This is a genomic window from Cupriavidus nantongensis (genome assembly GCF_041726985.1).
GTDB lineage: Bacteria > Pseudomonadota > Gammaproteobacteria > Burkholderiales > Burkholderiaceae > Cupriavidus > Cupriavidus nantongensis_A.
The window spans coordinates 2,143,554-2,256,096 of sequence record NZ_CP168303.1 but is presented as its reverse complement, the minus strand read 5'-3'; the positions used below and the strand labels follow the sequence as shown (position 1 = coordinate 2,256,096).

General features: G+C 66.9%; 109 protein-coding genes and 5 tRNA genes (2 of these 114 only partly in view). 83 read left to right on the top strand and 31 right to left on the bottom strand.

The genetic code is table 11. The features are described from left to right. Positions 1-478: the 5' portion of an SAM-dependent methyltransferase gene (locus ACEI37_RS21655; protein WP_373378096.1), read on the bottom strand. It extends 254 nt beyond the left edge of the window; 478 of the gene's 732 nt are visible here — the first part of the coding sequence; it begins with the start codon at positions 476-478; the stop codon falls past the left edge of the window. Positions 479-503: 25 nt separating this feature from the next. Next, positions 504-1,103, bottom strand: coding sequence for a Maf-like protein (locus ACEI37_RS21650; protein WP_373378095.1), 600 nt, complete (start codon positions 1,101-1,103; stop codon positions 504-506). 193 nt (positions 1,104-1,296) lie between these two features. Here ACEI37_RS21650 and ACEI37_RS21645 point away from each other — a divergent pair, with 193 nt between their 5' ends. The 23 genes from ACEI37_RS21645 to nagZ all read left to right on the top strand — a co-directional run bounded on the left by ACEI37_RS21645 (position 1,297) and on the right by nagZ (position 21,462). Then, positions 1,297-1,887, top strand: coding sequence for a DUF177 domain-containing protein (locus ACEI37_RS21645; protein ID WP_373378094.1), 591 nt, complete (start codon positions 1,297-1,299; stop codon positions 1,885-1,887). A 118-nt stretch (positions 1,888-2,005) separates the two neighbouring features. After that, positions 2,006-2,185 (top strand): 50S ribosomal protein L32, encoded by a 180-nt coding sequence (rpmF, locus tag ACEI37_RS21640; protein ID WP_010814675.1) that lies wholly within the window; start codon positions 2,006-2,008, stop codon positions 2,183-2,185. Between the two features lie 165 nt (positions 2,186-2,350). Further along, entirely contained in the window at positions 2,351-3,430 is a 1,080-nt protein-coding gene (gene plsX, locus ACEI37_RS21635) for a phosphate acyltransferase PlsX (RefSeq protein WP_373378093.1), read from the top strand. Between the two features lie 52 nt (positions 3,431-3,482). Continuing rightward, positions 3,483-4,463 carry a beta-ketoacyl-ACP synthase III gene (locus tag ACEI37_RS21630; protein ID WP_373378092.1) on the top strand — a complete coding sequence of 327 codons (981 nt, stop codon included), beginning with the start codon at positions 3,483-3,485 and terminating at the stop codon, positions 4,461-4,463. Positions 4,464-4,545: 82 nt separating this feature from the next. Continuing rightward, on the top strand, positions 4,546-5,475 hold the full coding sequence (fabD, locus tag ACEI37_RS21625; RefSeq protein ID WP_373378091.1) for an ACP S-malonyltransferase: 930 nt from the start codon (positions 4,546-4,548) through the stop codon (positions 5,473-5,475). 16 nt (positions 5,476-5,491) lie between these two features. Continuing rightward, positions 5,492-6,241 (top strand): 3-oxoacyl-ACP reductase FabG, encoded by a 750-nt coding sequence (gene fabG / locus ACEI37_RS21620; RefSeq protein WP_373378090.1) that lies wholly within the window; start codon positions 5,492-5,494, stop codon positions 6,239-6,241. Between the two features lie 169 nt (positions 6,242-6,410). Continuing rightward, complete coding sequence (acpP, locus tag ACEI37_RS21615; protein ID WP_008644813.1) at positions 6,411-6,650, top strand: acyl carrier protein; 240 nt, start codon at positions 6,411-6,413, stop codon at positions 6,648-6,650. 190 nt (positions 6,651-6,840) lie between these two features. Further along, on the top strand, positions 6,841-8,073 hold the full coding sequence (fabF, locus tag ACEI37_RS21610; RefSeq protein ID WP_373378089.1) for a beta-ketoacyl-ACP synthase II: 1,233 nt from the start codon (positions 6,841-6,843) through the stop codon (positions 8,071-8,073). After that, positions 8,054-8,662, top strand: a complete 609-nt coding sequence (locus ACEI37_RS21605) for a hypothetical protein (protein ID WP_373378088.1) — start codon at positions 8,054-8,056, stop codon at positions 8,660-8,662. Before fabF ends, ACEI37_RS21605 begins: the two co-directional genes overlap by 20 nt. 56 nt (positions 8,663-8,718) lie before the next feature. Continuing rightward, positions 8,719-9,318 (top strand): RNA polymerase sigma factor RpoE, encoded by a 600-nt coding sequence (gene rpoE, locus ACEI37_RS21600; RefSeq protein WP_012353313.1) that lies wholly within the window; start codon positions 8,719-8,721, stop codon positions 9,316-9,318. Positions 9,319-9,438: 120 nt separating this feature from the next. After that, on the top strand, positions 9,439-10,068 hold the full coding sequence (locus ACEI37_RS21595; RefSeq protein WP_373380296.1) for a sigma-E factor negative regulatory protein: 630 nt from the start codon (positions 9,439-9,441) through the stop codon (positions 10,066-10,068). Positions 10,069-10,076: 8 nt separating this feature from the next. Beyond that, positions 10,077-11,156, top strand: coding sequence for a MucB/RseB C-terminal domain-containing protein (locus ACEI37_RS21590; RefSeq protein WP_373378087.1), 1,080 nt, complete (start codon positions 10,077-10,079; stop codon positions 11,154-11,156). Between the two features lie 130 nt (positions 11,157-11,286). Further along, the gene (locus tag ACEI37_RS21585; protein WP_373378086.1) at positions 11,287-12,774 is read left to right on the top strand and encodes a DegQ family serine endoprotease; all 1,488 of its coding nucleotides are present in this window, start codon (positions 11,287-11,289) and stop codon (positions 12,772-12,774) included. A 6-nt stretch (positions 12,775-12,780) separates the two neighbouring features. After that, positions 12,781-13,086 carry a glutaredoxin family protein gene (locus ACEI37_RS21580; RefSeq protein ID WP_373378085.1) on the top strand — a complete coding sequence of 102 codons (306 nt, stop codon included), beginning with the start codon at positions 12,781-12,783 and terminating at the stop codon, positions 13,084-13,086. Positions 13,087-13,279: 193 nt separating this feature from the next. Continuing rightward, positions 13,280-15,073, top strand: coding sequence for a translation elongation factor 4 (lepA, locus tag ACEI37_RS21575; protein ID WP_373378084.1), 1,794 nt, complete (start codon positions 13,280-13,282; stop codon positions 15,071-15,073). Between the two features lie 98 nt (positions 15,074-15,171). Then, positions 15,172-16,071 (top strand): signal peptidase I, encoded by a 900-nt coding sequence (lepB, locus tag ACEI37_RS21570; RefSeq protein ID WP_373378083.1) that lies wholly within the window; start codon positions 15,172-15,174, stop codon positions 16,069-16,071. Positions 16,072-16,117: 46 nt separating this feature from the next. Beyond that, positions 16,118-16,513, top strand: coding sequence for a DUF4845 domain-containing protein (locus ACEI37_RS21565; protein ID WP_373378082.1), 396 nt, complete (start codon positions 16,118-16,120; stop codon positions 16,511-16,513). Position 16,514: 1 nt separating this feature from the next. Beyond that, positions 16,515-17,285, top strand: coding sequence for a ribonuclease III (gene rnc / locus ACEI37_RS21560; protein WP_012353305.1), 771 nt, complete (start codon positions 16,515-16,517; stop codon positions 17,283-17,285). Continuing rightward, entirely contained in the window at positions 17,282-18,217 is a 936-nt protein-coding gene (gene era / locus ACEI37_RS21555; protein ID WP_174077865.1) for a GTPase Era, read from the top strand. Before rnc ends, era begins: the two co-directional genes overlap by 4 nt. A 53-nt stretch (positions 18,218-18,270) precedes the next feature. After that, complete coding sequence (recO, locus tag ACEI37_RS21550; protein ID WP_373378081.1) at positions 18,271-19,158, top strand: DNA repair protein RecO; 888 nt, start codon at positions 18,271-18,273, stop codon at positions 19,156-19,158. 38 nt (positions 19,159-19,196) lie between these two features. Beyond that, a complete protein-coding gene (gene pdxJ, locus ACEI37_RS21545; protein WP_373378080.1) occupies positions 19,197-19,979 on the top strand; it encodes a pyridoxine 5'-phosphate synthase in 783 nt (260 codons plus the stop codon). Next, complete coding sequence (acpS, locus tag ACEI37_RS21540) at positions 19,976-20,398, top strand: holo-ACP synthase (RefSeq protein ID WP_018005144.1); 423 nt, start codon at positions 19,976-19,978, stop codon at positions 20,396-20,398. Before pdxJ ends, acpS begins: the two co-directional genes overlap by 4 nt. 14 nt (positions 20,399-20,412) lie before the next feature. Next, complete coding sequence (gene nagZ / locus ACEI37_RS21535) at positions 20,413-21,462, top strand: beta-N-acetylhexosaminidase (RefSeq protein ID WP_116378922.1); 1,050 nt, start codon at positions 20,413-20,415, stop codon at positions 21,460-21,462. A 96-nt stretch (positions 21,463-21,558) separates the two neighbouring features. Here the strand turns inward: nagZ and efp are convergent, their stop codons facing one another. Continuing rightward, on the bottom strand, positions 21,559-22,119 hold the full coding sequence (efp, locus tag ACEI37_RS21530) for an elongation factor P (protein WP_010814696.1): 561 nt from the start codon (positions 22,117-22,119) through the stop codon (positions 21,559-21,561). 204 nt (positions 22,120-22,323) lie between these two features. After that, on the bottom strand, positions 22,324-23,487 hold the full coding sequence (gene earP / locus ACEI37_RS21525; RefSeq protein ID WP_373378079.1) for an elongation factor P maturation arginine rhamnosyltransferase EarP: 1,164 nt from the start codon (positions 23,485-23,487) through the stop codon (positions 22,324-22,326). A gap of 172 nt (positions 23,488-23,659) precedes the next feature. Between earP and uvrC the strand changes: the two genes are divergently transcribed. The 6 genes from uvrC to ACEI37_RS21495 all read left to right on the top strand — a co-directional run bounded on the left by uvrC (position 23,660) and on the right by ACEI37_RS21495 (position 28,541). After that, positions 23,660-25,675 carry an excinuclease ABC subunit UvrC gene (uvrC, locus tag ACEI37_RS21520; protein WP_373380295.1) on the top strand — a complete coding sequence of 672 codons (2,016 nt, stop codon included), beginning with the start codon at positions 23,660-23,662 and terminating at the stop codon, positions 25,673-25,675. Positions 25,676-25,790: 115 nt separating this feature from the next. Further along, entirely contained in the window at positions 25,791-26,390 is a 600-nt protein-coding gene (gene pgsA, locus ACEI37_RS21515; protein WP_062800835.1) for a CDP-diacylglycerol--glycerol-3-phosphate 3-phosphatidyltransferase, read from the top strand. A 171-nt stretch (positions 26,391-26,561) separates the two neighbouring features. Further along, positions 26,562-26,637 (top strand) — tRNA-Gly (locus tag ACEI37_RS21510). Between the two features lie 61 nt (positions 26,638-26,698). Beyond that, positions 26,699-26,774, top strand: a tRNA-Gly gene (locus ACEI37_RS21505). 100 nt (positions 26,775-26,874) lie between these two features. Beyond that, positions 26,875-26,948 (top strand) — tRNA-Cys (locus ACEI37_RS21500). Between the two features lie 360 nt (positions 26,949-27,308). Next, the gene (locus ACEI37_RS21495) at positions 27,309-28,541 is read left to right on the top strand and encodes a cation:proton antiporter (RefSeq protein ID WP_373378078.1); all 1,233 of its coding nucleotides are present in this window, start codon (positions 27,309-27,311) and stop codon (positions 28,539-28,541) included. Between the two features lie 46 nt (positions 28,542-28,587). Here ACEI37_RS21495 and ACEI37_RS21490 read toward each other — a convergent pair whose 3' ends face one another. Next, positions 28,588-29,529 (bottom strand): LysR family transcriptional regulator, encoded by a 942-nt coding sequence (locus ACEI37_RS21490; RefSeq protein WP_373378077.1) that lies wholly within the window; start codon positions 29,527-29,529, stop codon positions 28,588-28,590. A gap of 99 nt (positions 29,530-29,628) precedes the next feature. Between ACEI37_RS21490 and ACEI37_RS21485 the strand changes: the two genes are divergently transcribed. The 4 genes from ACEI37_RS21485 (at position 29,629) to ACEI37_RS21470 (ending at position 32,898) form a co-directional block, all read left to right on the top strand. After that, positions 29,629-30,735: a YeiH family protein gene (locus ACEI37_RS21485; RefSeq protein WP_373378076.1), complete on the top strand. Its 1,107-nt coding sequence runs from the start codon at positions 29,629-29,631 to the stop codon at positions 30,733-30,735. Between the two features lie 714 nt (positions 30,736-31,449). Further along, positions 31,450-31,806 (top strand): hypothetical protein, encoded by a 357-nt coding sequence (locus tag ACEI37_RS21480; RefSeq protein ID WP_373378075.1) that lies wholly within the window; start codon positions 31,450-31,452, stop codon positions 31,804-31,806. 266 nt (positions 31,807-32,072) lie between these two features. Further along, complete coding sequence (locus ACEI37_RS21475; RefSeq protein WP_373378074.1) at positions 32,073-32,330, top strand: hypothetical protein; 258 nt, start codon at positions 32,073-32,075, stop codon at positions 32,328-32,330. Between the two features lie 160 nt (positions 32,331-32,490). Next, on the top strand, positions 32,491-32,898 hold the full coding sequence (locus ACEI37_RS21470; protein ID WP_062800826.1) for a heme-binding protein: 408 nt from the start codon (positions 32,491-32,493) through the stop codon (positions 32,896-32,898). Positions 32,899-33,169: 271 nt separating this feature from the next. Here ACEI37_RS21470 and ACEI37_RS21465 read toward each other — a convergent pair whose 3' ends face one another. The 4 genes from ACEI37_RS21465 to ACEI37_RS21450 form a co-directional block, all read right to left on the bottom strand. Continuing rightward, entirely contained in the window at positions 33,170-33,499 is a 330-nt protein-coding gene (locus tag ACEI37_RS21465; protein ID WP_373378073.1) for a hemin uptake protein HemP, read from the bottom strand. A 273-nt stretch (positions 33,500-33,772) separates the two neighbouring features. Continuing rightward, a complete protein-coding gene (locus ACEI37_RS21460) occupies positions 33,773-34,186 on the bottom strand; it encodes a biopolymer transporter ExbD (protein ID WP_012353289.1) in 414 nt (137 codons plus the stop codon). A 21-nt stretch (positions 34,187-34,207) separates the two neighbouring features. After that, on the bottom strand, positions 34,208-34,936 hold the full coding sequence (locus ACEI37_RS21455) for a MotA/TolQ/ExbB proton channel family protein (protein WP_373378072.1): 729 nt from the start codon (positions 34,934-34,936) through the stop codon (positions 34,208-34,210). Between the two features lie 63 nt (positions 34,937-34,999). Further along, positions 35,000-35,656, bottom strand: coding sequence for an energy transducer TonB (locus ACEI37_RS21450; RefSeq protein WP_115703866.1), 657 nt, complete (start codon positions 35,654-35,656; stop codon positions 35,000-35,002). A 487-nt stretch (positions 35,657-36,143) separates the two neighbouring features. On the opposite strand from ACEI37_RS21450, the gene ACEI37_RS21445 reads away from it, so the two are divergent. Beyond that, on the top strand, positions 36,144-38,456 hold the full coding sequence (locus tag ACEI37_RS21445) for an AAA family ATPase (RefSeq protein ID WP_373378071.1): 2,313 nt from the start codon (positions 36,144-36,146) through the stop codon (positions 38,454-38,456). Between the two features lie 37 nt (positions 38,457-38,493). Here the strand turns inward: ACEI37_RS21445 and murI are convergent, their stop codons facing one another. The 4 genes from murI to ACEI37_RS21425 all read right to left on the bottom strand — a co-directional run bounded on the left by murI (position 38,494) and on the right by ACEI37_RS21425 (position 42,749). Continuing rightward, on the bottom strand, positions 38,494-39,303 hold the full coding sequence (gene murI / locus ACEI37_RS21440; protein WP_373378070.1) for a glutamate racemase: 810 nt from the start codon (positions 39,301-39,303) through the stop codon (positions 38,494-38,496). Between the two features lie 100 nt (positions 39,304-39,403). Then, positions 39,404-40,927, bottom strand: coding sequence for a fumarate hydratase (locus ACEI37_RS21435; RefSeq protein ID WP_373378069.1), 1,524 nt, complete (start codon positions 40,925-40,927; stop codon positions 39,404-39,406). Positions 40,928-41,126: 199 nt separating this feature from the next. Beyond that, positions 41,127-41,675, bottom strand: coding sequence for a TIGR00645 family protein (locus tag ACEI37_RS21430; protein ID WP_373378068.1), 549 nt, complete (start codon positions 41,673-41,675; stop codon positions 41,127-41,129). Positions 41,676-41,789: 114 nt separating this feature from the next. After that, entirely contained in the window at positions 41,790-42,749 is a 960-nt protein-coding gene (locus ACEI37_RS21425; protein WP_373378067.1) for a DMT family transporter, read from the bottom strand. Positions 42,750-43,059: 310 nt separating this feature from the next. Here ACEI37_RS21425 and acs point away from each other — a divergent pair, with 310 nt between their 5' ends. The 6 genes from acs to ACEI37_RS21395 all read left to right on the top strand — a co-directional run bounded on the left by acs (position 43,060) and on the right by ACEI37_RS21395 (position 49,266). Then, positions 43,060-45,042, top strand: a complete 1,983-nt coding sequence (gene acs, locus ACEI37_RS21420) for an acetate--CoA ligase (RefSeq protein ID WP_373378066.1) — start codon at positions 43,060-43,062, stop codon at positions 45,040-45,042. 108 nt (positions 45,043-45,150) lie between these two features. Continuing rightward, positions 45,151-47,202: a VC_2705 family sodium/solute symporter gene (locus ACEI37_RS21415; protein WP_373378065.1), complete on the top strand. Its 2,052-nt coding sequence runs from the start codon at positions 45,151-45,153 to the stop codon at positions 47,200-47,202. 61 nt (positions 47,203-47,263) lie between these two features. Continuing rightward, positions 47,264-47,354, top strand: a tRNA-Ser gene (locus tag ACEI37_RS21410). A gap of 132 nt (positions 47,355-47,486) precedes the next feature. Further along, positions 47,487-47,978, top strand: a complete 492-nt coding sequence (locus ACEI37_RS21405) for an N-acetyltransferase family protein (RefSeq protein WP_373378064.1) — start codon at positions 47,487-47,489, stop codon at positions 47,976-47,978. Positions 47,979-48,083: 105 nt separating this feature from the next. Continuing rightward, complete coding sequence (locus ACEI37_RS21400) at positions 48,084-48,932, top strand: D-amino acid aminotransferase (protein WP_373378063.1); 849 nt, start codon at positions 48,084-48,086, stop codon at positions 48,930-48,932. A gap of 61 nt (positions 48,933-48,993) precedes the next feature. After that, positions 48,994-49,266, top strand: coding sequence for a hypothetical protein (locus tag ACEI37_RS21395; protein ID WP_373378062.1), 273 nt, complete (start codon positions 48,994-48,996; stop codon positions 49,264-49,266). Between the two features lie 21 nt (positions 49,267-49,287). On the opposite strand, the gene ACEI37_RS21390 is transcribed toward ACEI37_RS21395, so the two are convergent. From ACEI37_RS21390 to ACEI37_RS21380, 3 genes are read right to left on the bottom strand one after another with little or no spacing between them, the layout of a single operon-like run. Next, positions 49,288-49,809 (bottom strand): OmpA family protein, encoded by a 522-nt coding sequence (locus ACEI37_RS21390; RefSeq protein ID WP_373378061.1) that lies wholly within the window; start codon positions 49,807-49,809, stop codon positions 49,288-49,290. A gap of 8 nt (positions 49,810-49,817) precedes the next feature. After that, positions 49,818-51,119, bottom strand: a complete 1,302-nt coding sequence (locus ACEI37_RS21385) for a diguanylate cyclase domain-containing protein (RefSeq protein WP_373378060.1) — start codon at positions 51,117-51,119, stop codon at positions 49,818-49,820. Next, entirely contained in the window at positions 51,116-51,718 is a 603-nt protein-coding gene (locus tag ACEI37_RS21380) for a YfiR family protein (RefSeq protein ID WP_111517583.1), read from the bottom strand. The genes ACEI37_RS21385 and ACEI37_RS21380 overlap by 4 nt, the downstream gene beginning before the upstream one ends. A gap of 325 nt (positions 51,719-52,043) precedes the next feature. Here ACEI37_RS21380 and ACEI37_RS21375 point away from each other — a divergent pair, with 325 nt between their 5' ends. The 6 genes from ACEI37_RS21375 (at position 52,044) to ACEI37_RS21350 (ending at position 54,516) form a co-directional block, all read left to right on the top strand. Beyond that, complete coding sequence (locus ACEI37_RS21375) at positions 52,044-52,505, top strand: CopD family protein (RefSeq protein WP_373378059.1); 462 nt, start codon at positions 52,044-52,046, stop codon at positions 52,503-52,505. A 51-nt stretch (positions 52,506-52,556) separates the two neighbouring features. Further along, complete coding sequence (locus tag ACEI37_RS21370) at positions 52,557-52,973, top strand: lysozyme inhibitor LprI family protein (RefSeq protein WP_373378058.1); 417 nt, start codon at positions 52,557-52,559, stop codon at positions 52,971-52,973. Between the two features lie 67 nt (positions 52,974-53,040). Beyond that, positions 53,041-53,244, top strand: coding sequence for a hypothetical protein (locus ACEI37_RS21365; protein ID WP_373378057.1), 204 nt, complete (start codon positions 53,041-53,043; stop codon positions 53,242-53,244). Positions 53,245-53,382: 138 nt separating this feature from the next. Next, positions 53,383-53,829, top strand: coding sequence for a hypothetical protein (locus ACEI37_RS21360; protein ID WP_373378056.1), 447 nt, complete (start codon positions 53,383-53,385; stop codon positions 53,827-53,829). A gap of 113 nt (positions 53,830-53,942) precedes the next feature. Then, entirely contained in the window at positions 53,943-54,167 is a 225-nt protein-coding gene (locus ACEI37_RS21355; RefSeq protein ID WP_062800783.1) for a hypothetical protein, read from the top strand. A gap of 64 nt (positions 54,168-54,231) precedes the next feature. Next, positions 54,232-54,516 carry a hypothetical protein gene (locus ACEI37_RS21350; protein ID WP_111517587.1) on the top strand — a complete coding sequence of 95 codons (285 nt, stop codon included), beginning with the start codon at positions 54,232-54,234 and terminating at the stop codon, positions 54,514-54,516. A 39-nt stretch (positions 54,517-54,555) separates the two neighbouring features. Here ACEI37_RS21350 and ACEI37_RS21345 read toward each other — a convergent pair whose 3' ends face one another. From ACEI37_RS21345 to glpK, 4 genes are all read right to left on the bottom strand, one after another. Next, positions 54,556-54,936, bottom strand: a complete 381-nt coding sequence (locus tag ACEI37_RS21345) for a hypothetical protein (protein WP_012353264.1) — start codon at positions 54,934-54,936, stop codon at positions 54,556-54,558. 81 nt (positions 54,937-55,017) lie between these two features. Then, positions 55,018-55,395: an MliC family protein gene (locus tag ACEI37_RS21340; protein ID WP_373378055.1), complete on the bottom strand. Its 378-nt coding sequence runs from the start codon at positions 55,393-55,395 to the stop codon at positions 55,018-55,020. A gap of 73 nt (positions 55,396-55,468) precedes the next feature. Next, positions 55,469-57,073: a glycerol-3-phosphate dehydrogenase/oxidase gene (locus ACEI37_RS21335; RefSeq protein WP_373378054.1), complete on the bottom strand. Its 1,605-nt coding sequence runs from the start codon at positions 57,071-57,073 to the stop codon at positions 55,469-55,471. 76 nt (positions 57,074-57,149) lie between these two features. Next, a complete protein-coding gene (glpK, locus tag ACEI37_RS21330; RefSeq protein WP_373378053.1) occupies positions 57,150-58,721 on the bottom strand; it encodes a glycerol kinase GlpK in 1,572 nt (523 codons plus the stop codon). A 56-nt stretch (positions 58,722-58,777) separates the two neighbouring features. On the opposite strand from glpK, the gene ACEI37_RS21325 reads away from it, so the two are divergent. After that, complete coding sequence (locus ACEI37_RS21325; protein WP_373378052.1) at positions 58,778-59,653, top strand: DUF4743 domain-containing protein; 876 nt, start codon at positions 58,778-58,780, stop codon at positions 59,651-59,653. A 120-nt stretch (positions 59,654-59,773) separates the two neighbouring features. Further along, positions 59,774-60,640: a formyltetrahydrofolate deformylase gene (gene purU / locus ACEI37_RS21320; protein ID WP_373378051.1), complete on the top strand. Its 867-nt coding sequence runs from the start codon at positions 59,774-59,776 to the stop codon at positions 60,638-60,640. A gap of 151 nt (positions 60,641-60,791) precedes the next feature. Here purU and ACEI37_RS21315 read toward each other — a convergent pair whose 3' ends face one another. Further along, a complete protein-coding gene (locus ACEI37_RS21315; protein WP_111517593.1) occupies positions 60,792-61,562 on the bottom strand; it encodes a DeoR/GlpR family DNA-binding transcription regulator in 771 nt (256 codons plus the stop codon). A gap of 157 nt (positions 61,563-61,719) precedes the next feature. Here ACEI37_RS21315 and ACEI37_RS21310 point away from each other — a divergent pair, with 157 nt between their 5' ends. From ACEI37_RS21310 to ACEI37_RS21285, 6 genes are all read left to right on the top strand, one after another. Then, on the top strand, positions 61,720-62,847 hold the full coding sequence (locus ACEI37_RS21310) for an ABC transporter ATP-binding protein (RefSeq protein ID WP_373378050.1): 1,128 nt from the start codon (positions 61,720-61,722) through the stop codon (positions 62,845-62,847). A 1-nt stretch (position 62,848) separates the two neighbouring features. Then, positions 62,849-63,955 carry an ABC transporter ATP-binding protein gene (locus ACEI37_RS21305; RefSeq protein WP_373378049.1) on the top strand — a complete coding sequence of 369 codons (1,107 nt, stop codon included), beginning with the start codon at positions 62,849-62,851 and terminating at the stop codon, positions 63,953-63,955. After that, complete coding sequence (locus tag ACEI37_RS21300; RefSeq protein ID WP_227314143.1) at positions 63,952-64,836, top strand: carbohydrate ABC transporter permease; 885 nt, start codon at positions 63,952-63,954, stop codon at positions 64,834-64,836. The genes ACEI37_RS21305 and ACEI37_RS21300 overlap by 4 nt, the downstream gene beginning before the upstream one ends. Beyond that, the gene (locus ACEI37_RS21295) at positions 64,829-65,695 is read left to right on the top strand and encodes a carbohydrate ABC transporter permease (RefSeq protein ID WP_373378048.1); all 867 of its coding nucleotides are present in this window, start codon (positions 64,829-64,831) and stop codon (positions 65,693-65,695) included. Before ACEI37_RS21300 ends, ACEI37_RS21295 begins: the two co-directional genes overlap by 8 nt. Before the next feature lie 28 nt (positions 65,696-65,723). Next, the gene (locus ACEI37_RS21290) at positions 65,724-66,032 is read left to right on the top strand and encodes a DUF2160 domain-containing protein (protein WP_373378047.1); all 309 of its coding nucleotides are present in this window, start codon (positions 65,724-65,726) and stop codon (positions 66,030-66,032) included. A 120-nt stretch (positions 66,033-66,152) separates the two neighbouring features. After that, positions 66,153-67,892 carry an ABC transporter substrate-binding protein gene (locus ACEI37_RS21285; RefSeq protein WP_373378046.1) on the top strand — a complete coding sequence of 580 codons (1,740 nt, stop codon included), beginning with the start codon at positions 66,153-66,155 and terminating at the stop codon, positions 67,890-67,892. Between the two features lie 106 nt (positions 67,893-67,998). Here ACEI37_RS21285 and ACEI37_RS21280 read toward each other — a convergent pair whose 3' ends face one another. From ACEI37_RS21280 to ACEI37_RS21260, 5 genes are all read right to left on the bottom strand, one after another. Further along, on the bottom strand, positions 67,999-69,894 hold the full coding sequence (locus ACEI37_RS21280; protein ID WP_373380294.1) for a diguanylate cyclase domain-containing protein: 1,896 nt from the start codon (positions 69,892-69,894) through the stop codon (positions 67,999-68,001). A gap of 338 nt (positions 69,895-70,232) precedes the next feature. Further along, a tRNA-Val gene (locus tag ACEI37_RS21275) sits at positions 70,233-70,307 on the bottom strand. An 88-nt stretch (positions 70,308-70,395) separates the two neighbouring features. Continuing rightward, positions 70,396-71,136, bottom strand: coding sequence for a DNA polymerase III subunit epsilon (gene dnaQ / locus ACEI37_RS21270; RefSeq protein ID WP_373378045.1), 741 nt, complete (start codon positions 71,134-71,136; stop codon positions 70,396-70,398). Positions 71,137-71,194: 58 nt separating this feature from the next. Next, a complete protein-coding gene (gene rnhA / locus ACEI37_RS21265) occupies positions 71,195-71,632 on the bottom strand; it encodes a ribonuclease HI (protein WP_018007845.1) in 438 nt (145 codons plus the stop codon). Between the two features lie 75 nt (positions 71,633-71,707). Further along, positions 71,708-72,508, bottom strand: a complete 801-nt coding sequence (locus ACEI37_RS21260) for a class I SAM-dependent methyltransferase (RefSeq protein ID WP_373378044.1) — start codon at positions 72,506-72,508, stop codon at positions 71,708-71,710. 12 nt (positions 72,509-72,520) lie between these two features. Here ACEI37_RS21260 and gloB point away from each other — a divergent pair, with 12 nt between their 5' ends. The 15 genes from gloB to ACEI37_RS21185 all read left to right on the top strand — a co-directional run bounded on the left by gloB (position 72,521) and on the right by ACEI37_RS21185 (position 92,102). Next, positions 72,521-73,321 carry a hydroxyacylglutathione hydrolase gene (gene gloB / locus ACEI37_RS21255; RefSeq protein ID WP_373378043.1) on the top strand — a complete coding sequence of 267 codons (801 nt, stop codon included), beginning with the start codon at positions 72,521-72,523 and terminating at the stop codon, positions 73,319-73,321. A gap of 141 nt (positions 73,322-73,462) precedes the next feature. Beyond that, positions 73,463-75,139 carry a transglycosylase SLT domain-containing protein gene (locus ACEI37_RS21250; protein ID WP_373378042.1) on the top strand — a complete coding sequence of 559 codons (1,677 nt, stop codon included), beginning with the start codon at positions 73,463-73,465 and terminating at the stop codon, positions 75,137-75,139. 144 nt (positions 75,140-75,283) lie between these two features. After that, the gene (locus ACEI37_RS21245; RefSeq protein WP_373380293.1) at positions 75,284-77,209 is read left to right on the top strand and encodes a propionate--CoA ligase; all 1,926 of its coding nucleotides are present in this window, start codon (positions 75,284-75,286) and stop codon (positions 77,207-77,209) included. A 175-nt stretch (positions 77,210-77,384) separates the two neighbouring features. Further along, complete coding sequence (locus ACEI37_RS21240; RefSeq protein ID WP_373378041.1) at positions 77,385-79,739, top strand: bifunctional salicylyl-CoA 5-hydroxylase/oxidoreductase; 2,355 nt, start codon at positions 77,385-77,387, stop codon at positions 79,737-79,739. Continuing rightward, a complete protein-coding gene (locus ACEI37_RS21235; protein ID WP_373378040.1) occupies positions 79,736-80,539 on the top strand; it encodes an SDR family NAD(P)-dependent oxidoreductase in 804 nt (267 codons plus the stop codon). The genes ACEI37_RS21240 and ACEI37_RS21235 overlap by 4 nt, the downstream gene beginning before the upstream one ends. Positions 80,540-80,573: 34 nt before the next feature. Continuing rightward, positions 80,574-81,425: an enoyl-CoA hydratase family protein gene (locus ACEI37_RS21230; RefSeq protein ID WP_373378039.1), complete on the top strand. Its 852-nt coding sequence runs from the start codon at positions 80,574-80,576 to the stop codon at positions 81,423-81,425. A 6-nt stretch (positions 81,426-81,431) separates the two neighbouring features. Continuing rightward, positions 81,432-82,601, top strand: coding sequence for an acyl-CoA dehydrogenase family protein (locus tag ACEI37_RS21225; RefSeq protein ID WP_373378038.1), 1,170 nt, complete (start codon positions 81,432-81,434; stop codon positions 82,599-82,601). 70 nt (positions 82,602-82,671) lie between these two features. Further along, the gene (locus tag ACEI37_RS21220; RefSeq protein WP_373378037.1) at positions 82,672-84,369 is read left to right on the top strand and encodes an AMP-binding protein; all 1,698 of its coding nucleotides are present in this window, start codon (positions 82,672-82,674) and stop codon (positions 84,367-84,369) included. After that, positions 84,366-84,791 (top strand): acyl-CoA thioesterase, encoded by a 426-nt coding sequence (locus ACEI37_RS21215; RefSeq protein WP_373378036.1) that lies wholly within the window; start codon positions 84,366-84,368, stop codon positions 84,789-84,791. Before ACEI37_RS21220 ends, ACEI37_RS21215 begins: the two co-directional genes overlap by 4 nt. 61 nt (positions 84,792-84,852) lie before the next feature. Next, a complete protein-coding gene (locus tag ACEI37_RS21210) occupies positions 84,853-85,263 on the top strand; it encodes a RidA family protein (protein WP_373378035.1) in 411 nt (136 codons plus the stop codon). 357 nt (positions 85,264-85,620) lie between these two features. Continuing rightward, positions 85,621-86,757: a glutamine-hydrolyzing carbamoyl-phosphate synthase small subunit gene (gene carA / locus ACEI37_RS21205; protein WP_062800720.1), complete on the top strand. Its 1,137-nt coding sequence runs from the start codon at positions 85,621-85,623 to the stop codon at positions 86,755-86,757. Positions 86,758-86,806: 49 nt separating this feature from the next. Further along, a complete protein-coding gene (gene leuE, locus ACEI37_RS21200; protein ID WP_373378034.1) occupies positions 86,807-87,481 on the top strand; it encodes a leucine efflux protein LeuE in 675 nt (224 codons plus the stop codon). Between the two features lie 89 nt (positions 87,482-87,570). After that, positions 87,571-90,819 (top strand): carbamoyl-phosphate synthase large subunit, encoded by a 3,249-nt coding sequence (carB, locus tag ACEI37_RS21195; RefSeq protein ID WP_373378033.1) that lies wholly within the window; start codon positions 87,571-87,573, stop codon positions 90,817-90,819. Between the two features lie 248 nt (positions 90,820-91,067). Next, positions 91,068-91,544 carry a transcription elongation factor GreA gene (gene greA / locus ACEI37_RS21190; protein WP_018007830.1) on the top strand — a complete coding sequence of 159 codons (477 nt, stop codon included), beginning with the start codon at positions 91,068-91,070 and terminating at the stop codon, positions 91,542-91,544. Positions 91,545-91,598: 54 nt separating this feature from the next. Continuing rightward, positions 91,599-92,102 (top strand): DUF4149 domain-containing protein, encoded by a 504-nt coding sequence (locus ACEI37_RS21185; protein ID WP_373378032.1) that lies wholly within the window; start codon positions 91,599-91,601, stop codon positions 92,100-92,102. A gap of 48 nt (positions 92,103-92,150) precedes the next feature. Here the strand turns inward: ACEI37_RS21185 and ACEI37_RS21180 are convergent, their stop codons facing one another. After that, the gene (locus ACEI37_RS21180) at positions 92,151-92,654 is read right to left on the bottom strand and encodes a YhbY family RNA-binding protein (protein ID WP_111517611.1); all 504 of its coding nucleotides are present in this window, start codon (positions 92,652-92,654) and stop codon (positions 92,151-92,153) included. 262 nt (positions 92,655-92,916) lie between these two features. On the opposite strand from ACEI37_RS21180, the gene ACEI37_RS21175 reads away from it, so the two are divergent. The 11 genes from ACEI37_RS21175 (at position 92,917) to phoR (ending at position 105,111) form a co-directional block, all read left to right on the top strand. Next, positions 92,917-93,582 carry an RlmE family RNA methyltransferase gene (locus ACEI37_RS21175; protein ID WP_373378031.1) on the top strand — a complete coding sequence of 222 codons (666 nt, stop codon included), beginning with the start codon at positions 92,917-92,919 and terminating at the stop codon, positions 93,580-93,582. A gap of 157 nt (positions 93,583-93,739) precedes the next feature. Continuing rightward, positions 93,740-95,623 carry an ATP-dependent zinc metalloprotease FtsH gene (gene ftsH / locus ACEI37_RS21170; protein ID WP_012353229.1) on the top strand — a complete coding sequence of 628 codons (1,884 nt, stop codon included), beginning with the start codon at positions 93,740-93,742 and terminating at the stop codon, positions 95,621-95,623. Between the two features lie 209 nt (positions 95,624-95,832). Then, a complete protein-coding gene (gene folP / locus ACEI37_RS21165; RefSeq protein ID WP_373380292.1) occupies positions 95,833-96,624 on the top strand; it encodes a dihydropteroate synthase in 792 nt (263 codons plus the stop codon). A 63-nt stretch (positions 96,625-96,687) separates the two neighbouring features. Next, the gene (gene glmM, locus ACEI37_RS21160) at positions 96,688-98,031 is read left to right on the top strand and encodes a phosphoglucosamine mutase (protein ID WP_373378030.1); all 1,344 of its coding nucleotides are present in this window, start codon (positions 96,688-96,690) and stop codon (positions 98,029-98,031) included. Positions 98,032-98,261: 230 nt separating this feature from the next. Next, complete coding sequence (gene pstS, locus ACEI37_RS21155; protein WP_373378029.1) at positions 98,262-99,293, top strand: phosphate ABC transporter substrate-binding protein PstS; 1,032 nt, start codon at positions 98,262-98,264, stop codon at positions 99,291-99,293. A gap of 117 nt (positions 99,294-99,410) precedes the next feature. Next, positions 99,411-100,379, top strand: coding sequence for a phosphate ABC transporter permease PstC (gene pstC, locus ACEI37_RS21150; RefSeq protein WP_373378028.1), 969 nt, complete (start codon positions 99,411-99,413; stop codon positions 100,377-100,379). Between the two features lie 5 nt (positions 100,380-100,384). Then, a complete protein-coding gene (gene pstA, locus ACEI37_RS21145) occupies positions 100,385-101,287 on the top strand; it encodes a phosphate ABC transporter permease PstA (protein ID WP_373378027.1) in 903 nt (300 codons plus the stop codon). Positions 101,288-101,339: 52 nt separating this feature from the next. Further along, positions 101,340-102,128 carry a phosphate ABC transporter ATP-binding protein PstB gene (gene pstB / locus ACEI37_RS21140; protein WP_018007822.1) on the top strand — a complete coding sequence of 263 codons (789 nt, stop codon included), beginning with the start codon at positions 101,340-101,342 and terminating at the stop codon, positions 102,126-102,128. 47 nt (positions 102,129-102,175) lie between these two features. Next, positions 102,176-102,880 (top strand): phosphate signaling complex protein PhoU, encoded by a 705-nt coding sequence (gene phoU / locus ACEI37_RS21135; RefSeq protein WP_062800696.1) that lies wholly within the window; start codon positions 102,176-102,178, stop codon positions 102,878-102,880. A gap of 28 nt (positions 102,881-102,908) precedes the next feature. Further along, positions 102,909-103,616, top strand: coding sequence for a phosphate regulon transcriptional regulator PhoB (phoB, locus tag ACEI37_RS21130; RefSeq protein WP_012353221.1), 708 nt, complete (start codon positions 102,909-102,911; stop codon positions 103,614-103,616). Positions 103,617-103,728: 112 nt separating this feature from the next. After that, positions 103,729-105,111, top strand: a complete 1,383-nt coding sequence (gene phoR / locus ACEI37_RS21125; protein ID WP_373378026.1) for a phosphate regulon sensor histidine kinase PhoR — start codon at positions 103,729-103,731, stop codon at positions 105,109-105,111. 53 nt (positions 105,112-105,164) lie between these two features. Here the strand turns inward: phoR and ppk1 are convergent, their stop codons facing one another. Next, on the bottom strand, positions 105,165-107,291 hold the full coding sequence (ppk1, locus tag ACEI37_RS21120) for a polyphosphate kinase 1 (protein ID WP_373378025.1): 2,127 nt from the start codon (positions 107,289-107,291) through the stop codon (positions 105,165-105,167). 154 nt (positions 107,292-107,445) lie between these two features. On the opposite strand from ppk1, the gene ppx reads away from it, so the two are divergent. Continuing rightward, positions 107,446-108,978: an exopolyphosphatase gene (gene ppx, locus ACEI37_RS21115; RefSeq protein WP_373378024.1), complete on the top strand. Its 1,533-nt coding sequence runs from the start codon at positions 107,446-107,448 to the stop codon at positions 108,976-108,978. 69 nt (positions 108,979-109,047) lie between these two features. Here ppx and ACEI37_RS21110 read toward each other — a convergent pair whose 3' ends face one another. From ACEI37_RS21110 to infA, 3 genes are all read right to left on the bottom strand, one after another. Continuing rightward, positions 109,048-109,890: a GNAT family N-acetyltransferase gene (locus tag ACEI37_RS21110; RefSeq protein ID WP_373378023.1), complete on the bottom strand. Its 843-nt coding sequence runs from the start codon at positions 109,888-109,890 to the stop codon at positions 109,048-109,050. A gap of 158 nt (positions 109,891-110,048) precedes the next feature. Continuing rightward, a complete protein-coding gene (locus tag ACEI37_RS21105; RefSeq protein WP_240074652.1) occupies positions 110,049-110,525 on the bottom strand; it encodes a histidine phosphatase family protein in 477 nt (158 codons plus the stop codon). Between the two features lie 198 nt (positions 110,526-110,723). After that, entirely contained in the window at positions 110,724-110,945 is a 222-nt protein-coding gene (infA, locus tag ACEI37_RS21100) for a translation initiation factor IF-1 (RefSeq protein ID WP_008641674.1), read from the bottom strand. Positions 110,946-111,552: 607 nt separating this feature from the next. Here infA and ACEI37_RS21095 point away from each other — a divergent pair. Together ACEI37_RS21095 and ACEI37_RS21090 are read left to right on the top strand one after the other, a co-directional pair. Further along, positions 111,553-112,074, top strand: a complete 522-nt coding sequence (locus ACEI37_RS21095) for a hypothetical protein (RefSeq protein ID WP_373378022.1) — start codon at positions 111,553-111,555, stop codon at positions 112,072-112,074. A gap of 114 nt (positions 112,075-112,188) precedes the next feature. After that, positions 112,189-112,543: the start of a DNA polymerase III subunit epsilon gene (locus ACEI37_RS21090; RefSeq protein ID WP_373378021.1), read on the top strand. Its footprint extends 383 nt past the window's final position; 355 of the gene's 738 nt are visible here — the first part of the coding sequence; the start codon lies at positions 112,189-112,191; its stop codon lies beyond the right edge, outside the window.

Here is a 112,543-nt window from a genome sequence, read left to right as displayed (position 1 = left end):
CGCGCTCGTTGGCATCGACTGGCAGGTAGCCGTTGAAGGCAAAGCTCTGGCCGTTCAGGCCCGAGCCCATCACCGCCAGCAGGATCGAACTGGGCCCCACCATCGGCCGCACGCGGATGCCGCGCGCATGCGCCAGCCGCACCAGGTCGGCGCCCGGGTCGGCCACCGCCGGCACGCCCGCTTCCGACAGCAGGCCGCCGTCGCGGCCGGCCTGCAGCGGTGCCAGCAGTGCCGCGAGGGCGTCGGCGCGCGTATTGACATTCAGTTCCTGGATGTCGATTTGCTGGATCGGGCGCGCCAGCGGCGTGGTTTCGCCCAGCTTTTTCAGGAAGGCGCGCGCGGTCTTGGCGTTCTCGGCGACGAGGTAGTCCAGCCCGGCCGCGACCTGCTGCACGCCCGCCGGGATCACGTCGGCCAGCGGGTCGGCTTCGTCGCGCTTGCCGAGGGTATTGGGGATCAGGTAGAGGGTGCCGCTCATCGTGGGTAGGTGCGGTGGATGCGGATCATGCGGAAAGGAGAGGGTAGCCGGCCTGGCGCAGCATGCCGGTCAGCGCGATCAGTGGCAGGCCGACCAGCGCGGTGGGATCGTCGGACTCGACCCGTGCCAGCAGCGCGATGCCGAGTCCCTCGGACTTGGCGCTGCCGGCCACGTCGTAGGGGCGCTCCAGCTGCAGGTAGGTCTCGATTTCGGCGTCGCTGAGGTCACGCATCGTCACGCGGGTTTGCACGTCGGCCAGCTGCGCGGCCCCCGTACGGGAATCCAGCAGGCACAGTGCCGAGTGAAAGGTCGCGGTGCGCCCGCGCATGCGGCGCAGCTGCGCCACGGCGTTGTCGTGCGTTCCCGGCTTGCCCATTTGGGCGCCGTCCAGCGTCAGCACCTGGTCGGAGCCGATCACCAGCGCGCCGGGGTGGCGCGCCGCGATGGCCTCGGCCTTGCGTTGCGACAGCCGCAGCGCCGTGGCCTCGGGGGCTTCGCCGGCCAGCGGGGTTTCGTCGATGTCCGGCACGGCGACTTCAAACGGAATGCGCAGCCGCTCCAGCAGTTCGCGGCGGTAGGGCGAGCCGGAGCCGAGGATCAGCCGCGGGCGTGGGTCTGGAAACATAAGTAATAGAATCGGAGCAGAAGCCGTGTGGCTTCGTAAGCAAGGCCTTTGACCTCGGAAAGGTTTACACCGTATAATCGCGCGTTTTGCCGCATCCGCACCCGGGCGCTGTGCCGCCAATGTGCGCGGCCCGCAGTCCGTCAGGCGAGGAATGTGGCGAACCCGTCATTGTATTGCGACAGGAGCCACGCACATGACCCAGCCGATCGACCTGCGCGCGCTTGACCTCTTCGCCATGTGCCGAAAGGGTGAAAGCCTGGCCGGCGACGTGGCGGTGCGGGATTTGCCGCGCATCTTAGCCGAGACCGCCGCGCAAGCGCCAGCCTCGGCACCCGATGAGACCTTCGCCTATACGGCCACCGGCTTCGTGCGCGAAGAGGCGGCCGAGCCCGGCGCCCCGGTGGCGCAGCGGCTGTTCCTCGACGTGACGGTGCAGGGCAGGATGTGGCTGGATTGCCAGCGCTGCCTGGCGCCCTATGCCCAGCCGATCGATACGGCGACACGTTTCGAGGTGGTGGCAAGCGAAGAGGCGGCCGACGCCGCGCCGATGGACGACGACGAAGTCGACGTGATCGCCGGCTCGAAGCGGTTCTCGCTGCTGGAACTGATAGAAGATGAAGTGCTGCTGGCGTTGCCGGTGGCACCCAAGCATGACGTCTGCCCGACGGTGCACGAAAGCCTCGTGACCGGATCGGACGGCGAGGCCCAGCCTGAAGCTGAGCCTGAGGAAGAAAAGCGGCCTTCGCCCTTCGCGGCGCTGGCCGGCCTGAAGACCCGGCACTGAAGCCGCAGCGCGCGGCCTGCTGGGTCTTGCAGGTGAATCTGAAGCATCCGGCCGGGCCCCGGCTACGCCTTGGGCGGGATGCGTGTGTTAATATTGAAAAATTCTCGAAGGAGTCATCATGGCTGTTCAACAGAACAAGAAGTCGCCGTCCAAGCGCGGCATGCACCGTTCGCACGACCACCTGTCGGCCGCGCCGCTGGCCGTCGAGCCGACCACCGGCGAAACCCACCTGCGCCACCACGTGAGCCCGAACGGCTACTACCGTGGTCGCAAGGTCATCAAGACCAAGAACGACTGATAGCTTCGCTAGGCGTGACGTTGCGTCTCGCTCGCGCATGCCTGTGGGTCGGACAATAATCGGTCAGACACAAAAAAGCGGCAAGATCGTTGCCGCTTTTTTGTTGGGCGCTCGGGATTCCCGCCGGGCGTGGCGTGCGCCGCCGCGCTATCCGTACCAGGAACAATGACGATCAAAATCGCTATCGACTGCATGGGCGGCGATCACGGAGTCTCCGTGACGGTGCCCGCGGCGATCAGTTTTCTTTCCCGCCACGACGATGCCGAGATGGTGCTGGTCGGCTTGCCCGACGCCATCCGGGCGCAGCTGAAGAAGCTGCACGCGCTGGACCATCCGCGCGTCAGCATCGTCGAGGCCACCGAGGTCATCACCATGGATGACCCGGTCGAGGTGGCACTGCGCAAGAAGCGCGACTCCTCGATGCGCGTTGCCGTCACCCAGGTCAAGGAAGGCCTGGCCGGCGCCTGCATCTCCGCCGGCAACACCGGCGCGCTGATGGCGGTATCGCGCTACGTGCTGAAGACGCTCGAAGGCATCGAGCGGCCGGCCATCGCCACCACCATTCCCAACGAGCAGGGCTGGGGCACCACGGTGCTGGACCTCGGCGCCAACGCCGACTGCGAGCCCGAGCACCTGCTGCAGTTCGCGCGCATGGCCGAGGCCATGGTGGCCGTCGTCGACCACAAGGAACACCCCACGGTGGGCCTGCTGAACATCGGCGAGGAGGTCATCAAGGGCAATGAGGTGGTCAAGCGCGCCGGCGAACTGCTGCGTGCCTCGGAGCTGAATTTCTACGGCAACGTGGAAGGCAACGACATCTTCAAGGGCACCACCGACATCGTGGTCTGCGACGGCTTCGTCGGGAATGTGGCGCTCAAGAGCACCGAGGGCCTGGCCAAGATGATCGGCAGCATGATCAAGGAAGAATTCACCCGCTCGTGGTTCACCAAGCTGCTGGCCGCGGTCGCCATGCCGGTGCTGTCGCGCCTGGCCAAGCGGCTCGACCCGGCGCGCTACAACGGCGCGTCGCTGCTGGGCCTGCGCGGGCTGGTGATCAAGAGCCACGGCTCGGCCGATGCCCATTCTTTTGAGTGGGCCATCAAACGCGGGTATGATGCCGCCAAGAATGGCGTGATCGCCCGCATCACCCGGGCCTTTGCCGATAAATCCAGCGCCGCAGGCGGTGCCCAGCCCGCCCCGGAGACAGAGGCGCCTGGCGCGCATCCCAGCACCCACGTCGCCTGAACGCCACGCGCGCCGGTCGAGCGTGCCGGCGGGCCATACGATCCGACAATACATGACCAAGTACGCAAAAATCATCGGTACCGGGAGCTACCTGCCTCCGCGGCGCGTGACCAACCATGAGCTGGCCACGCAGCTTGCCGAGAAAGGTATCGAGACCAGCGACGAGTGGATCGTCTCGCGCAGCGGCATCTCGGCGCGCCACTGGGCCGAGCCCGATGTGACCAGCAGCACGCTGGCGGTCAAGGCCGCCGAGCAGGCCATCGAGGCCGCCGGCATCGACCGCCAGGACATCGACCTGATCATCGTCGCCACCTCGACGCCGGACTTCGTATTCCCCAGCACGGCCTGCATCGTGCAGGAAAAGCTGGGCATCACCAACCACTGCCCGGCTTTCGACCTGCAGGCGGTGTGTTCCGGCTTTGTGTACGCGCTGGCCACCGCCGACAAGTTCATCCGCAGCGGCTCGCACCGCAATGTGCTGGTGATCGGCACCGAAGTGTTCTCGCGCATCCTCGACTTCAACGACCGCACTACCTGCGTGCTGTTCGGCGACGGTGCCGGCGCGGTGGTGCTGTCGGCGTCCGACGAGCCGGGCATCCTGTCCAGCGCCATGCATTCGGACGGCAGCCATGTCGACATCCTGTGCGTGCCGGGCAACGTCGCCGGCGGCAACATCACCGGCAACCCGTTCCTGCACATGGACGGCCAGGCGGTGTTCAAGCTCGCCGTCAACGTGCTCGACAAGGTGGCGCGCGAAGCCATGGAGGCCGCAAGCGTGGCGCCCGACCAGGTCGACTGGCTGATTCCGCACCAGGCCAATATCCGCATCATGCAGGGCACGGCGAAGAAGCTCGGCCTGCCGGCCGAGCGCATGGTCGCGACCGTGCACGAGCACGGCAACACCTCGGCCGCCTCGATCCCGCTGGCGCTGGACGTCGCCGTGCGCGACGGCCGCATCCGCCCGGGCCACACCGTGCTGATGGAAGGCGTGGGCGGCGGCTTCACCTGGGGCGCGGTGCTGCTGCGCATGTAATACGCGGCCGGTGCCCGGGCGTGCCACGCAGGCACGCCTGCCGCGGCGCCGGCTCCCGATTTCTTGTTAGGGTTTCCATCCGATGAAATTCGCTTTCGTATTTCCCGGCCAGGGGTCGCAGTCGGTCGGCATGCTCAATGCCTTCGCCGACAACGCCGTGGTGCGCGCCACCGTGGCAGAAGCCTCGGCCGCGCTCGGCCAGGATCTCGGCCGCCTGATCGCCGAAGGCCCTGCCGAAGAACTGAACCTGACCACCAATACGCAGCCGGTGATGCTGACCGCCGCCGTGGCTGTCTACCGGGCCTGGCTCGATGCCGGCGGCCCGGCGCCCGCACTGGTGGCTGGCCACAGCCTGGGCGAATACTCCGCGCTGGTCGCCGCGGGCGTGATTCCGTTTGCCGAGGCGGTGCCGCTGGTGCGTTTCCGCGCGCAAGCCATGCAGGAAGCCGTGCCGGTGGGCGAGGGCGGCATGGCCGCGATCCTCGGCCTGTCCGATGACGACGTGCGCGCTGCGTGCGCCGAAGCATCGGCCGCCGGCGTGGTCGAAGCCGTCAACTTCAACGCGCCGTCGCAGGTGGTGATCGCCGGCCACAAGGGCGCGGTCGAGAAGGCCTGCGAAATCGCCAAGGCCAAGGGCGCCAAGCGCGCGCTGCCGCTGCCGGTGTCGGCGCCGTTCCACTCGTCGCTGCTCAAGCCGGCCTCCGACCGCCTGCGCGAGCGCATGGCCGGCCTGGCTTTTTCGACTCCGTCGATTCCGCTGGTGAACAACGTCGACGTCGCCATCGCCAACGATCCGGAGGCGATCAAGGATGCGCTGGTGCGCCAGGCCGCCGCGCCGGTGCGCTGGGTCGAGTGCGTGCAGAAGATGGCCGCCGAAGGCATCACCCACGTGATCGAATGCGGTCCGGGCAAGGTGCTGGCCGGCATGACCAAGCGCATCGACGGCAACCTGAGCGGTGGCGCGATCTTCGATCCGGCCTCGCTGCAGGACACACTGGCACTGCTGAAGTAAGCAACAGGACATCCGCATGACCAAACTACTCGACAACCAGGTTGCGCTGGTCACCGGCGCCTCGCGCGGCATCGGCCGCGCCATCGCGCTGGAACTGGCCCGGCAGGGCGCCACCGTGATCGGCACCGCCACCAGCGAAGCCGGCGCGGCCGGCATCACCGACTACCTCGGCGCCGAAGGCCTGAAGGGCAAGGGCGCCGTGCTCAACGTCAACGACGCCGCTGCCTGCGACGCGCTCATCGACGACATCGTCAAGAGCCACGGCAGCATCGGCGTGCTGGTCAACAACGCCGGCATCACGCAGGACCAGCTGGCGATGCGGATGAAGGACGAGGACTGGCTGGCCGTGATCCAGACCAACCTGACCTCGGTGTTCCGCCTGTCGCGCGCGGTGCTGCGCCCGATGATGAAGGCGCGCCAGGGCCGCATCATCAACATCACCTCGGTGGTGGGCTCGGTCGGCAATCCCGGCCAGATGAACTACTCCGCGGCCAAGGCCGGCGTGGCCGGCATGACCCGCTCGCTGGCCGCCGAGATCGGCAGCCGCAACGTGACCGTCAACTGCGTCGCGCCGGGCTTTATCGATACCGACATGACCAAGGCGCTGTCCGAAGAGCAGCATGCTTCGCTCAAGACGCAGATCCCGCTGGGCCGCCTCGGGCAGCCCGAGGATATCGCCAATGCGGTCGCCTTCCTGGCCGGTCCGCAAGCCGCCTACATCACCGGCACCACCCTGCATGTGAACGGCGGGATGTACATGAATTAATGGTTTTCCGGCGTGGTTTTTCGGCCAAGAAGGCCGAAGAAGCTGCCGGAAGTCGTAGTTTTCCGAACCAATCGGGCGCGATTCTTGCAAAGCTTGGCAGGCAGCATTTCTGTTGTCCCAAACCTGCTAAAATGCGCCCACTTTTTGTCGAACTTCCCTGGAGGGTTACATGGACAATATCGAACAACGCGTCAAGAAAATCGTGGCAGAGCAGCTTGGCGTGGCCGAGGCAGACATCAAGAACGAATCCTCGTTCGTGAACGATCTCGGTGCGGACTCGCTGGACACGGTTGAACTCGTGATGGCGTTGGAAGATGAATTCGGCATGGAAATTCCTGATGAGGAAGCCGAAAAGATCACGACCGTGCAACAGGCTATCGACTACGCCACCGCGCACGTCAAGGCCTAAGCCCGTCGTCTCTGCATTCCGAGCCACAGAAGGCAGGTGGGCGGGCCGTCGCGGCCGCGCCTTGCTGTTTTCTGTGGCTTTCGTCTGTTCGAAGAAGCAGAATGGAATGAGCTTCGCCGCGCGGCCAGCTGGGCCGGCGGCGGGCAACTCCGCGTTCCGTTCCCGTTTCACGCACCCGTAGGAAAACATAGTGAGCCGTCGTCGCGTCGTCGTCACTGGGCTTGGCCTTGTGTCTCCGGTCGGAAACACGGTTGCCGAAGGCTGGGCCAACCTGGTAGCCGGCAAGTCCGGCATCGCCACCATCACCAAATTCGATCACTCCGCGCTGTCCGTGCACTTCGCCGGCGAGGTGAAGGGTTTCAATGCCGAGGACTACATCCCGGCCAAGGAAGCCCGCAACATGGATACGTTTATCCATTTCGGCATCGCGGCCGGGACGCAGGCGCTGAAGGACAGCGGCCTGGAAGTGACCGAAGCCAATGCCGAGCGCATCGGCGTGCTGGTCGGCTCGGGCATCGGCGGCCTGCCGATGATCGAGGATACCCATGCCGTGCTGAGCGAGCGCGGTCCGCGCCGGATTTCGCCGTTCTTCGTGCCCGGCTCGATCATCAACATGATCGCCGGCCACCTGTCGATCATCCACGGCATCAAGGGCCCGAACCTGGCCGCCGTGACGGCATGCACGACCGGCCTGCACAGCATCGGCCTGGCCGCCCGCCTGATCCAGGCCGGCGATGCCGACGCCATGCTGGCGGGCGGCGCCGAATCGACCGTGTCGCCGCTGGGCATCGGTGGCTTCGCTGCCGCGCGCGCGCTGTCGACGCGCAACGACGATCCGGCAGCGGCCTCGCGTCCGTGGGACAAGGACCGCGACGGCTTCGTGCTGGGCGAGGGCGCCGGCGTGATGATGCTGGAAGAGTACGAATCGGCCAAGGCGCGCGGCGCCCGCATCTATGCCGAGCTGATCGGCTTCGGCATGAGCGGCGACGCCTACCACATGACCGCACCGAACATGGACGGCCCGCGCCGCTGCATGGTCAATGCGCTCAAGGATGCCGGCATCAACACCGACCAGGTGCACTACCTGAACGCACACGGCACCTCCACGCCGCTGGGCGACAAGAACGAGTCCGATGCGATCAAGGCGGCGTTCGGCGAGCAGGCCTACAAGATGGTGGTGAACTCTACCAAGTCGATGACCGGCCACCTGCTGGGCGGCGCCGGTGGTCTGGAATCGGTCTTCACCGTGCTGGCGCTGCACCACCAGGTCTCGCCGCCGACGATCAACATCGACAACCAGGATCCCGAGTGCGACCTGGACTACGTGGCCAACACGGCGCGTGAGATGAAGATCGACGTGGCGGTGAAGAACAACTTCGGTTTCGGCGGCACCAACGGCACGCTTGTTTTCCGCCGCGCCTGATCCGTGGTTGAGGCGGGCCCTTAAGGGGTTCCATAAGGGGCTGCGCCATGGCAGGGTCCACCCGCTTGGGTGGGCCCTGTTCGTGTTTTGTGCCGGCGAATTGCTGGCGCTCGCGCTGCTGGCGCGGACGCTGGCCGACGCCATCGCCGGCAGCCAGGCCGGATTCCTGTGGTGGCACCTCGCCGCGGGCATGGGCCTCGCGCTGGCCGCCGTGGCGACACTGCGCGGGTGGCCGGAATGGTGGCGCGGCCTGCGCTGGACCTGTACTGCCGTGCAGGACGCCGACGCCGAAGGACCCCTGCGACTCTGGCTGGAAGCACCGGGGGGTGCGCGGCGCGAAGCCGTCGTGCAGCAGTGCTGGCAAGTCGGAGGCGCCACGGTGGTGTGCCTTGCTCCCGGCGGCCCGGCCATGCCCGGCGTCATTCTTCTCCCCTGGCAGGCAGCCGGCCCCGAGCTGGCGCGCTGGCTGCGACGGTCCGCGCGAGTTGCACTGCGGGTGCAACCTGATGCCCGGACAGGGAACGATTTTGTTAGCTTGCGGTCACAGGATGCGCGTTGCTTCACCGGGCGGGCTGAGAATCGTAGGTAAAATACAACGTTTGTCGTGACGACCAAACCAAGAGATACACTGCAGGTGAGCCATACGTGAGCGAACGCGAAGCCGATCAGCTCCTAGTTGAACGCGTCCAGCAGGGCGACAAGCGGGCCTTTGAACTTCTGGTGACCAAATACCATCGGAAGATCATTCGCCTGATTTCGCGCCTGGTCAGGGATCCCGCTGAAGTCGAGGATGTGGCGCAGGATGCCTTCATCAAGGCATACCGCGCCTTGCCCCAGTTCCGCGGGGAATCGGCCTTCTACACGTGGTTGTACCGGATCGCCGTCAACACCGCCAAGAACTACCTGGCCACCCAGGGCCGCCGCCCGGAAGCGTCCAGCGATATCGATGCGGAAGAGGCTGAAACTTTTGCGGACGGTGAACAACTAAGGGATATCAATACGCCGGAGTCGATGCTCCACACGCGGCAGGTCGCCGAGACGGTGAACCGCGCAATGGAAGCACTTCCGGAAGAATTGCGGACCGCCATCACGCTGCGCGAGATCGAGGGCCTCAGCTACGAGGAAATCGCCGAAGCGATGGGATGCCCGATCGGCACGGTGCGCTCCCGTATCTTCCGCGCGCGCGAGGCGATTGCCGAGCGCTTGCGCCCGCTGCTGGGAACGGCAGAGGGCAAGCGGTGGTAAGTGGCGGTCCAGGTGGTAGAGAAGAATGTCGTGCGGCCAGCGTTGCAGCCTATTCCTGCATCGATAAGCGACAGCAGTAACGGGATTATCGGTGTTCAATGGAATGTCTTGGGGTGGGAAATGGGTCAGGCTCATAAGCAGTCGGTTCATGTAGTGGAAGCAGCGGAGCAGATCTCCGTATTGATGGATGGCGAACTGGCGCCGCACGAAGTCGATGCCGTGCTGGATCTCGCGAAGAGCGAGGCCGGCCTTTCCGACTGGAGCACATACCAGTTGATCGGCGACGCGCTCCGGTCCGAAGACCTGACGCAGGCTGGCCCCACCGCCGATTTCCTCTCGCGTTTCTCCGCGCGCCTGGAAGCCGAGCCGCACGTGCTGGTGCCGGCGGTGGCGCAGGCCAGCGCCCGCCATCGTCTGCTGGTCAGGCCGTCGTGGGTGCGCCGCGTGATGCCGGGCACCGCGATCGCCGCCGCCGTGGCCGCGGTCAGCTGGGTAGTGGTGCCGCAGATGCGCGGCCCGGCGACGGTCGGAACGCCTGACGCCGTGGTAGCCCGTGTCGAGCAGCCGGCCACCGGCCAGGCCGCCGGCATCGTGACGGTCGCCGGCGACGCGCCGCAAATGATCCGCGACCCGCGCCTGGACGAATACCTGCGTGCGCATCGCACTTCAGTGGCAACGGATGCTTTCGTGCCGACCATGCGCACGGTTGCCAACGGTGCAAACTTCACTCAGGAAAATACGCAGGAATAATGCCGGACATGCACAAAGGAGGTTCGTCCGCCCATGTAGCGGGCGCGCAGAGAATTAGGGCCCTGCGTAGGTCCTTTTTTCTGGCCTTGTGTCTGAGCGCTGCCGCGGCCACCGCGCAGCCCGCGGACAGTACGCTGAACCGACGCGACGCCACTGCCTGGCTCAACAAGATCCATAAAGCCGCACAGCGCGAGAACTATGTCGGCACGCTGATCTATCAGCGCGGCAGCGTCATGCACGCCTCGCGCATCCAGCATTACAGCGATCTCGTCCACAACGAATACGAGCGGCTGGAAACCCTCGACGGCAAGCCGCGCGAAGTGCTGCGGCAGAACGACGTGGTCCATAGCCTGATCCCCGAAGCCAAGCTGGTGGTGGTGGAAAAGCAGGAAGCCAAGGACCGCTTCCCGGCGCTGCTCGCCACCAACAAGAACGATGTGCTGGACCTGTACGACATGCGCAAGATGCCCGCCGAGCGCGTGGCCGGCATGGAGTGCGAGGTCTTTGCGCTGGAACCGCACGATGCCGCGCGCTATGCGGTGCGCCTGTGGGCGGAGAAGAACTCCGGCCTGCTGATGCGCGCGCAGACCATCGGCGACGGCGGCAAGGTGCTCGAGCAGGTGGCGTTCTCGCAGGTGCAGATCGGCGTCCCGTCAGAGAAGCAGCGCATCCTTGGCGCGATCAAGAATTCCAGCAACTGGAATCACTATGAGGTGACCTACCAGCCGACCAGCATCGCCGACGAGGGTTGGACGATCGCGGTGCCGCTCAAGGGGTTCCACAAGATCCGCGAGGTTCGCCGCCCGCTGGGCGAACTGCGCGCGCCGACCCCGGGCAATGCCCGCGGGCAGGTGTTCGAAGTGCTGCAGGTGGTCTACAGCGACGGGCTGACCGGCCTGTCGGTCTTCATTGAGCCGGTTTCCGAGCAACGCGCGCGCCGCGAAGGCGTGGCCGCGCTCGGCGCAACCCAGGTCGTGGTGCGCCGGGTTGCCGATTTCTGGATCACCGTGGTGGGCGAGGTGCCGGCGAGCACCGTGCGCCAGTTTGCGACGGCCGTAGAGTACCGTCCGCCCAAGACGGTACACTGAGCGTGAGCCGGTGCAGCCGGCGCCCGGATTCCGTCCGGGGCCGGCTCTATGAAACCAGCGCAGGGGTCCCCCGCCACGGGATCACATCCAGTCGGTTTTTCTTCTTTTCGCTGAATCCCGGGAGTTGTCGATGATGTTCAGATCTCCAGCCCTGGCGCGGGCCGTGGTCATGGCTGCCATGATGCTGCTCGGCCCGACCGTTGCCGAAGTCAGCCACGCCCAGGCCGCTGCTTCCAATTACAACCTGCCCGACTTCACCGACCTGGTGGAGAAGGCCAGCCCGGCCGTGGTCAATATCCGCACCACCGAACTGGTGCGCCAGCGCGGCGTGCCGGGTGGCGACGACGAGATGGCCGAGTTCTTCCGCCGCTTCTTCGGCGTGCCGATGCCCGGCGCCCCGGCACCCGGCACCCCGCCGCGCCGCGGCCAGCCGCCGCAGCAGGAAGAGCAGAGCCGCGGCGTGGGCTCGGGCTTCATCATCAGCCAGGATGGCTATGTGATGACCAACGCGCACGTGGTCGCCGACGCCGAAACCATCTACGTGACGCTGCCGGACAAGCGCGAATTCAAGGCCAAGCTGATCGGCTCCGACAAGCGCACCGACGTGGCGCTGCTCAAGGTCGAGGCCAGCGGGCTGCCGCGCCTGCCGCTGGGCGATTCCAACAAGGTCCGCGCCGGCGAGTGGGTGCTGGCGATCGGCTCGCCGTTCGGGCTGGACAACAGCGTGACCGCCGGCATCGTCTCGGCCAAGGGCCGTGACACCGGCGACTACCTGCCGTTCATCCAGACCGACGTGGCGGTCAATCCCGGCAATTCCGGCGGTCCGCTGATCAACCTGCGCGGCGAAGTGATCGGCATCAACTCGCAGATCTACAGCCGCAGCGGCGGCTACATGGGGATCTCGTTCGCGATCCCGATCGACGAGGCCATGCGGGTGTCGGAGCAGCTCAAGTCCTCCGGGCGCGTGACGCGCGGCCGCATTGCCGTGGCGATCGGCGATGTCACCAAGGAAGTCGCCGATTCGCTGGGGCTGGGCCGTGCGCGCGGCGCGCTGGTCGGCAGCGTCGAGCCGGGCGGTCCTGCCGAAAAGGCCGGCATCGAGGCGGGCGACATCATCCTGAAGTTCAACGGCCGCGATATCGAGCGCGCCTCGGACCTGCCGCGCATGGTCGGCGAGACCAAGCCTGGCACGCGCGTGCCGCTGCAGCTGTGGCGCAAAGGCGCGACCCGCGAGGTCAGCATCACCGTGACCGAGCTGGAGCCGGATGGCAAGGCCCGAGCCCGCAGCGGGGCGACGCCGAAGGACGACAGCGCGCCGCAGGCCGGCAAGCCCAACGCGCTGGGCCTGGTGGTCAGCGACCTGTCCGAGACGCGCCTGAAAGAGCTCAAGCTCAAGTCCGGCGTCGAAGTCGAAGTGGCCGACGGCCCGGCGTTGCGTGCCGGCATCCGTCCGGGCGACATCATCCTGCGCCTGGGCGACACCGATGTGACCAACGCGCGCCAGTTCAACGAACTGGTGCGTGGCCTGGACAAGAGCCGGATCGCCGCGGTGTTCGTGCGGCGCGGCGACGCCACCCAGGTGCTGACGCTGCGACCGGGCGCCGCCTCGGCGCGTTGATCCGCGATGGCTGCCACGCCCGCGCTGACGCTGTACGGCCGGGCGTACTGCCATCTTTGCGAAGACATGAAAGTCGCGCTGGAGCCGCTCCGGCGCGATTTTTCTTTCATCCTGCATGAAGTCGATGTCGATGCCGATGCCGCGCTGGAGGCGCGCTTTGGCGAGCTGGTACCGGTGCTGATGCCTGGCACGCCGGCGGACTTGCGCTCAGACGCGTCGGCGAATGCCGCGCCCCTTTGTCACTATTTCCTTGACGAGACGGCGACAAGGGTATGGCTTGCCTCACATGGCGCAGCGCGCACCGAGCGCTGAACGCCGCCGGCATCCGCGCCACGTCACCATTTGGCGACCCGGAAGTCATTGAAAATCCGGTAAAATTGCGGATTGGCGCAAAAATTGCACCCCCGAACCCGCGGTACGCCCGCGCACGCCTTGCGGCGCGCGGCGCCCGGCCGCTCACGCTTGTTGTCGCCCGGGCTTTCAGCCGGCGCTTCCTGAACACTAGATGGACCATATCCGTAATTTCTCGATCATTGCCCACATCGACCATGGGAAGTCCACACTGGCCGACCGGATCATTCAGCTTTGTGGAGGGCTGTCGGATCGGGAGATGGAAGCGCAGGTTCTCGATTCGATGGATATCGAAAAAGAGCGCGGCATCACCATCAAGGCGCAGACCGCCGCGCTGAGCTACAAGGCGCGCGACGGCCAGGTCTACAACCTGAACCTGATCGACACCCCGGGACACGTGGACTTCAGCTATGAAGTCAGCCGCTCGCTGTCCGCCTGCGAAGGCGCGCTGCTGGTGGTCGACGCCTCGCAGGGCGTCGAGGCCCAGACCGTGGCCAACTGCTACACCGCAATCGAGCTGGGCGTGGAAGTGGTGCCGGTGCTGAACAAGATCGACCTGCCGCAGGCCGACCCTGACAACGCAATCCAGGAGATCGAGGACGTCATCGGCATCGACGCGCAGGATGCCACGCCGTGCTCGGCCAAGACCGGCCAGGGCGTGCAGGACGTGATCGAGGCGCTGATCGCCAAGGTGCCGCCGCCCAAGGGCGATGCCGACGCGCCGCTGCAGGCGCTGATCATCGACTCGTGGTTTGACAACTACGTCGGCGTGGTGATGCTGGTGCGCGTGGTCAACGGCACGCTGCGACCCAAGGACAAGGTGCTGCTGATGGCCACCGGCTCGCAGCACCTGGTCGAGCAGGTGGGCGTGTTCACGCCCAAGTCGATCCAGCGCGACGCGCTGACCGCGGGGCAGGTGGGCTTTGTCATTGCCGGCATCAAGGAACTGAAGGCGGCCAAGGTGGGCGATACCATCACCACCATGCAACGCAAGGCCGAAGCGCCGCTGCCGGGCTTCAAGGAAGTCAAGCCGCAGGTGTTCGCCGGCCTGTATCCGGTCGAAGCCAACCAGTACGAGGCGCTGCGCGAGTCGCTGGAAAAGCTGCGGCTCAACGACGCCTCGCTGATGTTCGAGCCTGAAGTGTCGCAGGCGCTGGGCTTCGGCTTCCGCTGCGGCTTCCTGGGCCTGCTGCACATGGAGATCGTGCAGGAACGGCTGGAGCGAGAGTTCGACATGGACCTGATCACGACCGCGCCGACGGTGGTGTACCAGGTCGAGATGCGCGACGGCACCACGGTCACCGTGGAAAATCCGGCGAAGATGCCGGACCCGAGCAAGATCGAGGCGATCCTGGAGCCGATCGTTACCGTGAACCTGTATATGCCGCAGGAATATGTCGGCTCGGTGATCACGCTGTGCACGCAGAAGCGCGGCTCGCAGATCAACATGAGCTACCACGGCAAGCAGGTGCAGCTGACCTACGAGATCCCGATGGCGGAAATCGTGATGGACTTCTTCGACCGCCTGAAGTCGGTGTCGCGCGGTTACGCGTCGATGGACTACGAGTTCAAGGAATATCGCCCGTCCGACGTGGTCAAGGTCGACATCCTGATCAACAGCGACAAGGTCGATGCGCTGTCGGTGATCGTGCACCGCTCCAATTCGCAATACCGCGGGCGCGAAGTCGCCGCCAAGATGCGCGAGATCATTCCGCGCCAGATGTACGACGTGGCGATCCAGGCTGCGATCGGCTCGAATATCATCGCGCGTGAAAACGTCAAGGCGCTGCGCAAGAACGTGCTGGCCAAGTGCTACGGCGGCGATATCTCGCGCAAGAAGAAGCTGCTGGAAAAGCAGAAGGCCGGCAAGAAGCGGATGAAGCAGGTCGGTACCGTCGAGATTCCGCAAGAGGCCTTCCTGGCCATCCTGCAAGTCGACGACAAATAATTGCCGCGCGCAGGGCAGGGGCAGGGCCATGCCCGGCAGCCTTGCCGGCGTGGTGACAGAACAGGCTGTACCAGGATTTCCAAGAACCAGAAGCCGTCATGAATTTTGCACTGATCCTTTTTGTGCTGGTGGTGATCACGGGCGTGGCGTGGGTGGCCGACAAGCTCGTGTTCGAGCGGCAGCGCCGCTCTTCGGCGCGGCTCGCGCTGGCCGAGTTCGATTCGCAGCAGGGCCGCCTGCAAGGCAGCTTCGGCACGGCCGATGCCGACGCCACGCGCAAGCGCCTGGCCGAAGAAAAGCTGCGCCAACCGTGGTGGCTGGAATATTCGGCCAGCTTCTTCCCGGTGATCCTGGCGGTGTTCGTGCTGCGCTCGTTCGTGGTCGAGCCGTTCAAGATCCCGTCCGGCTCGATGATCCCGACGCTGCTGATCGGCGACTTTATTCTCGTCAACAAGTACGAGTACGGCATCCGCCTGCCGGTGGTGAACAAGAAGATCATGGACATGGGCGAGCCCCAGCGCGGCGACGTGATGGTGTTCCGCTACCCGAAGGACCCGTCGCTCGACTACATCAAGCGCGTGATCGGCGTGCCGGGCGATGTGGTGCAGTACGCCAACAAGCGGCTGACCATCAACGGCAAGCCGGCCGAGTACGCCGCGCTGCCGGATTTCCTCGACGAGGAGCGCCTGGCCTATTCGCGTCATTTCCGCGAAAAGCTCCCGGGCAGCGTCGACCATGGCATCCTGAACGACGCCGACCGCCCGGCCTTTATCGCCGGCGCGGATCCGGATTTTCCGTACCGGGACAACTGCACCTACAATCAACAAGGTGTGACTTGCAAGGTACCTGCAGGTCACTATTTCGTCATGGGCGACAACCGTGACAACAGCCTCGATTCCCGTTACTGGGGCTTCGTGCCGGACCAGAACATCGTCGGCAAGGCGTTCGTGATCTGGATGAACCTGGGCAATTTCGGACGCGTGGGATCGTTTAAATAAGCATCTCCGCGGCGCAAGAACACTCAACAAAACGAGGGCAGGCGCGATGGGTCGATTTGGGAAGGTGGGGGCAGGAAACCATCCGGCATGGCGCCGGAGCGGCGCCGGTGGATTTTCCGTATGGACGCTGCTGGTGATTGTGGTGTTCGTGGTCGGCGTGGCCTTGCCGGCCCTGCGCGCGATCCCGAGCCTGGTGGAATATTTTTCGGTCAAGCGCGCCGCCGGCTATGCCAAGCAGCGCGCCGCCAACAAACGTGAAGTGGTCGAATTCTTCGAGAAGCAGGCCGCCATCGACCGCATTACCGCGGTCAAGGGCGAAGACCTGCTGATCCGGGAAGACGATAACGGCACCATCCAGTCGGTCGATTTCTCGTACCGCACCGAGGTGCCTGTCTACGGACCCCTGAGCCTGTTGATTACCTATTCAGGAACGCAGCACTGATATGAACCTCGACGCCTTGCAGCAACGACTCGGCTACCGATTCAGCAAGCCCGAATTGCTGCAACAGGCGCTGACGCACCGCAGCCACAGCGCCCAGCACAACGAACGCCTGGAATTCCTCGGCGACTCGGTGCTCAACTGCGCCGTGGCCGACATGCTTTATGGCATGTTCGGCAAGCTCGACGAGGGCGACCTGTCGAGGGTGCGGGCCAACCTGGTCAAGCAGCAGGCGCTGTACGAAATCGCCCAGATGCTGCAGTTGTCCGACACCCTGCGCCTCGGCGAAGGCGAATTGAAGAGCGGCGGTTTCCGCCGCCCGTCGATCCTGGCCGATGCGCTCGAAGCCATCGTCGGCGCGGTGTTCCTCGACGCCGGCTTCGACGCCGCGCGAGCGCTGATCCGCAAGCTCTATATCCCGATCCTGGAGCAGGTCGATCCGCGCACGCTGGGCAAGGACGCCAAGACCCTGCTGCAGGAATACCTGCAGGGCCACAAGATTGCCCTGCCGCAATATAACGTAATCGCCACACACGGTGCCGCGCACAGCCAGCAGTTTGAAGTCGAGTGCACCGTGCCTAAACTGGAAGTCCGGGTGTTCGGCACCGGCGCGTCGCGGCGCGCCGCCGAGCAGGCCGCCGCCAAGCTGGCGCTGGATGAAGTCCAGAAGCTGGTGCCGCAGCTGCTCAAGCGCAGCCGCGCCGAGCGTACCGGCAAGACCCGCAAGCAACCCCAGCCGCAGGATCCGCAGCTGTCTCTCAGGTTGAAGGAATGACCGAATCTACCCATCCGCAGCAAGACGCGGCGGATACCCCGGCCGCGGCGTTCCGCTGCGGCACCGTGGCCATCGTCGGCCGCCCCAACGTGGGCAAGTCCACGCTGATGAACGCGCTGGTCGGCCAGAAGATCAGCATCACCTCGCGCAAGGCGCAGACCACGCGGCATCGCATCGTCGGCATCCAGACCACCGATGACGCGCAGTATGTGTTCGTCGACACGCCGGGCTTCCAGACCCGCCACGCCAGCGCGCTGAACCGTTCGCTGAACCGCGCGGTCACGTCCACGCTGTCGTCGGTGGACCTGGTGCTGTTCGTGGTCGAGGCCGGCTACTACGGCGCCGACGACGAGAAGGTGCTGTCGCTGCTGCCGAAGAATACGCCGGTGCTGCTGGTGACCAACAAGCTCGACCGCATCGGCGAGAACCGCTCGGAAGTGATGATGCCCTTCCTGGAAAAGATGGGGCAGCTGTTCCCGTTCCGCGAAGTGGTGCCGATGTCGGCCAAGACCCGTGACCATATCGCAAGGCTGTTCGAGATCATCCGGCCTTACCTGCCGGAAGGCGAGCCGATGTACGACGCCGACGCCATGACCGATCGCAGCGAGCGCTTCCTGGCTTCGGAAATCATCCGCGAGAAGGTGTTCCGCTGGACCGGCGACGAGCTGCCGTACACCAGCACCGTGATCATCGACAAGTTCGAGACTGAGGGCCGCCTGCGCCGCGTCTTTGCCACCATCCTGGTCGAGCGCGACGCGCACAAGGCCATGATCATCGGCAACAAGGGCAGCAAGCTCAAGCAGATCTCGACCGAGGCGCGCCTGGACATGGAAAAGCTGTTCGACGGCAAGGTCTACCTGGAAATGTGGATCAAGGTGAAGAGCGGCTGGGCCGACAATGAAGCCGGCCTGCGCGCATACGGCTACGAGTGAGCCCGGCAACGGTCCCGAGCCCAACCCGACAGCGAGCCCCCAGCGAGCGCCCCGTGAGCAAGACCGCTGACATCGCGCGCGCGCCCGCGCCCAAGGCCCGGCGCGCCGACCCCGTGGTCGACGAGGCCGCCGAACTGCTCGACAGCGGCGCGCTGCCCGGCATGGCCGACGCCGCCGCGCGCGCGATGATGGATCGCGCCATGCGCATCGTGCCGGCGCGGCCCGAATCGCGCGTGGCCGAGCAGCCCGGCTTCGTGCTGCACGCCTGGCCCTATCGCGAGACCAGCCTGATCCTGGACGTCTTCACGCGGGACTATGGGCGCATGTCGATGGTGGCCAAGGGTGCCAAGCGCCCGCACTCGGCGCTGCGCGCGGTGCTGCAGCACTTCCATCCGGTCTCGGTGTCATGGAGCGGCCGCGGCGAGGTCAAGACCCTGACCAAGGCCGAGTGGGTCGGCGGCATGCCACCGCTGGACGGCGATGCGCTGCTGTCGGCGTTCTACCTGAACGAACTGCTGATGCGCTTCTGCCCGCGCGAGGACGCGCATCCGGTGCTGTTCCGCCATTACCTGTCGACGCTGACGCGACTGGCGCATGGCGAGCCGGCCGGGCTGGTGCTGCGCGGCTTCGAGCGCGTGCTGCTGCAGGAAACCGGTTTCGCGGTGGCGTTCGACCAGTGCCTGAGCACCGGCGAGCGGGTGCTGCCGGGCCTCGACTACGTCTACCAGCCCGAGCGCGGCGTGCGCCGCGCGCAGCCGAGCGATCCGTCGACGTGGCCGGTGGTGTCGGGCCAGACCCTGCTGGACATGGCGCAGGACGACTACAGCCGCGCGCAGACCGCCGCGCAAAGCCGCGCGCTGATGCGGTTCCTGCTGCATTATTATTTGCAAGGCGCGCCGCTGAAGACGCGCCAGATACTGATCGACCTGCAGTACCTCTGACCGACAAGAATCTCCGACTTACTCCTGCACCTGCTCGCATGATCTTCCACGCAAATCCGGGCGTCATCGACCTTGGCGTCAATATCGACCACGTGGCCACGCTGCGCAACGCGCGCGGCACGGTGTACCCCGATCCCATTCGCGCCGCGCTGCTGGCGGAGCAGGCCGGCGCCGACCTGATCACGCTGCACCTGCGCGAAGACCGGCGCCATATCCGCGATGCCGACGTGCGCGCGCTGCGCCCGCAGCTGGCCACGCGCATGAACCTGGAATGCGCGATCACGCAGGAGATGCTCGACATCGCCTGCGAGATCCGCCCGCAGGACGTGTGCCTGGTGCCGGAGCGCCGCGAAGAAGTGACCACCGAGGGCGGGCTGGACGTGGCCGGCCGCTTCGAGCAGGTGAAGGCGGCGTGCGCGCAGCTGGCTGGCGCCGGCATCCGCGTATCGCTGTTCATCGATCCGGAGGCCGACCAGATCGCCGCCGCCGCGGCCTGCGGCGCGCCAGTGATCGAGCTGCACACCGGCCGCTATGCCGACGCGCATACTCCTGGCGAACAGGCCACCGAGTTCCGCCGTATCGCCGACGGCGCCGATGCCGGCCAGAAGCATGGCCTGGTGGTCAATGCCGGCCACGGGCTGCACTACACCAACGTGCAGCCGATCGCGGCGCTGCCGGGCATCAAGGAGCTGAACATCGGCCATGCCATCGTCGCGCATGCGGTATTCGCGGGCTGGGAGAACGCGGTGCGCGAGATGAAGGCGATCATGGTGGCCGCGCGCCTGGGCACGCAATATCCTGCCGCGAGCACCCCGGCGTGATTTACGGCATCGGCACCGACATTATCCAGATCGCCCGCGTGCAGGGCGTGATGACGCGCACCAACGGCCGTTTCGCCGAAAAGGTGCTGGGCCCCGACGAGCTGGCCAAGTACCATGCCCGCAAGGCGCGTTCGGAAAAGCGCGGCCTGGCGTTCCTGGCGACGCGCTTCGCGGCCAAGGAGGCGTTCTCCAAGGCGATCGGCCTGGGCATGCGCTGGCCGATGACGTGGCGCGCGATGGAACTGATGAACCTGCCGTCCGGCGAGCCCACCGCGGTATGCCATGGCGAGCTGGCCGCGTGGCTGGCGGAACGCGGGCTGGTCGTGCGGGTCAGTGTCAGTGACGAACATGATTATGCAGTCGCCTTCGCCATTGCCGAGCGCAGCGGCGCGGCGGCGTCTCAACCTGCAGCCTTGTGAACCCAACCCCTTCCATGTCCAAGAAGAATTCCGGCAAGCGGCCGGGCCCGGTGGTCCTCGATGTCGTCGGCAAGCAGCTCGACGCGGAAGATGCGCGCCGCATCGCGCATCCGCTTACCGGCGGCGTGATCCTGTTCGCGCGCAATTTCGAATCTCGCGCGCAGCTGCAGGCGCTGACCCGCGCGATCCGCGCGGTGCGCGACGACGTGCTGATCTGCATCGACCATGAAGGCGGTCGCGTGCAGCGCTGCAAGACCGATGGCTTCACCCACCTGCCGGCGATGCACCGCCTGGGCGAACTGTGGGAACGCGACGTGCTGGCCGCGACCAAGGCGGCGGTCGCCTGCGGCTACGTGCTGGCCGCCGAGCTGCGCGCCTGCGACATCGACCTGAGCTTCACTCCGGTGCTGGACCTCGACTACGGCCGCAGCGCCGTGATCGGCGACCGCGCCTTCCACGCCGATCCGCGCGTGGTGTCGATGCTGGCCGGCCACCTGAACCATGGCCTGCTGCTGGCGGGCATGAGCAACTGCGGCAAGCACTTTCCCGGCCACGGCTACGTCGAGGCGGATTCGCACGTGGCGATCCCGGTCGACGAACGCACGCTTGACCAGATCCTGGGCCAGGACGCGCGTCCGTATGAATGGCTGGGGCTGTCGCTGTCGTCGGTGATGCCGGCGCACGTGATCTATCCCAAGGTCGATCCCAGCCCGGCCGGCTTCTCGCGCTACTGGCTGCAGGACGTGCTGCGCGCGCAGCTGGGCTTCGAGGGCGTGATCTTCAGCGACGACCTCAGCATGGAAGGCGCCAGCGTCGCCGGCACCGTTACCGAGGCCGCGCGCGCCGCGCTGGGCGCGGGCTGCGACATGGTGCTGATCTGCAACCACCCCGAGCGCGCCGACCAGCTGCTGAGCGAGCTCGACGTCGAGATCGGCAAGCCCTCGCAGCGCCGCATCCGCAAGCTGTTCGCGCGTCGCAAGCCGCTGGACTGGAACAAGCTGCAGCAGGAGGGCGAGTACCGCGCCGCGCTGCGCACGCTGAAGGAACACGAGCTGATCGCCTGAACGCGTGCGGCGCGCGTCGTGCGCAAACAAAAATGGCAGCCGAGGCTGCCATTTTTTATTGCGCGCCCCGCGTTGAAGCGGGGCCAGACCAGCGCCTTAGTTGGCGCGGCTGCGGTATTCGCCGGTGCGGGTGTCGATTTCGATCTTGTCGCCGATGTTGCAGAACAGCGGCACTTGCAGCTCGAAGCCGGTGTTGATCTTGGCGCCCTTGAGCACCTTGCCCGACGAGGTGTCGCCCTTGACGGCCGGCTCGGTGTAGACGATTTCGCGGACCAGCGTGGTCGGCATTTCGACCGAGATGGCCTTGTCGTTGTAGAACACGACTTCAACGTTCATGCCGTCCTCGAGGTAGTTCAGCGAGTCACCCATGCTGTCCTTCTCGACTTCGTACTGGTTGTAGTCGGCGTCCATGAACACGTACATCGGGTCAGCGAAGTACGAGTAGGTGCATTCGCGGCGCTCGAGCACCACCACTTCGAACTTGTCGTCGGCCTTGAACACTGACTCGCCCGGTGCGTCCGTCAGCAGGTTCTTGTACTTCATCTTGACCACAGCGGCGTTGCGGCCCGACTTGTTGTACTCGGCCTTCTGCACGACCATCGGATCGCCGCCGATCATGAACACGTTACCGACGCGGAGTTCCTGTGCGATTTTCATCTGAACTGATTTCCTGAAAAATAAAGTCTAGGAATTTGGAATGGCGAAGGCGCGCTGCCGGCGTGCCCGCGGTAAGCCCGCGAGAGCCCGGATCCACGCGCTCGCGACCCCGTGCCCAGCTTGCTTTAGGCCATTGCCCCGCGTGGTGGTTCACGCCCGGCAAGACCCTGGTTCTCCGGCCCGGTCGCCATTTGGATCAACCGGTTATTTTACCTGATTTTCGCAAAACGCCACCAGGTTGGCGGCAAGGTCGCCTGGATGCTGCAAGCGCCGCTCCCAGCGCGGCGCGATCGCCGCAAGTGCCGGCAGCTGCGCCCGCAGGCGTGGCCAGTCGGGCGCATTGCCGTAGCCGTTCCAGGCGTGCCAGAAATCGGCAAGCGCAGCCGCCGCGTCCGGTGCCACGCCGCTCTGCGCGAACAGGTCCAGCCAGGCATCGAGCTTGACCCGGTGGGCCTCGTCGTCCTGCGGATAGATGTGCCAGACCAGCGGCCGCGCCGCCCACTGCGCGCGCACGAAGGAGTCCTCGCCGCGCACGAAATTGAGGTCGCAGGCCCACAGCAGTTCGTCATAGTGTTCCTGCCGCACGAAGGGAGTGGCCTGCACGCACAGGCTGCCGCGCGCGACCGGCCGGTGCGGCTCCAGCGAGGCGCCGAGCCACTCCGCCACTTGCCGGGCCGCCAGGCCGGCCGGCACCAGGCAATGGACGGCCTCGCTGCCGTCGCGCCATTGCTCCAACAGCGCCGGCAGCACGGGGTTGCGGTAGGCGAACAGGCTCACGCGCAGCGCATCGGTCAGCGGCGTCACGCCCAGCCGGTGCCACAGTGATGCCTGCGCCGCCGCGCCGTCCAGGAACGCGGCGCGCTGCGCGCCCAGCATCGATTCACGCAGCAGCCCGCCGGTGCCGGGTTCGAAGCCGGGAAAGAAGAAGTGCTTGACCAGCGGCAGGCGCGGATGGGGCGAGGGCATCGCATGATGTTCACGCACCCACGCTTCGGCGCTCAGGTATTCCAGGTTGATCCACGCGGGTTTGGGCGCGCGCGCCGCCATGCGCTCGAGGAACGCCGGCGGCAGGTGGCAGGCGAAGGCTTCGATGACGGCATCGTGCGGCATGGCGCCGGCGGTGCCGTCGGCTTCGCCGGCCGCGGCGGACGGGTGCCAGGGGCGGATTTCCACGCCGGCGAGGTGCTGGACCGCGGCGGCTGTGTCCAGCTCCGGCGCCAGCCGGGCGAAGCTGGCCAGGTCGTCGACCCACAGCCGCACCGCGTGCCCGTGCTCCTGCGCCAGCTGGCGGGCCAGCCGCCAGCAGACGCCGATGTCGCCGAAGTTGTCGATCACGGTGCAGAAGATGTCCCAGGAACGGATAGGCATGAGAGGTGGTGGTCGGCGGGGCGCGCGGTTGAATTGCTCTAAACTTGCGATTTTAGAGGCCGCGCGGCATTGACGCGCGCCGGTCCGCAGCGGTCACCGTCCCCACATGTCAGACCAGCAACCCGATTCCCCGAAACCCGCCGACGAGGTACCGGTCGAGGCGCACGCCGAGATGCCTGCTGCGCCAGCGGAAACGCAGGCTGAAGCGCCCGCTGAAGCCCTGGCCGAGGCTCCGGCCGAGCCCTTCGACGCGCGGCCTGTCATCTCGCGCCTGCCCGGCTTGCCTGGCGTCTACCGCTATTTCGACGCGCACGGCAACGTGCTTTACGTGGGCAAGGCGCGCGACCTGAAGAAGCGGGTGGCGAGCTACTTCAACAAGACCCAGCTGTCGCCGCGCATTGCGATGATGGTGTCGCGCATCGCGCGCATCGAGACCACGGTAGTGCGCACCGAGGCCGAGGCGCTGCTGCTCGAGAACAACCTGATCAAGGCGCTGGCGCCGCGCTACAACATCCTGTTCCGCGACGACAAGTCGTACCCGTTCCTGAAGCTGACCGGGCACCGCTTCCCGCGTATGGCGTACTACCGCGGCGCCACCGACCGCAAGCACCAGTACTTCGGCCCGTTCCCGAGCGCTTATGCGGTGCGCGAAAGCATGCAGATCCTGCAGAAGGTGTTCCAGCTGCGCACCTGCGAGGACACCGTCTTCAACAACCGCACGCGGCCGTGCCTGCTGCACCAGATCCACCGCTGCACCGGGCCGTGCGTCAATGCCATCAGCGAGGACGACTACGCGCGCGACGTGGCCAACGCCGCCCGCTTCCTGCAAGGTCGCCAGACCGAGGTGCTGGAGGGGCTGCAGGGCAAGATGGAGCAGCACGCCGAGCGGCTGGAATTCGAGCAGGCGGCGGCGGTGCGCGACCAGATCGCGGCGCTGTCGACCGTGCTCAAGCGCCAGGCGGTGGAAGAGGTGGGCGGGCAGGCGCGCGACATCGACGTGCTGGCCGTCGCGGTCGAGGGCGGGCGCGCCTGCGTCAACCTGGCGATGGTGCGCGGCGGTCGCCACCTGGGCGACAAGGCCTACTTCCCGGCCCATGCGGATGAAGCGGCGATGATCGTCGAGGACGCCGACGAGCGCGCCGAAGATGGCGCCGACGAGCCCGGCGCCCTGGCCGCCGCGCTGCCGTTGACGGTGGACCGCATCGCCACGCGCGTGCTGTCGGCCTTCATGGTGCAGCACTACCTGGAGCAGCCGGCGCCGCCCATCATCGTGGTCAGCCATGTGCCGGACGACGGCGCGGTGCTCGAGGCGCTGGCGCTGCATGCCGGGCGCAAGGTCACGCTGGTGCGCCAGCCGCAGGGCCAGCGCAAGATCTGGCTGGAGATGGCGCAGCAGGGCGCGGCGCTGGCGCTGTCGCGCCGCCTGGCCGAGCAGGGCAGCCAGGAAGCGCGCACGCGCGCGCTGGCGGAAACCATCGGGCTGGACCTGGAAGACCTGGCGCTGCTGCGCGTCGAGTGCTTCGACATCAGCCATACCGCCGGCGAGGCCACGCAGGCGTCGTGCGTGGTGTACCACCACCACGACATGCAGAACAGCGAATACCGGCGCTATAACATCCAGGACATCATCCCGGGCGACGACTACGCGGCGATGCGCCAGGTGCTGACGCGGCGCTACCAGAAGCTGGTCGAGCAGATCCAGGAAGACGGCGGCACGGAAGGTGGCAGCGAAGCCGCGGCGCTGGTGCCGCAGATCGTGCTGATCGACGGCGGCAAGGGCCAGGTCGAGGTGGCGCGGCAGGTGTTCGAGGAGCTGGGCCTGGATATCGGCCTGCTGGTCGGCGTGGCCAAGGGCGAGGGCCGCAAGGTGGGGCTGGAGACGCTGGTGTTCGCCGATGGCCGCCCCGCGCTGGAACTAGGCCAGGGCAGCGCCGCGCTGATGCTGGTGGCGCAGATCCGCGACGAGGCGCACCGCTTTGCCATCACCGGCATGCGCGCGCGCCGCGCCAAGACGCGCACCACCTCGCGGCTGGAAGAGATCGAGGGCATCGGCGCGCGCCGTCGCCAGAAGCTGCTGACCCGCTTCGGCGGCCTGCGCGGCGTGATGGCCGCGAGCATCGACGAACTGGCCAGCGTCGAGGGCATTTCGCGCGGCCTTGCCGAGGAAATCTACCGGCAGCTGCACTGACCGCGGCCGCCGTGGCCGGCGGCGGGCCGGCACGCCGATCGCCGGAAATGCTCGATTGGCCCCGAAATCGGCGACAATCGCAAGATTGGTTACCGTCCCCCGCCGTCCGAGTTCCATGCCCTTCAATATCCCGATCCTGCTGACCTGGCTTCGCGTCGCCATGATTCCACTGGTGGTGGGGGTCTTTTACCTGCCCGATGCCTGGCTGCCGATGCACACCAAGAACCTGACCGCGGCGGCGTTCTTCATCATCGCCGCGGTGACCGACTGGCTCGACGGCTTCCTCGCGCGGCGGTGGAACCAGACCTCGTCGTTCGGGGCGTTCCTGGACCCGGTTGCCGACAAGTTGATGGTGACTGCGGCGCTGCTGTCGCTGCTGGCGCTGGACCGCGTCACCGACCTGATCGCGCTGGTCATCATCGGGCGCGAGATCACCATTTCGGCGCTGCGCGAGTGGATGGCGCAGATCGGCGCCTCCAAGAGCGTCGCGGTGAATTTCCTGGGCAAGCTCAAGACCACGGTGCAGATGGTGGCGATTCCGCTGCTGCTGTTCAGCGACCGCCTGTTCGGCTTCGATGCCCATTTGCTCGGCACCTGGATGATCTACGTGGCGGCGGTGCTGACGCTGTGGTCGATGATCTACTACATGAAGCTGGCATGGCCGCAGATCCGCGAACGCAGCAACGTGGTGGCGCGCGCAGGCGCGCCCAAATGAAAAGAAAATCGAAAAAGTGGTTGACGGGGAGGGCAGTTCTTTGCATAATCTCATTCTCGTTGCTGACGACGCAAGCGAAAGCAGCGAGATAAGGTGGGTTTAGCGCAAGATGTTGTGAGATATCTGCGTTTTGCGGCATAAAACACCTTAATTGGATTTTAGTAGTGCCCTGCGGGAGTAGCTCAGTTGGTAGAGCGCAACCTTGCCAAGGTTGAGGTCGCGAGTTCGAGACTCGTCTCCCGCTCCAAGTCAAATCAGGTCTTGGCAGCGTGGTCATCGCGGTGCGGGGCTGGCAGCAAAAGATGTATGCGGGAGTAGCTCAGTTGGTAGAGCGCAACCTTGCCAAGGTTGAGGTCGCGAGTTCGAGACTCGTCTCCCGCTCCAATCCCCAAAGGGAAGCCACGCTTCCCTTTTTGTTTGGGTTGAATCGCAGCGCCGCGGCAACCGCGGCTGAATGCGGATACAATCCAGCAGCACGTCACCTGGCGGGGTGGCAGAGTGGTTATGCAGCGGCCTGCAAAGCCGTGTACGCCGGTTCGATTCCGACCTCCGCCTCCAGTTGCAAGCAGAACGGCGCCTTTGGGCGCCGTTTTTGTTTTTCCGGGCCGCATTGGTGGACCGGCTGCACCGCCCGGACGTGGCGGGCATGTTACATTACTCCTGTCGTACGCTTTTCGGGGGGCTCCGCGGCTTGGCTCGCGGGGCAGCATGTCAATCGCCATCCCCGATCCGTGACGCGCCGCCGGCGTGTCCGGGGCCGCTGCGGCATCTCCCGTTCTTCCCCGTTCCGATGCTGCTGCCGATGGTTGCGGCGACTGTCCCGCGCTGAACGCTGGTGCGCGCCGGATGCGCTGTGCCACTCGCCAGGCAAGGGAGCGGGTTAGCCGTTCAGCCCCTGACACGAGGAATCCCGCACGCATGCATCACGCCACCCCGCTCATCAGTACCATCGTCGGCGGTATCGTCCTGGCCTTTATCCTTGGCGCGGTCGCCAGCCGTCTGCGCCTGCCGCCGTTGATCGGTTACCTGTGCGCGGGCATTGTGGTGGGGCCGCATACCCCCGGTTACACCGCCGACCAGGCGCTGGCGCCGGAACTGGCCGAGCTGGGCGTGATCCTGCTGATGTTCGGCGTGGGCCTGCATTTCTCGATCAAGGACCTGATGGCGGTCAAGCGCATCGCCATTCCGGGCGCGGTGGTGCAGATCGGCATCGCCACGCTGATGGGCATGCTGGTGTCGTGGGGCTTCGGCTGGTCTTGGGGGCAGGGGCTGGTGTACGGGCTGGCGCTGTCGGTGGCCAGCACCGTGGTGCTGCTCAAGGCCCTGCAGGAACGCAACCTGGTGGAATCGCCGCAGGGGCGCATTGCCGTCGGCTGGCTGATCGTCGAAGACCTGGCGATGGTGCTGGCACTGGTGCTGCTGCCGGCGATGGCGGGCCTGCTGGCCGGCGCGGGCGAGACTTCGGGCGACGCCGGCCCGGGCACTGGCGAGGTGGTGCTGGCGATTTTCGCCACGCTGGGCAAGGTGGCGGCGTTCGTCGCGGTGATGCTGGTGATTGGCCGCCGCTTTATCCCGTGGATGCTCGAGCGCATCGTCTGGACCGGCAACCGCGAGATGTTCCGACTGGGCGTGCTGGCAACGGCGCTGGGCGTGGCCTATGGCGCCTATGCGCTGTTCGGCGTGTCGTTTGCGCTGGGGGCCTTCTTCGCGGGCATGGTGCTGGCGGAATCCGAATTCAGCCATCGCGCTGCCGAGGAATCGCTGCCGCTGCGCGACGCCTTCGCCGTGCTGTTCTTCGTTTCGGTGGGCATGCTGTTCGACCCGATGGTGCTGGTGAACGACCCCTGGGGCGTGCTGGCGACGGTGTTTATCATCGTGGTCGGCAAGTCGCTGGCGGCGCTGGGGATCGTACGCGCCTTCGGGCATTCGGGGCAGACCGGCATGACCATTGCCGTCAGCCTGGCGCAGATCGGCGAGTTCTCGTTCATCCTCGCCAGCCTGGGCGTCTATCTGAAGATCTTGCCCGAGCGCGGCCAAGCGCTGATCCTGGCCGGCGCGCTGCTGTCGATCATGCTCAATCCCGTGCTGTTCCACATGCTCGACCTGTACACCGCGCGCCGCAGCCACGGTGCGGATCCCCAGCCGGCCTGAGGGGCTTCCAGCGCGGCTTACAGAGCGGCTTCCTGAGCGGCTTCCTTTAGGCGCCGATGCGTGGCGCCATGGTGCGCAGGTATTCGGTGAACGCCAGCAGACCCTGGGTCGGGAACTTGTCCTGGTGCACCACCAGTTGCAGGGGGCGGACGATGCGTGGCAGGCCGTCGCGGATCGCCACCAGCGTGCCGCGCTCGAGTTCGTCGCGCACCACGTGCAGCGACAGGCAGCTGACGCCAAAGCCGCTCATCACCGCGCGCTTGATGGCCTCGGCATTGCCCAGTTCCAGCGCGAAGCGCAGTTCGCCCAGCAGCGGCACCAGCCGCTCCTCGATCACCTCGCGCGTGCCCGAGCCGGGCTCGCGCACGATCCACTCGGCATCGCGCAGGGCCACCAGGTCATGGGGCGCCGCGGCCAGCGGGTGGGACGGGCCGACGATCATCACCATCTCGTCGTCGCACCAGCGCACGCTGCGCAGGTCGCGTTCATGGCTGGCGCCCTCGACCAGGCCGATATCGGCTTCGAACTGCAGCAGCGACTGCAGCACCTCGCGGGTATTGCCGATGCGCAGGTCCAGCGTGCATGGCCCGCTGCGCGAGTGGCGGAAACCCGCCAGCAGCGGCGGCAGCATATAGCTGCCGATGGTGTTGCTGGCGGCGATGCGCAACTGGACCCCGGTCTGGCTGGCAAAACGCTCCAGCTCCTGCGCCTGGTCCAGCAGCGACAGCGCGCGCGGAAAAAATTGCCGACCGGTCTCGTTGATGCTGAGGCGGCGCGCGATGCGGTCGAACAACGGGCTGTCCAGCGCGCGCTCCAGCTCCGCCAGCGACGCGCTGACCGCCGACTGCGACATCGCCAGCGCCTGGGCCGCCGCCATGGTGCTGCCATGCTGGGCCACCGCGACAAAGACGGACAACTGGCGCAACGTCAGGCGCAGCGGACGCTGCTCCGGCCGCGGGGCGGCTGGCGGTTGGGGGTGGAGGTCCATATCGAAAATATCAATAACGCATAACGATATTACCCGTTTTACGGGTTAGGTGGGCGCCATTACGCTGGAGTCACTAGAGCACACCAACCCGAGCCTGCCATGTCTTCCGTCTCCAGCCCCCGCACCACTCCGGTCACCGCGCCAGCCGCCGCACCGGCCTTGCCGCCGCCCTGGTCGCAGCGCTTGCTGACGCTGCTCCCGCTGGGCGGCATTGCGTGGCTGGCGATTGCACTGGCCGAGCATCCGGCGGTATCGCGCTACGGGCTCAGCGCGCTGACGCTGGCCATGTGCGCCGGCATGGTCGCGGCCAATACGCTGCCGCGCCATTGGCTGGCGCCGCTGGCTCCCGGCATGCAGGTGGCGCGGCACTACCTGCTGCGGCTGGGCGTCGCGCTGTACGGGCTGCGCCTGACCTTCGCCTCGATCGTCGCGCTGGGCCTGCCGGGCATCGCCGTGCCGCTGACCATGCTGGTCGCCACGCTGCTGTTCGGCACCTGGGTCGGCACGGCCTTCTTCGGCCTGAGCCGTCGCGAGGCGATCCTGGTCAGTTCCGGCAGCGCCATCTGCGGCGCGGCCGCGGCCATCGCGGTGTCGTCGGTGGTGCGCACCGACGACAAGCAGACTGCGGTGGCGGTGGCGACGGTGGTGCTGTTCGGTACCGTGGGCATGCTGCTCTATCCCTACCTGTACGAACTGGCCACCGGCCACTGGCATTGGGCCGTGACCGAGCGCATGTTCGGCATCTTTACCGGGGCGACACTGCACGAGGTGGCGCAGGTGATCGCCGCCGGCAAGATGATCAGCGAGCCGACTGCCGACGCCGCCGTGGTGGCCAAGATGGTGCGCGTGCTGGCCCTCGGCCCGCTGCTGCTGGTGATGGCGCTGTGGCCGCAGGGTGGGTCGCAAGCGGCCAAGTCCGGAGCCGGGGCGGGACGCCTGCGCGGCATCCTGAAGTCGGTGCCGTGGTTTGCAGTGGGCTTTGTCGCCGTGATGGCGGTCAACTCGGCCGGCGCCGTGCCCGCTGCCTGGAAGGCGCCGCTGATTGCGCTGGACAACTGGCTGCTGGCCTGCGCGATGCTGGCGATCGGCCTGCACACCCGCATCGGCGACCTGGTGCGCGCCGGCCGCAAGCCGCTGGCGCTGGCCGGGGTGCTGTTCGTGTTCCTGATGGGGGTGGGGGCGCTGATGTGCTACGCCATGGCGTGACGGCGCAGTCAGCGGCCAGGCTAAAAAAGGGGGGCGATGGCCCCCTTCTTGTTTTGCTGCAAGTCTGGCGGCCGTCAGTAATGAGCGGCGCTCCGCTGGATGTCGTCGCCACGCAAATGGCGGCAACCGTGGATTGGTGCCCGAGGCCGGAATCGAACCGGCACGCCTTGCGGCGAGGGATTTTCTTCCCACTTCGGCTTTCGCCGCCAGCGCGGGCGCTGTTCGTGGGCTGGAGCACGCCTTCACCATAGCCTTGCGGCCGTAGGTGCCCGCCGTCTGCTCTCTACACCTTCCCAACCATGCGAATGGGCTTGGCTCGGCGTTGGCTCGGATGCCATGCATCCAGGGCGTTCGCCGACTTTGACGGGCGTCACTTCGGGCGTTTCCCCCCGAAGGCTCAAATTTTCAAGTCCCTTGTGTCTACCGATTTCACCACTCGGGCGCGAGCGCTGCGTCTGTTTCCGGTTGCGCCAGACCGGCACCGGTTGCCGCAGCGCGCGGCAAGGCCGATATTGTGGTGGCTCCGCATCCCGGATGCAAGCTGCGGCTAAGGCGAAAGGGCAAGGCGCGAGCGCGCCGACACCTCAGACCAGCCCCAGGCGAAAAGTGACGACACTGTTACGGCTGGTAACAATGTCGTGTGCGCCGTTGCACCTGGAAATTTCCGAACCCCTACAATATCAGTTACGAGAAATCCCACTTTGAGAGGCGGATATGAAACGTTGGTGGCTTGCAGCATGCGGTATTGCCGCCGGGTTGGCGTCTGGCGCAGCCATGGCCCATGTGAGCGTTGGCGTGTCCGTCGGCGTTCCGGGCGTGGTGATCGGTGCGCCGGCGTATTATCCGCCCGCTCCGGCCTACTATGGCCCGCCGCCCGTCGTGGTGGCGCCGGCTCCGGTCTATTACGGTCCGCCGCCCGTGGTGGTTCGTCCCCGTCCGGTCTACTACGGCCCTGGCTATTACGGCCCGCCCCGCCATTACGGCGGCCACCGCGGCTACTATGGCCCGCCGGGCTATCACCGCGGTCATGGCCACGGGCATGGTCACGGTCACGGCAGGTGGCGCGATTAAACGCTGTCTTCGATTCAGCTTGTCCTGACGGAAAGGGCCCGGTTTCGGGCCCTTTCCTTTTGGCGCTGCATTGCGACATAACGGTGCCGGGCTGGTTCCTGGCAGGCTGGCGCAATTTGATCGAGGTCAAAATATTTGAACAGACTGCTCAAAGCATCACCTGCATCAGGATAAGGGTTTTCCCTAAACTACTTATGTGACATCGCGATGACGCTGGTTCATCTGGCGTGCGATGCCGTGACCAACCAAGAAGCAAGGGGAATCTCATGAAGATCAAACAAGCCGTGATGGCCGCCGCCGCACTGGCGCTCCTGGGCACTGCGTCCACCGCCTCGTTCGCTGCGGTCGGCAAGGTCGACCCGTATCTCGACGGCGCCAAGGTCGGCGCAGTCGACCCGTACACCGATGGCGCCAAGGTCGGCAAGCCGGATCCGTTCACCGATGGCGCGCGTGTCGGCAAGACCGACCCGTACACCGACGGCGCCCGCGTAGGCAAGCCCGATGCGTTCACCGACGGCGCCTGACCGCACCGCTGCAGTACCAGCATGACGAATGGCCCGCTCGCGGGCCATTTTGCCGTGGTGGGCACGGCGGGCGGGGCACGACGGGCCGCTTGCCATGACGGTGGCGCAGGTGCGGCGCTATACTTCGGCCTCTATCCAAATCAATGACCAGGAGAGTGGCATGCAGCAAAAGACGGTTCTGACGGCAGACGACGTGAAGAAGATCATGGCCGCAGCGGAAACCGAGGCAAAGAACCATCACTGGGCCGTGTCCATCGTCGTGGTCGACGACGGCGGCCATATGCTGGCCATGCAGCGCCTGGACGGCGCCGCGCCGATCTCGGCCTATATCGCCGGCGAGAAGGCCCGTACCTCGGCGCTGGGCCGCCGTGAGTCGAAGGTCTACGAAGACATGATCAACAACGGCCGCTACTCGTTCATGACGGCGCCGGTGCTGCAGGGCATGCTGGAGGGCGGCGTGCCCATCGTCTGCAACGAGCAGGTAGTGGGCGCCGTCGGCGTGTCGGGCGTGAAGTCGACCGAGGACGCGCAGGTCGCGCGTGCCGGCATCGCCGCGCTGGGCCTGTAAGACACGCGCCGGTGCTGACGCCGGCGCATGAAAAAGCCCCGCAGGCACGGCCTGCGGGGCGGCATAAAAGAGGGCATGGCTGGGTACGGCCGGCCTGGCGTGGGGTCTGACTCCCGCCTGCGGCACGCATACCTGGCTACTGCCCAACACCTCGTTCCGAGGTGGTCCCCACAAAAGTCTTTGCTGCCACGATCGTGGCGTCCGCGCCTGGCGCGGGTTTTCGAATCGCTTCCCCCTGGCTGGCTCCCTGTGGAATCGCCGTGGGGCTGCATCATTTGGTCAGGATCAGCTTCCCATAGCGCGTCACGCGCAGCGTGTAGACCTCGCCGTTGTGCAGGATCGGCAGCGTGCTGGCACCGCGCATGATGGCTTCCAGCGCCACCGGCTCGCCCGCTGGCGCCGAACTCAGGCTGTCGCGCACCAGCGCTTCCAGGCGCGCGGGCAGGGCGGCCACCGCGGACTTGACCGAGGCGATCGCCGACGGGGCGGTCTTGGCGCCGGCGTCCCGGCGCGATTGCGCGCCCACGTCGACGCGGCGCAGCGACAAGCGGCGACGGGTGACTTCACGGGGTTGCGACAGCGGCAGGGATAGCGTGCTCATCATCTGGCTCCGGTTCTGCGATAGGAGAGTAAGGGAGAGTAAGGGGAGTGCAATCAGGGGGCAGTCGTGCCGCGCCCGTCGCAGTCAGTGAAAAGGATATTAAATGAGAATTGTTATCATTACAATAGTCTCTCGCTAAGATTCGGGCAACGGCTACGGCCGCTGTCGCGGCAGCAGCGGCACCAGGGGGCAACTGCGAGCAAGCTGTCGGCACCATGACAAAGGGCACCCGAAGGTGCCCTTTGTCGTTAGAAGGCGCCGGCAGGCGCCGGCTTACTGCTTGGGTTCGGTGATGAAGCCGATCTTGCCCAGGCCGCCATGCTGCGCGGCTGCCATGACCTCGGCCACGCGCTCGTAGCGCACCTCGCGGTCGGCGCGCAGGTGCAGCTCAGGCTGCGGCTGCTGCTGCGCGGCCAGCGCGATATTGCTTTCCAGCGTGGCCTGGTCCACTTCCACCTGGTTCCAGAAGACCTTGCCGCTTGCATCGATCGAGACGTTGATGTTCTGCGGCTTGGGGTCGTTCGGCGTGTTGGTGGCGCGCGGCAGGTCGATCTTCACCGCGTGGTTGATCACGGGGATGGTGATGATGAAGATGATCAGCAGCACCAGCATGACGTCGACCAGCGGCGTCATGTTGATTTCGCTCATCACCTCGTCGTCGTCCCCTTCGAGAGTGCCGAATGCCATGATGACTTCCTTGCTAGCGGTTTAGCGCTGTGCCGCGGCCAGGCGCACGGTGCCGTCATCGGCGCGGGCGCCGGTGGGGCGCACGCGCGCACCGGTGACGAAGTAGGCGTGCAGGTCGTGGGCAAAGCGGTTGAGCTTCGAGATCACCGACTTGTTGCCGCGGGTGAGGGCGTTATAGCCCAGCACGGCGGGGATTGCCACGGCCAGGCCGAAGGCGGTCATGATCAGCGCCTCGCCCACCGGTCCGGCAACCTTGTCGATGGTCGGCACGCCCGAGGCGCCGATGCCGATCAGCGCGTGGTAGATGCCCCACACGGTGCCGAACAGGCCGACGAACGGCGCGGTCGAGCCCACCGAGGCCAGCACGGCCAGGCCCGACTGCATGCGCGCCACCGATTCATCGATGGAGCTCTTCAGCGAGCGGGTCAGCCAGTCGGAGATATCCATCACGTCGTGCAGCTGCGGTTGGCTGGCGCGGTGGTGCTGGGCGGCTTCCTTGCCGGCGATGGCCAGCGTGCGGAAGGGGTTGGAATCGCCGGCGCCGAGGGTTTCCAGTGCGTGGTCGAAATCGTCCGAGTGCCAGAAGCGCTTTTCCGCGCCTTGCGCCATCTTCTTCAGGCGCACCAGATCCCACGCCTTGGTCAGGATCACGATCCATGAGGCGAGCGACATGATCAGCAGAATGATGGCGGTCGCACGCATGACGAAGTCGCCTTGCGACCAGAGGTGGGTGAGTCCGAGGTCCTGCATGTGTTGGTTTCCTGGTGAGTTCGCTTGGTTTAGGTCAGATCAGAGATCGGAAATCTGGGGCGGTCAGTTCAGCTCGAAGCCGATCGGTTGCTGCGCCGTGACGGCGACGGCGCGGCCGTTGTCCATATAGGGCTTGCAGCGCATGGCTTGCACCGCTTCCACCGCGGCCTGGTCAAGGCGCGACGAGCCGCTCGACGACACCACGGCGGTCTTGACGACCTTGCCGCTTTCATCGGTGGTCAGCCGTACCACGGCCTTGCCGGTCTCGCCCATGCGGCGCGACTGGGAAGGATACTTCGGTTGCGGCGGCGTGCACTGGATCTCGCCGATGCCGACCGCACGCGGCGCGGCGGACACCGGTGCCGGGGCGGGCTCTGGCGGTGCCGGAGGCGCCGGCGGGGCCGGCGGCGCTTCAGGCGCCGAAGGCGTCGGCGGCAGGTCGGCGACCGGCTGCGGTGCCGGCTTGGGCTGCGGCGGCGTCGGCTTGGGCGTGGTCACCTTGACCTGCTTGGGCGGAGTTTCCTGCTTGGGCTTCGGCTTGGGCGGCTCCGGCGGGGCCTCCTGCTTGGGCGGCTCGAGCGGAATGATGCGCGCAATGATTTCCGGCGCGATCACGGCCTCGGTGAGCTTGCGGCCCAGGCCGCTCTGGATCAGGTAAAGCAGGCCGACGTGGAACAGCAGGACGGCGAGCGTAATCTTCAGGAAGCGTTGGTCGAACATGTGTCAACAACAAAAGTCTGCCGGCGGCGGCACCTCGGCGGCCGTGCGCCGTCACTTGCGGTAGAACAGGATCAGCGAGATGCCGCAACCGACCAGCAGGCTAAGCAGCAATTCCATGATAAACGCTCCTTCAACAGGGTTGCCGTGGGAGCGCCACTCTGGGGCAGCGTGTCAGCTGCTGAGTATAAACGATAATGATTCTTATTTGTTGTGATTTGTGCGTCGCAACTGGAATTTTCCGCCTGCGCGCGTTATACCGGCAAGTCCCGGCGGCAAATCGGGAGGGGGCAATAAGGTTGAATCATGCGCGCTCGCACGCCATCGCACCGCGGCGCGCTTCGGTGCCCCAGGCCACCCTGGGCGGCGCCGGCCACGCACGGGCGCGCCCGCAGGGCGGGAAAGCGCGCTAGCATAGAATGACACTGCAGACGTGGCGGTGCCCCTGTCGCGGCCCGCCATTGCGCATCGCGCGCTCGGGGACCCGTTCATGGACTTCACACGTTTTGCTGAAGATGACCGATCGACGCTGCTTCGCTCCATGCCCGGCGCATCGTCCAACTCGGCGCTGGACTGGATGTGCGCGCAGTTTGCGTTGCGCGTGGTCTGCGCGCTGGGCCCGCGCTTCAACCTGCGCAGCAATATCAACGATGTCCTGACCGTCAGCGCGCAGGAGATGGTGTGGCCGTACGGCGTGGTGCTGCGCGTGCAGCGCTTCCTGGCGGCGCGCTGCGCCGACATGCCCGCCTGGAAGGGCGCGGCGCGCCTGACCCCGGAAGAATTCCTCGACCGCCACGGCCAGTGGAACAGCGCCTTCGACGAAAGCGCACTGTTCTATTACCTCGACGAGTACGTCAAGCACCACGCCAAGGACATGTTTGCCGTGTTCGACGCGTCGGCCGCGGCCATTGCCCAGCGGCTCGAGGGCGAGCGCGTGCTGCTGGTGCGCAATATCGACATGCTCAGCCACGTACTGGACTTGCCTGACCATGAGCGCAAGCTGCTGCTGTATGCCGCGCTGGCCAAGTACAAGCGCGACCTGCGCGCGGTGATGGTGGACTGCAAGGTGGCGCACAGCCAGGAGGCGTTCCAGATCCTGGCCGGCCTGACCGGCGCCGGCGCGGCCGACGTGGCGGCGTCGCTGCGGCCCGGCTCGCGGCTGGAAACGCTGAACCTGATCGAGCAGCCGCTGCCGGAAAACAGCGTGACCGACCTGGGCGACCTGATGCGGCTGTCGGACCGGCTACTGCACGTGCTGCTCGGCAACTATGCCAACGAGGCCGAGATGATGGCGGTCTTCACCCGCCCGGCCGCGCCGCCCACGCTGACCACCGCCGACTATCCGCATGTGGAGACCGACGCGCGCTACCTGCGCGCGCTGCTGGCCAATGCCACGCGCCAGCACGCCAGCGGCGTCAACGTGCTGATCTACGGCCCGCCCGGCACCGGCAAGACCGAATTCGCGCGGCTGCTGGCGCGCGAGGCCGGCTGCGAGCTGTATGAGGTCGATTGCCTGGATCGCGACGGCAACAGCCTGTCGGGCAAGGACCGCTACCGCTCGCTGCAGGTGTCGCAGGCGTTTCTGCGCGGGCGTGCCCATACCGCGCTGCTGTTCGATGAAGTCGAAGACGTGTTCCCGGGCAGCGCGCGCGAGCTGATGAGCCTGTTCGGCCAGGAGGACGCGCGCGCGTCGGTCAACGGCAAGGCCTGGGTCAACCAGACGCTGGAGCAGAACCCGGTGCCGGTGATCTGGATTTCCAATTCGATCCGGCAGATCGACCCGGCCTACCTGCGCCGCTTCCAGTTCCACCTCGAGCTGAAAATCCCGCCGCCGCTGGTGCGCGAGAACATCATCCGCAAGCACCTGGGCGGGCTCGATGTCAGCGATGCCTTTATCACCGGGCTGGCCGCGCGCAAGACGCTGACGCCGGCGCAGGTGCAGTCGGCGGCGCGCTTTGTCGAACTGGCGCGGCCGAATTTGGCAGATCCCGTGGAAGAACCGGTGGAGGCGCTGATCCTGCGTCAGCTCGAACATGCCGACCGCGCCATGGGCCTGCGCCCCGAGGCCGAGGCGCGCCCGGTGGTCACGCACTACCGGCTCGAGAACCTGCACCTCGAAACCCGCTACGACGTGGTCAAGATCGTCGACGCGCTGCGCGTGCGCCAGCGCGGCACACTGTGCTTCTATGGTCCGCCCGGCACCGGCAAGACCGCCCTGGCCGAGCATATCGCGGCCGAGCTGGACCTGCCGCTGATGATCCGGCGCGCCTCGGACCTGATGAGCAAGTACGTGGGCGAGACCGAGCAGCAGATCGCCGCGATGTTCGCGCGTGCGGAAGAGGACGGCGCAGTGCTGCTGCTGGACGAGGCCGACAGCTTCATGCAGAGCCGCCAGCAGGCGGTGCGCAACTATGAGATTTCGGAGGTCAACGAGATGCTGCAGGGCATGGAGCGCTTCAACGGCATCTTCATCTGCACCACCAACCTGTTCGACCGCATCGACGAGGCCGCGCTGCGCCGCTTCTCGTTCAAGATCCGCTTCCTGGCGCTCAGGCCGGCGCAACGCGTGGCGATGTTTGTCGACGAGGCGCTCGACGGCGAGGCCGCCGGCCTGACCGATGCCATGCGCGCGGACCTGGCCGCGATGGACTGCCTGACGCCCGGCGACTTTGCCACGGTCAAGCGCCAGTGCGTGCTGCTGGGCGAGGCGCTGACGCCGGACGAATTCCTGGCGCAGCTGCGCCAGGAGCATGCGATCAAGCCCGAGGTGCGCGAGCACCGCCCGCTGGGCTTCCTGCGCTGACCGAAGGAGTAGCGGAGGGGGCAACCGAGGGCGCCGGTCAGAACGCCGGCGCCGGCTCGATCACCACGGTCTCAGCATCGGCTTGCCGCTGCAGCAGCGCGGCCACCATCGCGCGCAAATGCGCGGCATCCTTGGTCGAGACAAAGCGGTCATGCCCCGCGGCATCGGGCGGCGCGGCCAGCGCATACTCGTCGAGCTTGCGCGCCAGCTGCCGCGCGACCGCGCTGCCGGTATCGACCAGCGCCAGCCGGTTGCCGGCGATGGCGCGGATCGCGCCTTCCAGGAAAGGGTAGTGGGTGCAGCCCAGCACCAGGGTATCGGCGCCGGCCTCCAGCATCGGCGTGAGATAGGCTTCCAGGCGCTCGCGCACGGCGGGCCCGCCGGTCTGGCCTTGCTCGACCAGGGTCACCAGCCCCAGCCCCGCCTGGCACAGGAAGCGGCTTTCGCCGTCCAGCGATGCCAGCAGCCTCGCGAACTTCGCGCTCTTGAGCGTATTGGCGGTCGCCAGCACGCCGACCACCTTGCTGCGGCTGGCCGCGGCAGCGGGCTTCAGGCCGGGCTCGACGCCGATGATCGGCACCGGCAGGCGCTCGCGCAGCAAGGCCACGGCATGGCCCGTGGCCGTGTTGCAGGCGATCACCAGCGCCTTGCAGCCCTGGCCGATCATCCACTCGCAGGCCTGCAGCGTGCGCGCTTCGACAAAACGTTCGGGCTTTTCGCCGTAGGGCGCGTACTTCGAGTCGGCAAGGTACAGCAGCGGCTCGTGCGGCAGCAGGGCGCGGATCTCGCGCAGCACCGACAGGCCGCCGAGGCCGGAATCGAAGACGCCGATGGGTGCGGGGTTCACGGGGATGCGAGGATGACTGGACACAGTGCAGAAAAAAGCCGGGTCGGAACCCGGCTTTTCGAGTGCGACGGCAGATTCTACCGTCCCGAAGCGTGGCGGCTTACAGCGCGGCGACCGGAATCTTGCCGATCTTGGCCTGCCATTCCGCCGGGCCGGTCTTGTGCACCGAGGTGCCTTCGCTGTCCACGGCCACCGTCACCGGCATGTCCTTGACCTCGAACTCGTAGATCGCTTCCATGCCCAGGTCTTCGAAGCCGACCACCTTTGCTTGCTTGATCGCCTTGGCCACCAGGTAGGCGGCGCCGCCCACGGCCATCAGGTAGGCCGACTTGTGCTTCTTGATGGCCTCGATCGCCACGGGGCCGCGCTCGGCCTTGCCGATCATCGAGATCAGGCCGGTCTCGGCCAGCATCATCTCGGTGAACTTGTCCATGCGCGTGGCGGTGGTGGGGCCGGCCGGTCCGACCGCCTCGTCGCGCACCGGATCGACCGGGCCGACGTAGTAGATCACGCGGTTCTTGAAGTCCACCGGCAGCTTCTCACCCTTGGCCAGCATGTCGGCGATGCGCTTGTGCGCGGCGTCGCGGCCGGTCAGCATCTTGCCGTTGAGCAGCAGGGTCTGGCCCGGCTTCCACGAGGCGACTTCTTCCGGCGTCAGCGTGTCCAGGTCGACGCGCTTGGAGGTCTCGGTGTTAGGCGCCCACTCGACCTTCGGCCATTGCGACAGGTCCGGCGCTTCCAGTGTGGCCGGGCCGCTGCCGTCGAGCGTGAAGTGAACGTGGCGGGTGGCGGCGCAGTTCGGGATCATCGCCACCGGCTTGGATGCGGCGTGCGTCGGGCAGGCCATGATCTTGACGTCCAGCACGGTGGCCAGGCCGCCCAGGCCCTGCGCGCCGATGCCCAGCGCATTGACCTTCTCGTACAGCTCGACGCGCAGTTCCTCGACCCAGTCCTTCGGGCCGCGCGCGATGATGTCCTGGATGTCGATGGATTCCATCAGCGATTCCTTGGCCATCACCATCGCCTTCTCGGCGGTGCCGCCGATGCCGATGCCCAGCATGCCCGGCGGGCACCAGCCGGCGCCCATGGTCGGTACGGTTTTCAGCACCCAGTCGACGATCGAGTCGGACGGGTTCAGCATCACGAACTTGGACTTATTTTCCGAGCCGCCGCCCTTGGCCGCGACCTGGATATCGACGGTGTTGCCCGGGACCACTTCATAGTGGATCACGGCCGGGGTGTTGTCCTTGGTGTTCTTGCGGCCGCCTTCGGGCGGGCTGACGATCGAGGCGCGCAGCACGTTGTCGGGGTGCGTGTAACCGCGGCGCACACCCTCGTTGATCATGTCGGTCAGGCCCATCGTGGCACCGTCCCAGCGCACGTCCATGCCCACCTTGACGAAGACCGTGACGATACCGGTGTCCTGGCAGATCGGGCGCTTGCCCTCCGCGCACATGCGGCTGTTGGTCAGGATCTGTGCGATCGCGTCCTTGGCCGCCGGGCTCTGCTCCAGCTCATAGGCGCGGCCCAGGCTGGTGATGTAGTCCATCGGGTGGTAGTAGCTGATGTACTGCAGGGAGTCGGCGACGCTCTGGATGAGGTCTTCTTGCTTGATGACGGTCATTTTGTGGGGTGGGCAGCGGTGAAACACAGCCCGAAATCATACACTGAGCGGCGGCGCTCTGTCCGGCTGCATACAGCCGTCCACAGGCGGTAATGTGCGGCAAACGCCGCTGCCGGCGGCCGCGTCGGCCCAAAAGCAAAAACCGCGGCACATGGCCGCGGTCATCAGCGAAGCAAGCAGGTCGGCCTGCGGGCCGCGATCAATGCTTGGGGTGCGCGCCGGCAGGGTGGGTGACCATCCGGTCCACCCATGCCATTGCCACTGCCGACAGCAGGAACGCCAGGTGGATCGCCACCTGCCACATGATGGTATGGGTAGAGCGCTGTTCGGCGTCGATAAAGGTCTTGAGCAGGTGGATCGACGAAATCCCGATCAGTGCCATCGACAATTTGACTTTCAACACACCCGCATTGACGTGGTCGAGCCACTCCGGCTCGTCGGGATGGTTGTCGATGCCAAGCCGCGAGACGAAGGTCTCGTAGCCGCCGACGATCACCATGATCAGCAGGTTGGAGATCATCACCACGTCGATCAGGCCCAGCACCACCAGCATGATCTTGTTCTCGTCGAACTCGGTCACATGGGCGAGCAGATGCCAGACTTCGATCAGGAAATGGTAGACGTAGACGCCCTGGGCCACGATCAGGCCCAGATACAGCGGCAGCTGCAGCCAGCGCGACGCGAAGATGATGCTCGGGATCGGCCGCAGGGTTTGGGGCTGCTGCTCGGGAATCGGGTTGGAAGCCATGGCGGGGCGGGTCGGCGAGTTGAAAATCGGCGTGGATTGTACCAAGCGACCATGGCACCGCTGTGTTACCAGCGGTAACCGCTGAGGGTCCGGCGCTGCCTGCGGCCGCAGCGCTCAGGCGCGCGCCTCTGGTTCGGCGCCGGCCGCCTTGGCTCGCCACGCGTCGCGCGTGATCCGGCCCGGCCAGCTGGCCAGCACGATCCCGGCCAGCACGCACGCCAATGCCACGCCATGCGGCCAGCCCGGCTGCTCGCCCAGGAAGACGATGCCGTAGGTGGCCGCGGCCACCGGCAGCACCGAGGTGAAGACCCCGGCCAGCTGCGCCGGCACATGGCGGATGCCCTTCATCCACAGCCAGAACGAGAACACGCTGGCCGACAGCGCGTACCACAGCACCATCAGCCAGGTCTGCGCCGGCACTGCGCTCGCATCGAAGTTCAGCAGCGGCACCAGCCCCAGCGGCAGCATCAGCAGTCCGCCGATCAGGTGCGTGTAGGCGCAGATCTCGATCGCGGCCAGCGTCTGCGTGAGCCGGCGCGACAGGATCACGTAGATCGACTCGCACACCACCGCGCCCATAATCATCAGGTTGCCCAGCCAGGCCTGGCTGCCTGCGCCGGCGCCGTGGGAATCGCAGCGCGCGATGTTGAGCACGGTGATGCCGGCCACTGCCAGCAGCACCGACACCAGCGTGCGTCGCGACAGCCGTTCGCGCAGCAGCAGCCAGGACAGCAGCGCGACGGTGGCGGGGATGGTGCTGGTGATCACCCCGGCGGCCATGGCGCTGGTCAGGCGCACGCCGTTGAGCATCAGCAGCGTAAACAGGAAGGTGCCGAAGAACGCCTGCAGGAACAGGTTCAGCCATTCCCCGCGCGAGACCTGGCGCATGCGCGCGGGCCGGTACCACGGTGCCAGGCAGACGACGGCGATGACAAAGCGCAGCAGCGCGAACAGCAGCACCGGCACATGCGCGATGATCGACTTGCCGAGCCCGACGTTGCTGCCGACCAGCGCCATCGAGGCGATCAGGAACAGCACGTAGACGGGAGCGAAGACAGGAGCGTTGGCGGGCACGGGTACTTGCCTTGGGGATGTTCCGGTCGACAGGCCGGCGGGGTGCACGGGCAAGGGTCCGCGCTGGTCGGTGCGGCGCCGCGCGGCAAGGGCCGGCGTCGCATTCAGGTATCAGGCTCGCGGCATTATAGCTGTGCTAGCCTAATGGAGAAGGCTGCACTTTCGCGGCGCGCCCCCCGATTCTTCCCGCTGCAATGCAACACGTTGCAGCGCCTGATCCTGCCGGCTGCAGGGATTTATCGTCAGGTTTAAGTAAGCCGTCGGGCGTAACGTGGCAGCCAAAGCCAGTCCAAAATCAGGAGACGAGTCCATGTCCGCCATCGAATCGGTGATGCAGGAGCATCGCGTGTTCAACCCGCCCGAGGCGTTTGCCAGCCAGGCAGCCATCCCCAGCATGGACGCCTACCGCGCCCTGTGCGACGAGGCCGAGCGCGACTACGAGGGCTTCTGGGCCCGCTACGCACGCGAGCTGCTGCACTGGAACAAGCCCTTCACCAAGGTGCTGGACGAGAGCAATGCGCCGTTCTACAAGTGGTTCGAGGACGGCGAGCTCAACGCCTCGTACAACTGCCTGGACCGCAACCTGCAGAACGGCAATGCCGACAAGGTCGCGATCGTGTTCGAGGCCGACGACGGCACCGTCAGCCGCGTCACCTACCGCGACCTGCATGCCAAGGTGTGCCGCTTCGCCAACGGGCTGAAGTCGCTCGGCATCAAGAAGGGCGACCGCGTGGTGATCTACATGCCGATGTCGGTCGAGGGCGTGGTCGCGATGCAGGCCTGCGCGCGCCTGGGCGCGACGCACTCGGTCGTGTTCGGCGGCTTCTCGGCCAAGTCGCTGCAGGAGCGGCTGGTCGACGTCGGCGCGGTGGCGCTGATCACCGCCGACGAGCAGATGCGCGGCGGCAAGGCGCTGCCGCTCAAGGCCATCGCCGACGACGCGCTGGCGCTGGGCGGCTGCGAGGCGGTGAAGAACGTGATCGTCTACCGCCGCACCGGCGGCAACGTCGCCTGGACCGAAGGCCGCGACCGCTGGCTCGACGACGTCTGCGCCAACCAGCCCGATACCTGCGAGGCCGAGCCCGTCGGCGCCGAGCATCCGCTGTTCGTGCTCTACACCTCCGGCTCCACCGGCAAGCCCAAGGGCGTGCAGCACAGCACCGGCGGCTACCTGCTGTGGGCGCTGATGACGATGAAGTGGTCGTTCGACATCAAGCCCGACGACCTGTTCTGGTGCACCGCCGACATCGGCTGGGTCACCGGCCACACCTATATCGCCTACGGCCCGCTGGCCGCCGGCGCCACCCAGGTGGTGTTCGAGGGCGTGCCGACCTACCCGAACGCGGGCCGCTTCTGGGACATGATCGCGCGCCACAAGGTCAGCATCTTCTACACCGCGCCGACCGCGATCCGCTCGCTGATCAAAGCCGCCGAGGCCGACGAGAAGATCCACCCGAAGCAGTACGACCTGTCCAGCCTGCGCCTGCTGGGCACGGTGGGCGAGCCGATCAACCCGGAAGCGTGGATGTGGTACTACAAGAACGTTGGCAACGAGCGCTGCCCGATCGTCGACACTTTCTGGCAGACCGAGACTGGCGGCCACATGATCACGCCGCTGCCGGGCGCGACGCCGCTGGTGCCGGGCTCGTGCACGCTGCCGCTGCCGGGCATCATGGCCGCCATCGTCGACGAGACCGGACAGGACGTGCCCAACGGCAGTGGCGGCATCCTGGTGGTCAAGCGCCCGTGGCCGGCGATGATCCGCACCATCTGGGGCGATCCGGAGCGCTTCAAGAAGAGCTATTTCCCCGAAGAGCTCGGCGGCAAGCTCTACCTGGCCGGCGACGGCTCGATCCGCGACAAGGACACCGGCTACTTCACCATCATGGGCCGCATCGACGACGTGCTGAACGTGTCGGGCCACCGCATGGGCACGATGGAGATCGAGTCGGCGCTGGTGGCCAACCCGCTGGTGGCTGAAGCCGCGGTGGTGGGCCGCCCGGACGACATGACCGGCGAAGCGATCTGCGCCTTCGTCGTGCTCAAGCGCTCGCGCCCGAGCGGCGACGAGGCCGTGAAGATCGCGACCGAACTGCGCAACTGGGTCGGCAAGGAGATCGGCCCGATCGCCAAGCCCAAGGACATCCGCTTTGGCGACAACCTGCCCAAGACGCGCTCGGGCAAGATCATGCGCCGCCTGCTGCGGTCGCTGGCCAAGGGAGAGGAAATTACGCAGGACACCTCGACGCTGGAGAACCCGGCCATCCTCGAGCAGCTCAAGCAGGCGCAGTAATCCGCCGGTGATCCGGCAAGCCGGAGCCGAACCCTGAACCCGCCGCCGCGCACCCGCGCGCCGGCGGGTTTGTTACGATAGCTTCCCACCGACACGGACTGTCCCCTCATGCCCGAAGCCCAGTCGCGCTTTCGCCGACGGTTGCTGCTCTACTACGGCCTGTTCACGCTGGGGCTGTTCGGCTTCGTGGGGATGATGGGATTGCTGGAACGCTCCAATGCCGATGCGCTGTGGCTGGGCTACGTCTTCCTGTTCATCACCATCGCGATCTACGCCTGCATCGGCTTGATCTGCCGCACCTCGGACCTCAACGAATACTACGTCGCGTCGCGGCGCGTGCCGGCGATGTTCAACGGCATGGCGATTGCCGCCGACTGGATGAGCGCGGCGTCGTTCATCGGGCTGGCCGGTATCCTGTTTTCATCGGGCTACGAAGGGCTGGCCTATGTGATGGGGTGGACCGGCGGCTATTGCCTGGTCGCCTTCCTGCTCGCGCCCTACCTGCGCAAGTACGGCGGCTACACCATCCCCGACTTCCTCGCCGCGCGCTACGGCAACGGCAAGCCCGGCGGCAACCTGCCGGTGCGCGCGATCGCGGTGCTGGCCGCCTCGCTTTGCTCGTTCGTCTACCTGGTGGCGCAGATCCAGGGCGTGGGGCTGGTGGTGACGCGCTTCATCGGCGTCGAGTTTGCCGTCGGCATCTTCTTCGGGCTGGCGGGCATCCTGGTCTGCTCCTTCCTTGGCGGCATGCGCGCGGTCACCTGGACGCAGGTGGCGCAGTACATCATGATGATCGTGGCGTTCCTGGTCACGGTGTCGATGATCGCGTGGAAGCACCACCAGGAACCGCTGCCGCAACTGAGCTACGGCACGCTGCTGACGCAGCTGGATGCCCGGGAACAGCAGCTGGAGCGCGAGCCCGCCGAACAGGCGGTGCGCGACTACTACCGGCAGCAGGCCATCCTGCTGCAGGAACGCATCGCCCGCCTGCCCGAGTCCTTTGCGCAGGAGCGCGACGCGCTCGACGCACGCCTGCAGGACCTGCGCACGCGCAATGCGCCGCTGCGCGAGATCAAGGCGCTCGAGCGCGAACGGCTCGAGTTCCCGCGCGATGCCGCCGCCGCGCAGCAGCAGTGGCACCAGCAACGCGAAGAGGCGCTGGCCCGCAGCCGCCATTCGATGTCGTCCACCGAACCCTATCCCGCGGCATCGGAGCAGGAGCGCAAGACCAAGCGGCTCAATTTCGTGCTGCTGGTGTTCTGCCTGATGGTGGGCACCGCCAGCCTGCCGCATATCCTGACGCGGCTGTACACCACGCCCTCGGTCAGGGAAACGCGCAACTCCGTGGCGTGGGCCGTGTTCTGCATCGCCTTGCTCTACGTCTCGGCACCGACGCTTGCGGCGCTGGTGAAATACGAGTTCTTCGAGCACCTGGTCGGCACCCCGTACGCCGAACTGCCGCAGTGGGTGGTGCAATGGCGCAAGGTCGATCCACCGGTGTTCGGCATCCGCGACGTCAACGGCGACGGCATCGTGCAGTGGGCCGAAATCCTGCTGCAGCCCGACATGATCGTGTTGGCCGCCCCGGAAATCGCCGGCCTGCCGTACGTCATCTCCGGGTTGATCGCCGCCGGGGCACTGGCGGCCGCATTGTCGACCGCCGACGGCCTGCTGCTGACCATCGCCAACGCGCTCTCGCACGACGTCTTCTATCACATGGTCGACCGCCAGGCGAGCCACCAGCGGCGCGTCACCACCGCCAAGATCGTGCTGCTGGCCGTGGCGCTGTTCGCCTCCTACGTCACATCGCTGCGCCCCGGCAATATCCTGTTCCTGGTCGGCGCCGCATTCTCGCTGGCGGCCTCCAGCTTCTTCCCGGTCCTGGTTCTCGGCATCTTCTGGCGCCGCACTACCGCCGCCGGCGCCTTCGCCGGCATGGTCGCCGGGCTCGGCGTGGCGGTGTACTACATCTTCGTCAACTATCCCTTCTTCACCCGCATGACCGGCATCTTCGGCAACCGCTGGTTCGGCGTCGACCCGATCGCCTCCGGCGCCTTCGGCGTTCCCGCCGGCTTCGCGGTCGCGATCGTGGTCAGCCTGCTGACGCCGCGCAACGCGCCGGTGATCGACCGGCTGGTGACCTACCTGCGCAAGGGGTAGGGCAGGGAGATGACGAGGTACTGGATTCGACCGGCAACTCTGCTATAATCGCGGACTTGCCGGAGAGATGGATGAGTGGTTTAAGTCGCACGCCTGGAAAGCGTGTATGGGTTAATAGCCCATCGGGGGTTCGAATCCCCCTCTCTCCGCCAGAACACTGCGCAAGATCATGCAAAGCCGCCCGTAACTTGGGCGGCTTTTTTGTTTCCGGGCGGTCAGCGGCTTCGCGCCGAGATTGGGCAAGGGCTGCCGATTCACACCCGTACCGGTTATGCTCTCGCCCCATGACCAACATCACCCCCCATTTCGAAATCCGCCCCGCCTTGCCCGCTGACGCGCAAGCCGTGGAAGCCATCCTCGTCGACACCTACCTCGGCACCTGGAAGCCGCAACTGACGCGGGCCGCCGCCGCCGCCTTCGAGCAGCAAGGCAAGACCCGCAGTTACGTTGAAGCGCGCTTGCAGGAATTCCATGTTGCCTGCGTGAACGGCGTGCCAGCCGCCATGGTGGATTGGGAAAACAATTTCATCTGGGCGCTGCATGTCGGCCGGGCCTGGCAGCGGATGGGCCTGGGCGGGGCGCTGCTGGCGCATGCGGAAGCCGAGATGGCCCGCGCCGGGCATCGCGAGGCGAGGCTGGAGACGGATACGTTCAACCAGCAGAGCCGCGCCTTCTATCGGCGCCAGGGCTATGCCGAGATCGATTTCTATCCCGATGAAAGCTGGGACAGCGGCTTTACCACGGTGCTGCTGTCCAAGGCGCTGGTGCCAGTCTGAGCACAAGCGACGGGCGCCATGCCGTATTCATGCGTAGATTGCATGACCTTGCCGGGCCGCCCGTGAAAGAATCGGGCATCTCTTTCGAACCGCCCAGTGCATCCCATGTCCGACCCCATCGTCCACCTCAACGGCACCCTGACCCCGCTCTCCGAGGCCCGCATCCCTGTGCTGGACCGCGGCTTTATCTTTGGCGACGGCATTTATGAGGTGATCCCGTACTACCACGGCAAGCCTTTCCGCGGCGCGCAGCACCTGGCGCGGCTGCACCGGAGCCTGGAGGGCATCGGCATTCCCGACCCGTACAGCGCCGCGCAGTGGCTGGAGCGTGTCGGCGAGGTGGTCAAGGCCAATGGCCTGTCGGATCAGCTGGTCTATATCCAGGTAACCCGTGGCGTGGCCAGGCGCACGCATGCGTTTCCGAAGGAGGTGGTGCCGACGGTGCTGATCATGACCAATCCGATGGCGCTGCCGTCGACGCAGATGGTCGAGCAGGGTGTTGCGTGCGTGACCATGGAGGACCGGCGCTGGCTGAATTGCCAGATCAAGTCGACCTCGTTGCTCGGCAACGTGCTGGCGGCGCAGCATGCGGTGGAGCAGGGCGTGACCGAGGCGATCCAGTTCCGCGACGGCTGGCTGACCGAGGCGTCGGCGTCGAATGTGTGGGTGGTGCGCGATGGCCGCGTGTCGGCGCCGCCCAAGGACAACCTGATCCTGGAGGGCATCCGCTACGGCTTCATGGAGGAGATCTGCGAGGCGATGGGTATTGCGCTGGAGTCGCGCCGGATCGCCAGGGACGAGGTGTTTGCCGCCGACGAGGTGCTGCTGTCGTCGGCCAGCAAGGAGCTGCTGCCGGTGGTCAGCATCGATGGCCGTCCCATCGGCAAAGGCGTGCCGGGGCCGGTGTTTGCGCGCCTGTACGCGGCTTACCAGGCGGCCAAGGCGGCGCTGTAAGTGCCTGCCAGGGTCTCCCGACGCGTGCTAGCATGCATTGGGATTCAGCCAGGAGTCAGTCATGGCCAAGCGTGAGCGCGGCCGGCGTGCCTTGCAGGATGAGGTCGGCCGGCGTATCCAGCAGATCGATGAAATCGGCGAAGACGGTGCCAGGATCCGCGTGCCGTCACCGCAGCCCCACCCGCGCGACGCGCGGGGCCGCAACTGGGACATGGCCTTCGACAATCTGCACGGCTATGCCGCCAGTGTGCGCGCGGTGGTCGACAAGGTGCGCGACGAGTTCGACCTGAACGAAGCGCTCGAGAACCGCGCGCCCAACCCCTTCGGCGACTGAGCCGGGCGCGCTGATCTGGCGCTAATCCACTGAAACGATGATGGCGACGCGCCGGTTCTCGGCGCGTCCCGCGGCGGTGCGGTTGTCCGCTACCGGGCGGCTCTTGCCCAGCCCGCGCACCTCGATGTTGTCCCGCGCAAAGCCGGCATCGGCCAGCAGCCGGGCCACGGCCTCGGCGCGCCGCACCGACAGCGACTGGTTGTAGTCCGCCGAGCCGGCGTCATCGGTATGGCCGTCCACGCGCAGGCGCTCGATCCCCACGCCGCTCAGTGCCCGGCCGAGGCGCTGCACATTGGCGGCGCGGTCCCCTTCGATCAGGTCCTCGTTGAAGCCGAACAGCACCTTGTCGGTGAGGCCCAGTTCCCAGCCTTCGTCGGTCCGCAAGAAGCCTTCCTGCTGCAGTACCGCCAGCTGCGCCGGCGACAGCCGGCCTGCCGGCGGCGTGGTCTGGCAGCCGGCCAGCGCCAGGCAGGCCAGCATGACGGCCGCCAGCCAGGCTTTCCATCTGGATGTGTGGAGTGTCGGGGGACTGCTTGCAAACATGTGGATTCTCACTGCGTGATGTCGGAGCGCGGGTCGATGCGCGATTCGATTCGCGATTCGATGCGCGGCTCGGCACTTTGCCAGATGCCGCCGGAGCGCCGCTTGGCGCCGTACATGGCGGCGTCGGCGGCGTGCAGCAGGGCCTGGCTGCCTTGCGCGTGGACCGGGAAGACCGCCAGCCCGATGCTGAGCGAAGCCTGCACCGAGCTGCCGTCGGGCAGGTCGATGGGGCAGGCCATGGCATGCAGGATATGCTCGGCGATCTGGATCGCATCGGCGGGGGCGCGCAGCGCGGTGGCCAGCACCGCGAATTCGTCGCCGCCGATGCGCGCCACGGTGTCGCGGCCGCGCAGACTGGCGCGGATGCGCTGGGCCACCGCGACCAGCACCGCATCGCCGGCGGCATGGCCGTGGCGGTCGTTGACGTGCTTGAAATCGTCGCTGTCCAGATACAGCACCGCGGCATATTCGTCGTTGGCGGCTGCATGGCGCACGGCGTGCTCCAGCGTTTCGACGAAGGCGGCGCGGTTCAGCAGCCCGGTCAGGGCATCGTGGTTGGCGCGGTGGGCGAGCGAGCGGTTTTCGTGCTGCATCTGGTTCTGCCAGGTTTGCAGCTCGTCGAGCAGGCCGTTGAAGTCATCGCTCAGGGCATTGAGCTCGGCGATGCTGGCCGGCGGCGTTCGCTGCGCGAAATCGCGCTGCGAACGCACTGCGTGCGCCACCCGCATCAGGTTGCGCAACGGCTCGATGATCTGCACCAGCAACCGGCTGGCCAGGTAGTGCGCGCCGACCGCGGTCAGCAGCAGGCAGGCAAGCAGCCCCAGTGCGCCTTGCAGCAGGAAGTGCAGCAGGTTGCGCGGGTCGCCGCTGACGCGCAGCGTGCCGACTTGCTGCGCCTGGTGCAGGATGGGCTGCTCGACCGCATCGGTGCCCAGCCATTCGACCAGCGCGTGGCGCACGCCGGTCAGCGGGGCCTGGCCGGGGCGCTGCCATACCGCCAGCACGTGGTGGTCGCGGTCATAGACCGTGGCGCGGGCGATGTCTTCCGAGGCGGCGATCGCGGCCAGCGTTTCGGCGGTGGCCGCCTGGTCGCGGAACACCACCGGCGCTTCCAGCGTATAGGCGATCGAGCGCGCCACTAGCCGCACGTTGTGGTCGGCGTAGACGCGCAGCGCGGTGACGCCGATCGCGGTCAGCGCCAGGCCGGCGGTGCATACCGCGATCAGCGCGACGCCCAGGTGGATGCGGCGCAGCACGCTGTAGAGGGTGGGGCGCGCGCCTTGCCCGCGCACCGGCTGGGGCTGGCTCATGACGGCGCTCCCTTGCGGCGGCCGAGCTGCAGCACGCCGGGGTGCATATGCACGCCGCTGCGGGCGAGGGTATCGAGGTTGACGCGAAACGAGACCTGGTTGTCGCGGATGTTGAGGCAGAACATGCTGCCCACCTCGCACTCGAAATCTTCTTCCGCGATCACCAGCACCGGGCGGCCGGTCAGTTCGGCCGACAGGCGCTTGCGGCGTGGTTCGTTCATGGTGCCCACGTACAGCGCATCGCACGCCGGATGCAGCATGTCGGCCAGCACGTCGACCTGGCGGGTCTGCACGGTGCGGCCATTGGCGAGCGTGCCGCCTTCCTTCAGCCGGGCCGCATAGCGGCTGGCGTGATCGACGCACAGCCGCACCGGATCGCGCTCCACCGGCCAGCGCGCGTAGCCGAGCAGGCTGATGACCACGCGCGCGACCAGGTCGGCCCGTTGCGGGGCGGGCTGCGCGGTGACCGCGGGGGGCAGCATGGCCGGCAGCACCGCCAGCGTCACGGCCAGCAGCAGCGCGGTCAGGCCGCGGCGCAGCAGCGGTCGCGCACGGGCAGCGGGCGGGGTCGGCGGGGGGCTGGCTGGGGCAGGCGCCATGGTCTGGAACGAAAGGGGCGGAGCGGCCGGTTGCGGAGTTGTGGGCTGGCCGCGCGTATTGTGTGAGGCCGGGTTCGGGACGGTCAAGCGTCCGGCCTTGCGGTGAATCGGCGAAAACGGGCGGAACGAGCGGGATTCTGCGGAGACCGGCTCGTGGCGCGGCGTGATACGAAATGTTTATCGGCCCCAAGGTTGCGTTCCTGAACCCCCCTGACCGCTGTTGCCCGCATGCCAGGCTTCGCCGTGGCGGACACAACACTTAGAATGTGGCCATCGCCCCGACTCGTCCAACTCGTCCAACTCGTCCAACTCGCCCCCTGCCGCCATGATCGCCGATCCTGTTTTCCGCCTGCTGCACCTGACCGGCGTCGCCGTCTGGGTCGGCGGCATGTTCTTCGCCTACCTGTGCCTGCGCCCGGTGGCCGGCAGCCTGCTGGAGCCGCCGCCCCGGCTGCGCCTGTGGCGCGGCGTGTTTGCCCGGTTCTTCCCATGGGTGTGGGCGTCGATAGTGGCGATCCTGCTGAGCGGTGGCGCGATGATGGCGGCAACTGGCATGGCGGGCGCACCACGCAACTGGCACCTGATGCTGGGCATCGGCGTCGTCATGGCGGGGATCTTCTGCTACGTCTGGTTTGGCCCCTACCGGGTGCTGGGCCGGGCCGTCGATGCGCAGGACTGGCCAGCCGCCGGTGCCGCGCTGAACCGCATCCGGCAGGCGGTCGGAACCAACCTCGTGCTGGGGCTGGCCAATATCGCCGTGGCGACGCTGGGTCGCTGGCTCGCCTGAGCGGATCTGCGTCGGCTCGTCTTGTCATAACCACGCAAACGGAGAGCTGCTATGCGCGTCCTCGCATGTGTTGCCGTCGTCGGTCTGGCCGTGGCGGCGATCCCCGCCGCCGCCGCGGAAAATGGCACGCAGAATGGGGGCCTGAGCGCCGACTATGAGCGCTGCATGGACAAGGCCGTTTCGACCGCCGACATGCTCAACTGCGCGGCGCTGGAGTCGCGCGTGCAGGATACGGCGTTGAACCGCGCTTACCAGTCGCTGCTGCGGCGGCTGGAGGCGCCGCGCACCGGACAGTTGCGGGTGGCGCAGCGGGCCTGGCTGGAGTACCGCCAGGCCAATTGCGCCTATGTCTCCAATCCTGCCGGCGGCAGCGCGGCGCGCGTGGCCGGCGCGTCGTGCCTGCTGGAGATGACCGCCGCGCGCGTGCGCGAATTGCGTGCCTTCGCCACCGAGGCCGCCGGCCGGTGAGCTCGCGGGCCTTGTGCTAGAGTTGCCTGACCCCTGTGCTGCGGCACGTCTCAACCGGAGATGGATCATGGCAAACGAATCGCGCCACAACCTGAAGGCTTTCGTGCAGACCGCACCCCGGTCGGGGCGCTATGTGTGGGTCATCGCGCTGGTGGATTTCAGCGCGCAGCAGGTCAGGCGCGCGATCGTGTCGGACGATACCTTCACCACCTCAGATGCCGCGCGCGTTGCCGGCGAGGCCCAGCTCAAGGCGATGGCCGAGGATCACTAGCATCGCCCGCGCGCAAGCGGGGCTTGCACCGGGCTGTTGCGCGCCGGCATCCATGGACGGTCAATACCAATTCTTGACTTGCCGGAGGCTCATGGCGCACTAGACTATGGGCATGTTCCTCCACAAGAAAGGACTCCCATGACGGATTGCGCGCTTCGCCCGGCCAGGGCCCTGCTGCTGGCCGCGTTGCTCGGTTCGGGCCTGACCCTCAGTGCGGCGTCGCTGGCCCAGGTCTCGGTCAATATCGCCATTGGCGTGCCGCCGCCGGCGCCGATCTACGAGGCCGTGCCCGCACCGCGCGCCGGCTATGTGTGGATGCCCGGCTATTGGGACTGGGACGATCACCACCGCAAGCATGCCTGGAAGAAGGGCCGCTGGGAGCGCGAGCGCCCGGGCTATGTCTATGAGTCGCCGCGCTGGATCCAGGCGCGCGACGGCTGGGTGCTGGTGCCGGGCCGCTGGGACCAGGGCGGCGGGTATAAGGACAAGGACAAGGACAAAGGCAAGGGCAATCCAGGCCACGGCAGCAAGAACAGCAAGGGCGGACATTGCCCGCCCGGCCAGGCCAAGAAGGGCGAGTGCTGACCTGCCTGCCATCCGGCGCCGCACGGTGACGCCTGGCGCCGCTGCCATGCTACGATCCCCGCCATGACAACCGCGCCCGCGCGGCGCATCGGCAGCGGATTCCGGAGGTAGCGATGGCAAGGCACGTCTTCACGCGCGCGCAGTATCTCGACATCCTCAACGACAGCCTGCGCAAGCATCCCGGCTGGCAGCCCGGCATGGCCTTTGTGTTCCTGCCGCCTGGCGCCGATGCCAGCCAGGCTACGGCGGTGGGTTGCACCGGCCCGATGGACGCGATACCGGTCTATGCGGAAATCCAGCGGGTCGCTGCCGAGCTGATCGAAGTCAGCGACGCATGATGCCGCCGGAGCGGCCGCCGCGGGTGCGTACAATACCGCCCTCTACAGACTTTCGGATATTGCCGTGAAGAAAACCGACCTGGAAAAAAACAAGGGGCTGAAGATCGCCAACAGCCTGAAGCAAGCGGCGGCAGGGCGGGGCGGCATGCCCGGCGCCGCGCCGCGCCCGGACCGGCGCGAGCAGCGCCGGCTGGACCAGGAGCAGGGTCTGGTGCCGTTCGCGTGCAAGCTCGATGGCACGCTGGTGAAGCGCCTGCAGGCGCTGGCCGCCGATCATCCGGGCGGCATGACCGGGTTGCTCAATGAAGTGCTGGCCGGGGCCCTGCCGCCGGAACAAAGCCAGGCCTGACGGCAGCGCGGCGGCCGTGCCGCCGCTGTGCCAGGGGGATCAGTCCTCTTCCTCGTCGTCGAGGAATTCGCGGCGCAGCATCCAGTTGGCGATGGCTTCGTCGCAGATGCGCTTGAATTTCTGCTTGTCCGGCATCTTGTCGAACAGCTGGAAATTGACCAGCGCCATGCCGGCATCGGTGATGTAGAACATGCGGCTCGGGTCGTCATCGTGGACGATGCGGCCGTCGATGGCGTCTTCCTCGCTTTCGGCCGGCATGTCCTCCAGCTCGACCACGCGGCAGGTGAAGCGCGGGCTGCGGGTGTGGGTCAGGTACTCGAATTCATCGTGCATGACCTCGCCGCCCTTGCCTGCGATCACGGCGAAGCCCCAGATAAAGCGGGGCATCGGCAGATCGGACAGATCTTCAATCTCGTCCATGGTGTTCTCCCTGATTCAATCCCCGCATTATCGCCCGGAACGCCGCGGCTTCAAAAGGTGGCGCGGCGCGCGCCGTGGCGCTTACGGCCGGGCGTGGCAGTTGGCCAGCGCGGGCGCGGCGTTTTCTGCCTGCATCAGGTCGCGCAGCGTGCCTGACTCGCCCTTGGTCCACCATTCGTAGCGGCCGCCCACATAGCGCGCGCCGGACGCCGCGACCGTACTGACCGCCAGCACCGGCTTGCCCTCGATGCGGAACACCGCGGCCTGGTTGTCCGGGCTGTTGAAGTAGCGCACCGTCAGCGTGTTGCCGCCGTCGCACTGGTAGCGCATGGTGCGCACTTCGGGAAAGCGCACGCCGTCGATGCCGGGCGCGCGGGCGGCCTGGGCCGTGGCGCTGGCGCAGAGGAAGGCGAGCAGGGCAACGATGCGCGTGCGTGAAAGTATCAGGCGATCGGGCATGGCGTGGTCTGGTTGCAAGTTGGTGTTGGGGAGTCACGGAGCCGTATCGAGGCAGCGCCGCTGTGCCAGGCGCTCAGCCGAGCATGTAGCCTGCGGCAAGCGCACGGAAGCTTTCCAATTCCCGCGCTTGCCAGGCTTCGTCTTCGCCAAGTTCCTCGGCCAGAATCGCGGCCACCGCCGGTGCCGCGTCGATGGCCGCGCGGGCGTCCAGGAACAGCGCGCGATTGCGGCGCGCCAGCACGTCCTCGACCCGGCGCGCCAGCTCATGCCGGGCGGCAAAGCGCACATGGGCCTCGGTCAGGCCCGAGGCGCCGGTGAGCATGCGGTCGTGTCCCGGCAGCGTGCGCAGCAGGCCCAGCTCGTTGCCGTAGTACCGGTCCGGCGAGCCCGAATCCGGTGGCGGCAGGTCGGCCGGCAACCCGGCGGCACCGTGCAGCGGCAGCTCCGCGGTCACGCACGGCGCCGCGCGCACCATCTGGCGCTGGATCGCGGTCTCGATCACGTCTTCGGCCATCTTGCGGTAGGTGGTCCATTTGCCGCCGGTGACGGTGATCAGCCCGGCCCTGGACACCAGGATCGTATGCTCGCGCGACAGCGACGCGGTGGAGGCTTCGCCGGTGGCGCGCACCAGCGGCCGCAGGCCGGCCCAGACGCTGGTGACGTCGGCGCGGGTGGGGTCCTTGGCCAGGTAGCGCGACGCCGTTTCCAGGATGAAATCGACATCGTCGGCGCCGGCGTCGGGCTCCAGCGGCAGGTCGCGGCGCGGCGTGTCGGTGGTGCCGACGATGGTGTGGCCGTTCCACGGCACCACGAACAGCACCCGCCCGTCGTCGGTCTTGGGGATCAGGATGGCGCGGTCGCCCGGCAGGAAGCTGCGCGGCAGCGTCAGGTGCACGCCCTGGCTGGGCGCAACCATGGTGCGCGCATGCCCGTCTTCCATCTGGCGCACGGCATCGACCCAGACGCCGGTGGCATTGATCACGCAGTCGGCGCGCAGCCGGAAGGTGGCGCCGCCGAGCACGTCCTGCACCGTCACGCCGCTGATCACGCCGCCTTGCTGGCTCAGTCCGGTCGCGCGCATGTAGTTGAGCGCGGTGCCGCCGACGTCGAACAGCGTGCGCATCAGCGCCACCGCCAGCCGTGCATCGTCGAACTGGCCGTCGAAGTAAAGGTTGCCGCCGCGCAGCGGGCGCCCGCCGACGTGTTCGGCCAGGTTAGGCGCGGCCGCCAGCACCTCGCGGTGGTTCAGCCAGCGGCTGCCGGACAGGTTGAGGTTGCCGGCCAGCATGTCATAGAGCTTGAGGCCGATGCCGTAGAAGGGCTGGTCGAACATCTGGTAGGCCGGCACCACGAAGCCCAGCGGCCACACCAGGTGCGGCGCGTTGCGGGCCAGCAGGCCGCGCTCGTGCAGCGCCTCGCGCACCAGGCTGATATTGCCCTGCGCCAGGTAGCGCACGCCGCCATGCACCAGCTTGGTCGCCTTGCTCGAGGTGCCCTTGGCAAAGTCGGCGGCTTCGACCAGCAGCGTGCGGTAGCCGCGCGAGGCGGCGTCGACGGCGGTGCCAAGGCCGGTGGCGCCGCCGCCGATGACGATCACGTCCCAGCGCGGCTCGCGCTCCAGGGTGGCGAGCAGGGCGGCGCGGCCGGGCGGCTGGATCGGGGTGGGAAGGCTGTGCATGACGCTGGTGTGTGGTGGGTGCTGGCTAAATTGTTCGAGTGGTCCGGACGTGGCGCTGGACGGGTTTGATCGACGCTCAGCCGTGGCCGGTGTCGGCGTCGTCCTCGCGCGCCCAGTCGCGCGCGCGCTCGACCGCGCGGTGCCAGCGCGCGAGCCGGTGCCCGCGCTCGTCGGCCGACAGGTTGGGCTCGAAGCGCCGCTCCACCTGCCATTGCTGCGCGATCTGCACCGGGTCGCTCCAGTAGCCGGTGGCCAGGCCCGCCAGGTAGGCGGCGCCGAGCGCGGTGGTCTCGGTCACGCGCGGCCGTACCACCGGGGTGCCGAGCAGGTCGGCCTGCATCTGCATCAGCAGGTCGCTGCGCGACGCGCCGCCGTCCACGCGCAGCTCGGCCAGCGCGATGCCGGCGTCCTTCTGCATGGCCTCGAGCACGTCCACGCTTTGCAGCGCGATCGATTCCAGCGCCGCCCGCGCGATCTGCGGCCTGCCGGTGCCGCGCGTCATGCCGACCAGCGTGCCGCGCGCAAAGGCGTCCCAGTGCGGCGCGCCCAGCCCGGCAAAGGCCGGCACCAGCACCACGCCGCCGCTGTCATCGCACTGGCGCGCCAGCGCCTCGGCCTCGGGCGCGCTCTGGATGATCTTGAGGCCGTCGCGCAGCCACTGGATGGTGGCGCCGCCCATGAACACGCCGCCCTCCAGGCAATACTGGGTCTGGCCGCGGTACTGCCAGCCGATGGTGGTCAGCAGCCGGTTGCGCGAGGTGACCGGCTGCGCGCCGGTATTCATCAGCAGGAAGCAGCCGGTGCCGTAGGTGTTCTTGGCCATGCCCGGCACCAGGCAGGCCTGGCCGAAGGTGGCGGCCTGCTGGTCGCCGGCGATGCCGGCAATCGGGATCGGCATGCCGAACAGCCGCGCCGCGGTGCGCGCGACCTCGCCGCTGGAGGCCACTACCTCGGGCAGCAGCGCGTGCGGGATGTCGAGCAGCGCCAGCAGCGCGTCGTCCCACTCGAAGCTGTGGATGTTGAACAGCATCGTGCGCGAGGCATTGGAGACGTCGGTGACATGGCGCGCGCCGTCGGTCAGTTGCCAGATCAGCCAGCTGTCGACGGTGCCGAAGGCCAGTTCGCCGCGCTGCGCCCGCTCGCGCGCGCCTTCGATGTTGTCGAGCATCCAGCGCAGCTTGGTGCCGGAAAAATAGGCGTCGATGACCAGGCCGGTCTTCTCGCGGAACAGCTCGCCGTGGCCGGCGGCCTGCAGCGCCTCGCACATCGGCGCGGTGCGGCGGTCCTGCCAGACCAGTGCGCGGCCGACCGGCTCGCCGGTCTTGCGGTCCCACAGCACGGTGGTCTCGCGCTGGTTGGTGATGCCGATGGCGCGCACCTGCGAGGCGCCGATGCCGGCGTCGGCCAGCACCGTGTGCGCCACCGCCAGCTGAGATTGCCAGATCTCGTAGGGATCATGCTCGACGTGGCCGGGATGTGGGTAATATTGGCGGAACTCGCGCTGCGCCAGCCGCACCACATTGCCGGCATGGTCGAACAGGATGGCGCGCGAGCTGCTGGTGCCCTGGTCGAGCGCCAGCACGTATTGCGGCTCGGCGGGAAGCTGGGACGGGGCAGGGCGCTGCGCCTGCGCGGCGGGCTGGTTCATGCGTTCGATCCTGACAATGACAATGCGCGCCGGGGTGGCCGGTGCATGGAATCCTGATGGCTGAAACCTCTTCTTTGCCAGCAGCCGGGGCCACGGCACGGATCGCCGCCTCGCTGGCGGCGCGCAGCGGCTTCGATGCTGCCGCCAAGCTGCGCCTGATGGCCGACGGCCGCCAGGTCGGCTGGCTGCCGCGCACGCATGCCGGCATCCTGCGCGGCATCAGTGCCGTGCTGGGCCCGGAGCAGCCGCTCGCCGATGGCTCCGTGGCCGTGGCCTTGCTGCCCCGCTGCGACGATTTCGACGCGCGCAGTGCCGCGCTGCAGGCGCTGGCCCGCCAGCTGGCCGACGCCGGCCATGTGCGCGGCTGGCGCGACGAGCTGTTCGCGGTCACGGCTGCGCTCGACGCGCCCGCGCTCGCGGTGGTGGAGCGCGCCGCGGCACGCTTCCTGGGGCTGCTGACCTTTGCCTCGCACATGAACGGCATCGTCGACGGCGCCGCGGGCGACCAGCCCGCCCTGTGGATCTCGCGCCGCAGTCAGGCCAAGGCTGTCGATCCCGGCATGTGGGACAACCTGGTGGCCGGCGGCATGCCCCACGGCAGCGACCCGCTGGCGACGCTGGTGCGCGAGTGCGAGGAAGAGTCTGGTATCCCGCCTGAATTGGCGTGGGGCGTGCAGGCGCACGGCATGATCGAGGTGCTGCGCGACCTGCCCGAAGGCGTGCAGTGGGAGCAGGTCTATGTCTACGACCTGATGCTGCCGCCGGACTTCATTCCGCACAACCAGGACGGCGAGGTCAGTGAGCACCGGCGCGTCGAGCTGGCGCCATTGCTTGCTATCATGTCGGCCGGCGCCATGACGGTCGATGCGACACTGGTGACGCTCGATGCCCTTGGACGGCGTGGCTGGCTCGACGCCGGCCTTCACGACTGAGCCGCCGCAGGGACCATCGCTGCTTGTCCCGGTATTGCCCGCCGTATTGACCATTGCACTGACCGAGCCCCCCTGGCTTTCCCGGCCTTGCGCCGCGCCACCCAGACAGAACCACACACCATGAGCAACACCGGATTCATCCTGACCCTCTCGTGCCCTGACCAGCCGGGCATCGTCCACGCTGTCTCGGGCCTGCTGTTCCAGCACGGCTGCAATATCGTCGATTCCGACCAGTACGGGGACGAGTACGCCGGCCGCTTCTTCATGCGCGTGCATTTCACCCCGGCCGCCGGTGGTCCCGACCTGACCACGCTGAAGGCCGCGTTCGCGCCGGTGGGCGACCAGTTCGGCATGCAGTGGGAGCTGAACGATGCCACCGTGAAGCCGCGCGTGATGATCATGGTGTCGAAGATCGGCCATTGCCTGAACGACCTGTTGTTCCGTGCCAAGGCGGGCGGGCTGCCGGTGGAGATCGCGGCCATCGTCTCGAACCACCGCGACTTCTACCAGCTGGCGGCGTCGTACGACGTGCCGTTCTTCCACCTGCCGCTGATGAACGCGTCGGCGGAGCAGAAGGCCGCGCAGGAAGCGCGCGTGTTCGACGTGGTGCAGGAGCAGAAGATCGACCTGGTGGTGCTGGCGCGCTACATGCAGGTACTGTCCAACGACCTGTGCCGCAAGCTGGCCGGCCGCGCGATCAATATCCACCATTCGTTCCTGCCCAGCTTCAAGGGCGCCAAGCCGTACTACCAGGCGCACGACCGCGGCGTGAAGCTGATCGGGGCCACCGCCCACTACGTCACCGCCGACCTCGACGAAGGCCCGATCATCGAGCAGGAGATCGAGCGCGTGGACCACAGCATGGACCCCGACCAGCTCACCGCCGTCGGCCGCGACGTCGAGTGCGTGGCGCTGGCGCGCGCGGTCAAGTGGCATGCCGAACACCGCATCCTGCTGAACGGCCACAAGACCGTGGTGTTCAAGTAATTCTTCTTCCCTCCGGTTTGCGCCCCTCGCCCGCTTGCGGGAGAGGGGCCGGGGGAGAGGGCAGGCCTGCGCCAGAACCGATGAGCCAGGCACTGCCGGCACGCGCAGCCGCGCCACTGCCGACATGGCAGCAACAGGGCTTGTCCCGCGCTCACTCCCGCTCTGCCACCACACACTTCACCCCACTGTCGGCCAGGATCTGGTCGAACGGCGCCGCCAGCGGCGCGTCGGTAAACAGCCGGTCCACCTGCGACACATGCGCCAGCTCGACCATGGCCTGGCGGTTGAACTTGCTGGCGTCCGCCGCCAGCCAGACCTCGCGTGAATGCTCGATGATGGTCCGCGCCACCTTGACCTCGCGGAAGTCGTAGTCGCGCAGCGTGCCGTCGGCCTCGATGCCCGAGATGCCGATCAGCCCGATATCGACCTTGAACTGGCGGATGAACTCCACCGTGGCCTCGCCGACGATGCCGCGGTCGCGCGAGCGCAGCACGCCGCCGGCGACGATGACTTCGCAATCGGGGTTGTCGGCCAGGATATTGGCCACGTGCAGGTTGTTGGTGATCACGCGCAGGCCGCGATGGTGCACCAGCCCGCGCGCGATCTCCTCCACCGTAGTGCCGATGTTCAGGATCAGCGAGCAGCCCTCCGGCACGGCCGCCGCCACCGCGCGCGCGATGCGCGCCTTGCCCTCGGCATTGAGCACCTGCCGCTGCCGGTAGGCGATGTTCTCGGTGGTGGAGTCTTCCACCCGCACCCCGCCATGAAAGCGCGCCAGCATGCCGTTTTCGGCCAGCATGTTGACATCGCGGCGCACCGTCTGGAGCGTGACGCCGAACTTGCGCGCAAGTTCGTCGATGGAGGCAAAGCCCTGGGTGCGGACTTCTTCGAGCAGGGCCGTCTGGCGGGGATTGAGGGTCATGCCGGGATTCTAGTTCAAACACAAACGAAAACAAAATGATGCGGTGCACTATTGTTTTCTGTTCGTTTTGTTGCTAAAACGAGCGTGAAGCCAAGATTGGTGCGCCTGCATCCAACGCAAGCCGTGATGCAGGCAGCATATCGAACATGGAGACCGGATGCAGCTACGTTTGGAAGGCGTCGCACAGCAGGCAGGTTCGCAGGCGTATCTCTATCCGATGACGCTGGCCCCGGTTTCCGGCGCGGTCACCATCCTGCTGGGTGCGACGCAGGCGGGCAAGACTTCGCTGATGCGGGTCATGGCCGGGCTGGACCGGCCCAGCGCCGGGCGCGTGCTGGTCGACGGCGACGACGTCACCGGCATGCCGGTGCGCGAGCGCAATGTGTCGATGGTCTACCAGCAGTTCATCAACTACCCGTCGCTCAGGGTCTTCGACAACATCGCGTCGCCGCTGCGGCTGCGGCGCAAGGCCGCGGCCGGCGAGATTGCCGCGCGCGTGCGCGAGCTGGCGGCGCGGCTGCATATCGACCACCTGCTGGAGCGCTATCCGGCCGAACTGTCCGGCGGCCAGCAGCAGCGCGTGGCGCTGGCCCGCGCGCTGGCCAAGGAAGCCCCGCTGATGCTGCTGGACGAGCCGCTGGTCAACCTGGACTACAAGCTGCGCGAGGAGCTGCGCGAAGAGCTGACCCAGCTGTTCGCGCACGGCGACGCCACCGTGATCTACGCCACCACCGAGCCCGGCGAGGCGCTGCTGCTGGGCGGGCACACCGCGGTGCTCGATGCCGGCGAGCTGCTGCAGTATGGCCCCACGCCGCAGGTGTTCCACTATCCCGATTCGCTGCGCGTGGCGCGCGCCTTCAACGATCCGCCGATGAACCTGGTCGAGGGCCGGCTTGAGCGTGGCAAAGTGGCGCTGCCGGGTGCGATCGACGTGCCCGTGCCCGGCGTGGCGGCGCAGGACGGGCCGGTGACGCTTGGGGTGCGCGCCTCCGCATTGCGCCTGGCGGGCGAGACCGGCGCGGTCGCGGTGCCGGGTCGCGTGGCGCTGGCCGAGTTGTCCGGGTCGGACACCTTTGTCCACGCCGATACTCCGGTCGGCAACTTGGTGGCGCAGTTCGCGGGCGTGCTCGACCTGCAACTGGGCGCGCCGGTGACGCTGCACCTGCTGCCCGAACAGCTCTACCTGTTCGACGCCGACGGCCGCCGCATCCATGCGCCGCGCCGGCCCGGAGGGCTCGCCGCCGAGGTGCCGGGCGGCGCGACAGCGGCAACGGCAGGGGGCTGAGATGGCACGCATCGACCTGGACCTGGCGCACTCGTACGTGCCCCATCCGCGCACCGACGAAGACTACGCGCTGCTGCCGCTGCGCTTCACCTTTGAAGACGGCGGCGCCTATGCGCTGCTGGGGCCGTCCGGCTGCGGCAAGACCACGCTGCTGAACTGCATCTCCGGGCTGCTGCGCCCGTCGCACGGCACCATCGCCTTCGACGGCCGCGACGTCACCGGCGCCACGCCGCAGGCGCGCAATATCGCCCAGGTGTTCCAGTTCCCGGTGATCTACGACACCATGACCGTCGGCGAAAACCTGGCATTCCCGCTGCGCAACCGCGGCGTGCCGGAGGCGCAGGTGCGCGAGCGGGTCGGACGCGTCGCCGAGATGCTGGACCTGTCGTCGACGCTCGGGCGCCGCGCCAGCGGCCTGGCCGCCGATGCCAAGCAGAAGATCTCGCTCGGGCGCGGGCTGGTGCGCCAGGACGTGTCGGCCATCCTGTTCGACGAACCGCTGACGGTGATCGACCCGCAGCTCAAATGGCAGCTGCGGCGCAAGCTCAAGGAGATCCACCACGAGTTTCGCCTGACGCTGATCTACGTGACCCACGACCAGACCGAGGCGCTGACCTTTGCCGACCAAGTGGTAGTGATGTCGCGCGGCAAGGCGGTGCAGGTAGGGCCGGCCGACGCGCTGTTCGAGCGGCCGGCGCATACCTTCGTCGGGCACTTCATCGGCTCGCCCGGCATGAACTTCCTGTCCGGCCAATGGCGCGACGGCGCCATCGACGTGGCCGGGCGGCGCTATATGCCGCCGCTGTCGCCGCCGGTGGAAGCGGCGCTGCGCGCGGCCGGCAGCTTCCGCATCGGGGTGCGCCCCGAATACCTGCAGCTGGCGCCGGAGCGCGACGCGCAGGCGGTGCCGGTGCAGGTGCAGCGCGCGCAGGACATCGGCACCTACTGGCTGCTGACCGGCACCGTGCAGGAGGCGGGCGCGCAGGCCGGCACGCTGCGCGCGCGGCTGGGCACCGAGGCGGCCGGCCTGCGCGCGGGCGACACCGCGTGGCTGTCGGTGTTCAACCGCCATACCTGCTACTACGTCAACGAGGAGCTGGTGCCATGAAGCCGGTCAACCAGAAGGCCTGGCTGCTGGTGCTGCCGGTGGTGGTGTGCGTGGCGTTCTCCGCCATCCTGCCGCTGATGACCATCGTCAATTACTCGGTGCAGGACATCATCTCGCCCGAGCGGCGCGTGTTTGTCGGCACCGAATGGTTCCGCACCGTGCTGCGCGACGGCGAGCTGCACGACGCGCTGCTGCGCCAGCTCGGCTTTTCGCTGGCGGTGCTGCTGGTGGAGATCCCGCTCGGCATCCTGCTGGCGTTGTCGATGCCGGCGCGCGGCTGGAAGGCGTCGGCGGTGCTGGTGATCATCGCGCTGTCGCTGCTGATCCCGTGGAACGTGGTCGGCACCATCTGGCAGATCTTCGGGCGCACCGACATCGGCCTGCTCGGCGCCGCGCTGGCTGGGCTGGGCTTCGACTACAACTACACCGGCAGCGCCTTCGACGCGTGGATCACGGTGCTGGTGATGGACGTCTGGCACTGGACGCCGCTGGTGGCGCTGCTGTGCTACGCCGGCCTGCGCGCGATCCCGGACGCCTACTACCAGGCCGCGCAGATCGACGGCGCGTCGCGCCTGGCGGTGTTCCGCTATATCCAGCTGCCCAAGCTGCGCGGCGTGCTGATGATCGCGGTGCTGCTGCGCTTCATGGACAGCTTCATGATCTATACGGAGCCGTTCGTGCTGACCGGCGGCGGACCCGGCAACGCCACCACCTTTTTGTCGCAATACCTGACGCAGAAGGCGGTTGGCCAGTTCGATCTGGGTCCCGCCGCGGCGTTCTCCATCGTCTACTTCCTGATCATCCTGCTCATGTGTTTCATCCTCTACAACTGGATGCAGCGCGCGGGCACCGCCGGCAGCGAGGACATGCCCCATGGCTGAGATCTCTTCGGCAGTCCCCGCGGTGGTTCCCGCCGCGATCCCCGCGCAGGCCAGCCGCGCCACCTGGTGGCGCGCCGGCTTCCTGCTGGCCTACCTGGTGTTCGCGATCGTGCCGATCTACTGGATGGTCAACATGTCGTTCAAGACCAACGAGGAGATCGTCTCGACGCTGTCGCTGTGGCCGGGCCAGTTCACGCTCGAGCACTACAAGACCATCTTCACCGATCCGTCGTGGTATTCGGGCTACCTCAACTCGATGATCTACGTGGCGATGAACACCGTGATCTCGATCGGCGTGGCGCTGCCCGCGGCCTACGCCTTTTCGCGCTACCAGTTCATCGGCGACAAGCACGTGTTCTTCTGGCTGCTGACCAACCGCATGACGCCGCCGGCGGTGTTCCTGCTGCCGTTCTTCCAGCTCTACAGCACCATCGGGCTGATGGATACGCACCTGGGCGTGGCGCTGGCGCACCTGGTCTTCAACGTGCCGCTGGCGGTGTGGATCCTGGAGGGTTTCATGTCGGGCGTGCCGCGCGAGATCGACGAGACCGCCTATGTCGACGGCTACTCGTTCCCGCGCTTCTTCCTGACCATCTTCCTGCCGCTGATCAAGGCCGGCGTGGGCGTGGCCGCGTTCTTCTGCTTCATGTTCAGCTGGGTCGAGCTGCTGCTGGCGCGCACGCTGACCTCGGTCAACGCCAAGCCCATCGTCGCCACCATGACGCGCACGGTGTCGGCATCGGGCATGGACTGGGGCGTGCTGGCCGCGGCCGGGGTGCTGACCATCGTGCCCGGCGGCATCGTGATCTGGTTCGTGCGGCACTACATCGCGAAGGGCTTCGCGATGGGCCGCGTTTAACGCAGCGCTTCGCAAGGAGACGGCGCCAATGCTGAGCTGGATGGTATGGACCACACCGGTGGCGGTGTTCTTTGGCTGCATCGTGGTGATGCTGATCGGCATGACGATCCTGGAAATCCGCTCGCCGTCGGTGCTGCGCAAGGGCTTCCTGCCGATCGCCACCACCCGCGGCGACCGGCTCTTCATCGGGCTGATGTGCGCGGCGTGGATCAACCTGGCGTGGGTCGGGCTGGGCGAGAAGGTCGCCGCCTGGCTGGCTCTGCCGGAAGAGCCGTCGGTGTGGATCAGCTTTGTGGCATCAATGCTGGTGCTGACGCTGATCCTGCGCAAGGGCTAGCGCCGCTGCCGGCCGGCATTGGCCAGCAATAACAAGCAATAACGGGAAACGCGGCTTGTCCCCACCCCGGGGCCGCCACCCAGACCAAGACCGGGGCAGGGGATTCTTGAGGAGACACCGATGAAAGTGCACGTGACGTTGGGGATGTCTGCCCTTGCCTGCGCGGCTGCGCTGGCTTGCGGCTCCGCCTGGGCGGGCGAAGCGGAAGCAAAGAAGTGGATCGACAACGAGTTCCAGCCGTCGTCGCTGTCCAAGGACAAGCAAGCGGCGGAAATGAAGTGGTTCATCGATGCCGCAGCCAGGCTCAAGGCCAAGGGCGTTACCCAGATCAACGTGGTGTCGGAGACCATCACCACGCACGAGTACGAATCCAAGACACTGGCCAAGGCGTTCGAGGAGATTACCGGCATCAAGGTCAACCACGACCTGATCCAGGAAGGCGACGTGGTCGAGAAGCTGCAGACCTCGATGCAGTCCGGCAAGTCGATCTACGATGGCTGGATCTCCGACTCTGACCTGATCGGCACACACTACCGCTATGGCTCGATCCTGCCGCTGACCGACTACATGAACGGCGCCGGCAAGGAATGGACCAATCCCGGGCTGGATGTGAAGGACTTCATCGGCACCAAGTTCACCACCGCGCCGGATGGCAAGCTCTACCAGCTGCCCGACCAGCAGTTCGCCAACCTGTACTGGTTCCGCGCCGACTGGTTCGCGCGCAAGGACCTGCAGGACAAGTTCAAGGCCAAGTACGGCTACGACCTGGGCGTGCCGACCAACTGGTCCGCCTATGAGGACATCGCCAACTTCTTCACCAACGACGTCAAGGAGATAGACGGCAAGAAGGTCTACGGCCATATGGACTACGGCAAGAAGGACCCGTCGCTGGGCTGGCGCTTCACCGACGCCTGGCTGTCGATGGCCGGCACCGCCGACAAGGGCCTGCCCAACGGCATGCCGGTGGACGAGTGGGGCATCCGCGTGGCCGAGGACAAGTGCACGCCGGTCGGCGCCTCGGTGGCACGTGGCGGCGCCACCAACAGCCCGGCGGCGGTCTATGCGCTGACCAAGTACATCGACTGGATGAAGAAGTACGCGCCGCCGCAGGCGATGGGCATGACCTTCTCCGAAGCCGGCCCGGTGCCGGCGCAGGGCCAGGTGGCGCAGCAGATCTTCTGGTACACGGCCTTTACCGCCGACATGACCAAAAAAGGGCTGCCGGTCGTCAACGCCGACGGCTCGCCCAAGTGGCGCATGGCGCCGTCGCCGTATGGCCCGTACTGGAAGCAGGGCATGCAGAACGGCTACCAGGACGTGGGTTCGTGGACCTTCTTCAAGAACACCGATCCCAACAAGCTGGCCGGCGCCTGGCTGTACGCGCAGTTCGTGACCTCGAAGACGGTATCGCTGAAGAAGTCGCTGACCGGTCTCACCTTTATCCGCGACAGCGATATCCATCACGACTACCTGACCAAGAACGCGGCCAAGTATGGCGGCCTGGTCGAGTTCTACCGCAGCCCCGCGCGCGTGGCGTGGACCCCGACCGGCACCAACGTGCCGGATTATCCGAAGCTGGCGCAGCTGTGGTGGAAGAACGTGGCCACCGCGGTGACCGGCGAGAAGACGCCGCAAGCCGCGATGGACACGCTGGCCGAAGAGATGGACCAGGTCATGGCGCGGCTGCAGCGCGCCGGCATGAGCCATTGTGCGCCCAAGCTGAACGCGAAGGGCGACCCGGGCAAGTGGCTGTCGAACGATCACGCGCCGTGGAAGAAGCTTGCCAACGAGAAGCCCAAGGGCGAGACCATTCCGTACGACAAGCTGCTGCAGGCGTGGAAGGAGGGGCAGGTGCGCTGAGGGGTTTGAGGCTGGCGGCAACGTATGAATGCCGCTGGTGTGCTCCGCTCTCCCGCTTGCGGGAGAGCGGAGCAACCAATGGGCAATCTGCGGCCGGACGTCGGCGCTAGCGTTCTTGCGAAGCGAGTTCGGACGGCGCTGCACTATCCGCCGCCTGCGCGGCATAGCGCGCCTTGCCATGCCGCTTGGCCTGATACAGCGCCATGTCGGCGTGCAGGAACAGCTCGCTCACGGTCATGGCGTGACGCGCATCGCGCAGGGCCGCGCCGACGCTGGCCGATGCCGCCAGCGTATGCCCATCGATCACGAAAGGCATGCGCGCGGCCTGCACGATGGTGTTGGCGATCGATGCCATGGCCTGCCGGTCCGCAATGCCGTCCAGGATCACCGCGAACTCGTCGCCGCCGATGCGTGCGACCGCATCGCCCTTGCGCACGCAGGCACGCAGGCGCTGCGCGAACGCCACCAGCAACTGGTCGCCGATGGGGTGGCCGTAAGTGTCGTTGACCGCCTTGAAGTCGTCCAGGTCCACCAGCAGCAGCGCCAGCGGGCACGCGCTGGCGCCGGCGCGTGCCATGGCTTCGGCCAGGCGCCGGTCGAAGCCCTTGCGGTTGAGCAGGCCAGTCAGGTAGTCGGAGACAGTCTGTGCTTCCAGGCTGCGCAATTTTTCGCGCTCGTGCGTGACGTTGCGCCCGAACATATGCAGGCCGACCACGGTGTCCCGGGCATCGTTCCACGCCGGCTGGCAAGTGATCTCGATGCATTCGGTGCCGTCCGCGCTTTCGCGGGTAAAGGTCACGGCCTGGCCGGTGCCGGCCTGCTGCAGGTAGGGCTGGCAGGCCAGGTATTCCTGCGTGCCCCACAGCTCGCGCAGCGACAGGCCCACGATCTGCTGCGCCGGCAAGCCGTACCGCCGCGCATACGCCTCGTTGACGAAGACGTAGCGCTGCTGCATGTCGATGAACGAGATAAAGTCCGGCACATGGTTGGCAATCGCCTCGATGCGCGTCTCGCTGGCGGCGGCACGGTCCTTGGCGGCCTGCAGCGCGGCCTCGCGCTCCGACAGCCGGGCCACAACCTCGGCGAAGCTAGACGCCAGTTCGCCGATCTCGTCGGCACGGCCGACCGGCAGGTCTGCCACCGCTTTCGGGTCGGTACCGAGCTGGCGCACCGCCCGGTGCAGCCGCTGCAGCGGCGCCAGCAGCCGCCACATCACCAGCCACATCAGCCCGGCCGCGATCACCATGGTGATCGCCCCCATCACCAGGGTCCGTTGGCGCACCGTGAGCAGCGGCGCATAGGCTTCGGCCGCGGGCAGCACCGCGACCACCTCCCAGCCGTTGGCGGCCAGCAGGTAGCGTGCGACGATCGGCTGGGTCGGCGTCAGGATTTCCAGCAGCGCGCGCGGCTGCTCGGCGCCGCAGGCTTCGCCGATGGCGCGCGCCGGTGTCAGCACGCGCGACACGTCGGCGTGCATCGCATAGCGGGGGTTGGTGCCGGAAGATACCAGGCAAAAGCTGCCGGTGGTGCCGACCCGGCTGTGCGAAAGCTCGCGCAGGAAGTTGCTGTCCGACAGGTTCAGCACGCCGCCGACCACGCCGCGCACTTCACCGGCGGGCCCGAGCATCGGCACCGCCAGCACCACGCCCGGTGCATTGGTTTGCTTGCCCTGGATCAGGTCCGACACCGCGAACGACTGGCCGTGCAGCACATCGCGGAAATAGTCGCGGTCGTTGACGCGCAGGCGCGTGCCATCCGGCACGGCCGTGCTGAACGTCAGTTCGCCATCGGGCGAGGCCAGGAACACGGCATTGAAGGTCTCGGGAATTTCCACCAGACCCTCGGCGGCGCGGCGCAAATCGGCGGGTTTGGCGGCATGGAAGGCGGAGAGCTGACGCGCCACCCGATGCAGCACGGCGGCGCGGCCCTGCAGCTTTTCATCGAGCTGTTCGGCGACCATCTTGACCAGCGTGTCCTGCTGCGCCTGCAGCAGGTTCTTCAGGCTGTCATAGGCGTAATACTAGGCGTAGAGCGCGCGCAGCACGATGATCAGCGTCACCACCCCCGCCGTGGCCAACGCCATCCGATACTTCAAAGAGTGCTGCATGATTGACTTCTTTCTTGTGCGCACTGACCCTGTGTTCCGGCCCATTGACCCGCTCGCTAACGCAACAGCCGGTCCGGTGACGTGATAAGAAGATTAGCAGAAGTCAAGGGCCTTTTCGAAACTGTTTGCAACAGCGGCCGCGTGCAATTTCGCCAAAGTGAGGGGCTTTCGGAAAGGGCGGGGACTTGAATGCGGAAATGAAAAAAGCCAGCGCGAGGCTGGCTTTTCGAAACTGGTGGGTGGTACAGGGATTGAACCTGTGACCCCTGCCGTGTGAAGGCAGTGCTCTACCGCTGAGCTAACCACCCCTGTCTGCGTCGTCGTTGCCGTCGTGCAGCAGAGAAATGAGATTATGCAGAGGTTCTTGTATCTTGTAAAGCCCTTTTTCGAATTTTCTTAGGCGGCCAGCGTTCCGGGGGCGTCGGCAGGATCTTCCTGCCAGACCGTCTTGCCGCCGCTGGCCTTGTCCAGTCCCTTCAGCAGGGCCAGATGGGCCTGCTGCTCTTCGTCCGTTGCGCGCAGAACCGGCAGCGCCAGCCGGGACAGGTCGGCGGTGGTGACCACGCCGCCCTGGCCGGCGGCGCTGTCGAGCGTGTCGATCACCAGCGAATCCTGGCCGCGCGTCATGGCCAGGTAGACCTCGGCCAGCAGTTCGGCGTCCAGCAGCGCGCCGTGCAGCGTGCGGTGGGCGTTGCTGATGCCGAGGCGCTCGCACAGCGCATCCAGCGAGTTGCGCTTGCCGGGGAACATCTGGCGGGCTTCGCGCAAGGTATCGATCACGTTGCCGACATGCTGGCGGAAGGGCGGCAGGCCCAGCAACTGGAACTCCATGTCGAGGAAGCCCAGGTCGAACTGGGCGTTATGGATGATCAGCTCGGCGTCCTGCACGAACTCGCGGATATCGTGGACGACCTCGGCGAAGCGCGGCTTGTCGGCCAGGAACTCGACGGTGATGCCGTGCACCGCGATCGCGCCCTCGTCGATATCGCGCTCGGGGTTGACGTAGAAGTGCAGGTGGCGTCCCGTCAGGCGGCGGTTCATCAGCTCGACGCAGCCGATTTCGATCAGGCGGTCGCCGGTGGCGGCATTCAGGCCGGTGGTTTCGGTATCGAGAACGATTTGTCGCATGGCGGGCATTCTAGCGGAGCGGGGCGGGCGTTCCGCGCTTGTTGTTGTTGATGCTGCAGTGATCCGGTCAGCGGCCGATCGATTCGACGCCGCGGTTGGCCAGCGCGTCGGCGCGTTCGTTGCCGGGGTGGCCGTTGTGGCCACGCACCCAGTGCCACGAGATCTGGTGCGGCTGCGCCAGGGTGTCCAGCGCCTGCCACAGGTCGGCATTCTTGACCGGCTTCTTGTCGGCGGTCTTCCAGCCGCGCGCCTTCCAGCCGGGCAGCCATTCGCTGATGCCTTTCTGCACGTACTGGGAATCGGTATAGACGCGCACCACGCAGGGCCGCTTGAGCGCACGCAGCGCTTCGATCACGGCGGTCATTTCCATGCGGTTGTTGGTGGTGTTGGGCTCGCCGCCGAACAGCTCTTTCTCGCTGGTGCCGGCGACCAGCACTGCGCCCCAGCCGCCGCGGCCGGGATTGCCCTTGCAGGCGCCGTCGGAGTAGATCGTGACTTCTTGCATGTGATTCCGTGGTGGCCGCCCGCGGGTCGGGCGGCGCATTGAGGGCGAGGGCGGAGCGCGCGCGGCCGCACCGCGTCAGCGTTCCTTGCCCGGAGTCTTGCCGTGGGTGCCGGTAGGCGTGGCCACCGGTGCCGACACCGGCGCCAGCGCCGGCTTGGTTTTCCACGCGGGTCCGACCAGGCGGATATTGCGCACGCGCTTGATCGCCGAAATCATATAGACCGCGCCGAAGATCGGCCACCAGCGGTCGCCGGCCTTTTCCATGAAGGCGGCGCGCTGCAGCCAGCGGTCGGTGCGGTACGGCGGGCAATAGCAGCCGAAGCGGCCGCGGATGATATCGAAGCCGAGCAGCTTGAGCCAGTCCTTGATGCGCACGAAGCCGATCTGCTGGGCGTCGGTCGGCAGGAACGGCGTGGCGCCGAGCCGGTTCATGCTCTGGCGCGCGCCCCACAGGCTCATCGGGTTGAAGCAGGTCACCACCACGCGGCCCTCGGGCATCAACACCCGCGAGACTTCGCGCAGCACTTCATGCGGGTCTTCGGCGAACTCCAGGATGTGGGGCAGGGTGACCAGGTCGATGCTCTGGGTGTCGAACGGCAGTTCGTCGAAACGGCACAGCAGCTGGCGCGCGTCCGGATGTGCGGCACGGGGCCCGTGCGGGCCGCTGGACGGGTCCAGCGCCAGCGCCGAGAACGGCATCCGGTTCTCGCGCAGGGTGTCGATATAGGGCAGGCCCAGCTGGACCGCGTGATAGCCGAAGATGTCGGTCACGGTCCGGTCGTACTGCTGCGCCTCCCAGCGCAGCATGTACTCGCCGGGCGGCGAGGCCAGCCAGTCTTCCCAGCTTACAATCGGGTGATTGGGACGATTGGACATAGGAGCATGCGCATGTTGAAGGTTGAGCCGATCCCGGCGTTCCAGGATAACTATATCTGGGCCATCCATGACGGGCACTGCGCCGCCGTGGTCGATCCTGGCGAGGCCGCGCCGGTGGAGCGCTTCCTGGCGCAAAGCGGTCTGGCTCTGGGCGCTATTGTAATCACCCATCACCACGGCGATCACCAGGGCGGCGTGGCCGAGCTGCTGGCGGCGCATCCGCGCGCGCCGTCGGGCGAACCGATGCCGGTGCTGGGGCCGGCGGGCGAGCGTATCGGCGGGCGCACCCGGGCGCTGCGCGAGGGCGACGTGGCGACGCTCGACGCGCCGGCGCTGACGCTGCGCGTGCTGGACGTGCCCGGCCACACCGCCGGCCATATCGCCTACGTCGCGGACCTCGGCGAAGCCGGTCCGGCGGTGTTTTGCGGCGATACCCTGTTCGCCAGTGGCTGCGGGCGCCTGTTCGAAGGCACGCCGGCGCAGATGCTGGCGTCGCTGGACAAGCTGGCGGCGCTGCCCGGCGACACCCGGGTCTATTGCGCGCACGAATACACGCGCAGCAATGTGCGCTTCGCGCGCGCGGTTGAGCCCGGCAACGCCGCGCTCCAGGCATGGGAGCGGCGCGTCGAGGCGCTGCGCGCCGCGGACCAGCCGACGCTGCCGACCACCATCGCCCATGAGCGCCAGGTCAACCCGTTCCTGCGCTCGCGCGAGCCGGCGGTGCGTGCCGCGGTGTCGGCCCACGGCGGCACCCCGGCGGGCGATGCGCAGGCGTTCGGCGCGCTGCGCGGCTGGAAGGACAATTTCCGCTGACTGCACGCCGGCCGCCATGGCTTGCGCCACAAGGCAGGGCGGCCAGCGTCCGGATACCGGCTATGTGGAAAATCTGATTGACGCGATACGCGGTTTTTTTTAGCATCACGCAACCTTTTAGCGTCACGATTTGAGAACTTAATGAAAATTGGTCGATTACTGGCGGTGGTCGCGTGCTCCGCGCTGCTTGCAGCGTGCGCCAGCACCCCCACGCCGCCTGAAGGCGCCGACGGTGCCGCGACCGCCCAGACTGCCAAGCGGGACCCGCTCAACACCCTCAGCGACAAGTCCGCGCTCTCTTCCACTTCCACCATCAATGTCGACCAGGGCGGCCTGGACTGGCTGCGCGGCCCGTCCAACGATATCTGGGACCGCATCCGGCGCGGCTTTGCCATGACGGACCTGGAGGGCACGCTGGTCGACGATCGCACCCAGTGGTATGCGCAGCGGCCGGAGTACATGGAACGGATGGTCGGGCGCTCGAGCCGCTACCTCTATCACATCGTCGAGGAGCTCGAGCAGCGCAAGATGCCGACCGAGCTGGCGCTGCTGCCGTTCGTCGAGAGCGCGTTCAATCCGCAGGCGCAGTCCACCGCCAAGGCGGCCGGGATGTGGCAGTTCATTCCGAGCACGGGCAAGTCGTACAACCTGAAGCAGAACATGTTCCGCGACGAGCGCCGCGACGTGCTGGCCTCGACCGACGCCGCGCTTGACTACCTGGCGCGGCTCTACGACATGTTCGGAGACTGGCACCTGGCGCTGGCGGCATACAACTGGGGCGAGGGCGCGGTGTCGCGGGCGATCGCGCGCAACCAGGCGCGCGGGCTGCCGACCGACTACGCCAGCCTGCCGATGCCCAACGAGACGCGCTACTACGTGCCCAAGCTGCAGGCGGTCAAGAACATCATCGCCAACCCGGCCGCGTACGGCGTCAAGCTGCCCGAGATCCCGGACCACCCGTACTTCGTCACGGTGACCACTTCGCGCGACATCGACGTCAACCTGGCCGCCAAGCTGGCCGACATGTCGGTGGAGGAGTTCAAGGCACTGAACCCGTCGTTCAACCGGCCGGTGATCCTGGGCGCGTCGAATCCGCAGATCCTGCTGCCGTTCGATAACGCCGAGCGCTTCCAGTACAACCTGAACACCTATCGCGGCGGGCTGTCGAGCTGGGCCGCGGTGACGGTGGACAGCCGCGAGCGCGTCGAAGCGCTGGCGGCGCGCCTGAATGTCGATGCCGACACGCTGCGCGAGATCAATAGCATCCCCAAGGGCATGCGCCTGAAGGCGGGCTCGACCGTGATGATCCCGCGCTCGGGCCGGCATGACCAGGACATCAGCGCCACCCTGGCCGACAGCGCCATGCTGGCGATGGAGCCGGACCTGCCCGATGCGCGCCGCGTAGTGGTGCGCGCCGGCCGGCGCGATACCGTGACCTCGGTGGCGCGGCGCTATGGCGTCTCGGCCGGGCAGGTGCAGTCGTGGAACAAGCTCTCCGGCACCAAGCTGGTGGCCGGGCAGAGCCTGGTGCTGATGGTGCCGGTGCGCGGCGCCGGCGCCGTGCGCGCGGCCCGTGCCGAACGCGCGGACCGGGCCGAGCGGGCCGAGCGCACCGAGCAGGCCAGCCGCAAGGAACCTGCGGGCAAGGGCGGCAAGGGCGGCAAGGTGGTGCGTGTCTCCGCCAAGGGCAAGGCCGACACACGCCAGCGCGTGGTGGTCGAGGCCTCGCCGCGGCGCGCTGGCAAGTCGCCGGCGGTGGCCAAGGTGTCGGCCAAGGGCAGCACCAAGGCCAGCGCCAAGGGCGTCAAGGCGCGCTGACGCAGCCGCCGGCGCGACGCTGGAACAGCAAAAGGGGCGATGCCGGCGGCACGCCCCTTTTTTTTATGTGCCGGCGCCGCCCCGTGCGGCGGCGCGCGGAAACCGTGGCCACGAGTGCCCGGGCCAGTGGCACACTACGGGCAGATACCAACGACCGCAGACGCGGAGGAGACAGACATGACGGCAAGCCATGCCGTGCATGCCCGTTCGCTGGCCGACCCCGAGGGGTTCTGGGCCGAACAGGCCGCACGCATCGACTGGGAAACCCCGTTCAGCCAGGTGCTCGACAACAGCCGCGCACCGTTCACGCGCTGGTTCGTCGGCGGGCGCACCAACCTGTGCCACAACGCGGTCGACCGCCACCTGGCGGCCCGCGCCAGCCAGCCGGCGCTTCACTGGGTCTCGACCGAGACCGACCAGGCCCGCAGCTACACCTACGCCGAGCTGCACGGCGAGGTCAGCCGCATGGCCGCGATCCTGCAGCAACTGGGCGTGCAGCGGGGCGACCGCGTGCTGATCTACATGCCGATGATCCCGGAAGCCGCCTTCGCCATGCTGGCATGCGCGCGCATCGGCGCGATCCATTCGGTGGTGTTCGGCGGCTTTGCCTCGGTCAGCCTGGCCGCGCGCATCGAGGATGCCCGGCCGCGCGTGGTGGTCAGCGCCGACGCCGGTTCGCGCGCGGGCAAGGTGGTGCCGTACAAGCCGCTGCTGGACGAGGCCATCCGGCTGTCGTCGCACCAGCCCGAGAAGGTGTTGCTGGTGGACCGGCAGCTGGCGGACATGCCCCGCACCGCAGGCCGTGACGAAGACTACGCGGCGTGGCGCGAGCGCGTCGCCGGCGTGCAGGTGCCGTGCGTGTGGCTGGAGTCGGGCGAGCCGTCCTATGTGCTCTATACCTCGGGCACCACCGGCAAGCCCAAGGGCGTGCAGCGCGATACCGGCGGCTATGCGGTGGCGCTGGCCACGTCGATGGAATACATCTTCTGCGGCAAGGCCGGCGACACCATGTTCACCGCGTCGGATATCGGCTGGGTGGTGGGGCACAGCTATATCGTCTATGGCCCGCTGCTGGCCGGCATGGCCACGCTGATGTATGAAGGCACGCCGATCCGGCCCGACGGCGGCATCCTGTGGCGCCTGGTCGAGCAATACCGGGTCAACCTGATGTTCAGCGCCCCCACCGCGATCCGCGTGCTGAAGAAGCAGGACCCGGCATGGCTGACGCGCTACGACCTGTCCAGCCTGCGGCTGCTTTTCCTGGCCGGCGAGCCGCTCGACGAGCCGACCGCGCGCTGGATCCAGGACGGCCTGGGCAAGCCCGTGGTCGACAACTACTGGCAGACCGAATCCGGCTGGCCCATCATCGCGATCCAGCGCGGCCTCGAGGCGCTGCCGCCCAAGCTGGGCTCGCCCGGCGTGCCCGCCTACGGCTACGACCTGAAGATCGTCGACGAGAGCACCGGCGCGGAATGCCCGCCCGGGCAGAAGGGCGTGGTTGCGATCGACGGCCCGTTGCCGCCGGGGTGCATGAGCACGATCTGGGGCGACGACGACCGCTTCGTGCGCACCTACTGGCAGGCGGTGCCGAACCGGCTGTGCTATTCCACCTTCGACTGGGGCGTGCGCGATGCCGACGGCTACGTCTTTATCCTGGGTCGCACCGACGACGTGATCAACGTCGCCGGCCACCGGCTGGGCACGCGCGAGATCGAGGAAAGCCTGTCGTCCAGCGCCGCCGTGGCCGAGGTGGCCGTGGTGGGCGTGCAGGACGCGCTCAAGGGGCAGGTCGCGATGGCGTTCTGCATCGCCCGCGACCCGGCGCGCACGGCCACGCCGGAGGCGCGGCTGGCGCTGGAGGGCGAGCTGATGAAGACGGTCGAGCAGCAACTGGGCGCGGTGGCGCGTCCGGCGCGCGTGTTGTTTGTCAATGCGCTGCCGAAGACGCGTTCCGGCAAGCTGCTGCGGCGTGCGATGCAGGCCGTGGCGGAGGGCCGCGACCCGGGCGACCTGACGACGATCGAGGATCCGGGCGCGCTGGAACAGTTGCAGGCCGCGTTGAACGGCTAGCAGGACAGGGCGATGGGGTGCCGCCCGCGGCACACCGCATCGCCGCCTTGCCATTGGTCGTGATGCAGTCTAATATTTGAAGCATAAAATATTTAATCTTGATCTAGATGGCGGTGTGGTGCGGGATCGGTGCGCCGTTTTCGGCGTGCCCGGCACAGCCGGCAGGAGGCAACAGATGCGTGTGCTTTGTATTGGCGGAGGCCCCGCCGGCCTGTACTTCGGCCTGCTGATGAAACTGCAGGATCCCGCCAACGAGGTCATCGTGGTCGAGCGCAACCGGCCCTACGATACCTTCGGCTGGGGCGTGGTGTTTTCGGACGCCACCATGGACAACCTGAAGCAAGCCGACCCGGCCAGCGCCAGCGAGATCAACGCCGCCTTCAACCACTGGGACGATATCGACATCCATATCGGCGGCCGCACCATCCGCTCGGGCGGGCACGGCTTTATCGGCATCGGCCGCAAGCGCCTGCTCAACATCCTGCAGGCCCGTTGCGAAGCGCTCGGCGTGAAGCTTGTGTTCGAGACCGATGTGTCCGACGACCAGGCGCTGGCGATGCAATACCAGGCCGACCTGGTGATCGCGTCGGACGGCCTGAACAGCCGCATCCGCACCCGCTATGCCGACACCTTCCGGCCGGATATCGATACGCGCCAGTGCCGCTTTGTCTGGCTCGGCACGCACAAGCTGTTCGATGCCTTCACCTTTGCCTTCGAGAAGACCGAGCACGGCTGGTTCCAGGCGCATGCCTACCGCTTCGACGACAACACGTCGACCTTTATCGTCGAGACGCCGGAAGCGGTCTGGCGCGCCGCCGGCATCGAGCAGATGAGCCAGGAAGAGGGCGTGGCCTACTGCGAAAAGCTGTTCGCGCGCTACCTCGACGGCAACAAGCTGATCAGCAACGCGGCACACCTGCGCGGCTCGGCAATCTGGATCCGCTTCCCGCGCGTGATCTGCCGGCAATGGGTGCACTGGAACACCTTGCCCGACGGCCGCCGCGTGTCGGTGGTGCTGATGGGCGATGCCGCGCACACCGCGCATTTCTCGATCGGCTCCGGTACCAAGCTGGCGCTCGAGGATGCCATCGACCTGGCCGAGGAGATCCGTGGCAGCGGCCACGACGGCCTGCCCGATGCGCTGGCGCGCTACGAGGCCACGCGCGGTGTGGAAGTGCTGAAGATCCAGAACGCGGCGCGCAACTCGACCGAGTGGTTCGAGAACGTCGAGCGCTATGCCGGCAGCCTGCCGCCCGAACAGTTCGCCTATTCGCTGCTGACGCGCTCGCAACGGATCTCGCATGAGAACCTGCGCGTGCGCGATGCCGGCTATGTCGCGCAGTTCGAGCACTGGCTGGCGCAGCAGGCCGGGGTGCCGGCCGACAGCCTGAAGCTGCAGGCGCAGCAGCCGCTGCCGCCGATGTTCACGCCGTTCCGGCTGCGCGGCGTCACGCTCAAGAACCGCGTGGTGGTGTCGCCGATGGCGATGTATTCCTGCACCGACGGCGTGCCGGGCGACTTCCACCTGGTCCACCTGGGCGCGCGCGCGCTCGGCGGCGCCGGCATGGTGGTGGCGGAGATGACCTGCGTCTCGCCCGATGCGCGCATCACGCCGGGTTGCCCGGGCCTGTGGAACGATGCGCAGCGCGACGCCTGGAAGCGCATCGTCGATTTCGTGCACGCCAACAGCGATGCGCGCATCGCCATGCAGATCGGCCATTCTGGCCGCAAGGGCTCGACGCAACTCGGCTGGGAGGCAATGGACCATCCGCTGCCGGAAGGCAACTGGCCGGTGATTTCGGCGTCGCCGCTGCCTTACCTGCCGGGCGAATCGCAGACCCCGCGTGAGATGACGCGCGCCGACATGGACCGTGTGCGCGATGACTTCGTCGCCAGCGCGCGGCGGGCGGCCGAGGCCGGCTTCGACTGGCTCGAGCTGCATTGCGCGCATGGCTATCTGCTGTCGAGCTTTATCTCGCCGCTGACCAATACGCGCGACGACGAATACGGCGGTTCGCTGGCGGCGCGGCTGCGCTATCCGCTGGAAGTGTTCGAAGCCGTGCGCGCGGTGTGGCCGCAGGACAAGCCGATGTCGGTGCGCATTTCCGCGCATGACTGGGTCGAGGGGGGCATCACGCCCGATGACGCGGTCGAGATCGCGCGCGCCTTCAAGGCCGCGGGCGCCGACATGATCGACTGCTCGTCGGGCCAGGTCAGCCCCGACCAGGCGCCGGTCTATGGCCGCATGTACCAGACCCCGTTCGCCGACCGCATCCGCAACGAGGCCGGCATCGCCACCATCGCGGTGGGCGCGATCTTTGAAGCGGACCACGTCGACTCGATCATCGCCGCCGGCCGCGCCGACCTGTGCGCGATCGCGCGGCCGCACCTGGCCAACCCGGCGTGGACGCTGCAGGAAGCCGCGCGCATCGGCTATCGCGACATCGCCTGGCCCAAGCAGTACCTGGCAGGCAAGCGGCAACTGGAAACCAATCTCGAACGCGCCGCGGCGCAGGAGAAGCAGGCATGACGGGCAGCACGGCAACACTGGCCGGCCGGCACGCGCTGGTCACCGGCGGCGGGCGCGGCATCGGCGCGGCGATCGCGCGGCGGCTGCTGGCCGATGGCGCCAGCGTCACGCTGCTCGGGCGCGATGCCGGCACGCTGCAAGCGACGGTGCAGGCGCTGCGCGGGCAGGCCCCGGCAGGCGCCGCGGTTTCGTATGTCACGGCCGATATTGCCGATGCCGACAGCGTTGCGCGCGCCTTTGCCGCGGCCACGGAGCACAACGGGCCGGTCGCGATGCTGGTCAACAACGCCGGGCAAGCGCATAGCGCACCATTCCTGAAGACCGATGCCGCGCTGTGGCAGCGCATGCTCGACGTCAACCTGACCGGCACCTTCCTGTGCACGCAGGCGGCGCTGCCGGCGATGCTCGACGCCGGCTGGGGCCGCATCGTCAACGTCGCCAGCACCGCGGGGCTGATCGGCTACGGCTACGTCAGCGCCTACTGCGCGGCCAAGCATGGCGTGATCGGGCTGACCCGCGCGCTGGCGCTGGAAACCGCGGCCAGGGGCGTGACCGTCAACGCGGTATGCCCGGGTTATACCGAAACCGACATCGTGCGCGACGCGGTCGCCAATATCGTCGGCAAGACCGGCCGCACCGAGGAGCAGGCGCGCGCCGAGCTGGCCGCACGCAACCCGCAGCGCCGGCTGGTGCAGCCCGACGAAGTGGCCGACGCGGTGGCCTGGCTGTGCCAGCCGTCCGCGGCGGCGATCACCGGCCAGGCGATCCCCGTAGCCGGCGGCGAAGTGATGGCGGGCTGAAGCACACTGACTGCAGCAGACAACGAGAGAACCCATGACAGAGATCGCACTCGACATGCGCCACCACAAGCGCAGCTTTGCCGGCTACCAGCCCAAGCATTTCCTGTGGTCGGTGTCCGCCGACGGCAAGGTCGGCACCGTGACGCTGAACCGGCCCGAACGCAAGAACCCGCTGACGTTCGATTCCTACGCCGAGTTGCGCGACCTGTTCCGCGGCCTGTGCTACGCCAGCGACATCAAGGCGGTGGTGGTGACCGGCGCCGGCGGCAACTACTGCTCGGGCGGCGACGTGCACGAGATCATCGGCCCGCTGACGCGCATGTCGATGCCGGAGCTGCTCGATTTCACGCGCATGACCGGCGACCTGGTCAAGGCGATGCGCGCGTGCCCGCAGCCGGTGGTGAGCGCGGTCGACGGCATCTGCGCAGGCGCCGGGGCGATGATGGCGCTGGCTTCCGATATGCGCCTGGGCACGGCGCAGGCCAGGACCGCTTTCCTGTTCACGCGCGTCGGCCTCGCCGGTGCCGACATGGGCGCGTGCACGCTGCTGCCGCGCGTGATCGGGCAGGGCCGTGCCAGCGAGCTGCTGTACACGGGCCGCTCGATGAGCGCGGAGGAAGGGCTGCAATGGGGCTTCTTCAACGCGCTGCATCCGTCCGAAGCCGTGCTGGCGCAGGCGCAGGCGCTGGCCGCGCAACTGGCCGCCGGCCCGACCTTCGCCCATGGCGTGACCAAGAAGCTGCTGCACCAGGAATGGAATATGGGCCTGGACGAAGCCATCGAGGCCGAGGCCGAGGCGCAGGCGATCTGCATGCAGACGCGCGATTTCCGCCGCGCCTACGAGGCCTTCGTCGCCAAGACCAAGCCGGTCTTCGAAGGGGACTGAGCCGCCATGTCCGACAAGACCTACCTCGATCTGCCGCTGTTCGACGACACCCACCGCGCGCTGGAGCGCGAACTCGACGGCTGGTGCGCGCAACACCTGCACGTCGACCACAGCGATACTGACGCCGCATGCCGCGCGCTGGTGCGGCAGCTTGGAGAAGCCGGCTGGCTGCGCTACTGCGTGCCGGCCGCGCACGGCGGTGCGCTGCCGGCGCTGGATTCGCGCTCGCTGTGCTTGCTGCGCGAAACGCTGGCGCGCCATGACGGCCTGGCCGATTTCGCCTTCGCCATGCAGGGGTTGGGCTCGGGGGCGATCTCGCTGGCGGGCAGCGACGCGGTGCGCGCGCGCTATCTGCCGCGCGTGGCGCGCGGCGAGGCGATCGCCGCGTTCGCGCTGTCGGAACCCGATGCCGGCTCGGATGTGGCGGCGATGCAATGCAGCGCGCGGCTGTCGGAGGACGGCAGCCACTATGTGATCGATGGCGCCAAGACCTGGATCTCGAACGGCGGCATCGCCGACTTCTACTGCGTGTTCGTGCGCACCGGCGAGGCCCCGGGCGCGCGCGGCATCACGGCGCTGGTGGTCGACGCCGACACCCCGGGCCTGACCATCGCCGAACGCATCGACGTGATGGCGCCGCATCCGCTGGCGACGCTGCGCTTCGACCAGTGTCGCGTGCCGGTGGGCAACCGGCTGGGCGAGGCGGGGCAGGGCTTCAAGGTGGCGATGATGACGCTCGACATCTTCCGCGCTTCGGTCGCCGCGGCGGCGCTGGGCTTCGGCCGCGCCGCGCTCGACGATGCGCTGGCGCGTGCCCGCACGCGGCCGATGTTCGGCGGCGTACTGGCCGACCTGCAGCTGACCCAGGCCGCCATCGGCGACATGGCCACTGCGATCGACGCCGCGGCACTGCTGACCTACCGCGCGGCCTGGCTGCGCGATGTGAAGGGGCAGCGCACCACGCGCGAGGCGGCCATGGCCAAGATGGTCGCGACCGAGAACGCGCAGCAGGTGATCGACCGCGCGGTGCAGATGTTCGGCGGCCTCGGCGTCAAGGTCGGCACGCGCGTGGAAAGCCTGTACCGCGAGATCCGCTCGCTGCGCATCTATGAAGGCGCGACCGAAGTGCAGAAGCTGATCATCGCGCGCGAAACGCTGGCCGGGCAGCCGACCTGACATCTGACCCGCGCGCCCCCGCGCCACCCACGAACTGCCGTACCGAGACAGAGCAGACAGGAGACAAGCCATGGCGACCACAGCCCACCTCGACACCTTCGCGCGCGACCGCCTGCCGCCGCAGGACCAGTGGCCGGTGTTCCGCTTCAATGCCGACACCGACTACCCCGAGCGCATCAATGCCGCGGTGGAGCTGGTCGACCGCCACGTGCGCGAAGGACGCGGCGAGCGCATCGCCATCCGCTATCGTCGCGACGGCCGCGACGGCGGCATCGAGACCGTGACCTATGCGCAGCTCGCGGCGCTGGTGAACCGCATCGCCCATGTGCTGGTCGAGGACATGCGGCTGGTGCCCGGCAACCGTGTGCTGCTGCGCGGCCCCAACAACCTGATGATGGCGGCCAGCTGGCTGGCCACGCTGAAGGCCGGGCTGGTGGCGGTGCCGACCATGCCGCTGCTGCGCGCGAGGGAGCTCAAGCAGATCATCGACAAGGCGCAGGTCACAGCGGCGCTGTGCGATGTGCGGCTGCGCGACGAGCTCGACGCCAACCAGCAGGCCGGCGGCGAATGCCATTGCCCGAGCCTGGCGCAGACGCTGCATTTCAACGGCGAAGGCGAGGGCTCGCTGGAAGCGGCGCTGGCCGGCAAGCCGGACACCTTCGACGCCTGCGACACCGCCAGCGACGATGTCTGCCTGATCGCCTTTACCAGCGGCACCACCGGGCAGCCCAAGGGCACCATGCATTTCCATCGCGACGTGCTGGCGATGTGCGACCTGTTCCCGCGCCATGTGCTGCGCTCCACGCCGGACGACATCTTCTGCGGCACGCCGCCGATCGCCTTCACCTTCGGGCTCGGCGGCATGCTGTGCTTCCCGTTGCGCATCGGCGCCAGCACGGTGCTGGCGGAGAAGCTCACGCCCGAAACGCTGCTCGAGTTGATCCACGACTTCCGCGCCACCATCGTCTTCACCGCGCCCACCTTCTACCGGCAGATGGCGACGCTGGCGCCGCGCTTCGATATCTCCAGCCTGCGGCACAGCGTGTCCGCCGGCGAGGCGCTGCCCGATGCCACGCGGCAGAGCTGGAAAGCCGCTACCGGCATCGAGATGACCGATGGCATCGGCGGCACCGAGATGATGCACATCTTTATCTCGAGCGCCGGGGCCGAGGTCAGGCCCGGCGCGATCGGCAAGGTGGTGCCCGGCTACGTGGCGCAGATCGTCGACGAGGAGATGCGGCCGCTGCCGCCGGGCCAGGTCGGCAAGCTCGCGGTGCAGGGCCCGACCGGCTGCCGCTACCTGGACGACCCGCGCCAGGCCAATTATGTGAAGGCCGGCTGGAACCTGCCGGGCGATACCTTCGTCGCCGACGCGGACGGCTATTACTTCTACCAGGCGCGCTCCGACGACATGATCATCTCGGCCGGCTACAACATCGCCGGGCCGGAGGTGGAGAGCGCGCTGATGCAGCACGAGGCGGTCGCCGAATGCGGCGTAGTCGGCGCGCCCGACGACGGCCGCGGCCAGGTGGTCATGGCCTACGTGGTGCTGCGCGAGGGCGTGGCCGCCGACGACGCTACCCGCACCGCGCTGCAGGACCACGTCAAGCGCCAGATCGCCCCGTACAAGTATCCGCGCCGCATCGAGTTCGTGCCGGCGCTGCCGCGTACCGAGACCGGCAAGCTGCAGCGCTTCCGGCTGCGCCAGATGGCCGAGCAGGGGCCGGTCGCAAGCAATGGTGGCAAGTCACAGCAGGGGCAGCCATGAGCGACGTGTTTCGCAACACCGTGCTGGTGCGCTTCAAGCACTGCGATGCCGCCGGCATCGTGTTCTACCCGCGCTACTTCGAGATGCTCAACGACCTGATCGAGGACTGGTTCGGCGAGGCGCTGGGCTGGCCGTTCGATGCCATGCACGGCGAGGGCCGCGCCGGCGTGCCCACGGCCGAGCTGGAGTGCCGCTTCCTGGCGCCGAGCCGGCTGGGCGAGGTGCTGACGCGCGAACTGCGCGTGCTGAAGCTTGGCCAGTCCAGCTTCACGCTGGCGGTCCGCTTTGCCGGCCCGCATGACGATACCCGCATGGAAGTGACGCAAAGGCTGGTGTGCGTCGATACCGGCGCAATTGCGCCCCAGCCGCTGCCCGAAGCCGTGCGCGAGGCCATGGCGCGCTACCTGGTGGCCGCGGCATGAACCCGGATTTTCCATTGGCCCATATTCCATCCACCCATACAAGCAACCACAGGGAAACGACATGAAGATCCTGCAGCCGCCCGACTGGGCGCCGCCGCGCGGCTACGCCAACGGCATGATGACCGAGATGCAGGCCGGCAGCCGGCTGCTGTTCATCAGCGGCCAGATCGGTTGGAACAGCCAGTGCGAATTCGAGACCGACGACTTCGGCCTGCAGGTGTCGCAGACGCTGCGCAACGTCGTGGCAGTTCTGGCGGCGGGCGACGCGCGACCCGAACATATCGTGCGCATGACCTGGTATGTGAAGGACAAGGCCGAATATGTCGGCGCCTATGGGGCGATCGGCGAACATTACCGCGCCATCATCGGCCGCCACTTCCCGGCGATGACCGCGGTCGAGGTGGCGGACCTGGTCGAGCCGCGTGCCAAGGTGGAAATCGAGGTCACGGCGGTAGTGCCGCCGCGGCGGTAATCCGCCGGCGGCAGGTGCAACCGCGCATGCGAGAACGGGCAGCGCGGCGGCGGCCGGCGCGGCGGGATTGCCGCCTGCCGCGCGCAAGTCCTTGAAAACTTGAGAAATTGGGTGGCTCGGGATATAATTCGAAAGTTTCGCTTTCAGAACCCTTCACCCTAGCGCCTACCGCTTTCCACCTTCCGCCGCCCCCATTCGCGCCGCCGTTGCCGTCTGCATCAGATGTGACGCAATTAGCACGCCGCGACCGGATCCGACCGCATCGGCGCAATGCCGCTGCCGCCGTCACGGATCCAGCCTGGGAGGCACGAGGCGTCGATTGGTCGGTCACGGGGTGAGTCCAGCAGGAGCCTACCCGTGTTACCGTCTTTTCCGTCCGCCATTCTCGCGCTAGCAGACGGCACGGTCTTTCGTGGCTATTCCATTGGCGCTTCCGGCCATACCATCGGCGAAGTGGTGTTCAACACCGCCATCACCGGTTACCAGGAAATTCTCACCGACCCGAGCTATTCGCGGCAGATCGTCACGCTGACGTATCCGCATATCGGCAACTACGGTGTCAATCCTGAGGATGTCGAAGCCACGAAAGTCCATGCCGCCGGCCTGATCATCAAGGATCTGCCGATCCTGGCCTCCAATTTCCGCAAGGAACACACCCTGGCCCACTACCTGAAGCAGGAGAAGGTGGTGGCCATCGCCGGCATCGATACGCGCAAGCTGACGCGTATCCTGCGCGAGAAGGGCGCCCAGAACGGCTGCATCCTGGCCGGCGAGGACAACGTGCAAAAGGCCATCGACCTGGCCCGCTCGTTCCCCGGCCTGGCCGGCATGGACCTGGCCAAGGTGGTGTCGGTCAAGGAACCGTACGAATGGACCCAGTCCGAATGGAAGCTGGGCGAGGGCTACGGCAAGCAGCAGCAGCCGCAGTTCCACGTGGTCGCCTATGACTACGGTGTCAAGTACAACATCCTGCGCATGCTGGCCGAGCGCGGCTGCAAGGTCACGGTGCTGCCGGCCCAGGCAAGCGCGGCCGACGCGCTGGCGCTGAATCCGGACGGCGTGTTCCTGTCCAACGGCCCCGGCGACCCAGAGCCGTGCGACTACGCCATCGCCGCCACGCGCGAGTTCATCGAGCGCGGCATCCCGACCTTCGGCATCTGCCTGGGCCACCAGATCATGGCCCTGGCGGTCGGCGCCAAGACCCTGAAGATGAAGTTCGGCCACCACGGCGCCAACCATCCGGTCAAGGACCTGGACGACGGCCGCGTGGTGATCACCTCGCAGAACCACGGCTTCGCGGTCGATGCCGACACGCTGCCTGCCAACGTGCGCGTCACGCACAAGTCGCTGTTCGACGGCTCGCTGCAGGGTTTCGCGCTGACCGACAAGCCGGCGTTCTGCTTTCAGGGGCACCCGGAAGCCTCGCCCGGCCCGAACGACGTGGCTTACCTGTTCGACCGCTTCATCCAGCTGATGACCGACGCGCGCAAGTAAGCGAGCCAATGAGCGCGCGGGCACAGCGAGAGAGATACAGGGACATCCCATGAACGCCTTCATGCATACCGCTTTCGGCATCACCGACTTCTGGACCTATGTGCTGGGCACGATCTTAATCGTGCTGCTGCCGGGCCCGAACTCGATGTACGTGCTGTCGGTGGCGGCGCAGCGCGGCGTGCGCGCCGGCTACAAGGGCGCGTGCGGGGTGTTCCTGGGGGACGCGGTGCTGATGGTGCTGTCGGCGGCGGGCGTGGCCTCGCTGCTCAAGGCCAGCCCGGCGCTGTTCTACGTGGTGAAGTACGTGGGTGCGGCCTATCTGGCGTGGATCGGCTTCAACATGCTGCGCGGCGCGCTGCGCAGCTGGGCCGCGCGCGGCGATGCCGCCGGCGCGGCGGTGCCTGCGGCCACGCCGGACCAGTCCGACCCGTTCCGCAAGGCGCTGCTGATCAGCCTGCTGAACCCGAAGGCGATCCTGTTCTTTATCTCGTTCTTCATCCAGTTCGTCGACCCGGCCTTCGCTTACCCGGTGCTGTCGTTCGGCGTGCTGGGGCTGGTGTGCCAGATCTGCAGCTTTGCCTACCTGACCACGATCATCTTCGTGGGGGCGAAGCTGGCCGAGGCGTTCCGGCGCCGGCGCCGGCTGTCGGCCGGCATGGCCAGCGGGGTAGGGGCGATGTTCATCGGCTTCGGCGCCAAGCTGGCCACGGCCACGATGAACTGAGCCAGACCACATTTTCGAATCCGGACGGATTCCCTGATTACCGGCGCGGTCCGCAGGCAAGGCGGGCCGGCCCATAAAGAGAGCGTGCAATGCCAAAACGCACAGACATCAAGAGCATCCTGATCATCGGCGCGGGCCCCATCATCATCGGCCAGGCGTGCGAGTTCGACTATTCCGGCGCCCAGGCCTGCAAGGCCCTGCGCGAGGAAGGCTTCAAGGTCATCCTGGTCAACTCCAACCCGGCGACCATCATGACCGACCCGGCCACGGCCGATGTGACCTACATCGAGCCGATCACCTGGGAGGTGGTCGAACGCATCATCGAGAAGGAGCGCCCGGATGCGATCCTGCCGACCATGGGCGGCCAGACCGCGCTGAACTGCGCGCTGGACCTGCATCGCCATGGCGTGCTGGACAAGTACAAGGTGGAACTGATCGGCGCGTCGCCCGAGGCCATCGACAAGGCCGAGGACCGCCAGAAGTTCAAGGACGCGATGACCAAGATCGGCCTGGGTTCGGCCAAGTCCGGCATCGCCCACTCGATGGACGAGGCCGTGGCCGTGCAGGCGCGCATCGCCCAGGACACCGGCACCAGCGGCTACCCGATCGTGATCCGCCCGTCGTTCACGCTGGGCGGCACCGGCGGCGGCATCGCCTACAACCGCGAAGAGTTCGAAGAGATCTGCAAGCGCGGCCTGGACCTGTCGCCGACGCGCGAGTTGCTGATCGAGGAATCGCTGCTGGGCTGGAAAGAGTATGAGATGGAAGTGGTCCGCGACAAGCAGGACAACTGCATCATCATCTGCTCGATCGAGAACCTGGATCCGATGGGCATCCACACCGGCGACTCGATCACCATCGCGCCGGCGCAGACCCTGACCGACAAGGAATACCAGATCCTGCGCAACGCCTCGCTGGCGGTGCTGCGCGAGATCGGCGTCGATACCGGCGGTTCCAACGTGCAGTTCTCGATCAACCCGAAGGACGGTCGCATGATCGTCATCGAGATGAACCCGCGCGTGTCGCGTTCGTCGGCGCTGGCCTCCAAGGCCACCGGCTTCCCGATCGCCAAGGTGGCGGCCAAGCTGGCGGTGGGCTACACCCTCGACGAGCTGAAGAACGAGATCACCGGCGGTGCCACCCCGGCCTCGTTCGAGCCTTCGATCGACTACGTCGTCACCAAGGTGCCGCGCTTCGCCTTCGAGAAATTCCCGCAGGCCGACAGCCACCTGACCACCCAGATGAAGTCGGTGGGCGAGGTGATGGCGATGGGCCGCACCTTCCAGGAGTCGTTCCAGAAGGCCCTGCGCGGGCTGGAAGTGGGCGTCGACGGCCTGGACGAGAAGTCCACCGACCGCGACGAGATCGTCGAGGAGATCGGCGAGCCGGGCCCGGACCGGATCTGGTACGTGGGCGACGCGTTCCGCCTGGGCATGTCGCTGGAAGAGGTCTATCACGAGACTGCCATCGATCCGTGGTTCCTGGCCCAGATCGAGGACATCGTCCGCACCGAAGGCCTGGTCAAGTCGCGCACGCTCGACAGCCTGTCGACCGCCGAACTTCGCTTCCTGAAGCAGAAGGGCTTCTCCGACCGCCGCCTGGCGCGGCTGCTGAAGACCGACGCCAAGGCCGTGCGCGAGGCGCGCATCGCCCAGAACGTGCGCCCGGTGTACAAGCGCGTCGACACCTGCGCGGCCGAGTTCGCCACCAACACCGCCTACATGTACTCGACCTACGAGGCCGAGCATGGCGAGTGCGAGGCCGCGCCGACCGACAAGAAGAAGATCATGGTGCTGGGCGGCGGCCCCAACCGGATCGGCCAGGGCATCGAGTTCGACTACTGCTGCGTGCACGCCGCGCTGGCGCTGCGCGAAGACGGGTACGAGACCATCATGGTCAACTGCAACCCGGAAACCGTGTCGACCGACTATGACACCTCGGACCGCCTGTACTTCGAGCCGCTGACGCTGGAAGACGTGCTCGAGATCGTCGACAAGGAAAAGCCGGTCGGCGTGATCGTGCAGTACGGCGGCCAGACCCCGCTGAAGCTGGCGCTGGACCTGGAGCGCAACGGCGTGCCCATCATCGGCACCAGCCCTGACATGATCGACGCGGCCGAAGACCGCGAGCGCTTCCAGAAGCTGCTGCAGGACCTGGGCCTGCGCCAGCCGCCCAACCGCACCGCGCGTGCCGAGGACGAAGCGCTGCGCCTGGCCGAGGAAATCGGCTACCCGCTGGTGGTGCGCCCGTCGTACGTGCTGGGCGGCCGCGCCATGGAAATCGTGCATGAGCCGCGCGACCTCGAACGCTACATGCGCGAGGCGGTCAAGGTCTCGAACGATTCCCCGGTGCTGCTCGACCGCTTCCTGAACGACGCCATCGAGTGCGATGTCGACGCCTTGTGCGACGGCAAGCGCGTCTTTATCGGCGGCGTGATGGAGCATATCGAGCAGGCCGGCGTGCACTCGGGCGACTCCGCCTGCTCACTGCCGCCGTACTCGCTGTCGGCCGAGACCGTGGCCGAGCTGAAGCGCCAGACAGCGGCCATGGCCAAGGCGCTGAACGTGGTCGGCCTGATGAACGTGCAGTTCGCGATCCAGCAGAACAACGGCGTCGACACCGTCTACGTGCTCGAAGTGAATCCGCGCGCCTCGCGTACCGTGCCGTACGTGTCCAAGGCCACCGGCATGCAATTGGCCAAGATCGCGGCGCGCTGCATGGCGGGCCAGTCGCTGGACGAGCAGGGCGTGGCCGACGAGGTCATCCCGCCGTACTACAGCGTCAAGGAAGCGGTGTTCCCGTTCAACAAGTTCCCGGGCGTCGATCCGGTCCTCGGACCTGAAATGCGTTCGACCGGCGAAGTGATGGGCGTGGGCAAGAGCTTCGGCGAGGCCCTGTTCAAGAGCCAGCTGGCCGCGGGCTCGCGCCTGCCGGAGAAGGGCGCCGTGCTGATCACCGTGAAGGACAGCGACAAGCCGCGCGCCGTGGCCGTGGCGCGCATGCTGCACGACATGGGCTACCCGATCGTCGCCACGCGCGGCACCGCCTCGGCGATCGAGGCCGCCGGCATCCCGGTCAAGGTGGTCAACAAGGTCAAGGACGGCCGTCCGCATATCGTGGACATGATCAAGAACGGCGAGCTGGCGCTGGTGTTCACCACCGTGGACGAAACCCGCGGCGCGATCGCCGATTCGCGCTCGATCCGTATCTCGGCGCTGGCCCACCGCATTCCTTACTACACCACCATCGCCGGCGCCCGCGCCGCGGTGGAAGGCCTGAAGCACATGCAGAGCCTGGAGGTCTACGACCTGCAGGGCCTGCATGCCTCGCTGGCCTGAGGCCGTCAAGGTAACCAGGCAACACATGGCAACAGGGCGGGCCGCATTGCGGCGGCCGCGCCCCGGGAAGCCCGCCGCAGTTGCTGCCGGCGGGCTTCCTGGCCTAAACTACGTCAAATTCGTCGATCGAACCGGCGTGCCCGCGTTCGATCCTGTCTGAAAGCCGCGGTTGAGCGGAAGTGCCCTGGCGGGGTTTGCCGGGGATGGCTCCAGCTCCGCTGCGGCTCATTTTTTTGTTGAACGAAGACATGAGCACCATTCCGATTACCAAGCGTGGCGCAGAGCTCCTGAAGGAGGAGCTGCAGCGCCTGAAGGCTGTCGAGCGTCCGGCGGTGATCAATGCCATCTCGGAAGCGCGCGCCCAGGGCGACCTGTCTGAAAATGCCGAGTACGACGCCGCCAAGGAAAAGCAGGCCTTTATCGAAGGCCGCATCCTGGAAGTGGAGGCCAAGCTGTCGGCCGCGCAGATCATCGACCCGACCCAGCTCGATACCGATGGCCGCATCGTCTTTGGCGCGACTGTCGACCTGGAAGACCTGGAGTCCGGCAATCCGGTCAGCTACCAGATCGTCGGCGATGACGAGGCTGACCTCGATGCCGGCAAGATCTCGGTCAGCTCGCCGATTGCGCGCGCGCTGATCGGCAAGTTCGAAGGCGACGTCGCCACCGTGCTGGCCCCGGGCGGCGAGCGCGAATACGAAGTCATTACCGTTCGCTACATCTGATGCCGGCCCGGCCGGCGGGCTTGCGCCTGCGCCGGCCACCGGAAAGGCCGGCTTGTGTTCTCCACTTCTTATAACAACCTGCCGCCGCTGCCGCACCGCATCTTCCTGCTGCTGACGGTGGCGTGGGCGGGCAGCCTGTGGACCGTGGGCTACATGGTGGCGCCGACACTGTTTTCGGTGCTGCCCAGCCGCGAGATGGCGGGCATGATCGCCGGGCACCTGTTCCATACCGAGGCCATCGTCGGCGTGACCATCGGCGTGCTGCAGCTGGTGCTGTGCAACGTGATGATCCGGCGCGGCGCGCAGCGCTACCGCGGTTTGCGCTGGCTGGTGCTGGGCATGCTGTGCTGCGTGCTGGTCGGCTACTTCGGCACCCAGCCGTTCATGGGCAGCCTGAAGGAAAAGGCGGTGGCGCTGGGCGTGGGGGTGTCGGAATCCCCGTACAAGGCGCAATTCGGCATGCTGCACGGCGTGTCGAGCGCCTTTTACCTGCTGCAGAGCCTGCTGGCGCTGGCCCTGGTGTGGCGCGCTTCGGCGCCGCGTTCGGCCGGGGAGTGAGTCTGGCAGCGGGGCGCCTGGCGGCGCCCGCTTGAGTACCCCCGGTGCTTAGCCCAGGGACTTCTTCTTCTGACTGGTCGGGCGTGCGCGCGCGCGCTTCACATTGCCGCCGGCGGTGACGCGCTCATTGCCGAGCACCGTGACTTCCTTGCGGGTCGGACGGCGATTGGGCGCGGCACTGGGCTTCTTCACCGTCACCGTGCGCGGGGCGGCGCCGCCGCGGCGGGCGGGCGTGTGCCGGCCGAGGTCTTCGGCCTGGTTTTCCTTCAGGCGGGCTTCGCCCGGACGCCAGACCACCAGCAGCTTGCCGATATGCTGGATCGGCGCGGCGCTGAGCTGGTCGCAGATTTCTTCGTAGATGGCGATGCGGGCTTCGCGGTCGTCGCCGAACACGCGGATCTTGATCAGGTCGTGCGCGGCCAGGCTGCGGTCGATTTCGGCCAGCACGGCGCGGGTCAGGCCTTCGGCGCCGACCATCACGACCGGGTTCAGGGCATGGGCACGGGAGCGCAGGTCGGAGCGCTGGGCAGGGACGAGTTGTAGAGCAGGCATAGGTTGGCGCCGGATAAGGCGCTTGAAATAGTGATAGAGCGCTTGGCGCTGGTAATCGGGCGCTGCCGCCCGCGCCGGTCGTGACACGGCGCACGGGAACAGGCTGCCGGCGGCCACCGGTGGGCGGCAAGCCGGGATGCGGATTGGCGCGTATTATCCGTCAATCCGGCACTGTCGGGCAGCAAAATCATCAAAACAGTAGGAAAACCTGCGCCACCGGCCCGACCGGCGCGCGCGGGCAGGGAACAGGCTGGTATCTGGCATGGCAAAGAACAAGTTCAACCACTCGTGGCTGCACGACCACATCAACGATCCATACGTGAAAATGGCGCAGCGCGAGGGCTACCGCGCCCGCGCGGCATACAAGCTCAAGGAGATCGACGAGCAGGACAAGCTGATCCGCCCGGGCCAGGTCATTGTCGACCTGGGCGCGGCGCCGGGCAGCTGGAGCCAGTACGCCCGCAACAAGCTGGCCGACTCGCCGCGGGCCAAGGATGGCCGGATCGACGGCGCGGTCGTCGCAATCGACCTGCTGCCGATGGAACCTGTCGCCGACGTCACTTTCATCCAGGGCGACTTCCGCGAGGAATCGGTCTTCCGTGAGCTCGAAAGTGTGGTGCTGGACGCTTCCGGCGGCGACAAGATCGACCTTGTTTTGTCCGACATGGCCCCCAACTTGTCCGGTGTGGCCTCCGCCGACGCCGCCCGGATCGAGTACCTGTGCGACCTGGCGCTTGAATTCGCTCAGGCCCACCTTAAGCCGGAGGGAGCATTGCTGGTAAAGTGTTTCCACGGGAGCGGCTACAGCCAGATCGTGGAAAAGTTCAAACGGCAGTTCAAAGTGGTCGCGAAGCGCAAGCCCAAGGCGTCGCGCGACAAGTCTTCCGAAACCTTTATCCTTGGGCGCTACCTGAAGACAGTGGATTGACCGATCTCGATACAAGCCAGGGCGGAAGAAGAAATGTAGAGGGAAAACCCCTCACCCGGTGCTATCGGCATCATAGTTTCTCTGTTTCCCCTCGAGGGCGGGGGCTGCATTACAATGCAGCTATCCGTTGGCAAGGCAATTGCAAAGGAGTTCGGCCTTGAATAACAACCTGTTTCAAAAGGCGGCAATCTGGCTCGTGATCGCGCTGGTGTTGTTTACCGTCTTCAAGCAGTTCGACAAGCCCCGTGCGCAGGACAGCGTCACCTATTCGCAGTTCATGGATGACGCCAAGAACGGCAAGGTGTCGCGCGTCGACGTGCAGGGCCGCAACCTGGTGGTCTCGCCCAAGGAAGGGGCAAAGTACACCATCATCTCGCCGGGCGACATCTGGATGGTCGGCGACCTGATGAAGTACGGCGTGCAGGTCACCGGCAAGGCGGACGACGAACCCAACGTGCTGGTCCAGGCCCTGTACTACCTCGGGCCGACCCTGCTGATCATCGTGTTCTGGTTCTACATGATGCGTCAGATGCAGGGTGGCGGAAAAGGCGGCGCATTCTCATTCGGCAAGTCGCGTGCGCGGCTGATCGACGAGAACCAGAACGCCGTCACGTTCCAGGACGTGGCCGGCTGCGACGAGTCCAAGGAAGAAGTGGTCGAGCTGGTCGACTTCCTCAAGGATCCGCAGAAATTCCAGAAGCTGGGCGGCCGTATCCCGCGCGGCGTGCTGCTGGTCGGCCCTCCGGGCACCGGCAAGACGCTGCTGGCGCGCGCCATCGCCGGCGAGGCCAAGGTGCCGTTCTTCAGCATCTCCGGTTCCGACTTCGTTGAAATGTTCGTCGGCGTGGGTGCGGCGCGTGTGCGCGACATGTTCGAGAACGCCAAGAAGCAGGCCCCCTGCATCGTGTTCATCGATGAAATCGACGCGGTCGGCCGACATCGCGGCGCCGGCATGGGCGGCGGCAACGACGAGCGCGAGCAGACCCTGAACCAGATGCTGGTCGAGATGGACGGCTTCGAGGCCAACTCGGGCGTGATCGTGATCGCCGCCACCAACCGTGCCGACGTGCTCGACAAGGCGCTGCTGCGCCCGGGCCGTTTCGACCGCCAGGTCTACGTGGGCCTGCCGGACATCCGTGGCCGCGAGCAGATCCTGAAGGTCCATATGCGCAAGGTGCCGATCGGCAACGACGTCGACGCGTCGGTGATCGCGCGTGGCACCCCGGGCTTCTCGGGTGCCGACCTGGCCAACCTGGTCAACGAGGCCGCGCTGTTTGCCGCCCGCCGCAACAAGCGCGTGGTCGACATGCAGGACTTCGAGGACGCCAAGGACAAGATCTACATGGGTCCGGAGCGCAAGTCGACGGTGATGCGCGAGGAAGAGCGCCGCGCCACGGCTTACCACGAGTCCGGCCATGCGGTGGTGGCCAAGCTGCTGCCCAAGGCCGACCCGGTGCACAAGGTCACCATCATGCCGCGTGGCTGGGCGCTGGGCGTGACCTGGCAGCTGCCGGAGCATGACAAGTATTCGAAGTACAAGGACAGCATGCTGGAAGAGGTGGCCATCCTGTTCGGTGGCCGCGCGGCGGAAGAGGTCTTCCTCAACGCCATGAGCACCGGCGCTTCCAACGACTTCGAGCGCGCCACCAAGATTGCGCGCGACATGGTGACCCGCTTCGGCATGAGCGATTCGCTGGGTGCGATGGTCTACGTCGATACCGAGCAGGACGGCATGTTCGGCAAGCTGTCGTCGAAGACCGTGTCGGAAGCCACGCAGCAGAAGGTCGACGCCGAGATCCGCCGCATCATCGACGAGCAATACGCGCTGGCCAAGCGCCTGCTCGAAGAGAACCGCGACAAGGTCGAAGCCATGACCAACGCGCTGATGGAATGGGAAACCATCGATGCCGACCAGGTCAACGACATCATGGCCGGCAAGCCGCCGCGTCCGCCGCGCAGCGCGTCGGGCCCGAACGGTGGCGGCAGCACGCCCTCGGGCGGCTCGCCGGTGGCGCCGACCAACGCGCCCGCCACGGCCTGACCTGGCGCGCGTCCCACTGACGACGCTGTAGCGATGGCTGTGTAGTGCCTGTCCCATGAAGCCGGTGCCTGGTGCACCGGCTTTTCCTTTTTTGCGCGGCGAACCCGCGCGCGCATCGCCGAAGCCTTCCTATCTTGCAGCAGACGACCCAGACCCGGCACTTCCAGTGCGGCCGTTTCCGTTTTGCCCTGGACCAGCGTCCGCTGGTGATGGGCATTCTCAACGTCACGCCCGACTCCTTCTCCGACGGCGGCCAGCACGCCAGCCGCGATGCGGCGCTGCGCCATGCCGAGCAGATGATTGCCGAGGGGGTGGACATCATCGACATCGGCGGAGAATCCAGCCGGCCCGGTTCGGCGGCGCTGCCGCTGGAAAACGAACTGGCGCGCGTGATTCCCGTGGTGGAAGCGCTGCGCGACTGCGGCAAGCCGCTGTCGATCGACACCTACAAGCCGGAAGTCATGCGCGCCGCGCTTGCGGCCGGAGCCGATCTCATCAACGATATCTGGGGCTTGCGCATGCCCGGCGCGGTCGAGGCGGTGGCGGGCGGGCAAGCGGGCCTGTGCGTGATGCATATGCAGCGCGATCCGCAGACCATGCAGGAAGACCCGCACTACGACGATGTGGTCGCAGAAGTCGCGCACTTCCTGGCCGGGCGCGTCGCCGTGCTGCGCGCTGCCGGGATCGACGATGCCCGGATCTGCCTCGATCCGGGATTTGGTTTCGGCAAGACACCGGATCATAATTTGCGCCTGCTCGGGCAGTTGCCGCAGCTGGCGCTCGACGGCCTGCCGGTGCTGGCGGGCATCTCGCGCAAGTCCACGCTGGGCGCCATCCTGGGCGGCCGGCCGCCGCAGCAGCGCATCGCCGCCAGCATTGCCGCGGCGGTCTGTGCGGTGGAGCGCGGTGCATTGATCGTGCGGGTGCATGATGTGCAGCAGACCGTCGATGCCGTGAAGACCTGGTGGGCCGTGCGCAACGAATCCGTCAGCGCGGGCTGAGCCGGGCGCCGACGCTGGTCAGCGCCACCAAGACAGAACACAGAAGAGAAAAGGAAACAAGGAATGACACGCAAGTATTTCGGGACCGACGGCGTGCGGGGCAAGGTCGGCGAGGCGCCGATCACGCCGGACTTCGTGATGCGGCTGGGCCATGCCGCGGGCAAGGTGCTGGCGCATGGCGCCAGGACCGGGCAGGGCAAGCCTACCGTGCTGATCGGCAAGGACACGCGCATTTCCGGCTACATGCTGGAAGCCGCGCTCGAAGCCGGGTTTACCTCGGCGGGCGTGCATGTGCTGCTCACCGGCCCGCTCCCGACCCCCGGCATCGCCTACCTGACGCGGGCGCTGCGGCTGTCGGCGGGCGTGGTGATTTCGGCCAGCCACAATCCCTACTACGACAACGGCATCAAGTTCTTCTCGGCCAGCGGCGACAAGCTGCCCGACGCGGTCGAGGCGGCGATCGAGGCGGCGCTCGACGAGCCCATGGTGTGCGCCCCGTCCGACGACCTGGGGCGCGCCCGCCGCATCGACGATGCCGCCGGCCGCTATATCGAATTCTGCAAGAGCACCTTCCCGTACGAGCAGGACCTGCATGGCCTGAAGCTGGTGGTCGACTGCGCCCATGGCGCGGCCTATCACATTGCGCCGCCGGTGTTCCATGAGCTCGGCGCCGACGTGGTCGCCATCGGCAACCAGCCGAACGGCCGCAATATCAACGCCGGTTACGGCGCGACCGCGCCGGAGAAGCTGATCGAGGCGGTCAAGGCCAACGGCGCGGACCTGGGCCTGGCCTTCGATGGCGACGCGGACCGGCTGCAGGTGGTGGATGCCGATGGCCGCCTCTACAACGGCGACGAGTTGCTGTATCTGATCGTGCGCGACCGCCAGGCCGCCGGCCAGGCGGTTCCCGGCGCGGTCGGCACGCTGATGACCAATATGGCGGTGGAGTTGGCGCTCAAGCGCGAGGGCGTCGACTTCGTGCGCGCCAAGGTGGGCGATCGCTATGTGCTGGAGGAATTGAACAAGCGCAAGTGGACGCTGGGCGGCGAAGGCTCCGGCCACCTGCTGTGCCTGGATCGCCACAGCACCGGCGACGGTATCGTGTCGGCGCTGCAGGTGCTGGGCGCACTGCGCCGCAGCGGCAAGACCCTGGCGCAACTGCTCGATGGCGTGAAGCTGTTCCCGCAGACGCTGATCAATGTGCGTGTGCAGAAGGGTTTCGACTGGCAGACCCATGCCGGCCTGCAGGCGGCCCGTGCCGCGGTGGAACCGGAACTGGAGGGCCGCGGCCGGGTGCTGATCCGTGCTTCCGGCACCGAGCCCGTGGTGCGCGTGATGGTCGAGGCGGAGCAGGCCGAGATGGCCGAGCGCGCGGCCAGGAAGCTGGCGGACGCGCTGGGTGCCTGATAGCGCCCCTCCCAGAAACGAACGCCGGGCTTGCCCGGCGTTTTTTTACACAACTACGCAATTAACCGCCGTCATATTCGCCACACGTCAGAGCGGAATCCTCCCGTCATTACCTTGCTGCAGGCCAGTTTCAAGAAGATTTGAAGATGTCACGGAATTGTCATACAGGCAGCATAAAGTTCGTCTTGTCAAAAATTTGTCATTCCCAACCAATGTTCTCTGGAGGACATATGAAGCTGGTCAAGACTGCCGTGGCAGGCATCGTTTCGATGGTGGTGGCGGGCACTGCGTTCGCGGCGGAAATTACCGGTGCAGGCGCTTCCTTCCCGGCGCCCGTGTATTCCAAGTGGGCCGACGCATATAACAAGGCAACGGGCAACAAGGTCAACTATCAATCCATCGGCTCGTCGGGCGGCATCAAGCAGATCGGCGCCAAGACGGTCGATTTCGGCGCCTCGGACGCCCCGCTGAAGGACGAGGACCTGAACAAGCAGGGCCTGGTCCAGTTCCCGACCGTGATCGGCGGCGTGGTTCCGGTGATCAACCTGCAGGGCGTGAAGCCGGGCGAACTGACCATCACCGGCGAGCTGCTGGCCAACATCTACCTGGGCAAGATCAAGAAGTGGGATGATCCCGCCATCAAGGCACTGAACCCGCAAGCCAAGCTCCCGAGCCAGGACATCCTGCCGGTGCGCCGTGCCGACGGTTCGGGCACCACCTTCATCTTCACCAACTACCTGTCCAAGGTCAGCCCGGACTGGAAGAGCTCGGTGGGCGAGGGCACCACGGTCAACTGGCCGGGTGGCGGCACCGGCGGCAAGGGCAACGAGGGCGTGGCCGCCTTCGTGCAGCGCCTGAACGGCGCCATCGGCTATGTCGAGTACGCCTACGCCAAGCAGAACAAGATGACCCACGTGAACATGAAGAACGCGTCGGGTGCCGTGGTCAAGCCGGGTGACGACGCCTTCAAGGCCGCCGCCGCCGGCGCGGACTGGAGCAAGAGCTACTACCAGATCCTGACCAACCAGCCAGGCAAGGACGCCTGGCCGATCGCCGGCGCCACCTTCATCCTGGTCCACAAGAACCAGGAAAAGCCGGCGCAGGGCACCGAAGTGCTGAAGTTCTTCGACTGGGCCTACAAGAGCGGTGCCAACATGGCCGCCGAACTCGACTACGTGCCGCTGCCGGAGAACGTGGTCAACCAGATCCGTTCGACCTGGAAGACCAGCGTCAAGGACGCTTCGGGCAAGGCGCTGTACTGATCTGACGGCATCGCCGGCCGCGCGCGAGCGCGGCGGCGGCGGCCGGGCAGCCCGAAACCGGCCCGGCCACCGCGCTCCCGCCCAGGCGCGAGCGGCGATCCACCCTGAATTCCCGACATGGCGAATATCCCCTCCGACACCCGCAACGTCCAGCCCCCGAGCCGCATCGGCGACATCCTGTTCGGCGGCCTGACGCGGGGCGCCGCGATCGTGACGCTGCTGCTGCTGGGCGGCATCATCGTCTCACTCGCGATCAGCGCCTGGCCCTCGATCGAGACCTTCGGCGCGCGCTTCCTGTGGTCCGCGGAGTGGGATCCTCCCGCCGATGTCTATGGTGCGCTGGTGCCCATCTACGGCACCATCGTGACCTCGCTGATCGCACTGATCATCGCGGTGCCGGTCAGCTTCGGCATCGCCCTGTTCCTGACCGAGCTGTCGCCGGCCTGGCTGCGCCGCCCGCTTGGCACCGCCATCGAGCTGCTGGCCGCGGTGCCGTCGATCGTCTACGGCATGTGGGGCCTGCTCGTGTTCGCGCCGATCTTCGGCGAGTATTTCCAGAAGCCCCTGGCAGCCACGGTGGGCCAGCTGCCGGTGATCGGCAAGCTGTTCCAGGGCGCGCCGCTGGGCATCGGCCTGCTGTGCGCGGGCGTGATCCTGGCGATCATGATCATTCCGTACATCGCCTCGGTGATGCGTGACGTGTTCGAAGTCACCCCGGTGCTGCTCAAGGAATCCGCCTACGGCGTGGGCTGCACTACCTGGGAAGTGATGTGGAACGTGGTGCTGCCCTACACCCGCGCCGGCGTGATCGGCGGCGTGATGCTGGGCCTGGGCCGCGCGCTGGGCGAGACCATGGCCGTCACCTTCGTGATCGGCAATACCAACCTGCTGGACAGCGCCTCGCTGTTCTCGCCGGGCAACAGCATCACCTCGGCGCTTGCCAACGAGTTCGCCGAAGCCGGCGCCGGCCTGCATACCGCCGCGCTGATGGAGCTGGGCCTGATCCTGTTCTTCATCACCTTCGTGGTGCTGGCGCTGTCCAAGCTGTTGCTGCTGCGACTGGCCAAGAATGAGGGCGCAAAATGAGCCAAATGACCCAAGCGAGCCAGGCCATGTCTTCCGTATCGATTCCCGCCGTCCGTCCCGATGCCGATGCGGTGCGCGCGCGCCTGCAGGGCCGCCGCCGCCGCGTCAACCTGTACGCGCTGACCGCCTCGCTGGTGGCGATGGGCTTCGGCCTGTTCTGGCTGGCGTGGATCCTGTGGACCACCGTCACGCTGGGCGTGGGCGGGCTGTCGCTGGACCTGTTCACGCAGATGACGCCGGCCCCCAATACCGCAGGCGGCGGCCTGGCCAATGCCATCTTCGGCAGCTTCGTGATGGTCGGCATGGCCACGCTGTTCGGCACGCCGCTGGGCATCCTGGCGGGCATCTACCTGGCCGAATACGGCAAGAGTTCGCCGCTGGCCAGCTTTATCCGCTTTATCAACGACATCCTGCTGTCGGCGCCGTCGATCGTGATCGGCCTGTTTGTCTACGCGCTGGTGGTGACCCGCATGGGCCACTTCTCGGGCTGGGCCGGCATCTGCGCGCTGGCGCTGTTGCAGGTGCCGATCGTGGTGCGCACCACCGAGAACATGCTGAACCTGGTGCCCAACGCACTGCGCGAGGCCGCCTTCGCCCTCGGCACGCCCAAGTGGAAGATGGTGCTGTCGATCACGGTGAAGTCATCGTACGCGGGGATTGTGACCGGCGTATTGCTGGCGGTGGCCCGTATCGCCGGCGAAACCGCGCCGCTGCTGTTCACCGCGCTGTCCAACCAGTTCTGGACCAGCGACCTGAACAAGCCGATGGCCAACCTGCCGGTGACGATCTTCCGCTTTGCCATGAGCCCGTTCACCGAATGGCAGCAACTGGCCTGGGCGGGCGTGTTCCTGATTACGATTGGCGTGCTGGCCCTGAATATCCTGGCGCGCATCCTGTTCAAGAAATAAGCGGCGCGCCCGGCATCCGGACCCGCCCCAAGACTGCAAGCGAGAAAACGCAATGACCTCCACCGTCATCGACATTCCCGATTCGGTACGCGCCAAGATCGACGTGCGCAACCTGAATTTCTACTACGGCCAGTTCCATGCGCTGAAGAACATCAACATGTCGATCCCGGATCGCAAGGTCACGGCCTTCATCGGCCCGTCGGGATGCGGCAAGTCGACGCTGCTGCGCACCTTCAACAAGATGTACGCGCTCTATCCCGAGCAGCGCGCCGAGGGCGAGATCAACATGGACGGCGACAACCTGCTGACCGCCAGGCAGGACATCGCACTGCTGCGCGCCAAGGTCGGCATGGTGTTCCAGAAGCCGACGCCGTTCCCGATGTCGATCTATGACAACATCGCCTTCGGCGTGCGCCTGTTCGAGAAGCTGTCGCGCTCGGAAATGGACGACCGCGTGGAATGGGCGCTGACCAAGGCGGCGCTGTGGAACGAGGCCAAGGACAAGCTGCACCAGTCCGGCTACGGCCTGTCCGGCGGCCAGCAGCAGCGCCTGTGCATCGCGCGCGGCATCGCCATCCGCCCGGAAGTGCTGCTGCTGGACGAGCCGTGCTCCGCGCTGGATCCGATTTCCACCGGCCGCATCGAAGAGCTGATCGCCGAGCTGAAGGACGAGTACACCGTGGTGATCGTGACACACAACATGCAGCAGGCGGCGCGCTGCTCGGACTACACCGCCTACATGTACCTGGGCGAACTGATCGAGTTCGGCGAGACCGAGAAGATCTTCATCAAGCCGCACCGCAAGGAAACGGAAGACTACATCACCGGCCGCTTCGGCTGACAGGCAGGGCAGGGACTAGCATATCCATAAGCGCCCAGGAGAATCCCATGACTGACAAGCACCTGTCGACCCAGTTCGACGCAGACCTCAACGCCATCAACACCAAGCTGCTGCAGATGGGCGGGCTGGTGGAGTCGCAGATCGAACTCGCCATGCGTGCGCTGACCGACTTCGACGCCGAGATCGCCGACCAGGTGATCGCACGGGAGATCCAGCTCAATGCGCTGGAAGTCGAGATCGATGCCGATTGCGGCAACATCATCGCCCGGCGCCAGCCGACCGCGCGCGACCTGCGCCTGGTGATGGCCATCTCCAAGACCATCACCAACCTGGAGCGTGCCGGCGACGAAGCCGAGAAGATCGCCAAGCGCACCAAGCACATCATGGAAGACGCGTCGGCGCACAGCATCAACTACGCCGAGGTCAAGCTCTCGGGCGAGATGGCGATTGCGCTGCTGCGTCAGGCGCTCGACGCCTTTGCGCGCCTGGACACGGTCGCGGCGGCGCGCATCGTCAAGGACGACAAGGCCATCGACGAGGAATTCCGCGGCTTCGTGCGCAAGCTGATCACATACATGATGGAAGACCCGCGCACGATCTCGGTCGCGCTGGATTTCCTGTTCATCGCCAAGGCCGTCGAGCGCATCGGCGATCACGCCAAGAACATCGCGGAATTTATCATTTACATTGTCAAGGGGACGGACGTCCGCCATGTCTCGCGCGAGGACATGGAGCGCGAAGCGCTGAGCTGAGATCAGCCGCCCACGGAGAACCATACACATGCCAAGCAGTATTCTCGTTGTCGAAGACGAACCGGCGATCGCCGAACTGATCGCCGTGAACCTGCAGCACGCGGGGCATTATCCGATCCGGGCCTATAACGCCGAGCAGGCGCTGTCGCTGATGAGCGATGTGCTGCCCGACCTGGTGCTGCTCGACTGGATGCTCCCGGGCAAGTCAGGCGCGAACTTCGCCAAGGAGTTGCGCGCCAACGACCGCACCCGCCAGATCCCGATCATCATGCTGACCGCCCGCGGCGAGGAGCAGGACAAGGTGATGGGGCTGGAAGCGGGCGCCGACGACTACGTCACCAAGCCGTTCTCGCCCAAGGAGCTGCTGGCGCGGATCAAGGCCGTGCTCCGCCGCCGCGCGCCGCAGCTGACCGATGACGTGGTGGCGATCAACGGCCTGCGGCTGGACCCGGCCACGCATCGCGTGACCGGCCAGGACGAGAGCGGCCCGATCAAGCTGGACCTCGGGCCCACCGAGTTCCGCCTGCTGCACTTCCTGATGACGCATCCGGAGCGCGTGCACAGCCGCTCGCAACTGCTCGACCAGGTCTGGGGCGACCACGTCTTCGTCGAGGAGCGCACTGTCGACGTCCATATCAAGCGCCTGCGCGCGGCGCTGACGCCGGGCGGCTACAGCAACATGATCGAAACGGTGCGCGGCAGCGGCTACCGGCTGGCGCGCACCCCTGGCGCCTGAGCCGCCGCACGGGTCTCGAGCCGCTGGCAGGGCGCGGCGAAATCGTGGCACACTCCGTCGCAACCCTGCAGGCAGCCGTTTCCGTGGCTGGCTGCGAGCCTGAACCCTGCGCATGAATGTCATCTGGGCCCGTTCCGCGGCCATCCTGATCAGCCTGCTGGTGCTGTCCGCCGGCGTCTACCTGGTCGCCGGCCCGGTGCCGGCGCTGGCGCTGGCCTGCGTTTCGCTGCTAGGGCTGCTGTTCTACTACCTGTACCAGATCAACCGGCTGTGGAAGGTGCTGGACGCGCCCGTCTATGGCGAGATCCCGAGCGCGCTCGGCCTGTGGGGCGAGGTGTATTACCGCCTGCACCGGCTGGTCAAGCGCTGGCGCACCCAGGTGCTGCAGGTGGAGCAGCAGCACACACGCTTTATCCAGGCGATCCAGGCCTCGCCCAACGGTGTGCTGATGCTCGATGACGCCGACCAGATCGAGTGGTGCAACGACGTCGCCGAGCAGCATTTCGGCCTGAACGCGCGGCGCGATGTGCGCCAGCGCATTACTCACCTGATCCGCCGGCCGGAGTTCGTCCACTACCTGACGCGGCAGCAGTTCGACGACCCGCTGGTGATGCGCGACATGGGGGAGCACAAGCACAGCGCGATCGCGGTGCAGATCCTGCCGTATGGCGACAACCGCAAGCTGGTGATCACGCAGGACATCACCAAGCTGGAAAATACCGAGGCGATGCGGCGCGACTTCGTCGCCAATGTCTCGCACGAGCTGAAGACCCCGCTGACCGTGATGACCGGATTCCTCGAGACCGTGCGCGACCTGCCGGTGTCCGCGGAGGACCGGCGCCGCTACATCGACATGATGCTGGCGCAGTCGGTGCGCATGCAAAGCATCGTCGAAGACCTGCTGGCGCTGGCCAAGCTGGAAAGCGATGCGCAGCCGCCGGGCCATGACGTGGTGCCGATCCGCGCCATGGTGGCGCACCTGATGCACGACGCCGAGGCGCTGTCGCAGGGCCGGCATCACGTCGCGGCCGAGATCGACCCAACCGTGGGCATGCGCGGCGCCGAGACCGAGCTGATGTCGGCGCTGGGCAACCTGGTATCGAACGCGGTGCGCTACACGCCGGAGGGTGGGCGCATCACCATGCGGCTGGCCTGGGAAGACGGCCACGCGGTGTTCTCTGTGGCGGATACCGGCCTGGGCATCGCAGCCGAGCATATCCCCCGGCTGACCGAGCGCTTCTACCGCGTCGACCGCAGCCGTTCGCGCGATACCGGCGGCACGGGCCTTGGGCTGGCCATCGTCAAGCATGTGCTGTCGCGCCACCATGCCGAACTGCGCGTCACCAGCGAGGAGGGCCGGGGCAGCGTGTTCCGCGTGGTGTTCCCGCTCGAGCGCAGCCTGCGCTCCGCTGCCGCAAGCGCGGACAGCCCGGTGCCGAGCGTCGGTCCGACGGTAACGCCGCAGGCACCGGACAATTCCCGGCGCGCAGCCTGATAGCAAAGAAAAACCCCGCCGCGGCGGGGTTTCTTGTTGCTCGCGGCGCGCGCTCAGGGCGTACCGCCAAACATCACCAGCATATCGTTCTGGCTGACATGCGGATGCTTGGAACGCGTCTGGCTGCGCACGTAATTGCCGTCGGACTGCATGATCCACGCCGAGGCATTGTCGCGCAGATGGACCTGCAGGCTTTCCTTGATGACGCGCGCCTTCAGCGCCTTGTCCAGCACCGGGAACGCGACTTCCACGCGGCGGAACAGGTTGCGGTCCATCCAGTCGGCGCTGGACAGGTAGAGCACCTCTTCGCCGGCGGCGTGGAAGTAATAGACGCGGTGGTGTTCGAGGAAACGCCCGATGATCGAGCGCACCGAGATGTTCTCGGACATGCCTGGCACGCCCGGCATCAGCGCGCACACGCCACGCACGATCAGGTCGATCTTCACGCCGGCGCGCGAGGCCTTGTACAGCTCGTCGATGATCGACGGTTCCAGCAGCGCATTCATCTTGGCGATGATGCGTGCCGGCTTGCCGGCGCGCGCGTTGCGGGCCTCGGCGCGGATATGGTCGACCAGGTTGCTCTGCATGGTGAACGGCGACTGCCACAGGTGGTTCAGCCGGATCGTGCCGGCGGTGCCGGTCAGCAGCTGGAACACATGGTGCACGTCTTCGCAGATGGCCTCGTCGGCGGTCAGCAGGCCGAAATCGGTATAAAGCCGGGCCGTGCGCGGATGGTAGTTGCCGGTGCCCAGATGGGCGTAGCGGCGCAGCTTGACCTGCTTGGCCTTGGGTCCGGTGGGCTCGCGCCGCACGATCAGCAGCATCTTGGCATGGCACTTGTGCCCGACCACGCCGTAGATCACGTGCGCGCCGGCGGACTCCAGCCGCTCGGCCCAGTTGATATTGGTTTCCTCATCGAAGCGCGCCAGCAGCTCCACCACCACCGTCACTTCCTTGCCGTTGCGCGCCGCCGTCATCAGCGCTTCCATCACCAGCGATTCGTTGCCGGTGCGGTAGACGGTCTGCTTGATCGCGACCACGTTGGGATCGGCCGCGGCCAGCTGCAGCAGGTCGAGCACCGAGCTGAAGCTCTCGTACGGATGGTGCAGCAGCACGTCCTGCTGGCGCATCACGTCGAACATCGAGGCGCCGCCGGCGAAGGCCTTGACCGGCGCAGGCACATACGGCGGGAACTTGAGCCCAGGCCGGTCGACCATGTCGGGGATCTGCATCAGCCGTACCAGGTTCACCGGGCCGGAGACGCGGTACAGGTCCTGTTCGGCCAGCCCCGATTCCAGCAGCAGCCGGCGCGCCAGCGGCGCCGGCGTATCCGACGAGATTTCCAGCCGCACCGTGTCGCCGAAATGGCGCGCGGGCAGTTCGCCCTGCAGTGCTTCGCGCAGGTCGGTGATGTCATCTTCGGAGACGAACAGGTCCGAGTTGCGCGTGACGCGGAACTGGTAGCAGCCATGCACGGCGATGGCAGGAAACAACTCGTGCACGAAGCCCTGCATAAACGACGACAGCATGACAAAGCCGTACGGATAGCCCGACAGCTTCTCCGGCATCTTTACCACGCGCGGCAGCGCGCGCGGCGCCTGCACGATGGCAAGATCGGCATCGCGCCCGAAGGCGTCCTTGCCGGACAGCTCCACCACGAAGTTCAGGCTCTTGTTGAGCACGCGCGGGAAGGGGTGGGCCGGGTCCAGCGCGATCGGCGTCAGCACCGGCGCCAGTTCGCGCTGGAAGAACTGGCGCGCCCATTCACGCTGGGCGTCGGTCCAGGTAGTGGTCAGGTGGAAAAAGACCCCTTCTTTTTCAAGTAGTGGAAAAATGGTGTTCTGCAGCATGTCATACTGCGAGGCCACAAGCCGTTGCGTGCGCTCGGTGACAAGCTGGTAGGTCTGCTGGAAGGAAAGACCATCCGGCGTCAGGCCCGAGGCATTGTCGCGCATCTGTTCCTTCAGGCCCGCCATGCGGATTTCAAAGAACTCGTCCAGGTTGCTGGACACGATGCAGATGAACTTGAGCCGTTCCAGCAGCGGGACTTTCGGGTCCGCGGCTTGCGCCAGCACGCGGGCATTGAATTCCAGGATGCCCAGTTCGCGGTTGAGCAGCGTACTGGACGGAGTCGTCGACATGGTCATGACCTTCTTTTGGTAATGTGGCGACTTTTTCATAGAATCGTGTCACTTTCATGACAGTTTGATTTTGTCATGATGCGGACATGACCACGACATATTTTCTCGGGGCCCGAATCGCGGCAGGTGCTGGCACCAGCGTGTCCCTGCCGTGCTTCGCAACGCCAATGCGAACCTGCCCTCCAAGCACACAATGAACAACACTCCACGCCTGCTGGCCGCCGTCGACATGGGCTCGAACAGCTTCCGCCTGATGATCGGGCGGGTGGACGAAACCCCGACGGCCAATGGCCCCGCCAGCCAGATTTTTCAGGTGGACGCGCTGCGCGAGCCGGTGCGGCTGGCGGCCGGGCTGACACCCGACAAATACCTGGACCAGCCCGCGCGGCGGCGCGGCATCGATGCACTGCGGCGCTTCGGCGACCGCCTGCGCGAGTTCGCGCCAGGCCAGGTGCGCGCGGTTGCCACCAATACGCTGCGGGTCGCAAAGAACGCGTCCGAGTTCCTGATCGAGGCCGAAGGCGCGCTGGGCTTCCCGATCGAAGTGATCGCCGGGCGCGAGGAGGCGCGGCTGATCTACCTGGGCGCCTCGCACGATGCGCCGGCCTGCCAGGGCAACCGCCTGGTGGTCGATATCGGCGGCGGCTCGACTGAGTTCATCATCGGCAACGGCTACCAGTCCAAGCTGATGGAAAGCCTGTATATCGGCTGCGTATCGCACAGCCGCCAGTTCTTCCCCAGCGGCAATGTCGACGACTACGCGATGAAGCAGGCCGAGCTGGCCGCACGCCGCGAAATCCAGGTGCTGGTGCGCCAGTACCGTGCCGCCGGCTGGGAACAGGCGGTGGGCTCGTCGGGCACCGCGCGCGCGCTGGCCGAGCTGATCGAACTCAACGGCATGAACGACAGCAATGCCGAGCACGGCATCACGCGCGAAGGGCTGGAGCGCCTCAAGCGTGCCCTGATCAAGGCCGAGAACACCAATCGCGTCAAGCTGACCGGCCTCAAGCCGGATCGCATCCCGGTGCTGCCGGGCGGCTTGTCGATCATGCTTGGCGTATTTGCCGAACTCGATATCGAGCGCATGGACGTGACCGACGGCGCGCTGCGCCTGGGCGTGCTGTACGACCTGCTCGGACGCAGTCACCATGAGGACATGCGCACGGTCACGGTGGACCAGTTCATGCGCCGCTACGGCGTCGACCGGGCCCAGGCCAGCCGCGTGCGGCGCACCGCGCAGACGCTGCTGTCACAGTTTCCGGACCCGGCCAACGAACGGCGCGAGGACAACCTGGCGCTACTGGGCTGGGCCGCGAGCCTGCATGAGATCGGCATGTCGATCTCGCACAGCGGCTACCACAAGCATTCCGCCTACATCGCCACGCATGCCGACATGCCGGGCTTTTCCAAGACCGACCAGGCGCGGCTGGCGACGCTGCTGCTGGGCCATGCGGGCAAGCTGGGCAAGCTGTCGGGCAGCGGCAAGTTTGTCGACTGGCGCATGCTGTTCAGCCTGCGCCTGGCCTTTGTGCTGTGCCGGCGCCGCTCGGACGTGGCGCTGCCGGACATCCGCGTCACACAGCTGGCGGAAGCGCTGGACGAAGGCTTCACCGTGCGCCTGCCGAAGGCGTGGATCGACGCCAATCCGCTGATCGAATACAGCCTGGCGCAGGAAGCCGACGAGTGGCAGCGCATCGGCAAGCGCTACAAGGTGATTTACGACTGAGAGGGAAGCGGTCGACCGGCCGCCGATGCGGCGGCCGTGACCGGAAGGGCATTGGGGCGGGGACGCCGCTCAGGCGGCGTTGTTCAGCCCCAGGAAGTGGCGGGCGTAGCGCGGATTCATGTCGTTCACGCGCAGCAGCGTGAGGAAGTCGGCCACGTTGAAGTCCGGGTCCCAGGCGGGCTGGCCGCAGATCTTCGCGCCCAGGCGCAGGTAGCCCTTGATCAGCGCGGGCGGCTCGACCTGCAGCTGCTGGTTCAGGTCTTCCACCGGCAGCGGCAGGCGCGGGAAGGCGTGGTACTCGATCGGTGCCAGCGAGCGCTCGGTGAACAGCCGGTGGAGGCTGGCCGCGTAGTGGCCGCCGTCGCTCATCGGCACGCTCGCGCAGCCCAGCATCGACTCGATGCCCCAGCGCTGCAGGTACTCGCCCAGTCCGCCCCACAGCGCCATGATGACGCTGCCGGAGCGGTAGTCGCGGTGCACGCACGAGCGGCCCAGTTCCAGCATCTTGGGGCGCAGGTGCGACAGGCGCACCAGGTCGAATTCCGACTCGGCGTACAGGCAGCCCAGGCGCTTGGCCTGGTGCGGCGGCAGCACGCGGTAGGTGCCGACCACGCGCAACGTGGCCATGTCGCGCACGATCAGGTGGTCGCAGTAGGCATCGAACATGTCGATGTCCAGTTCGGGCACCGAAGACGTCAGGCGCGCACCCATTTCCTCGGCAAAGACCTTGTAGCGCAGGCGCTGGGCCTCGACTACTTCATCCTGGTGGCGCGCCCACGCCACGCTGAGAACAGGCGACTCATGTGCCGGTGTATCCGATGGGCGATGAAGACGCCTCCGCGCCGTCTGGCCGCCGAGGCCATTGGGCAGAGAGTCGAAGAGCGGCTGGGTAGGCGTCGGCAGATCTCGCATCAGTATGTCCTTTTGGTGACGAAACTGTTGCGATGCAATGTAGTGAGGGCCGGTGACAATGCCGTGACCCGGCGATGACGGTTGCGTGACTTCGACACCCGGGGCGGTCCGGGATGACTCCAGGGGCACGCCGGCCGGTGCCGCACCCCCGGCCGGTCTTAGAGGAATTCGGGGTTGATGACCGCGCGCAGCACCGTCTGGGCTTCGCTTTCGCGGGTACGGCCGGTCAGCCACCAGACGCCGCCCTTGCGCACGCTCCAGTCCATTTCGGTGCCCGCCAGCAGCAGGCTGGCGACGCGGCCGATCCACGGCTGATGGCCGACCACCACCACATGCTCGGGGCGCTCCGGCCATTCGACCGCGGCCAGCACGGCGCTGACGTCGGCGCCGGGGGCGAGGGCATCCAGGATTTGCGCGTCGCCGGTCAACGCCGCCGCCGTTTCGCGGGCGCGCACGGCGGGGCTGCACAGGATGCGGGTATCGGCTGGCAGGTGGGCCCGTAGCCATTTGGCCGAGGCTTCGGCCTGCTTGCGGCCGCGGCGCGTCAGCGGGCGCTGCAGATCGGCATGGCGGCTAAGGCTGAGGGCGTCGGGCAGGTCTTCGGCTTCGGCATGGCGCCACAGGATCAGGTTCATGTCGGACGGGGCAATGAGCGTGCTTCGAGTATGGTGAAGCGGCCCGACCGGCGCAAGCGCGGCGCAAACAAAAGCGGGCTGCCGGTCAGGGCAGCCCGCAAGTGTCTCCGGGCGCGGTGTCAGCGGCGTGACAGCGCGTCGGCGCAATACAGCGGCGGCGCCGATGGCACTGCGTTGCCATCGGCGCCGTCGGGAAACTCAGGACTTGTGGCGGAAGTTGATGCGCCCCTTGGTCAGGTCGTAGGGCGACATTTCCAGGGTCACGCGGTCGCCGGCCAGGATGCGGATGCGGTGCTTCTGCATCTTGCCCGAAGCGTATGCCCAGATTTCAACGCCGTTTTCCAGCGTGACACGATAGCGGTTGTCAGGCAGGGCTTCCGACACCACGCCGCCAAATTCAATGAGTTCTTCCTTAGCCAATCTGTCTTCCTTTTCGGCAGCCCGCGAAGGCTGCAGTGGTTACGTTTTCAAAAAATCTGTTCGGTTCGCCCGCAACTCGCCCAACCGCTGCACCTTGTACCGATACGGCCAATCGCACTTGAGGCGGTCGGGCGCAGGGCACACATGCTCGGCGGCTGGCGCCTGCGTGACCGGATCAATCTGCGGCGTCAGCGGTGTCGCCCTGCGGGCGCGGATTGCTTGGGCGAAAACCTGGTCGCTGACAGCCGGAGAGGCCGTGTGCTTCGCGGAGCAGGCGGGCAGGTGTACCCGGTGGTTCGCCAGTTCGGTGTCGTCGCGGATGGCCCGCGCCGGCGGCTGCTGTTCGCTCGCTGCTGTTCATTAGCGAGAGCGCGCTGGTGAGAACGCCCGGTTACAGGGATGCTCGGACACCCCGGGGGCTACTCCGACATTGTATCACGTACGCGGATGCAGCATTGCCGCCGCGCCGGTTGCACCTGCCTCGGTCCTGGCGCAACAAAATGGCGATAAAGTCGCAAACGGGGTCGCGGTCCGTTTGGTATTTGTGCCATATGAGCTAGAACTAACGCGTACGGCCGTGCCGGCCGGATCTCGCAAGGAGACTGCCATGGAACTCCATCTGGAATCGCACCGCTTTGTCCGCTGCCGTCCCGACTGGCGCGCTGCGGTACTGGCGGGGCTGATTGCGGGCGCGGTCTACATGGTGCTGGAGCTGCTGACCGCGCGCTTTCTGCTGTACCAGGGCGCCTGGGGCACCGTCAAAATGGTCGCTGCCATCATCCTCGGCCGTGAGGCGCTGTCGGCCGATGCCTTCAACTGGACCATCGTGCTGGCCGCGGGCACGGTGCATTTTGCCTTGTCGATCATCCTGGCGGCGGCGCTGGCGCTGATTCTGTCGTCGTTCCGGCTGGACACCAGCCTGGGCCTGGCCTCGGTGGTCGGCATCGTATTTGGCGTGGTGGTGTACCTGGTCAACTTCTATGTGCTGGGACGCTACATGAACTGGTTCGACGAAGCGCGCGGCTGGGAGAGCCTGTTCGCGCATGCGCTGTTCGGACTGGTCGCGGCCGACGTGTACTGCAACCTGGAACGGCGGCGCGGCGGGGCGGAGGCGCAGCCCCCCGCCTGAACCGTTTAGCCCATCTGGTTGATATGACGATTAACGCGCTCGCACTACGCTAGAGGCAAACGACCATAGCGGCTGGCGCCTGGCAGGTCCGCGCACAGTCACACCGGAGTGCCCATGCGGGTCGCAATCGTCAGTACCGAAACCACCGGGCTCACGCCAGCCGATGAGCCCGTCAGCATCGGCTTGTTGCTGGTCGAGGTGTCGCCGCGCGCCGGCGGCCTGCTGCGTGAAGTGGCGGAGTACTACGGTTCGCAGGAGCCGACCGTGCCGATCAGCGCGGCCGCCACCGATACCCACGGGCTGACCGCCGACATGCTGCGCGGGCGCCGCTTCGACCTCGGCGCCATCCGCGCCATCGTCGACGAGGCCGAGGTGCTGGTGGCCCACGGCGCCGCCTTCAACGCCAGGATGCTGGAGAAAGTGCTGCCCGGCATCCAGCACAAGCGCTGGCGCTGCTCGGTGCGGCAGG

What these genes read in the sequence shown, in the direction of transcription:
- ACEI37_RS21250 (WP_373378042.1), top strand. Translation starts at nt 73,463, where the DNA reads ATGAAAATTGGTCGATTACTGGCGGTGGTCGCGTGCTCCGCGCTGCTT.
- ACEI37_RS21370 (WP_373378058.1), top strand. Translation starts at nt 52,557, where the DNA reads ATGCGCGTCCTCGCATGTGTTGCCGTCGTCGGTCTGGCCGTGGCGGCG.
- ACEI37_RS21105 (WP_240074652.1), bottom strand. Translation starts at nt 110,525, where the DNA reads ATGAACCTGATCCTGTGGCGCCATGCCGAAGCCGAAGACCTGCCCGAC.
- ACEI37_RS21305 (WP_373378049.1), top strand. Translation starts at nt 62,849, where the DNA reads ATGGCACGCATCGACCTGGACCTGGCGCACTCGTACGTGCCCCATCCG.
- ACEI37_RS21435 (WP_373378069.1), bottom strand. Translation starts at nt 40,927, where the DNA reads ATGACCGTCATCAAGCAAGAAGACCTCATCCAGAGCGTCGCCGACTCC.
- earP (WP_373378079.1), bottom strand. Translation starts at nt 23,487, where the DNA reads ATGCCTATCCGTTCCTGGGACATCTTCTGCACCGTGATCGACAACTTC.
- ACEI37_RS21405 (WP_373378064.1), top strand. Translation starts at nt 47,487, where the DNA reads ATGACCAACATCACCCCCCATTTCGAAATCCGCCCCGCCTTGCCCGCT.
- ACEI37_RS21385 (WP_373378060.1), bottom strand. Translation starts at nt 51,119, where the DNA reads ATGAGCCAGCCCCAGCCGGTGCGCGGGCAAGGCGCGCGCCCCACCCTC.
- ACEI37_RS21325 (WP_373378052.1), top strand. Translation starts at nt 58,778, where the DNA reads ATGGCTGAAACCTCTTCTTTGCCAGCAGCCGGGGCCACGGCACGGATC.
- pstC (WP_373378028.1), top strand. Translation starts at nt 99,411, where the DNA reads ATGGCGAATATCCCCTCCGACACCCGCAACGTCCAGCCCCCGAGCCGC.
- acs (WP_373378066.1), top strand. Translation starts at nt 43,060, where the DNA reads ATGTCCGCCATCGAATCGGTGATGCAGGAGCATCGCGTGTTCAACCCG.
- ACEI37_RS21590 (WP_373378087.1), top strand. Translation starts at nt 10,077, where the DNA reads ATGCACAAAGGAGGTTCGTCCGCCCATGTAGCGGGCGCGCAGAGAATT.
- ACEI37_RS21565 (WP_373378082.1), top strand. Translation starts at nt 16,118, where the DNA reads ATGGGTCGATTTGGGAAGGTGGGGGCAGGAAACCATCCGGCATGGCGC.
- plsX (WP_373378093.1), top strand. Translation starts at nt 2,351, where the DNA reads ATGACGATCAAAATCGCTATCGACTGCATGGGCGGCGATCACGGAGTC.
- ACEI37_RS21095 (WP_373378022.1), top strand. Translation starts at nt 111,553, where the DNA reads ATGGAACTCCATCTGGAATCGCACCGCTTTGTCCGCTGCCGTCCCGAC.
- ACEI37_RS21295 (WP_373378048.1), top strand. Translation starts at nt 64,829, where the DNA reads ATGGCTGAGATCTCTTCGGCAGTCCCCGCGGTGGTTCCCGCCGCGATC.
- pgsA (WP_062800835.1), top strand. Translation starts at nt 25,791, where the DNA reads ATGCCCTTCAATATCCCGATCCTGCTGACCTGGCTTCGCGTCGCCATG.
- gloB (WP_373378043.1), top strand. Translation starts at nt 72,521, where the DNA reads ATGTTGAAGGTTGAGCCGATCCCGGCGTTCCAGGATAACTATATCTGG.
- leuE (WP_373378034.1), top strand. Translation starts at nt 86,807, where the DNA reads ATGAACGCCTTCATGCATACCGCTTTCGGCATCACCGACTTCTGGACC.
- ACEI37_RS21365 (WP_373378057.1), top strand. Translation starts at nt 53,041, where the DNA reads ATGGCAAACGAATCGCGCCACAACCTGAAGGCTTTCGTGCAGACCGCA.
- ACEI37_RS21340 (WP_373378055.1), bottom strand. Translation starts at nt 55,395, where the DNA reads ATGCCCGATCGCCTGATACTTTCACGCACGCGCATCGTTGCCCTGCTC.
- ACEI37_RS21335 (WP_373378054.1), bottom strand. Translation starts at nt 57,073, where the DNA reads ATGCACAGCCTTCCCACCCCGATCCAGCCGCCCGGCCGCGCCGCCCTG.
- ACEI37_RS21415 (WP_373378065.1), top strand. Translation starts at nt 45,151, where the DNA reads ATGCCCGAAGCCCAGTCGCGCTTTCGCCGACGGTTGCTGCTCTACTAC.
- ACEI37_RS21430 (WP_373378068.1), bottom strand. Translation starts at nt 41,675, where the DNA reads ATGGCTTCCAACCCGATTCCCGAGCAGCAGCCCCAAACCCTGCGGCCG.
- era (WP_174077865.1), top strand. Translation starts at nt 17,282, where the DNA reads ATGACCGAATCTACCCATCCGCAGCAAGACGCGGCGGATACCCCGGCC.
- lepA (WP_373378084.1), top strand. Translation starts at nt 13,280, where the DNA reads ATGGACCATATCCGTAATTTCTCGATCATTGCCCACATCGACCATGGG.
- ACEI37_RS21585 (WP_373378086.1), top strand. Translation starts at nt 11,287, where the DNA reads ATGATGTTCAGATCTCCAGCCCTGGCGCGGGCCGTGGTCATGGCTGCC.
- ACEI37_RS21390 (WP_373378061.1), bottom strand. Translation starts at nt 49,809, where the DNA reads ATGTTTGCAAGCAGTCCCCCGACACTCCACACATCCAGATGGAAAGCC.
- ACEI37_RS21220 (WP_373378037.1), top strand. Translation starts at nt 82,672, where the DNA reads ATGGCGACCACAGCCCACCTCGACACCTTCGCGCGCGACCGCCTGCCG.
- rnhA (WP_018007845.1), bottom strand. Translation starts at nt 71,632, where the DNA reads ATGCAAGAAGTCACGATCTACTCCGACGGCGCCTGCAAGGGCAATCCC.
- ACEI37_RS21235 (WP_373378040.1), top strand. Translation starts at nt 79,736, where the DNA reads ATGACGGGCAGCACGGCAACACTGGCCGGCCGGCACGCGCTGGTCACC.
- ACEI37_RS21175 (WP_373378031.1), top strand. Translation starts at nt 92,917, where the DNA reads ATGGCAAAGAACAAGTTCAACCACTCGTGGCTGCACGACCACATCAAC.
- ACEI37_RS21490 (WP_373378077.1), bottom strand. Translation starts at nt 29,529, where the DNA reads ATGGACCTCCACCCCCAACCGCCAGCCGCCCCGCGGCCGGAGCAGCGT.
- pstA (WP_373378027.1), top strand. Translation starts at nt 100,385, where the DNA reads ATGACCCAAGCGAGCCAGGCCATGTCTTCCGTATCGATTCCCGCCGTC.
- greA (WP_018007830.1), top strand. Translation starts at nt 91,068, where the DNA reads ATGAGCACCATTCCGATTACCAAGCGTGGCGCAGAGCTCCTGAAGGAG.
- ACEI37_RS21210 (WP_373378035.1), top strand. Translation starts at nt 84,853, where the DNA reads ATGAAGATCCTGCAGCCGCCCGACTGGGCGCCGCCGCGCGGCTACGCC.
- ACEI37_RS21630 (WP_373378092.1), top strand. Translation starts at nt 3,483, where the DNA reads ATGACCAAGTACGCAAAAATCATCGGTACCGGGAGCTACCTGCCTCCG.
- pstS (WP_373378029.1), top strand. Translation starts at nt 98,262, where the DNA reads ATGAAGCTGGTCAAGACTGCCGTGGCAGGCATCGTTTCGATGGTGGTG.
- ppx (WP_373378024.1), top strand. Translation starts at nt 107,446, where the DNA reads ATGAACAACACTCCACGCCTGCTGGCCGCCGTCGACATGGGCTCGAAC.
- ACEI37_RS21495 (WP_373378078.1), top strand. Translation starts at nt 27,309, where the DNA reads ATGCATCACGCCACCCCGCTCATCAGTACCATCGTCGGCGGTATCGTC.
- ACEI37_RS21475 (WP_373378074.1), top strand. Translation starts at nt 32,073, where the DNA reads ATGAAGATCAAACAAGCCGTGATGGCCGCCGCCGCACTGGCGCTCCTG.
- efp (WP_010814696.1), bottom strand. Translation starts at nt 22,119, where the DNA reads ATGAAAATCGCACAGGAACTCCGCGTCGGTAACGTGTTCATGATCGGC.
- ACEI37_RS21470 (WP_062800826.1), top strand. Translation starts at nt 32,491, where the DNA reads ATGCAGCAAAAGACGGTTCTGACGGCAGACGACGTGAAGAAGATCATG.
- purU (WP_373378051.1), top strand. Translation starts at nt 59,774, where the DNA reads ATGAGCAACACCGGATTCATCCTGACCCTCTCGTGCCCTGACCAGCCG.
- ACEI37_RS21645 (WP_373378094.1), top strand. Translation starts at nt 1,297, where the DNA reads ATGACCCAGCCGATCGACCTGCGCGCGCTTGACCTCTTCGCCATGTGC.
- ACEI37_RS21180 (WP_111517611.1), bottom strand. Translation starts at nt 92,654, where the DNA reads ATGCCTGCTCTACAACTCGTCCCTGCCCAGCGCTCCGACCTGCGCTCC.
- acpP (WP_008644813.1), top strand. Translation starts at nt 6,411, where the DNA reads ATGGACAATATCGAACAACGCGTCAAGAAAATCGTGGCAGAGCAGCTT.
- pdxJ (WP_373378080.1), top strand. Translation starts at nt 19,197, where the DNA reads ATGATCTTCCACGCAAATCCGGGCGTCATCGACCTTGGCGTCAATATC.
- ppk1 (WP_373378025.1), bottom strand. Translation starts at nt 107,291, where the DNA reads ATGAAAAAGTCGCCACATTACCAAAAGAAGGTCATGACCATGTCGACG.
- fabD (WP_373378091.1), top strand. Translation starts at nt 4,546, where the DNA reads ATGAAATTCGCTTTCGTATTTCCCGGCCAGGGGTCGCAGTCGGTCGGC.
- ACEI37_RS21225 (WP_373378038.1), top strand. Translation starts at nt 81,432, where the DNA reads ATGTCCGACAAGACCTACCTCGATCTGCCGCTGTTCGACGACACCCAC.
- ACEI37_RS21240 (WP_373378041.1), top strand. Translation starts at nt 77,385, where the DNA reads ATGCGTGTGCTTTGTATTGGCGGAGGCCCCGCCGGCCTGTACTTCGGC.
- ACEI37_RS21395 (WP_373378062.1), top strand. Translation starts at nt 48,994, where the DNA reads ATGGCCAAGCGTGAGCGCGGCCGGCGTGCCTTGCAGGATGAGGTCGGC.
- fabG (WP_373378090.1), top strand. Translation starts at nt 5,492, where the DNA reads ATGACCAAACTACTCGACAACCAGGTTGCGCTGGTCACCGGCGCCTCG.
- ACEI37_RS21310 (WP_373378050.1), top strand. Translation starts at nt 61,720, where the DNA reads ATGCAGCTACGTTTGGAAGGCGTCGCACAGCAGGCAGGTTCGCAGGCG.
- ACEI37_RS21465 (WP_373378073.1), bottom strand. Translation starts at nt 33,499, where the DNA reads ATGAGCACGCTATCCCTGCCGCTGTCGCAACCCCGTGAAGTCACCCGT.
- uvrC (WP_373380295.1), top strand. Translation starts at nt 23,660, where the DNA reads ATGCCTGCTGCGCCAGCGGAAACGCAGGCTGAAGCGCCCGCTGAAGCC.
- glmM (WP_373378030.1), top strand. Translation starts at nt 96,688, where the DNA reads ATGACACGCAAGTATTTCGGGACCGACGGCGTGCGGGGCAAGGTCGGC.
- phoU (WP_062800696.1), top strand. Translation starts at nt 102,176, where the DNA reads ATGACTGACAAGCACCTGTCGACCCAGTTCGACGCAGACCTCAACGCC.
- ACEI37_RS21110 (WP_373378023.1), bottom strand. Translation starts at nt 109,890, where the DNA reads ATGCGAGATCTGCCGACGCCTACCCAGCCGCTCTTCGACTCTCTGCCC.
- ACEI37_RS21450 (WP_115703866.1), bottom strand. Translation starts at nt 35,656, where the DNA reads ATGTTCGACCAACGCTTCCTGAAGATTACGCTCGCCGTCCTGCTGTTC.
- ACEI37_RS21460 (WP_012353289.1), bottom strand. Translation starts at nt 34,186, where the DNA reads ATGGCATTCGGCACTCTCGAAGGGGACGACGACGAGGTGATGAGCGAA.
- ACEI37_RS21290 (WP_373378047.1), top strand. Translation starts at nt 65,724, where the DNA reads ATGCTGAGCTGGATGGTATGGACCACACCGGTGGCGGTGTTCTTTGGC.
- ACEI37_RS21650 (WP_373378095.1), bottom strand. Translation starts at nt 1,103, where the DNA reads ATGTTTCCAGACCCACGCCCGCGGCTGATCCTCGGCTCCGGCTCGCCC.
- ACEI37_RS21355 (WP_062800783.1), top strand. Translation starts at nt 53,943, where the DNA reads ATGGCAAGGCACGTCTTCACGCGCGCGCAGTATCTCGACATCCTCAAC.
- lepB (WP_373378083.1), top strand. Translation starts at nt 15,172, where the DNA reads ATGAATTTTGCACTGATCCTTTTTGTGCTGGTGGTGATCACGGGCGTG.
- ACEI37_RS21580 (WP_373378085.1), top strand. Translation starts at nt 12,781, where the DNA reads ATGGCTGCCACGCCCGCGCTGACGCTGTACGGCCGGGCGTACTGCCAT.
- phoR (WP_373378026.1), top strand. Translation starts at nt 103,729, where the DNA reads ATGAATGTCATCTGGGCCCGTTCCGCGGCCATCCTGATCAGCCTGCTG.
- dnaQ (WP_373378045.1), bottom strand. Translation starts at nt 71,136, where the DNA reads ATGCCCGCCATGCGACAAATCGTTCTCGATACCGAAACCACCGGCCTG.
- rpmF (WP_010814675.1), top strand. Translation starts at nt 2,006, where the DNA reads ATGGCTGTTCAACAGAACAAGAAGTCGCCGTCCAAGCGCGGCATGCAC.
- ACEI37_RS21595 (WP_373380296.1), top strand. Translation starts at nt 9,439, where the DNA reads ATGGGTCAGGCTCATAAGCAGTCGGTTCATGTAGTGGAAGCAGCGGAG.
- ACEI37_RS21445 (WP_373378071.1), top strand. Translation starts at nt 36,144, where the DNA reads ATGGACTTCACACGTTTTGCTGAAGATGACCGATCGACGCTGCTTCGC.
- ACEI37_RS21455 (WP_373378072.1), bottom strand. Translation starts at nt 34,936, where the DNA reads ATGCAGGACCTCGGACTCACCCACCTCTGGTCGCAAGGCGACTTCGTC.
- ACEI37_RS21230 (WP_373378039.1), top strand. Translation starts at nt 80,574, where the DNA reads ATGACAGAGATCGCACTCGACATGCGCCACCACAAGCGCAGCTTTGCC.
- ACEI37_RS21480 (WP_373378075.1), top strand. Translation starts at nt 31,450, where the DNA reads ATGAAACGTTGGTGGCTTGCAGCATGCGGTATTGCCGCCGGGTTGGCG.
- nagZ (WP_116378922.1), top strand. Translation starts at nt 20,413, where the DNA reads ATGTCCAAGAAGAATTCCGGCAAGCGGCCGGGCCCGGTGGTCCTCGAT.
- ACEI37_RS21300 (WP_227314143.1), top strand. Translation starts at nt 63,952, where the DNA reads ATGAAGCCGGTCAACCAGAAGGCCTGGCTGCTGGTGCTGCCGGTGGTG.
- phoB (WP_012353221.1), top strand. Translation starts at nt 102,909, where the DNA reads ATGCCAAGCAGTATTCTCGTTGTCGAAGACGAACCGGCGATCGCCGAA.
- carB (WP_373378033.1), top strand. Translation starts at nt 87,571, where the DNA reads ATGCCAAAACGCACAGACATCAAGAGCATCCTGATCATCGGCGCGGGC.
- ACEI37_RS21345 (WP_012353264.1), bottom strand. Translation starts at nt 54,936, where the DNA reads ATGGACGAGATTGAAGATCTGTCCGATCTGCCGATGCCCCGCTTTATC.
- ACEI37_RS21260 (WP_373378044.1), bottom strand. Translation starts at nt 72,508, where the DNA reads ATGTCCAATCGTCCCAATCACCCGATTGTAAGCTGGGAAGACTGGCTG.
- ACEI37_RS21380 (WP_111517583.1), bottom strand. Translation starts at nt 51,718, where the DNA reads ATGGCGCCTGCCCCAGCCAGCCCCCCGCCGACCCCGCCCGCTGCCCGT.
- glpK (WP_373378053.1), bottom strand. Translation starts at nt 58,721, where the DNA reads ATGAACCAGCCCGCCGCGCAGGCGCAGCGCCCTGCCCCGTCCCAGCTT.
- ACEI37_RS21215 (WP_373378036.1), top strand. Translation starts at nt 84,366, where the DNA reads ATGAGCGACGTGTTTCGCAACACCGTGCTGGTGCGCTTCAAGCACTGC.
- pstB (WP_018007822.1), top strand. Translation starts at nt 101,340, where the DNA reads ATGACCTCCACCGTCATCGACATTCCCGATTCGGTACGCGCCAAGATC.
- ACEI37_RS21375 (WP_373378059.1), top strand. Translation starts at nt 52,044, where the DNA reads ATGATCGCCGATCCTGTTTTCCGCCTGCTGCACCTGACCGGCGTCGCC.
- ACEI37_RS21485 (WP_373378076.1), top strand. Translation starts at nt 29,629, where the DNA reads ATGTCTTCCGTCTCCAGCCCCCGCACCACTCCGGTCACCGCGCCAGCC.
- ACEI37_RS21360 (WP_373378056.1), top strand. Translation starts at nt 53,383, where the DNA reads ATGACGGATTGCGCGCTTCGCCCGGCCAGGGCCCTGCTGCTGGCCGCG.
- rnc (WP_012353305.1), top strand. Translation starts at nt 16,515, where the DNA reads ATGAACCTCGACGCCTTGCAGCAACGACTCGGCTACCGATTCAGCAAG.
- ACEI37_RS21315 (WP_111517593.1), bottom strand. Translation starts at nt 61,562, where the DNA reads ATGACCCTCAATCCCCGCCAGACGGCCCTGCTCGAAGAAGTCCGCACC.
- ACEI37_RS21285 (WP_373378046.1), top strand. Translation starts at nt 66,153, where the DNA reads ATGAAAGTGCACGTGACGTTGGGGATGTCTGCCCTTGCCTGCGCGGCT.
- folP (WP_373380292.1), top strand. Translation starts at nt 95,833, where the DNA reads ATGGGCATTCTCAACGTCACGCCCGACTCCTTCTCCGACGGCGGCCAG.
- ACEI37_RS21400 (WP_373378063.1), top strand. Translation starts at nt 48,084, where the DNA reads ATGTCCGACCCCATCGTCCACCTCAACGGCACCCTGACCCCGCTCTCC.